The sequence below is a fragment of the Hydrogenophaga palleronii NBRC 102513 genome, assembly GCF_001571225.1.
Taxonomy (GTDB): Bacteria; Pseudomonadota; Gammaproteobacteria; order Burkholderiales; family Burkholderiaceae_C; genus Hydrogenophaga; species Hydrogenophaga palleronii.
On record NZ_BCTJ01000001.1, the window covers coordinates 1 to 112,901 of the forward strand.

Consider the following 112,901-nt stretch of genomic DNA (forward strand, 5'->3'; position numbering starts at 1 on the left):
CTGGCCTGAGCCGGGCCACCACCCGCCAGGGGGCATCGAAGCCCCATGGTGGCCGGGGAGGTTTGTAAGTATGATTCATGCTTATATTGACACGAGCCGTACTTGCCATGGAACAGATGATCGGGTCCGAAGGCCAGGTTGAAAAAGTCCGCGTGTTCGAGCTGGCCGCCGAACTGTTCGGGGTGCTTGCCACGCCGATGCGGCTGCGCATCCTCAGCGCGCTGTGTGACAAGGAAAAGTCGGTCTCGCAGCTGTTGCAGGAAATTGACACCACGCAACCCAACCTCTCCCAGCACCTGAACCTGCTCTACCGCGCCGGCGTGCTTGCCAAACGCAAGGACGGCACGCAGGTCATCTACCGTGTGCAGAGTGAGAAAGCGGTCACGCTGTGCCGCACGGTGTGCACCCAGATCGCGATCGAGATGGACGAGCCCAGCGCGGTGCCCGCGTCTGAAAGGCTCTCGCCGCGCATCGTTTCCTGAGCCAGGGCACCGCCTATAGGCATTCTTTTGCACGGCGGGGTGCCCGAGGTGGCACAATCGCCCGCACGCAGTCAGGTCCTTCCACAGTCACTGTCGCATCCGCCAAACGGTTCAGCCGTGCCGCGGAAGGTTTTTTTAACCAGCTTATGTTTCCCGAAGGGAAACGGAGGTCAGCGGATTTATGAGCGATTCCCAATCGAACGCGGGCAACGTGTATGTTGCCTACAAAGGCAACTCGTACCTTTTTGGCGGCAACGCGCCGTACGTGGAAGAGATGTACGAGAACTACCTGGAGAACCCGGGCAGTGTTCCCGATAACTGGCGCGGTTACTTCGACGCCCTGCAGAACGTCCCGGCCGGTGATGGCTCCGACGCTCGCGACGTGCCCCACCTGCCCGTCATCAATGCTTTTGCCGAGCGCGCCAAACAAGGTGGCACCAAGGTGGTCGTGGCCACTGGCGCCGACTCCGAACTGGCCCGCAAGCGCACCGCCGTTCAACAGCTCATCGCCGCTTACCGCAATGTCGGCGCCCGCTGGGCCGACCTCGACCCGCTGAAGCGCGCCGAACGCGACCACATTCCCGAGCTGGAACTGTCGTTCTACGGCTTCACCGACGCCGACCTCGAAACCATCTTCAACACGAGCAACACCTTCTTCGGCAAGGAGACCATGTCCTTGCGCGAGTTGCTCAATGCCTTGCGCGAAACGTACTGCGGCTCCATCGGCGCCGAGTACATGTACATCACCGACCAGAGCCAGAAGCGCTGGTGGCAGGAACGCCTGGAAGGCAGCCGTGCCAAGCCGGCGTTCAATGCCGAGAAGAAGAAACACATCCTCGACCGCCTGACCGCGGCCGAAGGCCTGGAGCGTTTCCTGCACACCAAGTACGTGGGCCAGAAGCGTTTCTCGCTCGAAGGTGGTGAGAGCTTCATCGCCTCGATGGACGAACTGATCCGCCAGGCCGGCCAGGTCGGCATCCAGGAAATCGTGATCGGCATGGCCCACCGTGGCCGCCTGAACGTGCTGGTGAACACCCTGGGCAAGATGCCCAAGGACCTGTTCGCCGAGTTCGACCACACGGCACCGGAAGACCTGCCTTCGGGCGACGTGAAGTACCACCAGGGCTTCAGCTCCGACGTCACCACCCCCGGCGGCCCGGTGCACCTCTCGCTGGCGTTCAACCCCTCGCACCTGGAAATCGTGAACCCGGTGGTCGAAGGCTCGGTGCGTGCCCGCATGGACCGCCGTGGCGACCCGCTGGGCAAGCAGGTGCTGCCGGTGCTGGTGCACGGTGACGCCGCCTTTGCCGGCCAGGGCGTGGTGATGGAAACCCTGGCACTGGCCGAAACCCGTGGTTACACCACCGGCGGCACGGTGCACCTGGTGATCAACAACCAGATCGGTTTCACCACCTCCGACCCGCGCGACAGCCGCTCCACGCTGTATTGCTCCGACGTCGTCAAGATGATCGAATCGCCGGTGCTCCACGTGAACGGCGACGACCCCGAAGCCGTGGTGTTCGCCACCCAGCTCGCGCTCGAGTTCCGCATGGCCTTCCAGAAGGACGTGGTGGTCGACATCGTGTGCTTCCGCAAGCTGGGCCACAACGAACAGGACACCCCGAGCCTGACGCAGCCGCTGATGTACAAGAAGATCGCGGCCCACCCCGGCACGCGCAAGCTGTACGCGGACAAGCTGGCCGCGCAAGGCCTGGGCGAGACCCTGGGCGACGACATGGTCAAGGCCTACCGTGCCGCGCTGGACGCGGGCCGCCACACCGTGGACCCGGTGCTGACCAACTTCAAGAGCAAGTTCGCGGTCGACTGGAGCCCGTACCTGGGCAAGAAGTGGACCGACACCTCCGACTCAGCCATTCCGATGGCCGAGTGGAAGCGCCTGTCGGACCGCCTGACCACCATCCCGGACAGCGTCACCCCGCACCAGCTGGTGAAGAAGGTGTACGCCGACCGCGCGGCCATGGGCCGTGGCGACATCCCGGTGGACTGGGGCATGGGCGAGCACATGGCTTTCGCCTCGCTGGTGGCCAGCGGCTTCCCGGTGCGCCTCTCGGGTGAAGACTGCGGCCGTGGCACGTTCACGCACCGCCACGCGGTGATCCACGACCAGAACCGCGAGAAGTACGACGAAGGCACCTACGTGCCGCTGCAGAACGTGGCCGACAACCAGGCCCCGTTCGTGGTGATCGACTCCATCCTGTCCGAAGAAGCGGTGCTCGGTTTCGAGTACGGCTACGCCTCGAGCGACCCCAACACCCTGGTGATCTGGGAAGCGCAGTTCGGCGACTTCGTCAACGGTGCGCAGGTCGTGATCGACCAGTTCATCGCCTCGGGTGAAGTCAAGTGGGGTCGTGTCAACGGCATCACCATGATGCTGCCGCACGGCTACGAAGGCCAGGGTCCGGAGCACAGCTCGGGCCGCCTGGAGCGCTTCATGCAGCTGGCTGCCGACACCAACATGCAGATCGTGCAGCCGACCACGGCCAGCCAGATCTTCCACGTGTTGCGCCGCCAGATGATCCGTGGGCTGCGCAAGCCGCTGATCATCTTCACGCCCAAGTCGCTGCTGCGCAACAAGGACGCGACCTCGCCGCTGTCCGAGTTCACCAAGGGTGGTTTCCAGACCGTGATCCCGGAGCAGAATGCCGACGTGGCGAAGAAGGCCGACAAGGTCAAGCGCGTCATCTGCTGCTCGGGCAAGGTCTATTACGACCTGGTCAAGAAGCGCGAGGAGCGTGGCTCGGACGACGTCGCCATCCTGCGCGTCGAACAGCTGTACCCGTTCCCGCACAAGGTGTTTGGTGCCGAGCTGCGCAAGTACCCCAACGCGACCGACATCGTGTGGTGCCAGGACGAGCCGCAGAACCAGGGCGCCTGGTTCTTCGTGCAGCACTACATCCACGAGAACATGCTCGACGGTCAGAAGCTGGGCTACGCAGGACGTGCCGCCTCGGCCTCTCCTGCCGTGGGTTACTCCCACCTGCACCAGGAGCAGCAGAAGAACCTGATCGAAGCCGCCTTCTCCAAACTCAAGGGCTTCATCCTCACCAAGTGATCCGCACGGACACGCCGCTGCTCACCCGGACCTCCGGTCCCGTGAGCGGCCCGTCCGATGCCCACCCCACAAAAACCAGGTAGAACACACATGGCAATCGTAGAAGTCAAAGTCCCCCAGCTGTCCGAATCGGTGGCCGAAGCCACCTTGCTGACGTGGAAGAAAAAAGCCGGCGAAGCCGTCGCCGCCGATGAGATCCTGATCGAAATCGAGACCGACAAGGTGGTGCTCGAAGTGCCCGCACCCGCCGCTGGCGTGCTGGTGGAACTGGTGCAGGCCGATGGCGCCACCGTGGCCGCCGAGCAGCTGATCGCCCGCATCGACACCGAAGCCGTGGCCGGCGCTGCCGCCCCGGCTGCCGCGGCACCGGCCGCTGCTGCTGCACCCGCTGCCGCTCCGGCGGCTGCCGCCGCCGCCAGCTCGCAGTCGAAAGCCGGCGTGGCCATGCCCGCCGCCGCCAAGCTGATGGCCGACAACAACCTGGCCGCCGGCTCGGTGGCTGGCACCGGCAAGGACGGTCGCGTGACCAAGGGTGACGTGCTGTCGGCCGTGGCCGCACCGAAGGCCGCTGCCCCGGCACCGGTCGCCATCTCCACCGGCGCACCCACCAAGGTGCTGCCGCAGGTGCCCGTGGTCGCGCCCGACCTGGGTGACCGCCCGGAAGAGCGCGTGGCCATGACCCGCCTGCGTGCTCGCGTGGCCGAGCGCCTGCTGCAATCGCAATCGACCAACGCCATCCTGACCACGTTCAACGAAGTGAACATGGCGCCGGTGATGGAGATGCGCAAGAAGTTCCAGGAGAAGTTCGAGAAGGAACACGGCGTCAAGCTGGGCTTCATGAGCTTCTTCGTCAAGGCCGCGGTGCACGCGCTCAAGAAGTACCCGATCATCAACGCCTCGGTGGATGGCAACGACATCGTCTACCACGGCTACTTCGACATCGGTATCGCCGTCGGCTCGCCGCGCGGCCTGGTGGTGCCCATCCTGCGCAACGCCGACCAGATGAGCTTTGCCGACATCGAGAAGAAGATTGCCGAGTTCGGCCAGAAGGCCCGTGACGGCAAGCTGGGCCTGGACGACCTCACCGGTGGCACGTTCTCGATCTCCAACGGCGGTACCTTCGGCTCCATGCTGTCGACCCCCATCATCAACCCGCCGCAGTCGGCCATCCTGGGCGTGCACGCGACCAAGGACCGCGCCGTGGTGGAAAACGGCCAGATCGTGGTCCGTCCGATGAACTACCTCGCCATGTCGTACGACCACCGCATCATCGACGGCCGCGAAGCCGTGCTGGGCCTGGTGGCGATGAAGGAAGCGCTGGAAGATCCGGCCCGTCTCCTCTTCGACATCTGATCGACCTCCCTTGTAGCCAACGCCCCGCCAGGGGCGTTGGCCCATCTGAATTCAGGAAACAACATGTCTCAAGCATTTGACGTCGTCGTCATCGGCGCCGGCCCTGGCGGCTACATCGCTGCCATCCGCGCGGCCCAACTCGGTTTCAAGGTCGCCTGCATCGACGAGTGGAAAAACGCCACCGGCGGCCCGGCCCCCGGCGGCACCTGCACCAACGTCGGCTGCATTCCCAGCAAGGCGCTGCTGCAGTCGTCCGAGCACTTCGACCACGCGAACCACCACTTTGCCGAGCACGGCATCAGCGCCAGCAGCGTGAAGATGGACGTCAGCAAGATGCTGGGGCGCAAGGACACGGTCGTGAAGCAGAACAACGACGGCATCCTGTACCTGTTCAAGAAGAACAAGATCAGCTTCTTCCACGGCCGCGGTTCGTTCACCAAGGCGGTGGAGGGCGGCTACGAAATCCAGGTGACGGGCGCGAAAGAAGAGCTCATCACCGGCAAGCAGATCGTGGTCGCCACCGGTTCCAATGCGCGTGCCTTGCCGGGTGCGCCGTTCGACGAAGAAACCGTGTTGTCCAATGACGGCGCGCTGCGCGTCGGCGCCGTGCCCAAGAAGCTGGTGCTGATCGGCTCCGGCGTGATCGGCCTGGAAATGGGCTCGGTCTGGCGCCGCCTGGGTGCCGACGTGACCATCCTCGAAGGTCTGCCGACCTTCCTGGGTGCCGTTGACGAACAGATCGCCAAGGAAGCCAAGAAGGCCTTCGACAAACAGGGCCTGAAGATCGAGCTGGGTGTGAAGGTCGGCGAGGTCAAGACCGGCAAGAAGGGCGTGAGCGTGGCCTACACCAACGCCAAGGGTGAGGCCCTGACGCTGGACGCCGACAAGCTCATCGTGTCCATCGGTCGCGTGCCCAATACCATCGGCCTTAACGCCGAAGCCGTGGGCCTGCAGCTTGACGAGCGTGGCGCCATCGTGGTCGACGCCGAATGCCGCACCAGCCTCAAGGGCGTGTGGGCGGTGGGCGACGTGGTGCGTGGCCCGATGCTGGCGCACAAGGCGGAAGAAGAGGGCGTGGCAGTGGCCGAGCGCATCGCCGGCCAGCACGGCCATGTCAACTTCAACACCATCCCCTGGGTCATCTACACCAGCCCCGAGATCGCCTGGGTCGGCCGCACCGAGCAGCAGCTCAAGGCCGATGGCGTGAAGTACAAGGCCGGCACCTTCCCGTTCCTGGCCAACGGCCGCGCACGCGCGCTGGGCGACACCACCGGCATGGTCAAGTTCCTGGCCGATGCAGCCACGGACGAGATCCTTGGTGTGCACATCGTCGGCCCGCAGGCCAGCGAGCTGATCTCCGAGTCCGTGGTGGCGATGGAGTTCAAGGCCAGCGCCGAAGACATCGCGCGCATCTGCCACGCTCACCCCTCGCTGTCGGAAGCCACCAAGGAAGCCGCGCTCGCGGTGGACAAGCGCACGCTGAACTTCTGAAGCGCCGGTTTTGAGCGTCCGCAGCACCTATGAGGCTGCGCTCAAGGAGCGCGGCTACACATCCGACCCCGCCCAGGAACGGGCCATCGACGCGCTCGAGCGTTGCGCGGCCGACTGGGCGGTCTACAAGCAGAAGCGTTCGAATTCGCTGAAGAAGCTCTTCGTCAACCCGGAGATTCCGCGCGGCGTGTACATGTACGGCGGTGTCGGGCGCGGCAAGAGCTTCCTCATGGAATGCTTCTACAACGCGGTGCCGCTGCGGCGCAAGACGCGGCTGCACTTCCACGAGTTCATGCGTGAGGTGCACCGCGAACTGCGCGAGCTGCAGGGCACCGTGAACCCGCTGGACGAACTGGGTGCGCGCATCGCCAAGCGCTACAAGCTCATTTGCTTTGACGAGTTCCACGTGGCGGACGTGACCGACGCGATGATCCTGCACCGCCTGCTCGACGCCTTGTTCAAGGCCGGCGTGGGCTTCGTGACCACCTCCAACTTCCACCCCGACGCGCTGTACCCCGACGGCCTGCACCGCGACCGCATCCTGCCGGCCATCGAGCTGCTCAAGCAGCGGCTGGAAGTGCTCAGCGTGGACAACGGCACCGACTACCGTCGGCGCACGCTCAACCACATCGAGCTGTACCACTGTCCCCTGGGTCCAGAGGCCGACGCAGCCATGGAAACCACCTTCAGCGAACTGGCCGAAGCCGGGGACCAGGACCCGGTGATGGAGATCGAGGCGCGCCAGATCCAGGCGCTGCGCCGTGCCGGTGGTGTGATCTGGTTCGACTTCCGCACCCTGTGCGGCGGTCCGCGTTCGCAGAACGACTACCTGGAAATCGCCAGCCAGTTCCACACGCTGATGCTGTCCAACGTGCCGCAGATGTCGGTGCGCCAGGCCTCCGAAGCGCGGCGCTTCACCTGGTTGGTGGACGTGCTGTACGACCGCCGCGTCAAGCTGGTGATGTCGGCCGCGGTGCGGCCGGAAGAGCTGTACGTGGAAGGCCCGATGGCGCACGAATTTCCGCGCACCGTCTCGCGCCTGACCGAGATGCAGTCGCAGGAATTCCTGTCGCTCGAACACCGGCTGGTCGACACCGGCCTGACCTGAGCGCCGATGCCGCAGGCCGGCCCGTCAGACCAGCGGGTCGAGCTTGACGATGGTGAGCGACAGGTTGTCGCCCATGCCCTTGGCACGCGAGCGTGCCTTCTGGATCAGGAACTCGCAGGCCTCGCGCGGCGACAGCATGGCGATGGTGCTGGAGAGCTCTTCCGGCGTGAAGTAGTGCCAGACACCGTCGCTGCAGGCCATGATGGCGTCGCCGGCGTGCAGCGCTGGCGCCACGTGGATGTCCACCGGCGGGTCGTTCTCCGTGCCCAGGCAGCCCATCAGGATGTTGGCGTGCGGATGGTCCAGCGCCTCTTCTTCGGTGATCTCACCCTGGTTCACCAGGGTCTGCACGTAAGAGTGGTCCATGGTGCGGAACACCATGCGGCCGTTGCGGAAGTGGTAGATGCGCGAGTCGCCCGCGTGCACCCAGTGGCTGTCGCCCCCGGGGTTGATGAGGAAGGCGGCGATGGTGCTGTGCGGCTCCTGCTCGGCCGAGACCGCGGTGAGCTTGATCACCAGGTGCGACTCTTCGACGATCTGGCGCAGCAGGGCCGAGGCGTCGTCGGTGTCGGGGTCGAAGCGGTCGAACAGCTGGCGTGCCGTGAGCATCACCTGGTCGGACGCCTTGCGGCCCCCGCTGCGCCCGCCCATGCCGTCGGCCAGCACCGCGAGCAGGCAGGCCGGCTGCCGGGGGTGGTGCAGCAGGCAGACCTGGTCTTGTTGGTAGTCGCGGTCGCCCCGGTGGATGCCGGTGGATGCCTGGATGCGGTAGCCTTTGGACATGGGAGGTGTGGGCCTTCTGAGCGGGCAGGGAGATGCCCGCAATGGTAGCCACTTATCTTCCTGCCGCGCTCAAACCTCTGTCGAAACCGTGAACCCCTGCGCACCCACCACCCGGCCCGATGGCCTGCCCGACGCTCCGCCCGATGACGAAGCCCACGCCCTGAGCGAACTGCAGGCCAGCGTGGCCGCGGCCTTCGGCGCCGACGGTGCGCTGGCGCGCGCCTTCGGTGCGTTGCACGCGCGGCCGGGCCAGCAGCGCATGGCCGGCGCGGTGGCCAGCGCCATCGAAGCCGGCGACTGCCTGGCGGTGGAGGCCGGCACCGGCGTCGGCAAGACCTTCGCCTACCTGGTGCCCTTGCTGCTGAGCGGGCGGCGTGCCCTGCTGTCCACCGCCACCCAGGCCCTGCAGGACCAGTTGCATGGCCGCGACATCCCGGCGGTGGCACGCGCGCTGGGCATGCCGGTGCGCGCGGCCTTGCTCAAGGGCCGTTCCAGCTACGTCTGCCTGCACCGCACCGAGCAGGCCCTGCACGGCCCGGCGTCGGTGGGCCTGCGCGACCCGGCCATCACGGCCACCCTGGCGCAAGTGCTGCGCTGGGCCAGTGCCTCGCACAGCGGCGATCTGGCCGAGCTGCAACAGCTGGACGAACGTTCGCCGCTGCGGCCCATGATCAGCTCCACGCGCGAGAACTGCCTGGGCGGCGCCTGCCCGCGCCACAGCGCCTGCCACGTCAACCGCGCGCGCAGCGAAGCCCAGCGGGCCGACTGGGTGGTGATCAACCACCACCTGTTCTTTGCCGACCAGCTGTTGCAGGAGTCCGGCGTGGCGACGCTGCTGCCCCAGGCCGAGGTGCTGGTGTTCGACGAAGCGCACCAGCTGAACGACACCGGCATTCCCTTCCTGGGTCAGACCCTGGGCTCGGGCCAGTTGCGCGAGCTGGCACGTGATCTGGCGGCGCAGGGCCCGGCCTGGGCGCGCGGCCAGCGCCCCTGGGCCCACCTGGCGCTGGGCCTGGAGCAGGCCGCGCGCGCCGTCGCCGGTGTGCCGCGCCAGCCCGGCGCGGCCGGCATGCGCAGCCGCTGGCAGGGCGCGGCGCCCGAGGGCGTGGACACCGTGGCCTGGTCCAGCGCCGTGGCCGACGTGGCACAGGCCCTCTCGGCCTGCCGCGAGGGCCTGCGTGCCACCGCCCAGGCCGCCATCGAACTGGAGCGGCTGCTGCAACGGGTGCACGCGCAACTGGTGCTGTGGGGCGGCATCGTGGGTGCGCCCGGTATTGCCGCCGACGCGGTGCGCTGGATGGAGTGGGGCGAGGGCGGGCGGCACTGGCGCGTGGTGAGTGCACCCGCCGACAGCTCGGCCTTGTTCCGCAGCCTGCTCGGCGATGCGGCATCGGCCGGCCGCAGCTGGGTATTTTCTTCCGCCACGCTGGGCAGCGACGGCACGCTGGACTGGTTCACGCGCGGGCTCGGCCTGGATGCGCTGCCGCAGCTGCGCACCCTGCGCGTGCCCAGCCCGTTCGACCATGCGGCCCAGGCCGCGCTGTACGTGCCGCACGAACTGCCCGAGCCGGGGGACGTGGCGCACTCACCGGCGCTGGCCGATGCGGTGGCGCGCTGGGCCTCGCGCCTGGGCGGGCGCACCCTGGTGCTGACGACCACGCTGCGTGCTGCCGCGCGCATGGCCGAGCACCTGCAGACATTGGTGGCGCAAGGCCGTTGCGCGCCACTGCAGGTGCTGGCGCAGGGGCGGTTGTCCAAGCGGGCCTTGCTGGCGCGCTTTCGGGCCACCGAACAGGCCAGCGTGCTGATCGCCTCCGCCGCGTTCTGGGAAGGGGTGGATCTGGCCGGTGATGTGCTGCAGCTGCTGGTGATCGACAAGCTGCCGTTCCCGCCGCCCGACGACCCGCTGATGCAGGCGCGTGGCCAGCGGCTGCAGGCGCTCGGCCTGAGTGCGTTCAACGATGTGTTTTTGCCCGAGGCCGCGATGGCCCTGAAGCAGGGAGCGGGCCGGTTGATCCGTTCGGAAACCGATCGCGGCGTGCTGGTGATCGGCGACCGCCGCCTCCTGACCCGCTCTTACGGGCAGCGCCTGCTGGCGGCCCTGCCGGACATGCGCCGGCTGGTGGACGAGGCCGACATGGCGTCGGCGCTCGATGCGCTGGTGCTTACCAGAGCTTCCACCAGGGATCGTTGACCGAGCGGAAGCCCTGGCTCAGGTACTCGCTCTTGGGGTAGCTGGCTTCCATCACGCGGCGGGTGTCGTCGCGCAGTTGCGTCATGCCCAGCGCGTCGTAGGAGCGCAGCATGATGTACAGCGCCTCTTCGAGCGCCGGCGCGTTGGTGTAGTCGCTCAGCGCGGTCTGGGCGCGGTTGATGGCGGCCACGTAGGCGCCCCGGCTGTGGTAGTAGCGCGCCACGTGCACTTCGTACTGCGCCAACGAGTTGACGATGTAGGTCATGCGGCTGCGCGCATCGGGCGTGTAGCGCGAATCGGGGAAGCGGGTGGCGAGTTCGCGGAAGGCCTCGAACGATTCCTTGGCCGCTTTCTGGTCGCGTTCGGACAGGTCCTGGCGCGCCAGCGAACCGAAGATGCCGAGGTTGTCGTTGAAGTTCACCAGGCCCTTGAGGTACAGGGCGTAGTCCATGGCCGGGCTGGCCGGGTGCAGCTTCTGGAAGCGGTCGATGCTGGCCAGCGCCTGGGCCTGTTCGCCGGCCTTGTACTGGGTGTAGGCCTTGTCGAGCTGGGCCTGCTGCGCCAGCGGCGTGCCGGCGGCACGGCCTTCGAGTTTTTCGAGCAGCGTGACTGCCTTGTCGTAGTTGCCGGCGGCGCGCTCTTCGGTCGCTTCGCTGTAGATGCGGTTGGGGCTCCAGCCCGCGGTCTGGTCCACCAGTTTGGTGCTGCAGGCACTCAGCACGAGCACCGAGGCCAGCACACACAGTGGCACAGCCGATAATCTGAACGTCAACATCGCAGGCGCACCTTTACAACGGAACAATGGGTTTGGCAGCACAAATTATATCGACGGGGGATGTTTCCAATGGTTCCGCGCCGGGGCAGGATGCCGACAGCACCGCGATGGTGGACGAGCTGGGCCTGGCGGTGGAGACGCGGGACTGCGAGGTGCCCGCCACCATGCACAGCTGGCGCATCGACCGCGCGCTGGCACAGCTCATTCCCGAGTTCTCGCGTTCCTACCTGCAGCAACTGATGGCCGACGGCGCGGTGGTGCGCGCCGGCCTGGCGCTGGCCAAACCCTCGGCCCGCGTGGCCGCCGGCGACCGGTTGTCGGTCGAGCTGCGGCCGACCCAGCAGGCCCAGGCGTTCGTGGCGCAAGCCATGGCATTGGACGTGGTGCACGAAGACGAGCACCTGCTGGTGATCCGGAAACCCGCCGGACTGGTGGTGCACCCGGCCGCCGGCAACTGGACCGGCACCTTGCTCAACGGCCTGCTCGCGCACCACGCGGGCGCCGCCAGCCTGCCGCGCGCCGGCATCGTGCACCGGCTCGACAAGGACACCTCGGGCCTGATGCTGGTGGGCAAATCACGCCAAGCGGTCGAGGCCCTGGTGCGTGCCATCGCGGCGCGTGAGGTCAACCGCCAGTACGTGGCGCTGGCCCACGGCCGCTGGAAAGGCGCCGGACAACAAGGCGTGGACCGGCCGATCGGGCGCGACACCCACAACCGCCTGCGCATGGCGGTGGTATCGCCCGAGTTCGGCATCGGCAAGCCGGCGCAGACCACGGTGCGTCTGCTGGACGGCAATGCGCAGGCCAGCCTGGTGGCGTGCAAGTTGCACACCGGACGCACGCACCAGATCCGCGTGCACATGGCCTGGCTGGAACACCCGCTGGTGGGTGACAGCCTGTACGGCGGGCGCCCGCTCTGGGGCATGGGGCGCCAGGCGCTGCACGCCGCCAGCCTGCAGCTGTTGCACCCGGTGTCGGGCGAGGCACTGGCCTTCAGTTCAACCCCGCCGGACGACATGCTGGCCGCGCTGGATGCCTGTGGGCTCCGCTACAATCCAGCCGATGCGGAGCGTGGTTTCTTCGAATGAAGGCCACCACCCCATCAGCCGCCTGGCGGCTGTGCCGAGGCCATGACCTCCCCACCTCCCGGTTTCTGCCTGCCCTGGCAACGGTTTCTTTTCCGGCGTTCTGAGTCGACGGTCGCCACCGTCCCCGCCGGTTCGCGTGCGACGGGCACATGCCCACCCCTGTACCGTCCCGGTCACGTACCGGTTTTTGACCGACTGACACCATGAACACCACGGATACCAAGCGCGTCCTCGAGACCGCGTTGATCTGCGCGCCCCAGCCGCTTTCTGTGCGCGAACTGGGCACGCTGTTCGACGCCGAGCTCTCGGCGGACACGCTCAAGACCCTGCTGGCCGACCTGCAGCTCGAATGGACCGGTCGCGGCGTCGAGCTGGTCAAGGTGGCCAGCGGCTGGCGCTTCCAGAGCCGCCCCGAGTTGCGTCCCTACCTGGACCGCCTGCACCCGGAAAAGCCGCCGCGGTACACCCGCGCCACCATGGAGACGCTGGCCATCATTGCCTACCGTCAGCCGGTCACGCGCGGTGACATGGAAGACATCCGTGGCGTCACCATCAACTCGCTGATCATCAAGCAGCTGGAAGACCGTGGCTGGGTCGAGGTGATCGGCCACCGCGAAACGGTCGGCAGGCCTGCGCTGTTCGCCACCACACGCCAGTTTCTCGACGACCTGGGCCTGTCTTCGCTGGACCAGTTGCCGCCGCTGGAAGGCAGCGACGTGCAGGAGTCGGCCCTGCAACGGCTGGACTTCGACTCGTTGTCGGCCAACCTGCAACCCGCTGCTGACGATGCCGATGGAGCCGAGGTTGCCATTGGCGCCGACGGCACCGAAGAGGGGGCACCAGCGAAAGAGGCCGTGGCTTCCACCGAGGCCGCGGCCGACACCGAACCCGACGACCTCTTGACCGTTGCCGCGCCCGAACCTGCCGATGCCGACGCACCGGCGCCCGACACTGCCGAACCCGGCACCCCCGACGCGCAAGCGCAACCTTTGCCCACCCAGGACCACCATGAACCCGGCGAACACCCCACCCGCGACGCCTGAGTCGAACCCCGACACCAGCGCGCCCGCCGCCGACAACGCGGCGCCGCCGCCGGCCAACGAGACCCATGCCGCCGCTGCCGACCCCGAGGCCCTGGGCTTTGACGACATCGTCAGTGGCGCCTTCGATGCCGAGCAGGAGCTGGAACTGCCCCTGCCCACCAAGCGCGTGTTGGCGCCGCAGGCCGAATCGCCCAAGCTGCACAAGGTGCTGGCGCAGGCCGGCATGGGCTCGCGGCTGGAGATGGAGCAGCTCATCCTGGAAGGGCGCATCTCGGTCAATGGCGAACCCGCGCACGTCGGTCAGCGCATCCAGTTCGGTGATGTGATCAAGGTCAACGGCAAGCCGGTGCGCGTGCGCATGACGCCGCAGCCGCCGCGCGTGCTGGCGTACCACAAGCCGGCTGGCGAAGTGGTGTCGCACGACGACCCGCAGAACCGCCCGACGGTGTTCCGCCGCCTGCCCAGACTGATGCAGGGCAAGTGGCAATCGGTCGGCCGGCTCGACCTGAACACCGAAGGCCTGCTGCTGCTGACCAACTCCGGCGAGCTGGCCAACCGCCTCATGCACCCGCGTTTCGGCCTGCAGCGCGAGTACGCGGTGCGCGTGCTGGGCGCCTTGTCCAACGAGGAAAAACAACGCCTGCTCGACGGCGTGCGGCTCGACGACGGCATGGCGCAGTTCGCCTCCATCGAAGACGGTGGTGGCGAAGGCGCCAATTGCTGGTACCGCGTGACCATCGGCGAAGGCCGCAACCGCGAGGTGCGCCGCATGTTCGAGGCGGTGGGCCACGCGGTCAGCCGACTGATCCGCATCCGCTACGGCGCGATGATGCTGCCGCGCGGCCTCAAGCGCGGCGTGTGGCTGGAGCTTGACGAACGCGACATCGGCCGCCTGACGGCCGCCGCCGGCCTGGCCGACGGTGCCGAGGACGGCACGCGCGCGCCGCGTCCTGCCGGCCGGCACCCGGCCCAGCGTGGCAAACAGGCGGCCAAAGGCGGCCGCACCCAGGGCAAACCACCGGGCAGCCGCAGCGAAGGCTTTGGCGATCGCCGCAGCAACAGCGGCTACGGCATGGGCGCCGCGCCGGGCGGGGCCAAGCCGCGTGGCGGCAAGGGTGGTGCCGGTGGCAAGGGGCAGGGCGGTGGTGGTGCACAACCCGATCCGATGAAGACCTCGTTTGGCTACATTGGCCAGGACTCGCTGCAACGCCGCCGGCAAGAGGAAGCGGGCCGCGGGAGCGCGCCCGGTGGATCGCGCCGCCGCAGTGGTGGCGGTGGTGGCGGGCGCTCAGGAGGCCGCTGAAGCCCGCGGGCTGCCGCGCTGGGGACACCCGATCAATGTAGAATCATGGGCTTTGTGGGGCCATGCTGGCCTCGCAGATTGACCCGCAAAACTTCAGGATTTTTATGGCCATCGAACGCACCCTCTCGATCATCAAGCCCGACGCCGTCGCCAAGAACGTCATCGGCCAGATTTACGCCCGCTTTGAAGCCGCTGGCCTGAAGGTCGTGGCCGCTCGCATGGCCCACCTCTCGCGCGGCGAAGCCGAAGCGTTCTACGCCGTGCACAAGGCCCGTCCTTTCTTCAAGGACCTGGTTGACTTCATGATCTCCGGCCCGGTGATGATCCAGGCGCTGGAAGGCGAAGGCGCGATCGCCAAGAACCGCGACCTGATGGGCGCCACCGATCCGAAGAAGGCCGACGCCGGTACCATCCGCGCCGACTTCGCCGACAGCATCGACGCCAACGCCGTGCACGGCTCCGACGCGCCTGAAACGGCCGCCGCCGAAGTGGCTTTCTTCTTCGCCGGTCTCAACGTCTATTCGCGTTGATCATGGTATGACGGCCAATCTGCTCGACTTCGATCTCGAGGGTTTGGCCGCCTATTGCGAGCAGCTGGGCGAAAAGCGCTTTCGCGCCGTGCAGCTGTTTCGCTGGATCCATCAGAAGGGGGCGTCGGACTTCACCCAGATGACCGACCTGGCGCGCAGCCTGCGCGACAAGCTCCCCGCCGTCTGCACCATCACCGACCTGCCGGTGCTCTCGCGCCAGGATTCGGCCGACGGCACCATCAAGTGGCTGTTCGATGTGGGCGGCGGCAACGCGGTCGAGACCGTGTTCATTCCCGAAGAAGACCGTGGCACGCTCTGCATTTCCTCGCAGGCCGGTTGTGCCGTGGGCTGCCGTTTCTGCTCCACCGGCCACCAGGGCTTTTCGCGCAACCTCACCACCGGTGAGATCCTGGCGCAGCTCTGGCACGCCGAGCATTTCCTGCGCCGGCACCTGAAGCGCGGGGAACGCGTGATCACCAACGTGGTCATGATGGGCATGGGTGAGCCCTTGCAGAACTACAACGCGCTGGTGCCCGCACTGCGCGTCATGCTGGACGACCACGGCTATGGCCTGTCGCGCCGCCGCGTCACGGTGTCCACCTCCGGCGTGGTGCCCATGATGGACCGCCTGGCGCAAGACTGCCCGGTGGCGCTGGCGGTGTCGCTGCACGCGCCCAACGACCCGCTGCGTGACGACCTGGTGCCGCTGAACCGCAAGTACCCGATTGCCGAGCTGCTCGACGCCTGCCTGCGTTACCTGCCGGCCGCGCCGCGCGACTTCATCACCTTCGAGTACTGCATGCTCGACGGCGTGAACGACCAGCCCGAACACGCGCGGCAGTTGCTGGCGCTGATCCGCCACCACGGTGCGCGGGGTGTCCCCTGCAAGATCAACCTGATCCCGTTCAATCCCTTCCCCGATTCGGGGCTGCTCTGTTCGTCGCGCGCGGTGGTGCAGGCCTTCGCGCAGGTGCTGATCGAAGGCGGTGTGGTGACCACGGTGCGCAAGACGCGCGGTGACGACATCGACGCCGCCTGCGGCCAGCTCGCCGGTGACGTGCTCGACCGCACCAACGCCGCCAGCCGCCTGGCCCAGCGGCGCCAGGCCAGCGCCGAGCGTCCCATCCGTTTTGTTCAAAAGGAAAGGCAGGCATGACACACGCGATCCGCACCGGCTCCATGAGCCCACGAGCAGGGCTGTATCCGCGCGGCCTGGCCGCCTGCCTGGCGCTGGTCGCGCTGCTGCTGGGCGCCTGCGCGCAGATGCCGGCCGGCGCCGGCGGCCCCGGCGTGTCGGCGCGCAGTGGCGAGCCCCTGACAGAGTCCGACGAACCCGAAGCGCGCAAGCGTGCGCGCATCCGCGTCGAGCTGGCCTCGGGTTACTTCGAGAACGGCCAGGCCACGGTGGCGCTCGACGAAATCAAGCTGGCGCTGCAGAACGACCCGAGCTACGCGCCGGCCTACACCTTGCGTGGCCTGGTGTATTCGCGCCTGAACGATGTGCGTCTGGCCGAAGAAAGCTTCGCTCGCGCGCAGCAGCTCGCGCCGAGCGACCCCAACGTGCTGCACCACTACGGCCTGTTCCTCTGCGAGCAGGGCCGTTACCCGCAGTCGATCGACATGTTCCAGCGCGCGCTCAACAGCCCGACGTACGGCGGCCAGGCCAAGACCCTGATGGCCAAGGGCATCTGCCAGGTGCGCGCGGCCCAGTTCGCCGAAGCCGAAACCAGCCTGATGCGCGCCTACGAGCTCGACGCGGGCAACCCGATCACGGCCTACAACCTGGCGGCGCTGCAGTTCCGCCGTGGTGACTACACCAAGGCGCAGTTCACCATCCGCCGTCTCAACAACACCGACCTGGCCAACGCCGAAACGCTGTGGCTGGGCATCAAGGTGGAGCAGCGCGTGGGCAACACCGAAGCCATGGCGCAACTGGCGCAGCAACTGAGCCGGCGCTTCCCCGAATCGCGTGAGTGGGGTTCTTACCAGCGGAGAGCATTTGATGAGTGAGGCGTACGCCAATGAGAACGGATCTGTTTCGACGGAGGGCGTGACGCGCCCTGTGCTGCTGCGCGCGGCGCGCGAAGCGGCAGGTTTGCACATTGCCGCGCTGGCCGCGGCGCTCAAGGTGCCGGTGCGCAAGCTGGAGGCCCTGGAAGCCGGGCGTTACGAAGAACTGCCCGACCTGACCTTTGCACGCGCACTGGCCGCCAGCGCCTGCCGCCAGCTGAAGATCGACCCCGCCCCCGTGCTGGAGCAGATTCCGCACCGCGCGGTGAGTGAACTGGGTGGTTCGCGCCAGGGCATCAATGCAACGTTCCAGCCGGCCAACGATCCGGCACCCGGCAGCCCGCTGGGCTGGCTGTCGCGCCCGGCGCTGCTGGCGGCCATCGTGTTGTTGCTGGCGGCGCTGGTGATCGTGTTCATGCCGCGCCTGGAAGAGGGCGCACCCGTGGTGTCCGACGGCGGCAGCGTGGTCACGCCGGTCGAGACGGCCACCGTCACCGAGCCGGTGCTCGCCGAGGAGCCCAGCGAACCGGTGGTGGCCCCAGCCGCGCCGGCCGACGCGGCCGCTCCGGTGGATGGCGCCGCTGCTGCGACTGGCGCTGGTGTCGCCGTCCCATCGGCAACACCCGCAGCACCTGCAGTAGGCACTGCGGCACCGACCGATGCCGCCGCAGCGCCGGCGCCGGTCGTGACGCCGGGCAGCGGCCTGCTGAGCATTGCGGCCACGGGCGAGTCCTGGGTTGAAGTCACCAACGGCAGCGGTGCGGTGGTGGTCCAGCGCCTGCTCAAGGCGGGTGACGTGATCGACTTCTCCAGCGCGCCGCCGTACAAGGTGGTGCTGGGCCGCGCCGACACGGCGCAGGTCAGCGTGCGCGGCCAGGTTTTCGAGACCACGCGCCACACCCGCAACAACGTTGCCCGCTTCGAGGTGAAATGAACATGGACACGCCGGTGCGCGAAGTGACCCCGCAGGGCGAGCCGATCCCGCTGTCGGCTGTGCGCTTGCGCCGCACGCGCCAGGGCACGGTGTCCTGGGGCGACCATCACGTGACGGTGGGCGGCGACGCACCCGTGCGTGTGCAGTCCATGACCAACACCGACACCGCCGACGCCGTGGGCACGGCGATCCAGGTGAAGGAGCTGGCGCAGGCCGGCTCCGAGCTGGTGCGCATCACCGTCAACAACGACGATGCCGCCAAGGCCGTGCCCTACATCCGCGAGCAGCTCGACCGCATGGGCGTGCACGTGCCACTGATCGGTGACTTCCACTACAACGGCCACCGCCTGCTCACCGACCACCCGGACTGCGCGCAGGCGCTGTCCAAGTACCGCATCAACCCCGGCAACGTGGGCCGCGGCGACAAGGGCGACCGCCAGTTCGGGCAGATGGTGGAAATCGCCGCCCGCCACAACAAGGCGATCCGCATCGGCGTCAACTGGGGCAGCCTGGACCAGGACCTGCTCGCGCGTCTGATGGACGACAACGCCTACCGCGCCCGGCCCTGGGACGCGCGCCAGGTGATGTACGAGGCGCTCATCACCTCGGCACTCGAGTCGGCGAAAAAGGCCGAAGAGATCGGCCTCAACGGCAACAACATCGTGCTGTCGTGCAAGGTCAGTGGCGTGCAGGACCTGATCGCGGTTTACCAGGCGCTGGCACAGCGCTGCGACTACGCACTGCACCTGGGCCTGACCGAAGCCGGCATGGGCACCAAGGGTGCCGTGGCCTCGGCCGCCGCGCTCTCGGTGCTGCTGCAGCAGGGCATTGGCGACACCATTCGCGTCTCGCTCACGCCGCAGCCGGGCGAAGCGCGCACGCAGGAGGTGGTGATCGCCTCCGAGATCCTGCAGTCGCTGGGCATGCGTGCCTTCGTGCCCTCGGTCACCGCCTGCCCGGGCTGTGGCCGCACCACCAGCACCACCTTCCAGGAACTGGCGAAACAGATCGACGACTACCTGCGCAGCTCCATGCCGGTGTGGCGCGAGCGTTACCCCGGGGTGGAAAACCTCAAGGTGGCGGTGATGGGCTGCATCGTCAACGGCCCGGGCGAAAGCAAACATGCCGACATCGGCATCAGCCTGCCCGGCACCGGGGAGGCGCCGGCCGCCCCCATCTTCATCGACGGCGAGAAGGCCATGACCTTGCGTGGCGCCGGAATCGCCCGCGAGTTCCAGACCATCGTCGAAAACTACATTGAAAAACGGTTCGGCGCACACGCCTGAAACCGCAGGACACCATGGCTGAGAAACTGAGCGCCGTCAAAGGCATGAACGACATTGCCCCTCCAGCGTCCGCGCACTGGGAGTGGCTTGAAGACCGGCTGCGCACGCTGATGCGCCGCTACGGCTACCGCAACCTGCGCACGCCCATCGTGGAACCCACGGCGCTGTTCGTGCGGGGCCTGGGCGAGGTGACCGACATCGTCGAGAAGGAGATGTATTCCTTCGAAGACCGTTTGAACGGCGAGCAGCTCACGCTGCGGCCTGAGAACACCGCCGGCGTGGTGCGCGCCGCACTGGAGCACTCGCTGCTGTACGACGGCGGCAAGCGCCTGTACTACATGGGCCCGATGTTCCGCCACGAGCGTCCGCAGCGCGGCCGTTACCGCCAGTTCCACCAGTTCGGTGCCGAAGCCCTGGGCTTCGCCGGCCCGGACGTGGATGCCGAACTCATCGTGCTGGCCTGCGACCTCTGGGCCGATCTCGGCCTGAGCGGCATCGAACTGGAAATCAACAGCCTGGGCCAGCCGCCCGAGCGCCTGGCGCACCGCCAGGCCTTGATCGCCTACCTTGAAGCGCACGCCGACCAGCTGGACGAAGAGGCCAAACGCCGCCTGCACAGCAACCCGCTGCGCATCCTCGACACCAAGAACCCGGCCATGCAGGACCTGGTGAACGCCGCGCCGCGCCTGATGGACCACCTGGGCGCCGAGTCGCTGGAGCACTTCAACCGCCTGCGTGGCCTGCTCGATGCGCACGGCATCGCCTACCGCATCAACCCGCGCCTGGTGCGCGGCATGGACTACTACAACCTGTCGGTGTTCGAGTTCGTGACCACGCAGCTCGGCTCGCAGGGCACGGTCTGCGCCGGTGGCCGTTACGACGGCCTGTTCGAACAGATCGGTGGCAAGGCCGCGCCGGCCGTGGGCTGGGCGCTGGGCATGGAGCGCATCCTGGAGCTGCTGAAAGAGCAGGGCCTGTTGCCCGAACAGCCCGCACCCGACGCCTACGCCGTGGTGCCGGACGCGGCCGATGTGCCACGCGTCATGCCGGTGCTGCGCGCGCTGCGCGGCCAGGGCGTGAACGTGCAGATGCACGCCGGTGGTGCCGACGGCATGGGCAGCATGAAGTCGCAGTTCAAGAAGGCCGATGCCAGCGGCGCGCGCTACGCGCTGATCTTCGGTGCGCAGGAACTTCAGCAGGGCGGGGTGGCACTCAAACCTCTGCGTGGCCCACGCAGCGACGCCCCCGCCGAAGCCGCCCAGAGCCTGCTGCCGCTGGACGCGGTGGCCGACTGGGCCGACCGTTTGCGCGCCGCCTGAGCGCGGCGCGAGCACCGCATCTCCAGCGGTGGGCGGTCCTGGCCATGGTGCCCGGGCCACCCGCCTACAATCCCCCGTTGCGCACCCTGCGCCCGACTCTCCAGCTGAACATTCACATGGCCAAACACCTCGACCTCGAAGAGCAGGAACAGCTCGACCAGATCAAACACTTCTGGGCCCGGTACGGCAACCTCATCAGCTGGGTGCTGATCGTGGTGTTCGGCTCGTTCGCCGCCTGGAACGGCTGGAACTACTGGCAGCGCACGCAGGGCGTGAAGGCCGCGGCGCTGTATGACGAAATCGACCGTGCCGCACTCGCCAAGGACACCCAGCGCATGGAGCGCGCACTGGCCGACATGCAGTCCGGCTTCGGCAGTACCACCTACGCCAGCCAGGCCGCCTTGCTTGCCAGCAAAACAATGTTCGACGCCGGTGAACTCGACAAGGCGCGCGCCGCCCTGGTCTGGGCTTCCGAGAAGTCGAGCGACGCTTCCTACAAAGCCGTGGCGCGTCTGCGCCTGGCCGGTCTCGACGTCGAGGCCAAGGCCTACGACCAGGCCCTCAAGACCCTGGACGGTTCAGTGCCCAAGTCGTTCGAGCCGCTGGTGGCCGACCGCCGCGGCGATGTCTTCCTGGCCCAGGGCAAGACCGACGAGGCCAAAGCCCAGTACCAGAATGCCTGGCGCGCCCTGAGCGAGCGCACCGAATACCGCCGCCTGGTGGAAGTCAAACTCGCCTCGTTGGGCGTGGACGTCGCCAGCCTGTCCAAAACCGCGCCTTGAAATCCATGCCAAACCGCACCACCCGACTTTCTTCGGCGCCCTGGCGCCGTGCCCTCGCCACCGCCGGTCTGGTGCTGGCGGCGGGCCTGCTGGCCGCCTGTTCCTCGTCGGCCAAGAAGCCGCAGCCCACGCCGCTGTCGCCGGTGGCCGCGCTCATGGGCACGCAGCTGGCCTGGTCTGCGCAGGTCGGCGAAAGCCGTGCCTCGCTGGTGCCGGTGGTGGCGGCCGGCAAAGCCTTCGTGGCCGGCAACGCGGGCACCGTGGCGGCCATCGACGTGGCCACGGGCAAGGACGTGTGGCGGCTGAACCTGGGCACGCAGATCGCGGCCGGTGTGGGCTCTGACGGCCAGACCGCTTCCGTCATTACCGGCAACAACCAGCTGGTGGCAATGGCCGACGGCAAGGAAATCTGGCGCGTGCGCCTGCTGGCGCGCTCCTTCACCGCCCCGCTGGTGGCCGGTGGCCGTGTGTTCGTGCTGTCGGCCGACCGCACCGTCACCGCCTTCGACGGCAGCAACGGCGCCCGCCTGTGGAGCCAGACCCGCCCGGCCGAACCGCTGGTGCTGAGCCAGACCGGCGCGCTGCTGGCGCTGGGCGACACCCTGGTGGCCGGCCTGTCGGGCCGCGTGATCGGCCTGAACCCGCTCAACGGCGCGGTGCGCTGGGAGGCGGCCATCGCCACCTCGCGCGGCACCAACGAAGTGGAGCGCTTGGTCGACATCGTCGGCCCGGTCAGCCGCATCGGCAACAGCATCTGCGCGCGCGCCTACTCGGCCGCCGTCGGTTGTGTGGACGGCAGCCGCGGAGGCACCGTCTGGACGCGTGCTGCCCAGGGCGTCACCGGCGTGCACGGCGACGACGGCCTGGTGTTCGGCAGCGAATCCGACGGCCGCTTCCAGGCTTGGCAACGCGCCACCGGCGAACCTGCCTGGAGCATCGACCGCCTGAAGTACCGTGGCCTGAGCGCACCGCTGGCCCTGGGCCGCGTGGTGGCGGTCGGCGACAGCGCCGGTCTGGTTCACCTGATCTCCCGCGAAGACGGCAGCGAAATGACCCGCCTCACCACCGACGGTTCGCCCATCCTGGCGGCCCCGGTGCTGGCCGGCGACGCGCTGCTGGTGCAAACGCGCAATGGCGGCGTCTACGCCTGGCGCCCCCAGTAAAGCCTGCTGCGGCCACGGTGTTCGTGGCCGCCTGAACGAAAGTTAGTCCGTGAAACCCGTCATCGCCCTGGTGGGGCGCCCCAATGTGGGCAAGTCCACCCTGTTCAACCGCCTGACGAGTTCACGCGACGCCATCGTGGCCGACTTTGCCGGCCTCACCCGTGACCGCCACTACGGCAATGGCCGTCAGGGTCGGCGCGAGTACATCGTGATCGACACCGGCGGCTTCGAGCCCGAGGCCAGCGAGGGCATCTACAAGGAGATGGCCAAGCAGACCCGGCAGGCCGTGGCCGAGTCCGACGTGGTGATCTTCGTGGTCGATGCCCGTGCCGGCATCAGTGCCCAGGATTACGACATCGGCAACTACCTGCGCCGCCTGGGCAAGCCCACGCTGCTGGTGGCCAACAAGGCCGAGGGCATGACGCAGGGCCTGCAACTGGTGGAGTTCTTCGAGCTCGGCCTGGGTGAAGTGCTGCCGGTCTCCGGCGCGCACGGGCAGGGCGTGCGCTCCATGCTGGACAGCGCCCTCGAACGCATTCCCGGCCTGCCGCCGGAAGACGAAGAAGAGCCGGAAGCCGAACCCGGCGTCATCCGCCTCACCGTGGCGGGCCGCCCCAACGTTGGCAAGTCCACCCTCATCAACGCCTGGCTAGGCGAAGAACGCCTGGTGGCCTTCGACCTGCCGGGCACCACGCGCGACGCCATCTCGGTGCCGTTCGAACGTGGCGGCCAGAAGTTCGAGTTGATCGACACCGCCGGCATCCGGCGCAAGGGCAAGGTGTTCGAGGCGATCGAGAAGTTCTCGGTGGTCAAGACCTTGCAGGCGATCGAAAATGCCCACGTGGTGCTCCTGCTGCTGGACGCCACCCAGGGCGTGACCGACCAGGATGCCCACATCGCGGGCTACATCCTGGAGAGCGGGCGCGCCGTGGTGCTGGCCATCAACAAATGGGATGCGGTGGATGCCTACCAGCGCGAGCAGATCGAGCGCCAGATCGAAACCCGGCTGGCCTTCCTCAAGTTCGCCTCCCTGCATCTGATCTCGGCGCAGAAACGCCAGGGCCTGGGCCCGGTCTGGAAGTCCATCGGCCAGGCCCATGCCTCGGCCATGCGCAAGATGTCGACCCCGGTGCTCACGCGCCTGCTGATGGAGGCCGTGGCCTTCCAGGCGCCCACGCGCAGCGGCATGTTCCGGCCCAAGATGCGTTACGCCCACCAGGGTGGCATGAACCCGCCGGTGATCGTGATCCACGGCAACTCGCTCGAAGGTGTGCCCGACGCGTACAAGCGTTTCCTCGAAGGGCGCTTCCGCAAGGCGTTTGATCTGGTGGGCACGCCGCTGCGCATCGAGTTCAAGACCTCCGCGAATCCCTTCAAGGAGTAAGAATTTGGACTTGGCGGAAAAGACAGCCGGATGGCTGTGGTATGGTCCGTTTCTCATTAACTAACGTTGAACACGGAGCATATCGTGAGCAATAACAAAGGCCAGCTCTTGCAAGATCCTTTCCTGAACCAGCTTCGCCGGGAGCATGTGCCCGTGTCGATCTATCTGGTCAACGGCATCAAACTGCAAGGCCAGATCGAGTCCTTCGACCAATACGTCGTGTTGCTGCGCAACACGGTGACGCAGATGGTCTACAAACACGCCATCTCCACCATCGTGCCGGGCCGCCCGGTGCAGTTCTCGGCCGTCGGCACGGACGAGCCGGCCGCTTCCTGAACACGCGACCGAACCACACCCGGCCTGTGCAGCCGCGCTGCCAGGCCAGCAACGCTGCGCGCGTTGCCGTGCGACCGATTTGAATTCACCCGCCCCATCCGCCGCTTCCACGCCTTCGGTCATTCTCGTCGGTGTGGATTTTGGTGTGCCGCATTTTGATGCCGGCCTCGAAGAACTGGGGCTGCTGGCCCAGACCGCGGGATACACCGTGGCCGACCGCGTCGCCTGCAAGCGGCGCGCGCCCGATCCGGCCCTGTTCGTGGGCTCGGGCAAGGCCGACGAAATCAAGATGCTGGCCCAGTCCACCGGCGCTTCTGAAGTGCTGTTCGACCAGTCGCTCAGCCCGGCGCAGCAGCGCAACCTCGAGCGCCACCTGGGCATGCCGGTCAACGACCGCACCCTGCTGATCCTGGAAATCTTCGCGCAACGCGCGCGCAGCCACGAGGGCAAGCTGCAGGTGGAACTTGCGCGCCTGCAATACCTGTCGACACGCCTCGTGCGGCGCTGGTCGCACCTGGAGCGGCAAAGCGGTGGCATCGGCATGCGCGGCGGCCCGGGGGAAACCCAGATCGAGCTGGACCGCCGCATGATCGGCGATGCCATCAAGCGCACCAAGGAGCGGCTGGAGAAGGTCAAGAAACAACGCTCGACCCAGCGCCGCCAGCGCGAGCGGCGCGACACCTTCTCCATTTCGCTGGTGGGCTACACCAACGCGGGAAAGTCGTCGCTGTTCAACGGCCTGGTGAAGGCGCGCGCCTACGCCGCCGACCAGCTGTTTGCCACCCTGGACACCACCACCCGCCAGCTCTACCTGGGCGAGGCCGGGCGTTCGGTGTCCCTGTCGGACACGGTCGGCTTCATCCGCGACCTGCCGCACGGCCTGGTGGACGCCTTTGCGGCTACGCTGCAGGAGGCGGCCGACGCCGATCTGCTGTTGCACGTGGTCGACGCGTCCAACCCTTCGTACACCGAGCAGATCGCTTCGGTGCAGGGCGTGCTCAGGGACATCGGTGCGGACGACGTGCCGCAGATCCTGCTGTTCAACAAGCTGGACGCGATGGACCCGGCCAGCGCGCCGCATGTTCTGAGCGATGCCATGGAACTGGAAGGCCAGAGCGTTCCTCGAATCTTCGCGAGTGCGCTCACCGGACAAGGCCTGCCCGAGCTGCGCGCCGTGCTGGCCGAGCGCGTGCTGGCGCAAAAACGTGGCGCTGAGCCCTTGAACCCCGGGCCCTGGCCGGAAATCGACGAGTCGGTGTCCTGATTGGGCACAATGTGATGGTTTTGAATCGACAAAGAGTTGGCAACCCATGGATGTGAATCTGCAAAACCCTTCCCGCGGCGCTCAATCCGCTGCCCGAACTGTGCGCGACCGCATCTGGCGCGGGTTGTGGGGCATGTTCAACCTGAACGATCCCCGCTGGGGCCGTGGGGGCGATGACGCGCCGCGCAACGAAGGCGGCAAGGACGGTCAGGACGAAGACCGCAACAGCAACCACAACCAGCGTCCCCAGCCGCCGCGCGGCCAGGGCCCCAACCAGGGCCCGCCGGATCTGGAGGAAGTCTGGCGCGACCTCAACCGCAAGCTCGGCGGACTGCTCGGCAACAAGGGTCGCGGTGGTGGCCAGGGTGGCGGCAACGGCTCGGGTGGTGGCGGCATGCCCGGCTTCAACCCCAGCCCCAAGTCCACCGGCATCGGCGCCGGCCTGATCGCCGCGGTTGCGCTGCTGATCTGGCTCGGCACCGGCTTCTTCATCGTGCAGGAAGGCCAGCAGGCCGTGATCACCCAGTTCGGCAAGTACCACAGCTCGGTCGGTGCCGGTTTCAACTGGCGCCTGCCGTACCCGGTCCAGCGCCACGAAACCGTGTTCGTGACGCAGATCCGCTCGGTCGATGTCGGCCGCGACAACCTGGTGCCCGCCACCGGCTTGCGCGAGTCGGCGATGCTGACGCAGGACGAAAACATCGTCGAGATCAAGTTCGCGGTGCAGTACCGCCTGAACGACGCCCGTGCCTTCCTGTTCGAGAGCCGCGACCCCGATGCCGCGGTAGTGAAGGTGGCCGAGACGGCGGTGCGCGAAGTGGTCGGCAAGATGAAGATGGACGCCGCGCTGGCCGAAGAGCGTGACCAGATCGCGCCGCGCGTGCGCAACCTGATGCAGGCCATCCTGGACCGCTACAAGGTCGGCATCGAGGTGGTCGGCATCAACCTGCAGCAGGGCGGTGTGCGTCCACCCGAGCAGGTGCAGGCGTCGTTCGACGACGTGCTCAAGGCCGGCCAGGAGCGCGAACGCGCCAAGAACGAAGCCCAGGCCTACGCCAACGACGTGGTGCCGCGTGCCCGTGGTGCCGCATCGCGCCTGACCGAAGAAGCCGAAGGCTACCGCGCCCGCATCGTGGCGCAGGCAGAGGGTGATTCGCAGCGTTTCCGCTCGGTGCTGACCGAGTACCAGAAGGCGCCGCAGGTGACGCGCGAGCGCATGTACACCGACGCCATGCAGGAGATCTACAGCAACGTGACCAAGGTGCTGGTGGACTCCAAGTCGGGCTCGAACCTGTTGTACCTGCCGCTGGACAAAATCATGCAGATGACGGGGCAGACGTCCTCGAACACCGGCACCAGCGCACCCAGCCTGCCGACGCCGGGCACCAGCACCGCCCCCGCGACCACCAGCCGCAGCACGGACAATGCCCGCTCGCGTGAGCGCGAGAGCCGCTGAACGACGCCCGCGATCAGAGAAGCAACATGAACAAACTCGGTTTCATCATCACATCCCTCATCGTGGCCCTGGCAATCGCCAGCTCCATGCTGTTCGTGGTGGACCAGCGCCAGTTCGGCGTGGTCTTCCAGCTGGGCCAGATCAAGCAGGTCGTCACCGAACCTGGCCTGAACTTCAAGCTGCCGCCGCCGTTCCAGAATGTGTCCTACATCGACAAGCGCCTGCTGACGCTGGAGAGCACCGACACCGAGCCCACGCTGACGGCTGAAAAGCAGCGCGTGGTGATCGACTGGTACGTGCGCTGGCGCATCAGCGACCCGCAGGCCTACATCCGCAACGTCGGCGTGAACGAACGCGCCGGTGCCCTGCAGCTCAACCGCGTGGTGCGCAACTCCTTCCAGCAGGAAGTGAACAAGCGCACCGTGAACGAACTGCTGTCGAGCCGGCGCGAAGAGCTGATGGCCGACGTCAAGCGCGAGGTGCTGGCCGCTGTGCGCAGCGCCGACAAGCCCTGGGGCATGGACGTGGTTGACGTGCGCATCACGCGCGTGGACTACGCCGAGAGCATCACCGCCTCGGTCTACCAGCGGATGGAAGCCGAACGCAAGCGCGTTGCCAACGAACTGCGTTCGACCGGTTTTGCCGAAGGCGAAAAGATCCGCGCCGACGCCGACCGCCAGCGCGAAGTGATCGTCTCCGAAGCCTACCGCGACGCCCAGCTCATCAAGGGTGCAGGCGACGCCAAGGCCGCAGCCACCTTTGGTGAAGCCTTCGGCCGCGACCCGGCATTTGCGCAGTTCTACCGCAGCCTGGACGCCTACAAGGCCAGCTTTGCCAACAAGTCCGATGTGTTCGTGGTTGACCCCTCGTCGGACTTCTTCAAGGGCATGCGCAGCAGCAACGTCGCGCCGGCGCGATGAGCGCCGCCGCCACGCGCTGAAGGGCAGGGCGGCCCGATGTCCGACATGCTCTGGGGCGCGCTGGCGCTGGTGCTGGTCTTCGAAGGCCTGCTGCCTTTGCTGGCTCCGCGCCTGTGGCGCCGCGTGTTCACGGACATGCTGCAACTGCGTGACGGCCAGCTGCGTTTCTTCGGCCTGATCAGCATCGCCAGCGGCCTTCTGTTCTGGTGGTGGCTGGCCTGACGGCCTGCTGCCTTTTCCTTCCCTGTCCCTGTCGTGATCCGCCATTGGCGGAGGCCCCATACCGGGGCCGGTAAAATCACGTTTTTAACAGCCTCTGAAAATATCCATGTCTGCCTGGGTCCTGCCGGATCACATTGCCGATGTCCTGCCTTCCGAGGCCCGGCACATCGAAGAACTGCGCAGGGGTTTGCTCGACACCGCGCGTGGCTACGGCTACGAGCTGGTCATGCCGCCCCTGCTGGAGCATCTGGAATCCCTGCTCACCGGTACCGGTGAAGCACTGGGTCTGCAGACCTTCAAACTGGTTGACCAGCTCTCGGGGCGCACGCTCGGCCTGCGCGCCGACAGCACGCCGCAGGTGGCGCGCATCGACGCCCATCTGTTGAACCGCCAGGGCGTGGCGCGGCTGAGCTACTGCGGCCCGGTGGTGCACACCCGCATTGACCGCCCGTTCGCCAGCCGCGAACCGCTGCAGTTCGGCGCCGAAATCTACGGCCATGGCGGGCAGGAAGCCGATCTCGAAATCATCGAACTGGCACAGGCCTGCCTGCGCAATGCGGGCGTGACCGGCCTGCAGCTGGACATGGCCGACGTGCGCGTGATCGACGCGGTGCTGGCGCCGGTCAAGCTCTCGCCGGCAGAAGAAGCACGCATCCACGCCGCGCTCAATGCCAAGGACGTGGCCGAGCTGGAGATCCTGGCGCGTGATCTGCCGGCCGCCGTGCGACGCGACCTGATCGCCTTGCCGCACCTGTTCGGTGACGTGTCCGTGCTCGATGAAGCCCAGCGCGTGCTGCAGCCCTCGCCGGCCCTGCAGGCGGCGCTCGACGGCCTGCGCTGGCTGGCCTCGCATGCGCAGGGCCTGACGGTCTCGATCGACCTCGCCGACCTGCGTGGTTACGCCTACTACACCGGCATGCGCTTCGCGCTCTTCGCCCAGACGCCGCAAGGCGGGGCAGGGCAGTCGCTGGAACTCGCGCGCGGTGGCCGTTACGACGAAGTCGGTGCCGTGTTCGGCCGCAACCGCCCCGCCGTCGGCTTCAGCCTGGACTTGAAGGAACTCGTGGCCGCCGTCGCACCGCGGCCGCTGGTGGCCGCCATCCGTGCCCCCTGGGGCATGGACGCCGGTCTGCGCGAAACCATTGCCACCCTGCGCGAACAGGGCCACACGGTGGTGTGCGCCTTGCCCGGCCACGATCACCAGGTCGATGAATTCTCTTGCGACCGCGAACTGGTGCCCGATGTGGCCCACAGCGGCGCCTGGACCGTACAACCCATTCAATCGGAAAACAGCAAATGACGAACAGCAGCAGCGCCGTGACGCCCGGGCGCAACGTGGTGGTGGTGGGAACCCAGTGGGGTGACGAAGGCAAGGGCAAGCTGGTCGACTGGCTGACCGAAACCGCCACCGGCGTGGTGCGCTTCCAGGGTGGCCACAACGCGGGCCACACGCTGGTCATCAACGGTGTGAAGACCGCGCTGCATCTGATCCCCAGCGGCATCATGCGCGCCGGCGTCAAGTGCTACATCGGCAACGGCGTGGTGCTCTCGGTCGGCAAGCTGTTCGAAGAAATCGTCGGACTGGAAAAGGCCGGGGTCGAGGTGCGCTCGCGCCTGCGCGTGAGCGAAGGCTGCCCGCTGATCCTGCCGTTCCACGCGGCCATCGACATCGCGCGCGAAGCGGCCAAGGTCAAGGCCGGCACCGAGAAGATCGGCACCACCGGCCGCGGCATCGGCCCCGCCTACGAGGACAAGATCGCGCGCCGTGCGCTGCGCGTGCAGGACCTGAAGTACCCGGACCGTTTTGCCGCCAAGCTGCGTGAGCTGCTCGACCTGCACAACCACCTGCTCACCAGCTACCTGCACTCGGCCGACATGGCCTGGGACGAGAAGATCGCAGCCTACATGAAGGACGGCGCGATCCAGTTCGAACCGGTGTACGCCGAGGCCATGCAACAGGCCGAACTGCTCAAGCCCATGATCGCCGACGTGTCGCGCGAACTCAACGAAGCGCACAAGGCCGGCGCCAACCTGCTGTTCGAAGGCGCGCAAGGCACGCTGCTCGACATCGACCACGGCACCTATCCCTTCGTCACTTCGAGCAACTGCGTGGCCGGCAACGCCGCCGCCGGTTCGGGCGTGGGCCCGGGCCTGCTGCACTACGTGCTCGGCATCACCAAGGCCTATTCCACCCGCGTCGGTGGTGGCCCGTTCCCGACCGAGCTGGACTGGGAAACCGAAGGCACGCCGGGCTGGCACATGGCCACCGTGGGCGCCGAGAAGGGCGTCACCACCGGCCGCAGCCGCCGTTGCGGCTGGTTCGATGCGGCCCTGCTCAAGCGCTCGGCGCAGGTCAACGGCCTGAGTGGCCTGTGCATCACCAAGCTCGACGTGCTGGACGGCCTCACCGAACTGCAGCTGTGCACCGGCTACGAACTCGATGGTGAAGTGATCGACATCCTGCCCATGAGCGCCGAAGACATTTCGCGCTGCAAGCCGATCTACGAAACCCTGCCGGGCTGGACCGAAACCTCCGTCGGCGTGACGGAATACGACAAGCTGCCGGTGAACGCTCAGCGTTACCTCACGCGCATCGCCGAGACCACGGGGGTGCCGATCCATGTCGTGTCCACCAGCCCGGATCGCGACCACACCATCCTTTTGCACAACCCATACCATGGGTGATTCCCCCGGGGTGGCGCGCCCACCCCGGATGCCAGAATACCGACCGATACCCCACCCGGAGTCCGCATGCTGACCGAAGACGGCAAACATCTCTACGTCTCTTACGACGAATACCACAACCTGATCGAGAAGCTCGCGCTCAAGGTTTACCAATCCGGCTGGGAGTTCGACACCATCCTGTGCCTGGCACGGGGCGGCATGCGCCCGGGCGACATCCTCTCGCGCATCTTCGACAAGCCGCTGGCCATCATGTCGACCAGCTCCTACCGCGCCGCGGCCGGTACCGAGCAGGGCAACCTGGACATCGCGCGCTACATCACCACGCCCAAGGGTGAGATCGCAGGCAAGGTGCTGCTGGTCGACGACCTGGCCGATTCGGGCCACACGCTCAGATCCGTCATCACCCAGCTCAAGACCAACTACAAGCCCATCACCGAGCTGCGCAGCGCGGTGATCTGGACCAAGCAGCTGTCCACCTTCGAGGCCGACTACTCGGTGGAATTCCTGCCCACGAACCCCTGGATCCACCAGCCCTTCGAGGGTTACGACAGCATGCGCCCGGCGCAACTGCTGGAAAAGTGGAAGCTCTGATCACAGTGACCCTCTCACCCAGCCGCTGCGCGGACCGCCGGGGCAGCGCTGCGGCGGCCCATCCATGAAGCACGACGACCTGTCCACCCGGCTGATCCACCATCCCTACAAGCCTCCCGAAGGCTTCGAGGCCGTCGCACCGGGCGTGTACAAGGCGTCCACCGTGCTGTTCCCCAACGTCGAGGCGCTGCGCACCACCGACTGGAAGGACAAGAGCGGCTACACCTACGGCCTGCACGGCACGCCCACCACCTTCACGCTCGAAGAGCGCCTGGCCACGCTGGAAGGGGGAACCCATTGCCTTCTTGCGCCCAGCGGCCTGGCGGTGATGACCCTGGTGGACATGGCCTTCCTGCGCAGCGGCGACGAGGTGCTGATCCCCGACAACGCCTACGGGCCCGGCAAGACTTTTGCCGAAGCCGAACTCGCTGCCTGGGGCATCACGCACCGCTTCTACGACGCCATGGACCCGGACGACCTGGCACGCCAGATCGGCCCGGCCACGCGCCTGGTCTGGCTGGAGGCCGCGGGCTCGATCACGCTCGAATTCCCCGATCTGCCGGCCCTGGTGGCGCGGGTGCGCGCGGCCAACGCCGCGCGGGCTGGCGACCAGCGGCCTATCGTCACCGCACTCGACAACACCTGGGGCGCGGGCATTGCCTTCCAGCCCTTCGAGCTCGGCGTGGACGTGTCGGTGCAGGCCCTGACCAAATACCCCAGCGGCGGTGCCGACGTGCTGATGGGCTCGGTCATCACGCGTGACCTCGCCCTGCACCGCAAAATTCTGCTGACCCGCATTCGCCTGGGCCTGGGCGTCGGTTCCAACGACGCCGAACTGGTGCTGCGTGGCCTGCCCAGCATCGCGCTGCGTTACCACGCACAAGACGCCAGCACCCGCGAACTCGCGGCCTGGATGCAGCAGCAGCCCGGCGTGGTGCAGGTGCTGCACCCGGCATTGCCCGGTTCACCCGGCCACGCCACCTGGCAGCGCGACGCGAGTGCGGCGGCCTGCCTGTTCAGTGCCGTGTTCGACGCCGGCATACCGCAGGCGCGGGTGGACGCGTTCTGCGATGCGCTGCGCCTGTTCCGCCTGGGCTGGAGCTGGGCCGGGCCGATCAGCCTGTGTGCGCCCTACGAGCTGGCCTCGATTCGCAGCCAGGGCTGGCAAGAAGCCGGCGCTCTGGTACGCTTTGCCATCGGCCTCGAGTCCGTGCAGGACCTGCGTGCCGACCTGGCACAGGCCCTGGGCGCCTTGCACGGCTGACCCTTTTCTTCATCACAGACCGAAAGACTGATTTGGCTACTCCCAACTACGGATACGAAAAACGCCAGCGCGAGCTCGCCAAGAAGAAAAAGAAGGAAGAGAAGCTGAAAGCCAAGGCCTCCGGCCGCCAACACAGCGAGAGCGACGCACCCGAAGGCCAGGAGCCGGGTGCACCCGACGCGTCGGGCGATGCCCCGGCCGCCGGTGGCGACGGCGCGGCGGACTGAAACGTCTGCCGCATCCCTGTCATCCAGGCTGTGCGCCCGGGTGGGTCAGGGAGTCATCTGGTTGGTGAAGCGGGCCCGGGCAGGCCGCACCAACCGGCCGGACCTGCGGTCTGGCACAACCCGGGGCGGGTCTTGCAGGAACCCTGCCCATCCCCCGCGCCTCGCGCATGGGGCGCCCATCTCGACGCGTGCTTGCCATGCCGTCGCCGGGGGGTGAACCCGCCCCAGCCCTGTTCCCCCGATTTGCCGTTTGCGCTCAGCGCGCCGCCAGCAGCTTGCGCAGCTCGGGCCAGACGTTGTCGCGCATGGTCGCCTGTGCCGCTTCGTTCGGGTGGATGCGGTCGGCCTGGAACAGCGCCGTCGGGTCTTTCGTGTCGGCCACGCCCTTGAGGAAAAATGGCACCAGCGCGGTCTTTTCGTTCTTGGCGACGGTGGTGAAGACCTCGCGGAACTCCTGCCCGTACCGGGCGCCGTAGTTGGGCGGCATCTCCATGCCCAGCAGCAGCACCCTGGCGCCGGCTTCGCGCGAGAGGCGCGCCATGGTGGCGAGGTTGTCGCGGGTCATGTTCAGCGGCAGGCCGCGCAGCGCGTCGTTGCCACCGAGTTCAAGCACCACGATGGCCGGCTTGTGCTGCGTGAGCAGGGCCGCGATGCGCGAGCGGCCGCCCGAGGTGGTGTCGCCGCTGATGCTGGCATTCACCACGCGGGCGCGAACTTTTTCCCGTTTCAGACGCTCATCCAGCAGGGCCACCCAGCCGGTGCCGCGCTTGAGGCCGTATTCGGCGCTGAGCGAGTCACCCACCACGAGGACCAGCGGATCGGCCGCAGCTTGTGCATGGGTGAGACCCGAAGACCCGATGGCGGCGAGGGCGCACAGCGCCGTGGCCAGCGCGTTAAAGTGACGGCGTTTCAACTTGAGAAGTCCTTCCATGTCCGATGTGATGATTGCGGTTCAGCATGTGTTCAAGTCGGTCACCGACTCCACCGGTTCTCTGACCATTCTGCGCGATATTGATTTCACGCTGAACAAGGGCGAGACGGCGGCCATCGTCGGGGCTTCCGGCTCGGGCAAGAGCACGCTGCTGTCCATCGTCGCGGGGTTGGACACGCCGAGTCAGGGCACAGTTCACATCGACGGCGTGGATCTGTTCGCCCTGAGCGAAGACCAGCGCGCCGCGCTGCGTTCGCAGAAGGTGGGTTTTGTGTTCCAGAGCTTTCAGCTGCTGGGCAACCTGACGGCGCTGGAAAACGTGATGCTGCCGCTGGAGCTGGCCGGCCAGCGCGACGCGCGCGCCACCGCAACCCAGATGCTGCAGCGCGTGGGCCTGGGCGAACGCCTGTCGAGTTACCCCAAGGTGCTGTCGGGCGGTGAGCAGCAGCGCGTGGCGCTGGCGCGGGCCTTCGTGGTGCGCCCGGCGGTGCTGCTGGCCGACGAGCCCACCGGCAGCCTGGACTTCGCCACCGGCGCGAAGATCATGGAGCTGATGTTCGAGTTGAATCGCGAGCAGGGCACGACGCTGGTGCTGGTGACGCACGACCGCGCCATCGCCCAGCGCTGCGAGCGCCGCATCACCATCGAAGCCGGTCAGGTGGCGGCCGAGCGGGTGGAGGCCTGAAGGCCGGCCAGCAGGCTCAGCCCGCCCGCAGGCGCTGCCAGAGCGCCAGCACCTCGGGCTCCACGGCCGCGGGCCGTTGGCCTGGCTCCTGCAGCGTCTGCAGCAGGCGCTCCAGCAGTTCGGCGCGCGGCAGCACCGGGCCGTAGAACAGCACGTGTTCGCCCCGCGCCACCAGCACGCTGGGCAGGGTCTCCACGTCCAGATCGCCGAGCGCGGCGGCTTCGTCCTCGATGTCCAGCCAGCGCCACTGGTGCTGCGGGTGCGCCTGGGACAGCGCGTGGATCACCGGCCGCCAGTCGCGGCAACTGCCGCACCACTGCGCGCACAGGCAGATCACATGCAGTTCAGCGGCCAAGCGGCCCTCGCAGTTGCTGCACGTCGAGTGCACTCACCGGCGGTGCCTGGTTGCCCCACTGGCTGCGCACGAAGCTCAACACGTCGGCCATTTCGCCGTCGCTGAGTTGCAGCACGAAAGGCGGCATGCCGAAGGGGCGCGGGTGGCCGGCGGTGGCGGGCGAGAAGCCGCCGTTGAGCACGATCTGCACCAGGTTGGCGGGCGAGTCCATGGTCACGGTGCGGTTGCCGGCCAGCGCCGGGTAGGCGATGGCGCCGTTGCTGGTGATGCCTTCGCCCTTGGCACCGTGGCAGGACGCGCAATGCTGTTCGTACTGCTGGGCGCCGGCGGTCAGCGTGCGCGAGTCCGGCTGCGCGGGCGTGGCGCGGCGCGGGCTGTGCTGCGGCGGCAGTTGGTGCAGGTAGCTGGCCATGGCGTGCAGGTCTTCGGGCGTCCAGTGCTGGGTGCTGTGTTGTACCACCTCGGCCATCGGGCCGCTGACGATGGCGTCGCGCGCGCGGCCGTCGCGGAACAGGGCCACGATCTCTTCCACGCTCCAGTGCTGCAGGCCGGCTTCGGCCGGGTCGAGCAGCGACGGCGCGTACCAGCGCTGCATCGGGATCAGGCCGCCGGAGAGGCCGAGCATGTCGCCCTGGCCGCCGAGCGCGTCGCGCGGCACGTGGCAGGCGCTGCAGTGGCCCAGGCCGTTGACCAGGTAGGCGCCGCGCAGCAGCTCGTCCGATGGCGTTGCGCCGTCGGGCGTCGGGATGTGGTCGTTGGCCTTGAAGTACAGGGTGCGCCAGGCCTTGAGCGCGAACTGCGTGTTGTACGGCCAGCGCATGTCGTGCGGCGGCACCGCTGTGTCGTCGGCCGGCAGGCTGCGGAAGTAGGCGAACAGGGCGTCGCTGTCCTCGCGCACGATCTGCGTCGTGTTGTTGTACGGGAAGGCCGGGTTGAGCCAGCGGCCGTCGCGTCCCTGGCCGTGGTGCAGCGCGCGCCAGAAGTCGTCGGCGCTCCATTCGCCCAGGCCGCTGGCGCTGGGCGTGAGGTTGCTGCCGTACACCGTGCCGAAGGGCGTGACCACACCCAGCCCGCCTGCAAACGGCGTGCCGCCGCGCGTGGTGTGGCAGGCCTGGCAGTTGCCGAGCACCGAGAGGTAACGCCCGCGCTCGATGGTGGCCGGGTCATCGGCCCGGCTGGTGTGCGTGGCGGGTTCGATGGCGATGGGTTGCGCCGGCCAGGCCAGCCAGGCGAAGGCAGCAATGCCGGCGAGCAGCAGCAGACCGAAGGCGAGCCCGATCTTGCGGCCGAGGGAGCGGGTGTTGATGGCGTTCATGGACGGCCTCCCGTGGGAGCCTTGGCGCTGCCACATTGTTGCGGCAGCGGGGTGGTCGAGGCGTCGACGGCGTGGGCGTCGGCCGGCACGCGTTGCGAGGCCAGCCAGGCGCTGACGGCGGCGATGTCGGTGGGCTCCATGCGGCGTGCAATGTCGGCCATGCAGTCGGGTGCATGGGCCTTGCGCAGCCCGGCACGCCAGGCACCGAGCTGGGCGTTCAGGTAGTCGCGTGGCAGGCCGAGCAGGCCGGGCGTGGCCGGCAGCACGCCGGTGAGCGCGGCGCCGTGGCAGGCGATGCAGGCCGGCAGCTGGCGCGAGGCGTCGCCGCGTTGCACCAGCTGTTCGCCGCGTGTGAGCTGTTCGGCCGTGGCGTTCACCGGCGCGGGTGCCGGGTAGGGCGCCTGCATGGCGGCGAAGTGCTCGGCGATTTCCATCAGGTAGCTGTCGCTCAGGGGATCGAGCAGGTGCGTCATCAACGGGTAGACGCGCCGCACATCGCGGAAGTGCAGCAGTTGGTTGTACAGGTAACCGGCGGGCTTGCCGGCCAGGCGCGGGTAGTAGCCGTCGGGCGCGGCGCGGCCTTGCGGGCCGTGGCAGGCGGTGCAGGCCAGCATGCGCTGCGCCATGCTGTCTTCAAAGCGCTGTGGTGTCTGGGGCGGTGCCTGCGTCTGCGCCAGCACCGGCCAGGCCAGCATGGACAGGCAGAGCAACAGGATGGCGCGCCATCGTTGGCGCAGGGGCGGGAGGGAGGGGAGGGCTGGGTGCATGTCGTGGACTGTTCTTTTAGGGTGAGAGCGTGGGCGCGGTGTTCGGGTTCCAGTCGGTCGCACAAGCCAGGCCGCGGCCCAGCGCCTGGGCCACCGGCAGCAGGCGCTGCGGCAGGTCGGGGCCGCAGAGCCATTCGTCTTCGCGGAAGAACACCTGGTTCAGTTGCAGCGTGGCCGTGGGTGGATCGCCGTGGCCAGGGGACTCAGTATCCCGCATGATCGACAGGCCATCTTCCTCGCTGCGCAGCAGCACCCAGTGGGCCTGCTGCTCGTGCAGGCGCAGCGGCGCCACCAGCGAGAAACCGGCCCATTGCAGGTTGGGCACGGCAAGCTGCTCGCCGCGCAGCAGCCAGCCGCGGCCGGTGTCGTGCGCCTGCAGGGGTGTGAACGTGGGCGACAGGGTGGCGGCGCGCTCGCCGCTCAGGAAATCGGCCAGCCAGTGCTCGCGCAGCGCCACGTTGGGCGACTGCAGCAAGGCCTCGATCGCCAGGCGCTGCGCCCACAGCAGCCAGGCCGCGCCCGGGTGGTGGCGCGCCAGTTCGGCGGCACCGGCCGCCAGTGCGTCCAGATCGCTGCCGGCACCGCCCAGGTGGGGCGGCACGCCGCAGCGCAGCAGGCCACTGTCCACCACCTCGTGCAGCAGGTCCGGGCCGGGGGCGGAGGGAGATAAAACGGCATTCGTGGGCATGCCGGTATGCTCGCCCGGATGCATCTGGTGTGCAAGATGCAGTTTTATTGAAAAAATACCGTATCAGAGGTCGCAACTGATGCGCACTGATCCCCCCGATATCGGTCCGATCTGATGCGTGGCAGATGGGCCTTCGACGGCGATACTGACCCGATGATGTTCAAACAACCGTACCGAGAATGGGCTCCGCCAGTGCGGCGCTGGCTGGGCTGGGGTGCTGCGGCCGGGTTGCTGGCCGGGCTGCAGTGGCTGGGAGACAGCCTCATTGCCTTCACCGGCTGGCCGCTGCCGGGTTCGCTGGTGGGGCTGTTGCTGTTGCTCGGCCTGCTGGCCCTGCGCGGCGGTGTGCCGCAAGGGCTGGACGAACTCAGCGCGCCGCTGCTGCGGCACCTCATGCTGTTCCTGATTCCCTCGGTGGCAGCGGTGGGCCTGTATGGCCACCTGCTGACGCAGCACGCGGCGGTGTTCGCGCTGAGCGCGACCCTGGTCACCGTGCTCACCATCGCCGTCACCGGCTGGACCCTGCACCGGCTGCTGCGCCGCCATCCGACGTGAGCGCGCTGGCTTCCTGGCCCGCCGTGGCCGGCTGGACCCTGGTGACGCTGGCGGCCTACGCGGCGGCACTGGCGCTGTACCGGCGCAGCGGCCACCACCTGCTGTTGCTGCCGGTGCTCACCGGCACCGCGCTGGTGCTGGTTGTGCTGGCGGTCACCGGTACCGGTTACCCCTTGTACGCCGAGGCCACGCGCGCGCTGCGCTGGCTCACCGGGCCGGCGGTGATCGCCCTGGCGGTGCCGCTGTACCGGCAGGCCGCCTTGCTGCGGCGGCTCGCCGTGCCGTTGCTGCTGGCCTTGCTCGCGGGGTGCCTGGCCTCGGTGCTGGGCACGCTGACGCTGGCCCAGGTGCTCGGTGCACCCTGGCCGCTGGCGGTGTCGCTGGCGCCCAAGGCCGCCACCATGCCGATTGCCATGCAGGCGGCCGAGCGTGCGGGTGGCCTGCCGGCGCTGGCCGCGCTGGCGGTGGTGTCCACTGGCGTGCTGGGCACCTTGTTCGCGGGGCCGGTGCTGCGCCTGCTGCGCATCGACGACGCCACCACGCGCAGCTTCGCGCTCGGCCTGGTGGCGCACGCCATCGGCACCGCACGTGCGCTGCAGACGCACCCGCAGAGCGTGGCCTTCGCGGCGCTGGCCATGGGCCTGAACGGCGTCTGCACCGCGCTGGTCATCGCCTTGCTGGTGCGCTGGCTGTGAGCGCCGAAACGCCGCGCATGGCACCATCAAGATCGGCCGACGATGTCCAACAGGTTGATCCGATGACGGGGGCCCGCCTCAACCGATACCAGCAGCTGGCCGAAGACATTGCCGACGGCATCCGCGCCGGCCTGCTGCGCCCCGGCGAACGCCTGCCTTCGGTGCGCCAGACCTGCGAGCAACGCGGTGTGAGCCCGTCCACCGTGTTCCAGGCCTATGGCCAGCTGGAATCGCTGGGCCTGGTCGAGGCGCGTGCGCGTTCCGGTTTCTTCGTGCGCGCCACGCGCAAGTTGACGCGCTCGGCGCCGCAGGCCGCGCGGCCCAGCGGCGAGGCAACGCCGGTGGCCATCAGCGAACTGGTCTACGAGCTGCTGGGCTCCACGCGCGACGCCGACGTGGTGCCACTGGGCTCGGCCTTTCCGGCATCGCACCTGTTCCCGTTTGATGCACTGGCACGCAGCGGCGCGCGCGCCATGCGCCGCCTGCCCGCCAACCGCATCACCGGCGCGCTGACCGCGGGCGACGAAGGCCTGCGCCAGGCCTTGCGGCGGCGTTATGCCCTGCATGGTGTGCCGCTGGCGGCGGACGAGCTGGTCATCACCAACGGCGCCATGGAGGCGCTCAACCTCTGCCTGCAGGCGGTGACGCAACCCGGTGACGTGGTGGTGGTGGAGTCGCCCACCTTCTACGCCGCGCTGCAGGCGCTGGAACGCCTGCACCTGAAGGCGGTGGAGGTGGCGACCGACCCGCGCGAGGGCGTGGACATCGATGCACTGGCCGCGCTGCTGGAGCGCCAGCCGGTGGCGGCCTGCTGGTTCATGCCGAGTTTCCAGAACCCGCTGGGCGCGCTCATGCCGCCCGCGCGCAAACAGGCGCTGGTGGAGCTGCTGGCGCGCCACCGCGTGCCGCTGATCGAAGACGATGTGTATGGCGAACTGCACGCCGGCGCGCGCCGCCCGCCACCGGCCAAGGCGTTCGACCGCGAGGGCGGCGTGCTGCACTGCTCGTCGTTTTCCAAATGCCTGGCGCCGGGTTACCGCGTCGGCTGGGCCGCGGCGGGGCGCTTCGCGCCGGCGGTGGAGCGGCTCAAGATGTCGAGTTCGCTCGCCACCGCCATCCCGCCGCAGCTGGCGCTGGTGGACTACCTGGCACAAGGTGGTTACGACCGCCACCTGCGCCGCCTGCGCGAAGCCCTGGCCACGCAGCAGCAGCACGCGCTGCGCCTGGTGGAGCGGCACTTTCCCACCGGCACCCGGGTCACGCGACCGCTCGGGGGCTACTTCGTGTGGGTCGAACTGCCGGCCTCGGTGGACGCGCTGGCACTGCACCACCGGGCGCGTGAAGAGCACATCAGCACCGCGCCCGGCGTGCTGTTTTCGGCCGACCGGCGCTTCACCCACCACCTGCGCCTGAACCTCGGCCACCCCGGCGACGTGCGCTTTGACGCCGCGCTGCGCCGGCTCGGCGAACTCGCCCACGGCGCCTGAAGCCAGACCCGGCCCGGGATCCGTGCGGCCAGCGTCGATAATCGGCGCATGTCTTCCCCCAAAGTGCTGTTCGGCTTTCACGCCGTGGGTGTGCGCCTGAAAACCGCGCCGCAATCCATCATCGAGATTTACTACGAGCCGACCCGGCGCGACGCGCGCATGCGCCAGTTCCTGGACAAGGCGCGCGAGGCCAATGCCCGGCTGATCGAGGCCGACGGCCTGCGCATCGCCAAACTCGCCGGCAGTCATGGCCACCAGGGTGTGGCCGCGCGCGTGGAGGCGGTGGCCCAGGTGCGTTCGCTCGACGACCTGCTGGAACAACTCGAACCCACCGGCATCCCGCCGCTGCTGCTGGTGCTCGACGGCATCACCGACCCCCACAACCTGGGTGCCTGCCTGCGTGTGGCCGACGGTGCCGGCGCACACGCCGTGATCGCGCCCAAGGACCACGCCGCCGGCATCAACGCCACCGTGGCCAAGGTGGCCAGCGGTGCGGCCGAGACCATGCCGTACTTCATGGTGACCAACCTGGCGCGCACGCTGGGTGAGCTCAAGGAACGCAACATCTGGATCATTGGCACCAGCGACGACGCGCCCAAGACGCTCTACCAGGTGGACCTCAAAGGCCCGACCGCGCTGGTGCTGGGTGCCGAAGGCGCCGGCATGCGCCAGCTCACGCGCAAGACCTGCGACGAACTGGTGAGCATTCCCATGGCCGGTGCGGTCGAGAGCCTGAACGTCTCGGTGGCCAGCGGCGTCTGCCTGTACGAGGCGCTGCGCCAGCGCAGCTGAAGTCCATGCACGACACGGTGCGCGACTGGATTCGGGATGCGCGCCACATCGCGGTGCTGACCGGCGCGGGCATGAGCGCCGAGTCCGGCGTGCCGACCTTTCGTGATGCGCAGACCGGGCTCTGGGCGCGCTTCGACCCGCAAGACCTGGCCACCGAGGCCGCCTACCGTGCCGACCCGCAGCGCGTGTGGGACTGGTACCTCTACCGGCGCGGCTTGATCGGCCAGGTGCAGGCCAACGCCGGCCATCTGGCGCTGGCGGATTTTTCGCGCCGCCACCCGGGGCGGCTGACGCTCATCACGCAGAACGTGGACGGCCTGCACCAGCGCGCCGGCCAGACCGGCACGCTGGCCTTGCACGGCAACATCGCCGACGACAGCTGGCTCGACGCGCCACGCCAGTGCTGCCAACCCGGTTCCATTGAAGACGGCCACCCGCCGCGTTGCCCGGTCTGCGGCAACCTGCGCCGCCCGGCCGTGGTGTGGTTCGGCGAACACCTGCCGCCTGCGGCGCTCGAAGCGGCCGAGCAGGCCGCCAAGCGCTGTGACCTGATGCTGGTGGTGGGCACCTCGGGTGAGGTGTATCCCGCGGCCGGCCTGGTGTTCACCGCGCACCAGGCGGGCGCGCGCGTGGTGATGATCAACCCCGCGGCGACGCCGCTGGATGGCCTGGCCGAGTTGTGCCTGCGCGAGACCGCGGCCGTGTGCCTGCCCGCACTGCTGGCCTGAGCCTGCGCAGCGTGCGCAGCGTGCGCACGGCAAACCGCGCCGTCAAACCAGCGGCAATGCCCACATCCGCGCCAGAGGCCGGGCACGGGGATGCCTGACGGCCGGCGCGCCGGCGGGTAGATTCCGCACATGACGTACCTCTACCTTGCCATCGCCATCGTGGCGGAAACCATTGCCACCAGTGCGCTGAAGCTGTCGGAGAGCTTCAGCCGGCCGGTGCCCAGCGCGGTCACCGTGGTGGGCTACGCCATCGCCTTCTATTGCCTGTCGCTGGTGCTGCGCAGCATGCCGACCGGCGTGGCCTATGCAATCTGGTCGGGTGTGGGTATCGTGCTGATCTCGATCATCGGCTGGGCCTGGATGGGGCAGACCCTGAACTGGCAGACGATGTTCGGCATGGGCCTGATCATCGTCGGCGTGGTGGTGGTGAACCTGTACTCCAGCGCGCACTGAACGGATCGGTTGCTTCACACCACACCACTCCGGAGACCGCTCGCATGGCCATCGACACCCTGGGCACCTGGCACCAACTCGTCAAGACCCGCAACGTGAAAGGCCTGCGCGAGCTGCTGGCCGACGACGTGGTCTTTCATTCGCCGGTGGTGCACACGCCGCAGACCGGCAAGGCCGTCACCACCCAATACCTGGCGGCGGCGTTCCAGGTGTTCTTCAACGAGAGCTTCCGTTATGCGCGTGAGGTGGTGGGCCCGCGTGACGCGGTGCTGGAGTTCCAGGTCGAGATCGACGGCGTCAGCGTCAACGGCGTCGACATGATCCGCTGGAACGACGAGGGCCGCATCACCGACTTCAAGGTGATGGTGCGCCCGCTCAAGGCGATCAACCTGATTCACCAGAAGATGGGCGCGATGCTGCAGGCCCACCAGCAGCAACAGCAGCAACAGCAATAAGGGGCTGCGTCAGACCAGGCCCAGCGCCCCGAGCACGGCGCCGGCGCCGATCAACCACAGCAGGTGGATCTTCGTGCGCCACACCAGCACGGTGGCGGCGGCGGTGAGCAGCCACAGCGGCCAGTCGCGTGCCGGGTGTTCGTGTGAACCGGTGAGCAGCCAGCCGGTTGCGATCAACAAGGCGATCACGATCGGCGCCATGCCGGTTTTGAAGGCGCGCACCGCGCGCAGCTCGCGGTTGTGGTGGGCCCAGCGCGTGGCGGTGTAGGTGAGCACCGAGGAGGGCAGCAGGATGGCCACCATGGTCACCAGCACCCCCAGGAAAGCGAGCGACCAGGCCGGCCAGCCAGCGGCCGGGCCGCCACCCGCGTTCAGGCCCACGTTCCAGCCGAGCAGGGCGACGAACAGCACGTTGGGGCCGGGCGCGGCCTGCGAGATGGCGATGGACGAGGTGAACTGCGCATCGCTCAACCAGGCCTGCTGCAGCACCAGGTAACGCTGCATGTCGGGCGCGGTGGTGATGGCCCCGCCCACGCCCAGCAGAGAGAGGCTGGCGAAGTGGGTGAACAGGTCGACCCAGTTGGCGGCGGTGGGCTGCATCATGGTGTTCAGGCCTGTTCGTTCTTGCGGCGGCGGTCGGCATCGACATCGCCGAGCACGCGGTAGGCCCGGAGGCAGGCCACGCCGCCAACACCCAGCAGCACCCAGAGCAGCGGCCAGCGCAGCAGGCCGACGGCAATGAAGGTGATGCAAGCCAGGCCGATGCACACCGCCATGCCCATGGCGTTCCTGTCGAGCGCGCTGATGAGCTTGATGCCGGTGGCGGTGATCAGGCCGGCGGCCACCGCACCCATGCCGCGCAGGGCGTTTTGCGCCACCGGGTTGTCGGCCACGTTGCCGTACAGCACGGCGAGCAGCAGCACCACCACCATGGGCGCGGCCAGCATGCCGGCGAGCGCGGCCAGCGCACCCGGCAGGCCGAAGCAGCGCCCGCCGATCATCATGGAGAGGTTGACCACGTTCGGGCCCGGCATGATCTGCGCCACGGCCCAGTCTTCCAGGAACTGCTCGCGCGTCATCCAGCGTTTTTTCTCCACCAGTTCACGCTGCACCACCGCCAGCACGCCGCCAAAACCCTGCAGCGCCAGCCAGGTGAAGGAGAGGAAGAGATCGGTTTTGGACTGGGGCTGGTTGAGTGGCTGCTGGGCAGCGGCTTCGGGTGGTATCGGGGCGGGCGCGGGCATGCCGGAATTATCGGCGCGCGGGCTTTCAACGCGCTTTCAGTTGCGGTGCGAACGCGCCAGCGGCAGGCAGATGTCGGTGAGCAGATCGGCCGGCGCGGTGTTGCGCGGGTTGTTGAGGTACTCCTCGAACACCGGCGCATCCCCCACCTCGTGGCCGCTGTTCACCAGCCAGTGGCCGTACAGCCACTGGTAGGCCGCGCGCATGGTGGCGTAGGGGCCGCGGTGGCGCAGCACGGCGCAGGGCATGCCGCCCACCTCGAACGCGACCAGGGGCGGCACCGCCTCCACGCCTTCGGGCACGGACAGCCCGGCGCGTGCGCAGAGCTGGTGTTCCGGTACCGCGGACGGATCGTCCAGGTACTCGGCGATCCAGCGCGTGTCCGCGCGCACCTGGCCGAGTGCCGCAAGCTGCACGAAGCAAGGCTCGAACGCCTTGCCGATGGCCATGTAAGAGCCCTTGTGGTTCAGGCCGAGCAGGCGCACGCGCGGGATCTCGCGCACCTCCACCTCGTAACCCGCCGGCATGCGGCGGTCGGCCTGGGCGGTGCGAAAGGCCACGTGGCCACCGTGTTGCCGGTACTGCAGCGGGCTCATGCCGTAGGCCGCACGGAAGGCGCGCGAGAAGGACTGGGCATTGGGATAACCGCAGCGCCGCGCGAGCTGCTCCACCGGCAGGCTGGTGTTGGCCAGGTAGCCGGTGGCGCGGTGCAGGCGAAGCCGCCGCACCGTGACCGCGATGGTCTCGCCGTGCAGCGCGTGGTAGACGCGGTGCCAGTGGTAGGGCGACAGGTGCGCCACCTCGGCCAGCCGGTGCAGATCCAGCGGCTCGTCCAGGTGGTCGTGCAGGTAGGCGATGACGCGGCCCAGGCGCTGCTGGTAGTCGGTCCAGCCGTGGCCCGGGTTCATGCGGTGGCGCCGTGCCGCAGGCCGATGAGGATGTGGATCTCGCCGTTGGCGCGGTAACGCTCGCAGTCGGCCACGAAGGCCTTGGGCAGATCGTCGCGTTGCCAGACGTCCTGCCACACGGCACCCACCTGGTCGACGCGGCCCGGTGCCACCGGGAACACCGCACGCGGCGAGGCCGGCAGCACGGCATGGCTCATGCCCGGGGGCACGGCCTGCGTGCTGGAGACCGGCGCGCCGATGATCAACGAGTAGATGCCACGGTTGTCCACGCCGGCGTTCTCGAAGTGCGTGTAGACCGCGTAGACCTCGTCGCAGAGTTTGCCCGGGATGCGCGCCAGCACGCCGTCTGCGGTGAAGCGCTGCCAGTGGGCCGGAATGGTGGTCATGGCCTCGTCGTTGGAGGTTCTGAGCTCGATGCCGACGATGCGCAGGGCCGTGTCTTGCTGTTCGATGTGCATGGAAGACTCCTGTGGTGATGGACAGGCCAATCTAGCCGCAGCAGGCTGACATTTCTTGCGGAGTTGCGTGAACGCTGGTTACAGCGCCAGCTCCCAGGTTTCGCCGACCAGGTCGTGGCCGTAGCTGTGGTGGGGCTCGCTCTTGACCAGCACGAAACCGCGCTGGGCGTAGATGGCGCGCGCGGCGTCCAGGTTGCGGTTGGTCCAGAGCACCATCTTGCGGTAGCCCTTGGCGCGGGCGAAGGCCAGGCATTCGTCGGTGAGGCGGGCGCCGAGGCCCAGGCCGCGTGCCGCCGGGCTCAGGATGAGCAGGCGCAGTTGCGCCACGGTGGCGCTCTTGCGCACCACGAACACCGAGCCCACGCGCTCGCCGTCGAGTTCGGCGATCCAGCCACGCTCCCGCGCCGGGTCGTGCCGGCGGATCATGCGCGCCACGATCTCGGCCACCAGGGCTTCGAACTCGCTGTTCCAGCCGTACTCGCGGGCGTAGATCTCGCCGTGCTGCTGCACTACCCAGCCCATGTCGCCGGCACGCACGTCGCGCAGCACGGTGTGGCGCGAGCGCGGCGCGGGGCCGGGGTCGAGCAGGGCCTGGGCGCGGCCGAGCGAGGCCACCAGGCCGGCGCGCTGCTCCGGCGTCAACGGGCCGAGCAGGCGGGCGGCTTCGTCGCGTGAACGCTGTTGCAGGGGCTCGAACGCGCTGCGGCCTTCGGGCGTGAGGCCCAGCACGTGCTGGCGCGCGTCGGCCGGGGAGGGCGTTCGCGTGATCCAGCCGGCTTCGGTGAAGCGGCGCACGATGCGGCTGAGGTACCCGGCGTCGAGCAGCAGCCGGCGCCCGAGCTCGCTGGCGCTGCAGGGTGCGTGGTGCGCCAGCTCGTAGAGCACCCGCACTTCGGTGAGCGAGAAGGCGCTGCCGAGGTAGGGGTCGAGCAGGCCGGTGCGCTGGGTGTAGAAGCGGTTGAAGGCGCGCAGGGCGCGCACCTGGGCCGGGTCAACGGGGGCCGTGTGTGCGGCGGTGCTGGTGGCGGTGTCGGCTTGGGCTGGCATGCGCCGATTTTGCGCGCTTGCTTGACCAAGTCAAGTAAAAACAGACAGAGTCAATTTTGACGGCGCTGCGCCCGGATCAGCCGGCCTGCTGCAGTTCCCGCACCAGATCCACCGTGAGCGGCTTGGTGAGAAACCCCCGGATCAGGGGCTGCTCGGCGGCGAGCGCCTTGTCCGACGCGGCGTCGGACGAGGTCAGCATCATCACCACCACCTGGGGCCGGTGGCGCAGCAGCGGAGCGGCCAGGCGCGCGAACTCGAAGCCGTTCATCTGCGGCATGTTGATGTCGAGGAACAGGCAGGTGCGCAGGGTGAGCGGGTCGGCCTGCAGAAAGGCCAGGGCGTCGGCGCCGGATTCGAACACGCGCAGCTCGCCGGTGAAGCCGCTGCGCCGGATCATGATCTCGTGGAAGACGTTGTCGGCCTCGCTGTCGTCGACCAGGATGAAGCGCTCGTAACGGTTCATGGTGGTGCTCCTGCGGAACGGCTTGCGCCACGCGCCACGGGCAGGTGCAGGGTAAAGCGGCTGCCTTCGCCCGGCACCGATTGCAGCGTGATGTGGCCACCGTGCAGCGCGGCAATGCGCTGGCAGATCGACAGGCCCAGGCCCGAGCCGTCGTGTTGCCGGCGCAGGTGCATGCGCGTGAAGAGGTTGAACACCTGCGGCTGGTGTTCGGGCGTGATGCCGATGCCGTTGTCCTTCACCTCGATGCGGTCGAACCCGCCGTGGCGCGCGGCGCGCACGCGAACACGGGGCGGCACCCCGGGGCGCGCGAACTTCAGGCCGTTGGCTATCAGGTTCTGCAGCGCGATGCGCAGCAACGACGCGTCGGCCTGCACCATGGGCAGGTTTTCGGCTTCCACCGCGCCGCCGCTGGCGGTGAGCGCGGCGGCGAGGTCGTCGCTCACCTGTTGCACCACACAGGCCAGGTTGACCGGTGCGCTGACCAGGGCGTGCTGTTCCAGGCGCACGTAGTGCAGCAGATCGTCCAGCAGCGCGGCCATGCGCCGGCCACCGGCGTGCACGAAGCCGAGGTAACGCTGCGCTTCGGGCGGCAGGGCCTGCTGGTGGTCGGCCTGCAGCAGGGCGGCGAAGTTGTTGATGGAGTTGATCGGCTCGCGCAGGTCGTGCGACATGATGTGGATGAAGCGCTCCTGCTCCAGCGTCTTCTGTTCGAGCAGGGCCACGGCTTCGTGCAGATGGGCCTCGCGCATGCGCAGGTCTTCCACATCCTGCGCCCGCAACACCACGCCGATCACCGCACCGGCGGCGTCGCGCACCGGCATCAGGTCCACATGCACATGGCGCGCGCCGCGGCCCGGGAACAGGGTGCGGCGCTGGTAGGAGGTGGTCTCGCCGGTGAGGGCGCGGTCCAGATGGGGCTGGATCACGTGGCGGAAGGGCTCGTCGCCCACGTGTTCGGGCAGTCCCCGGCCGATGATCTCTTCGCGCGTGCAACCCCAATAGGCGAGAAAGGTGTCGTTGACGTGGCGGTAGATGTACTGCGCATCCACGTAAGCCTGCAGGTCAAGCCCGGCAATCGCCATTGCCGTGAGCTGCGCGTGTTGCAGGCACACCGCCTCGGCGGTGAGCTCGTTGGCTTGCCGCTGGGTCTTTTCCTGTTCCAGCAGATCGCTCACCAGGCTGGAGAGTTTGCCCAGCGCGCCGATCTGGGTCGGGCTGAGCTGGCGCGCCTGGTGGTCGATCACGCACACCGCGCCGAGCACGAAGCCGTCGTCGGTGACGATGGGCGCGCCGGCGTAGAAGCGGGCCTGGACGGGGCCGGTCACCAGCGGGTTGTCGTGGAAGCGCTCGTCGTGCTGCAGGTCCTCGACGACGGTGACGTTCGATGGGTTCAGAAGGGCGTGCGAGCAGAACGACACCTCGCGCGAGGTCTGCGCGGCTTCGAAGCCGATGCGCGACTTGAACCACTGCCGGTCGCTGTCGATCAGGGAGATGAGCGCAACCGGGGTGTCGCAGATGGCCTGGGCCAGGGCCGAGATGTCGTCAAACGCCTTTTGCGGCAGGGTGTCGAGCACACCCAGCCCGTGCAGGCGCGCAAGGCGCTGCATTTCGTTGGCGGGCGGAGGGGCAATCAGCATGCGCGGAAACGGGGCAACACGGGGATTTCATGATGGCACAGGCCCCTGCGCAGGGGCAGGGGGGCGCCGGCGATTTACCCCGGTACCCTGAAGTACCGCACGCCACTACGTCACGGAAAGCCGCCGCTGGATCAGACCGACATGCCGCCCGAGACTTCTATCACGGTGCCGTTGATGTAGCTGGCCTCGTCGCTGGCCAGGAAGGCATAGACGTTGGCAATCTCTTCGGGCTGGCCGAGGCGGCCGAGCGGCACGCGTTGCTCCATCTCGGTGATCACCTTGTCGGGAATGGTGCTCAGGATCGGCGTGGCAATGAAGCCGGGCGCCACCGCGTTGACGCGGATGCCCTTGGGGCCGAGCTCGCGGCTCCAGGTCTTGGTGAAGCCGATGACGCCAAACTTGCTGGCGGCGTAGTTGGTCTGGCCGAAGTTGCCGTAGATGCCGACCACCGACGAAGCGTTGAGGATCACGCCGCTGCCCTGCGCGGTCATGGTGTTCACCACCGCCTGCGCGCAATGGAACACGCCGCGCAGGTTGACGTCGATCACTCGGTCGAACTGCTCCAGCGTCATCTTCTGCAGGCGCGCGTCCTGCGTGATGCCGGCGTTGTTCACCAGCACGTCAATGCGGCCGAAGCGCGCCGTCACCTGCGCGACCACCGCGTCCACCATCTCCCGCTGCGTCACGTCGATCACGAAACCCGTTGCGGTGGCACCCAGCGCCTCGCACTGCGCCACCGCCGCGTCCACCCCGGCCTGCTGCACATCGCAGACCACCACGCTGGCGCCTTCGCGCGCGAACTTGAGGGCGGTGGCCAGGCCGATGCCTTGCGCAGCACCGGTGATGAGGCAGACTTTTCCGTCGAGACGTTTCATGGGATTGAGTTGAGGGTTTGAAAGGGCTGCCCCGCTGTGGCGACCAACGCCGCGCGTGAGGGGCGGTCAGATCCAGAGACAGCGAGGGTCCGGCTTCGCCGGCCCCAACTGTCGTCCCCCTTCAGGGGGAAGGCGCCGCAGGCGACGCAGGGGGTGCTCCTAATACTTCGGCTGGTGCTGCCGGATCGCAGCCTTCACCGCGTCGTCGAGCACAAAGCCCGCGCCGTGGCGCGTGGCCAGTTCGGCGCAGCGGCGCTCGAAAGCCTCGATGCCGGTACCGTAGATGAACTGCAGCGCACCACCCGTCCAGGCCGGGAAGCCGATGCCGAAGATGGAGCCGATGTTGCCGTCGTGCACCGAGGTGAGCACACCTTCGGCCAGGCAACGCGCCGTCTCCACCGACTGGCGGTACAGCAGGCGGTCCTTGATGTCCTGCAGCTCCCAGGGCTGGTCGGGTTTTTCGAACAGCGGCTTGAGCTCGGCCCAGAGCTGCTTCTTCTGCCCGGCGGGGTAGTCGTAAAAGCCGCCACCGCCCGCACGGCCCGGGCGCCTGAGTTCATTGACCATCCGCTCCACCAGCAGCTCGCCCGGCGCGGCCTCGTAGCGGCGGCCTTCTTTCTCGAAGTCGGCGCGGGTCTGGTCCAGCACGTGCACCGAGAGCGAGAGCGCGGTCTCGTCGAGCACCGCCAGCGGGCCCACCGGCATGCCGATCTGCAGGGCCGCGTTTTCGATCACTGGCGCCGGCACACCTTCGCCCAGCAGGGCCGCGCCCTCCATCACGTAGGTGCCGAAGGTGCGGCTGGTGTAGAAGCCACGCGAATCGTTCACCACGATGGGCAGCTTGCCCAGCGCCTGCACGTAGTCGTAGGCGCGTGCGATGGTCTCGTTGTCGGTCTCCTTGCCGCGGATGATTTCCACCAGCTTCATCTTGTCCACCGGGCTGAAGAAGTGGATGCCGACAAAACGCTGCGGCCGGCTGCTGGCCTGCGCCAGGCCGGAGATCGGCAGGGTGGAGGTGTTGCTGGCGAAGAAGCCGCCGGCGGCGAGCTGGGGCTCGGCCTCCTTGGTCACCGCGGCCTTGAGTTCGCGGTTCTCGAACACCGCCTCGATGATCAGCTCGCAGCCCTTGAGGTCGCCCGGGTGGTCGGTGGGGTGGATGCGGTCGAGCAGCTCGCGCTGGTCTTGCGCGCTCATGCGGCCCTTGTCGACGCGCGCCTGCGTGAGCTTCTGGCTGTAGGACTTGCCGCGCTCGGCGGTCTCCAGGCTCACGTCTTCCAGCACCGTCTGGATGCCGCGGCTGGCCTGCGCGTAGGCGATGCCCGCACCCATCATGCCGGCGCCCAGGATGCCGACCTTCTTCGGCTTGAAGCGCGAGATATCCTTCGGCCGCGACTGCCCGCTCTTGATCGCGTTCAGGTTGAAGAAGAAGGTGTTGATCATGTTCTTGGCCACCGGGCTCACGATCAGCCGCGCCAGGTAACGGCTTTCGATGCGGCAGGCGGTGTCGTAGTCGACCATGGCACCTTCGGCCATGGCCGCCAGCGCGGCCTCGGGCGCGGGGTAGAGCCCACGTGTCTTCTGCTTGAGCATGGCGGGCGCCACGGTCAGCATGCCGGCGATCTTTGGGTTGCTCGGCGTGCCGCCCGGAATCTTGTAGTCCTTCTGGTCCCAGGGCTGGCGCGACTGCGGGTGCGCCGCGATCCAGGCCAGCGCCGCGCTGCGCATCGTCGTGGCCACGTCGTTGCCGGGCGCCACCAGCTCGTGCACCAGGCCAAGCTCGAGCGCCTCGCGCGGGTTGAACAACTGGCTTTCCAGAATGTAGGGCTGCGCGCCGGCCAGGCCGAGCAGGCGAACCATCTTGGTGATGCCGGTGGCGCCGGGGATCAGGCCCAGCGTGATCTCTGGCAGGCCGAGCTGGATCTTGGGGTCGCTCACCGCGATGCGGTGGTGGCCCACCAGCGCCACCTCCCAGCCACCGCCGAGCGCCGCGCCGTTGATGCAGCTCACCACCGGCACACCCAGGGTTTCCAGCGTGCGGAAGTTCTTCTTGGTCTGCTCGATTTCGGCGAACACATGTGCCGCGTCGCTGGCCTGCAGGCGCATCGTGCCTTTGAGGTCGGCGCCGGCGAAGAAGGTGGTCTTGGCCGAGGCCAGGATGATGCCCTTGATGTCGGCGCAGTCGCGCATCACCTGCGCGGTGACCTCGGTAAGGTCGGCCTGCCATTGGGCGCACATGGTGTTGACCGGCGAGCCTTCCTCATCGAAGGTGATGGTGGCGATGCCGTCGGCGAGTTCGTAGCGGATGGTTTTCATCGTTTCGCTTTCAAAGGTCTTGCTGTCCAGAAACACCGCGCAGCTGCAGGTGCAGCTCCCCCACAGGGGTGACGCGCCGATGGTGCGGCGCGGGGGAGGGTCGTCAGACCCTTTCAACAACCGTCGCGATGCCCATGCCACCGCCGACGCACAGCGTGGCCAGGCCGTAGCGCAGCTGGCGGCGGTGCAGCTCGTCGATCAACGTGCCGAGGATCATGGCGCCCGTGGCACCCAGCGGGTGGCCGAGCGCGATGGCACCGCCGTTCACGTTCACCTTCTCGTGCGGCACGCCCAGTTCTTTCATGAACTTCATGGGCACGGCGGCAAAGGCCTCGTTCACTTCGAACAGGTCGATCTGGTCGATGGTGAGGCCGGCCTTGGCCAGCGCCTTGCGCGCCGCCGGCATCGGGCCGGTGAGCATGATGGTGGGGTCGGCACCCGAGAGCGCGGCCGAGACGATGCGCGCGCGCGGCGTGAGGCCATGCGCCTTGCCGGCGGCGTCGCTGCCGATCAGCACCGCGGTGGCGCCATCGACGATGCCCGATGAGTTGCCCGCGTGGTGCACATGGTGGATGCGTTCAACCTGCGGGTAACGCTGCAGCGCCACCGCATCAAAACCCATGCCGCCCAGCTGCTCGAACGCCGGCTTGAGCGAGGCCAGGCCGTCCAGCGTGGTCTGCGGTTTGATGAACTCGTCTTCGTCCAGGATGCTCTGGCCCAGGAAGTCGGTCACCGGCACCACCGAACCCTTGAAGTACCCGGCGGCGCGTGCGGCGGCGGCGCGCTTCTGCGATTCGAGCGCGTAGGCGTCCACGTCTTCACGGCGGAAACCTTCCAGGGTGGCGATCAGGTCGGCGCCAATGCCTTGTGGCACGAAGAGGGTGTCGCTGTTGGTCTGCGGGTCTTGCGCCCAGGCGCCGCCGTCGGAGCCGATGGGCACACGGCTCATGCTCTCCACGCCGCCGGCCACCACCAGGTCTTCCCAGCCGCTGCGCACCTTCATCGCCGCCAGGTTCACTGCCTCCAGGCCGGAGGCGCAGAAGCGGTTGATCTGCACGCCCGAGCAGCGCCAGTCCCAGCCGGCCTTGAGCGCGGCCACCTTGGCGATCACCGAGCCCTGTTCGCCGATGGGCGAGACCACGCCCATCACCACGTCGTCCACCGCGCCGGTGTCGAAACCGTTGCGCCGCTGCAACTGGGTGAGCACACCGGCCAGCAGGTCGATCGGCTTGACCTCGTGCAGGCTGCCGTCCTTTTTGCCCTTGCCGCGCGGCGTGCGCACGGCATCGAATACGAATGCTTCGCTCATGGTGTCTCCTGGGGGGAATCCGGGGGGAACGCGGGTGCCGAATCAGTATAGACTTTTGCCGAGCATCTGCTTTCCTAAATTCCATGCGACCAGTCTGATAGGTGACACCATGATCGAAAGAACCCTGTTCAACGCCGACCACGAAGCCTTCCGCGACAGCTTCCGAAAGTTCATCGACAAGGAAATCGCGCCGCACCACGAGGCCTGGGAGGAGCAGGGTTATGTGGACCGCGCGGTGTGGAGCAAGGCCGGGGAGAACGGCTTTCTCGGCATGAGCCTGCCCGAGGCGTATGGCGGCTCGGATGCCGACAAGTTGTATTCGGTGGTGCAGATGGAAGAGATCGCGCGCAGCGGCTTCACCGGCATCGGCTTCGGCCTGCACAGCGAGATCGTGGCGCCGTACATCCTGCACTACGGCACCGAAGCGCAGAAGGCAAAGTACCTGCCCCAACTCGCCAGCGGCGAGATGGTGGGTGCCATCGCCATGAGCGAGCCCGCTGCCGGCAGCGACCTGCAGGGCGTCAAGAGCACCGCCATCCAACAGGCCGACGGCAGTTACCTGCTCAACGGCAGCAAGACCTTCATCACCAACGGCTGGCATGCCGACCTGGTGATCGTGGTCGCCAAGACCGACCCGAGCGCGGGCGCCAAGGGCACCAGCCTGTTGCTGGTGGAGCGTGGCATGCCGGGCTTTGAAAAAGGCAAACGCCTGAAGAAGCTGGGCATGAAGGCGCAGGACACCTCGGAACTGTTCTTCAACAACGTGAACGTGCCGGCCGAGAACCTGCTGGGCGGCCCGGCCATGGAAGGGCGCGGCTTCATCTGCCTGATGGAACAGCTGCCCTGGGAGCGGCTGCAGATCGCCATCGGCGCGGTGGCGGCGGCGCAGGCCGCCATCGACTGGACGGTGCAGTACACCAGGGACCGCAAGGTGTTCGGCCAGCCCGTAGCGCAGTACCAGAACACGCGCTACACGCTGGCCGAGCTGCAGACCGAGGTGCAGGTGGCGCGCGTGTTCGTCGACAAGTGCTGCGAGCTCATCGTGGACGGCAAGCTCGACACCGCCACCGCCAGCATGGCCAAGTACTGGTGCTCCGACCTGCAGTGCAAGGTGATGGACGAATGCCTGCAGCTGCACGGCGGCTACGGCTACATGTGGGAATATCCCATCACCCGTGCCTACGCCGACGCGCGTGTGCAGCGCATCTACGGCGGCACGAATGAAATCATGAAGGAAGTGATTTCGCGCAGCATGGGCCTGGGCGCACGGTGAATGCGATGGGGCTCGGCATCACCACCCCGATTTTGCGCAGCTTCGACGAAGCCAGGGCGCGCGAGTTCTACCTGGATTTCCTCGGCTTCAAGATCGACTGGGAGCACCGCTTCGAGCCCGGCTTTCCGCTCTACATGCAGGTCTCGCGCGACGGCTGCGTGCTGCACCTGACCGAGCACCACGGCGACTGTTGCCCGGGCGCGGCGGTGCGCATCCAGACCGACCAGCTGGACGCGTTGCACGCGCAACTCACCGAGGCGAACTACAAGTACGCCAAACCCGGCATTGAGAACATGCCCTGGGACAGCCGGGAGTTGACGGTGCACGACCCGTTCGGCAACCGCCTGGTGTTTGTGGAAGTGGCGCCGCTGGACTGACGGCGCTTTGGCGCGTCAGAGCGCGATGGTCTGGCGCAGCGCCACGCCTTCGGGCGCTTCGTAGTCGGCCAGCAACCAGGCCCGAGCAGGGTGTTGCGACGCCTCCTGCAGCAGGCCGCGCAGGAAGCGGATCGAGGGCGCGTCCAGCGCTGCAAACGGCTGGTCGATCAGCGTCAGCGGCGTGCCGGCAGCAAATGCGGCGCTCAGCCAGACTTTGCGCCGGCTGCCGGTGGACAACATATACATCGGCTTGGCCAGGTGCGGTGCCAGGCCAAAGCCCTCAATCAGTGCGGGCAGCGCTGCGCTGTCGAAGTTCGGGTAGTGGTGGCTCAGGCTGTCCAGGTAACACTGGGCCGCCAGCGCGTCGTGGGCCTCGGTCTGCGGGTCGATCCAGAACACCTGGTGGCGGTAGGCGTCGTGGTGCTCGGCGAGTTCGATGCCGTTCAAGGTGAACGTGCCGGCGTCGGCGTTCTGCGCGCCGGCGAGAAGGCGCAACAGCGTGCTCTTGCCGCTGCCGTCATCGCCCTGCACGAGGGTGACACCGGGTGCGATGTCGAGGGACAGGCCGTCGAACAAGCGCTGTTCGGACCAGCCGAACCGCAAGCCCTTGACCTGCAGGATGGGTTCTTCAGGATCGGTGTTCATATCCGTTTTTCAATGCGCCGGAGCGCGACCCATGCCGCAGCAGCCGCGCAGACCAGAGGCAGCAAGGGTCCGGCTGCGCCGGCCCAAGCTGCGGTCCCCCTCGAAGCGCCGAAGGTGCGCCACGGAGGGGGAAGCCGCAAAGCGGCGCAGGGGGTGTCCAAGTCAATATCCGATGCTGTAGCGCAAGCCGTTGTGGTTGAGCACCGCACTGCGCTGGCCAATGGTCTCCAGCTTGAAACCGGGTGCGATCTCCTGGCCTTCCTGCAGCACCTTGCCGTTGACGATCAGCATGCGCATGGCCGGGTTCTTCGAGTAGGTGGAACCGCTCACGCTCACTTGCGGCAACTGTGCGCGCGCCTCGGGTGAGAGTTCGGCAAAGCTGCGCACCGGGGCCGCGTTGGCTTCGGGGGCTGGCGCGGGTGCTGCGGCCGTCGTGGCGACCGGGGCTGCAGGTGCAGGTGCCGGCGCCGTGGCAGCCGCCGGGGCCGGGGTGGCGCTGCGCGGTGCGGCGGCGGTGTTGCCGGGGGCTGCAGCCGGTGCGGGCGTGGGTGCGGCGACCGTGGCCGGTGTCGGCGCCGGCTTCACCGGCTCGGGGCGCGGTGGCGCGAGGATGGGCTGCACGGGGGCGGGCGCTGCCATGGGCGTTGATGGCGCGCTGGAGGCCGCTGGTGCAGCCGCCACATCGTTCGCCGCTTGCGGTGTGGCATGGGCCGTCACGGCACCGCTGGTGCTCGGGGTGCTGGTGGCCGCCACGGGCGTGCCGGGCTTGGTGGCGCGGGATGGTGCGAACCACCACCACAGGGTGGCCGCAAGCAACACGAGGGCCAGCACCCATACCAGGGTGTGGCCCAGGCGCCAGCCGCGGCGGGGCCGTGCCGGCTTGCGTTGTGCGGGCGGCACGATCTGGCTGTTCAGGCCGGGCACATGGCCGCGTTCGCGTTCGGCGTCGGCGCGTTGAAGGGCATCGAGGATGTAGGACATCTGGGGCGATTTCTCAGGAGCCGGTGCTGGACAGACGCGGCTCGTCCACGCCACTGACCAGGTTGAGCTGCATGAAGGTGATGGGGCCGGCCATGCCGGCGGCGTCGATGCCGTGCACGCGCTGGAAAGCCTGGATGCGTGCCGTGAGGTCATTGGCAGACGGCGGCACCTTGCCCGCGCTCTGCAGGCTGGCGATACGCTGGCTCAGCCAGTTGGCGGCGGGGCCGGTGCGGCCGTCGACGAGCCGGCCGGTCTGGCCGGGCGGCAGGCGCCACAGGGTCGAAAAATCACCGCGCCACACATCGGCCAGCGCGGTCAGCGGCATGCGCCAGCGCTGGCTGCCGGCCTGCAGGGTGGCGTGGTCACCGTCGAGCGCCGTCACCAGCGCCCAGCCGGAACCGTCGGCCAGGCGCAGGTTGACCAGGCCGGGGCGGTCCATCTGGCGCAGGCCGTTGAGTGTCATGCGGTCGGTGCGGTAACACTGCAGTTGTTTGAGCTGGGCGGCCGCGCAGGGCTCGGCCCCGGCCAGCGACTCGTCCCACAGCGGACCGAGGGCGCGCCAGGCATCGGCCTCACTGCCGAGCAGCGCCGAAGCGGCCGGCGGTGTGCTGGGCAGTGGCGGCGATGGCGCGGGGTCGGCTGCCAGTGCCGGCGTGTCGACTCGCGCCACTGCGTTGGCCTTGGTGGTAGCAGGGGCAGCACCTGCGGTCGGAATGGCTGCCACCGGGGCGCGCTGGCCCCACAGCCAGAACAGCGCACCCGCCAACAATGCCCCCGCGACCAGACCGATGGCCAGCGTGCCCAGCGGCGATGTCCAGGGCTGGGCGCTGGTGGAGGCGCCACGCGGGCGCTGCTTCGGGTCGCTGTTGTCGATGTCGAACACCTCGCTGGCGGCCTTGTCGACCACCGCGCGCTCGACCCGCGGCTGGTGGGTGGCATAGGCGCCGAGCAGGGCGCGGTCACACAGCAGGTTGACGCGCCGCGGCACGCCACGTGCGATTTCGTGGATGCGCTGGATGGCCTGGTTCGAGAACGGCAATGGCCCGCGCAAGCCGGCCACCTGCATGCGGTGTTCGATGTACTGGCGGGTTTCGGCTTCGTCGAGCGCGCCGAGGTGAAAGCGTGCAATCACGCGCTGCGCCAGTTGCTCCAGCTCGGGTTGGGCCAGCACCTTGCGCAGCTCGGGCTGGCCGATCAGGATGATCTGCAGCAGCTTGCGCTCGCTGGTCTCCAGGTTGGTCAGCAGCCGCAGCTGTTCCAGCACATGCGGCGTGAGGTTCTGCGCCTCGTCGATGACGAGCACGTTGCGCTCGCCGCGCGCGTGGCTTTGCAGCAGGTATTCGTTGAAGGGATCGAGGTAGTCCTTGATCGTCGCCGGGCCGAAGCCATCGTGTTTGACTTCGACGTGGAACTCGCGGCAGATCGTCTTGAGCAGGTCGGCAATCGTCAACTTGGGGTTGAAGATGTAGGCGACCTTGCAGTGGGAGGGAATCTGTTCCAGGAAGCAGCGGCAGATGGTGGTCTTGCCGGCGCCGATTTCACCGCTCAGCAGCACAAAGCCGCCACCGCCGCGAATGCCGTACAACAGGTGCGCCAATGCTTCTCGGTGGCGCTCGCTCATGAAGAGGTAGAGCGGATCGGGCGCAATGGAGAACGGGTCTTGCTTCAACCCGAAGAAATCGGCGTACATACCCCGGAGCATAACGGGGCCGCCAGGGGCGGGCAACAAAGCCTGGCCGGCGCCGACCAGGCTTGTGCGCAGGGATCAGACGCGTATCAGGCGGCCAGGGCCATGGAGCGTTGTTGTCCCTTGGACAGGGTGGATGCCGAGCATTCGATGTCGCCGGAGAGCTGGCCACCTTCTTCGATCACCACCTTGCCGTAGCGGATCTTGCCCGTGACCTTGCCCGTGGCGTAGATCACCAGCTTCTGGCGCACCGTGAGGCTGCCGTCGAACGCGCCGCGGATCTCGGCGATGTCGATTTCGGCCGAGCCCTTGAACTCGCCCTGTTCCGCGATCTGGATCACGCGCGAGTCCATCGTGGCCTCGACCGTGCCTTCCACCACCAGCGTGTCGCAGTCGGTGATTTCAACGCCCTTGAGCTTGATGTTCGGGCCGACCGTGAGCTTGCTGCCGCCTTCGGGCGTCGCGGAACTGCTGCTGGTCGTGGCCGGGGCTGCGACGTCTGCATCGGGCGTTGCTGCCGCAGCGGGGGTGCTCGCTTGTGCCGGGCTGTAGGCCGACGACGCGCTGCCGTTGCTGCTGGCGGGCTGGCCATAACGTTGCGTGGCCATGCCGGTGTTCAGGGGTTTGGTGGGTTCGGTGTCGCGTTTGCCAAAGTGCAGTGCCATGCCAGCTCCTTCTCTAAAAAGTGAAGCGGCCATGCTATGCGCGATGCCCATTACATTCTCGGCCGTCCCGTAAGAGGGGTAACGAGATGAACCGTACATGGAGTTTCATTTTTCCCCGGCCGGTGGCTTGCGTTTTTCCATCTCGCGGATGAGGGCGCGCGCCTCGTCGCCTTCGGGGATCGGCCGGCCGCTGTCGCGCCATTGCACCGCGTCCTTGAAGCCGGCTTCCTGCGCATGGCGGCGGAACCACAAGCCCTCCGGGTTGTGGCGCGTGATGCCGTCGAACACGGTGGCCATCATCTGTGTCTGCTCCAGTCCCATGCTGAGCATGACCTGGTTCACCACCATCTTGTGCATGGCCAGGTGCGAGCGCGGCACACCGGCGATGCGCTCGGCCAGTTGCATGGTCGTGCTCTCCAGCTGGCCGAGCGGCACGGCCTCGTTGGCCAGGCCCCAGCTGGCGGCGGTGCGGCCGTCGATCACGTTGCCGGTGAACATCATCTGCTTGGCCCGTGCCGCACCGAGGCGGTAAGTCCACATGGCGGTGGTGGGGCAACCCCAGACGCGTGTGGGCATGTAGCCGATGCGGGCGTCGTCCGCCATCACCAGCAGGTCGCAGCAGAGCGCGATGTCGCTGCCGCCGGCCACCGCCGCACCATGCACCTTGGCGATGGTGGGCTTGGGGCTGCGCCACAAGGCCATGAAGTCCTCGGTGTTGCGCTTCATGAACGCGTAGTCGTCCATCGGGTCCCAGGGGTGGCGCTCCTGCTGGCAGGGGTGGTCGATCTCGCCTTCGCCGAACATGGAGAGGTCGTACCCGCCGCAAAAGCCCTTGCCGGCGCCTTCGACCACGATCACGTGCACTTCGTCGTCGGCGTTGGCCCATTCCACGGCCGCGCGGATCTCGCGCGGCGTTTCGTCATTGATGGCGTTGAGGCGCTCCGGCCGGTTGAGCAGCAGGCGCGCAACGCGTGGCTGTTCGGCGTGTTTGTCGATGCGCAGGGTGTTGAAGGTCGGCATGTCTGTCTCCTGTTTTTCCCCATGATAGGCAGTGCAGCGGCTGGCTTGGTGCGATCCGCCGTTCAACGCCAGCGCCACCTGGCCCTATGCCGTCCGGCCAGCGCCAGAGAACCACGCAATGCCGATGTTTTTTTGCCTGCCTGTCTGCCGTCGGGCAAAGACAGCTGGAAACATTTTTTGACCGTTTGATGGCTCAAACCGTGGGTTCTGCGGTCGATGAATGAGCGCGTGGCGTTCATCCAGGAAGCATGAAGCCCGCTGCACACGGCCTGCCGGTGTGGGCGAGTACCCCTGAATACCCCTGAAAGAAGGACCGGCCGGTAAAATCGTGGGTTTTCCACCCACCCGCGCTCCGGGTCTGTGCCAGCCCCATGAACGCCCCCATCGACGTCTCCTTCTTCGCGCGAGCCGCCAAGCCCATCACCAGCTACCGCCCCTATTGGGCCAAGCGATTCGGCGTGGCGCCGTTTTTGCCGATGAGCCGCGCCGAGATGGAGCAGCTGGGCTGGGACAGTTGCGACATCATCCTGGTGACCGGCGACGCTTATGTCGACCATCCCAGCTTCGGCATGTCCGTGGTGGGCCGCGTGCTGGAGGCGCAGGGCTTTCGCGTCGGCATCATCGCCCAGCCGGACTGGACCAGCGCCGAAGCCTTCAAGGCCCTGGGCAAGCCGAACCTGTTCTGGGGCGTGACCGCCGGGAACATGGATTCGATGATCAACCGCTACACGGCGGACCGCAAGATCCGCAGCGATGACGCCTACACGCCGGGCGACGAAGGCGGCAAGCGGCCCGACCGCGCGGCCATCGTCTACAGCCAGCGCTGCCGCGAAGCCTTCAAGGACGTGCCCATCGTGCTCGGCGGCATCGAAGGCAGCCTGCGCCGCATCGCCCACTACGACTACTGGAGCGACAAAGTGCGCCGCAGCGTGGTGGTGGACAGCAAATGCGATCTGCTGCTGTACGGCAACGCCGAGCGCGCGCTGGTCGAGGTGGCGCACCGCATTGCCGCGCGCGAGCCCGTCGAACACATCACCGACGTGCGAGGCACGGCCTTCGTTCGGCGCCCGGGAGACCCGACGGCCGCCGGCTGGCTCGAGATCGACTCCACCGAGGTCGACACCCCCGGCCGCGTGGACAGCCACATCAACCCCTACCAGACCACCAGCGAACAGGCTCAGTCACAAGGGCAGAGCTGCGCCAAGGAAGAGGGCGGTGACGCCGCAGCGGCCGCTGCACCGGCGAGCGAGGTCAACCCCGCGATCCAGACCCTGAAGTTCGTGCCCAACCCGGCGCTGCAGGGCAAAGGCAAACACAAGGTGCCGCCGCGCGAGCGTTCGGTGATCCGCCTGCCGAGTTACGAGCAGGTGCGCAGCGACGCGGTGCTCTATGCCCACGCCAACCGCGTGCTGCATCTGGAGACCAACCCCGGCAATGCCCGCGCGCTGGTGCAGACCCACGGCGAAGGCGCGACCGCGCGCGACGTTTGGATGAACCCGCCGCCAATCCCGCTGACCACGGCCGAGATGGACTACGTGTTCGATCTGCCTTACGCCCGCAGCCCGCACCCGGCCTATGCCGACGAACACGGCAAGCACGATGGCGCGACCAAGATTCCGGCCTGGGAAATGATCCGCTTCAGCGTCAACATCATGCGCGGCTGCTTCGGCGGCTGCACCTTCTGCTCGATCACCGAGCACGAGGGCCGCATCATCCAGAGCCGCTCGGAAGATTCGATCATCAAGGAAGTGGAAGACATCCGCGACAAGGTGGAAGGTTTCACCGGCGTGGTGTCCGACCTGGGTGGCCCCACGGCCAACATGTACCGCCTGGGCTGCAAGTCACCCGCCATCGAAGCCGCCTGCCGCAAGCCCAGCTGCGTCTTCCCCGGCATCTGCTCCAACCTGCACACCGACCACGGCCCGCTGATCAAGATCTACCGCCGTGCGCGTGCGCTGCGTGGCATCAAGAAGATCCTGATCGGCTCCGGCCTGCGCTACGACCTCGCGGTCAAGAGCCCCGAGTACGTGAAGGAACTGGTGCAGCACCACGTGGGCGGTTACCTGAAGATCGCGCCCGAGCACACCGAAGGTGGCCCGCTGTCGAAGATGATGAAGCCGGGCATCGGCAGCTACGAGCGGTTCAAGCAGCTGTTCGAGAAGTTCAGCGAAGAGGCCGGCAAGAAGCAGTACCTCATTCCGTACTTCATCGCGGCGCACCCCGGCACCAGCGACGAGGACATGATGAACCTCGCAATCTGGCTGAAGAGGAGCGGCTTCCGCGCCGACCAGGTTCAGACCTTCTACCCCAGCCCCATGGCCACCGCCACGGCCATGTACCACACCAGCCTGAACCCGCTCAAGGGCATCCACCGCGACGACCGTGCCGAGCGCGTGGACATCGTGCGTGGCGACAAGCGCCGCCGGCTGCACAAGGCGTTTCTGCGCTACCACGACCCGAACAACTGGCCGCTGCTGCGCGAAGCGCTCAAGACCATGGGCCGCGCCGACCTCATCGGCAACGGCAAGCACCACCTGATCCCGACCTTCCAGCCCATGACGGACGGCAGCTACCAAAGCGCCCGGCGCAAGAACAGCACGCCAACCGTGGGTGCTGGCAAGACGGTGGCGGGCCAGCCCGGCAAGGGCCGCCTGCTCACGCAGCACACCGGCTTGCCACCGCGTGTGACGGGCTCGGCGCCCGCGGGTGGCGGCGGCAAGCGCAAGCCGCGCTGAGTTGCTGCGGGCAGCGGCAGCGATCAGCTGCCTCGTGGCCGGCCGTACCGGCTGGCCACAAAGCCCCCCAGCGCACCAAACACTGGCAGAAAGCCGAAGAGCAGCAGGGACACCAGCAGGTTGGCGTCGTCGTCGCTGCGCACCCACTGGGCGCCGTAGCCGACGTTGAAGGCCAGGGAAGCCAGGGCCCCGACGACCAGGCCCACGCACACGCCGAGCAAGATCAGAAGTGTGCGTTTCATCGGATGGCCCAGAACCAGATGGCTTGCGCCTTCATGAAGTCGGAGCCTGCGCCCAGGCCGCCCGCCGCCTGCGGCGACGGGCGGCTGTGCACTCAAGGAGCGGCGGCTGGCAAGGCGTAGGCGATCACGTAGTCGCCGCGGTCCGGCGACTGGCGTGCACCACCGGCGGTGATGACGACAAACTGCCGGCCACTCTTGGGTGAACGGTAGGTCATCGGGCCGCCCTGGCTGCCGACGGGCAGCCGGCCTTTCCACGCTTCCTTGCCGGTGGCCGAATCGAACGCGCGCAGGTAATAGTCTTGCGTGCCGGCGATGAACACCAGGCCACCCTGCGTCGCCAGCGTGCCGCCGAGCGTGGGCATGCCTACCGGCATTGGCAGGCGCATCTTGATGCCCATCGGGCCGGTGTCCTGCACCGTGCCCACGGGCACCTGCCAGGCGATGCTTCGGGTCTTCAGGTCGATCGCTGTCAGCGTGCCGTAGGGTGGTTCCTGGCAAGGGATGCCGGCGGCGGACAGGAAACGGTTCTTGTTGACAGCGTACGGTGTGCCCTTCAGCGGCACCGAGCCCATGCCGGCGTTGATGGCCTCGCCACCGCTGGATGCAGAACCCTTGTTGGCCGAGGGAATCATCTGGATCCAGAGGCCCAGCCGCATGTCGTTGACAAAGATGAAGCCGTGCACCGGGTCGGTCGAGATGCCGCCCCAGTTCATGCCGCCGAGTGAACCCGGAAAGCTCAGCGACACGTCGGTGCCCGGTGCGGTGTACAGCCCTTCGTAGCGCATCTTCTTGAAGGCGATGCGGCACAACAGCTGGTCGAACGGGGTCGCGCCCCACATGCTGGCTTCGGTCAGGTGTGGCACGCCGATCTGTGGCATGCCCACCGAGCGCGGTTGTGTCGGTGCGTAGGGTTCGTTCGGGATGTTCGCCGGCTTCACCGGCACCTGCTCAACCGCCGTCAGCGGTTGACCGGTGGCGCGGTCGAGAACGTAGATCTGGCCTGCCTTGGTGCCAATGACCACGGCGGGCACGGAGCGACCATCGGGCATCGGGAAGTCGAGCAGGCTGGGCTGCATCGGCAGGTCGAAGTCCCACAGGTCGTTGTGCACGGTCTGGTACACCCACTTTTCGTGGCCGGTGGTGGCGTCCAGCGCGAGGATGGATGCGCCGTACTTGTGATCGAGCTCGGTGCGTTCGACACCGTACAGGTCGGTCGAGGAGCTGCCCATGGGCAAGAACACGGTGTTCATCGCCGGGTCGTACGACATCGGCGCCCACGAGTTGGGCGTGCTGCGCACGTAGGTCTTGCCGGCTGCCGGCGCCTGTTTGTCCAGCGGGTTGCCGGGGTCGAACGCCCAGCGGAGTTCGCCGGTGATCACGTCGAAACCGCGGATCACGCCACCCGGCATGTCGGCCTGCACGTTGTCGGCCACGCGCCCACCCACCACCACCGTGGTGCCCGCGATCAGCGGTGCCGAAGACAGCTGGTAATAAGAATCGGGCACCGCACCGAGGCCGGCCTTGAGATCCACCTGACCCCCTTGCCCGAAGCCCTGGCACAGGGCGCCGGTATCGGCGTCGACGGCGATCAGCCGGCTGTCGATGGTGTTGGTGAGCAGGCGGCGCTGGCAGTTGGCCCCTGGCGCCAGCGTCACCGCCTTGATGGGCGTGGTGTTGGCGGCCGTCGGCTGCTGCAGCGGCGCGTCGGCGTCGAAGTAGGCCAGGCCTCGGCAGCGTTGCCAGACCGAAGATTTGGCGTTGATCTCGGTCTTCCACAACTCGCGGCCCGTGTCGGCATCGAGTGCGATCACGTTGTTGTGCGGCGTGCAGACGAACAGCCGTTCACCGATCTGCAGCGGCGTGGTCTGGTCTTCGGCGCCATTGCCGTCGCTGAGCGCGATGTCGCCGGTGTGGTACGTCCATGCCACCTCAAGCTGTTAGACGTTGCCGCGGTGGATGTCGTCGAGCGCTGCGAAGCGGCTCCCTCCCTCTGTGTTGCCGTAGTGTGTCCAGTTTTTCTGTGCGCTGGCGGGGTCCACGGCGGTGAGGCCCGGGCCGTTGCCCTGCGCGACGACCGGCGCGTGCGGCACGAACATGCCGGCGAAAGCCACAGCCAGCACGATGGCCAGCACCGCCGCCGTCGCCCAGGCACGCCCGCGGCGCACCGCGCCGGGCAGCATGGGCACCACCAGCGCAACCAGCAGGCCGAGCACGCCGAGTGCAAACAAGCGCGACACCAACGGCCAGAAGCTCCAGCCGGCCTCCCAGACGGCCCATGCCGCACTGCCGATCAGCGCCAGCGCGTACAGCCACGCGCCTGCGCGCTGGCCGCGCCAGAGCAGCACACCCGCCACCAGCAGCAGCACACCCGCGACGGCGAAATAGAGGCTGCCACCGAGACTTGCCAGATAGGCCCCGCCGCCCACAAAGAGCAGCCCGAACAGCGCGCACAGGGCGCCAACAATGCGATACGCCCAACACCGCGCGGAGCCGGTGTGTGTGGGGGTCTTGGAAGGAGAGGTCATGGCCTGAGAGAAGCAAAAAATGGCATCAAATTATGCGGTGCGTCTCTTTTTCCGCGGCATTTCAAGGGAATACAGGGGGTGATAAAGGGAGAACGAAGGCATTTCCATGCACGGATCGCCAGGCAACACCAGCGACCCTGACCGTCCCGTTCACAGACCCGGTCGGCGCTGAAGGTTGCCCACCTTCGCCGCAGTCAGGGCGTTGCTGGTCACCGTGGCGAGATCCACTGGTGGGCGCCGCGAGCCGGTCGGCCACCGCTTGTGAAGAGGGGGGCGCGGCGGTGAAAAAACAAAAGCGCTTTCCCGTGCACCCACCACGAGCGAGGCACGGAAGGGCTGCAGATACACCCATGGTGTGGGGCCGAGATTTCGGCGCACACCTGCGCACCTTCCCCTTGCGGATGATCAAGCCCACCAAAGGCTCGCTGAGCAAGCCCGGACAAGGCGTGGCGCTGTTGACCGGAGGCGCGCCTGCACAGACCCGGCGTTCAGGCCACCGCCGCACCGTACAGGGCCGGCCAGGCAATCCAGCCGAGCAGTGCCAGCATGTTGACCGCCACCGTGCCCCAGTACATCAGCCGGAATGGCCGCTTGCTGGTCTTGTGGCGCAGGATCTGCTGTGCGAACCAGGCGCCCGGCCAGCCACCGATCACGGCCAGGCCGTGCAGCCAGTCTTCGGGGGTGCGCCGCACCTCGTTGATGGCCGCGTGTTTGTCGCGCCAGTACATGTAGAAGGTCACCAGGTTGATCAGCACCACACCGTTGAGGATCACCCAGGGGAAGCGCCCCATGCCGATGCCGACCAGCCAGAGCAGCAGCCAGAATGCGATCAGGCCGAGGCCGATCCACAGCGGGCGCTCCTCGCGCCGCTTCTGCCATTGCGAGCGCGAGCGGGCCGCCGGTTGGGCGGGTGGCAGCAGCGGGTCGGCTTCTGCCGGGGCGGGCGCGGCGGGCTTTTCCGCCACGATGGTGTTGCGCATCGGTTCAACCGAGAGCGCGCGCGGGCCCTTGCCGCCGACGTGGATGTCGTCAAACGTCACCTGCATGCCTTCGGCCGGTTTGCCCGGGCCGCTGAAGTCGCGCAGGTGGAAGAAGACGTCGGCGGGGATCTGTGGGCAGCGGATGAAGCCGAAGGCTTTTTCGCCGTCCCAGCGCACCACGGTGCCCTGTTTTTTCATGATCGCGTGTGAAAGGTGTGGGGTTGAGCCGCTGGGTTGCCATGGTATCCCAAATGGCGCAAAATGCGCCATTCAGGAGATTTTCATGCCGTCTTCGTCCAGCACTGCATTTTCCTCTGTCAAGCTGCCCGCCGGCCTGGTGCGCCAGGCGCGTGAGGCGGCGCAACCACAGCGCCGCTCGGTCGCCGGCCAGATCGAGTATTGGGCCACGCTGGGCCGCATCGCCGAAGAAACCGGCCTCACCGTGCAGGAGGCGCGCGAAGCGATTGCGCGTTACGACGCGGCGGCCCGCCACAACGAAGCGGCGGACCCGGTGGACGCGATCGAGGCGCGTTTTCTGGCCGCCGAGTCCAGCGGTCGCCTGGCCGACGCGGTGCGCCAGACCGTGCTCCAGAACCGCAGCAAGGTACCGGCCACCCGTCGCGTCGCGTGACGCGCCCGGTCTTTTACCTGCTGGCCGGGCCCAACGGGGCCGGCAAGTCCACGCTGTACCGGTCCGCGCTGGCCGAGGGGCTGATTCCGCCCGAGGCGTTGTTCGTCAACGCCGACCTGCACGAGGCCGCGCATCTGCAGCACATTCGCCAGCCGTTGAAGCGTTCGCAGATGGCGCGGCAGTGGGCCGACGGGCAACGTGTGGCCTGCCTGGCGGCGGGTGAGTCCTTCGCCAGCGAAACCGTGTTTTCGCACCCCTCCAAGATCGAGCTGCTGGCGGCGGCCCGCGCCGCCGGTTTTGCGGTGGTGTTGCTGGTGGTCTGCGTGGAAGAGCCGCGCCAGTTGCTGGCGCGGGTGCAGCAGCGTGAGCAGGAGGGCGGCCACAGCGTGCCGGCCGACCGCATCCTGGCGCGTTACCCACGCACCCTGGCCAACCTGGCGCAGGCCATTCCGCTGGCCGATCTGGCCTTGCTGTACGACACATCCGGCCCGCGCAACCGCGTGGTGCAGGCGCCGCGCCTGGTGGCGCGCTGCCGTGCCGGGCGCGTGATGTGGAGGAACCCGGTGCGCTGGCCGGCCTGGGCCGGGCAGCTGCTGCGCGAGCTGCCCGACGGTCCTGCCGCGGCCAGCCACTAAGGCCGTCTTGCGCGCAGCGTTGCGGCGTTTGATTACAGTGCGGCATGTCCGACGAATCGCAGATTGAAATTCCCCCGTCCTTCATCGCGCTGTACATCGCGCCGGGGCGCCAGAAACCCAGCCTGCCACATGCCGAGCTGGCCGCGCGCTACGAGCTGTGCGAGGACATGGCGACGATGCTCACCGAGACCGCGCGCAACATGGAATTTGGCCTCGGCATCACCGAGTCCGACGTGCTGGCGCGCTGCCTGCAGGGCCTGCGAGTGGAGCCGGCGGTGGTGAACGAGGTGGAGTCGGTCTGGGTGGTGCGGCGCCTGGCCGAACTGCTGGACTGGCCACAGCCCGCACTGGAAGACGGCGCGGCCTGAGGCCGGTGGCCGCGCCGGTGGCCGCGCTCAGGCGATGTCGAAGGCGTGGAAGCCGAAGCGGCCCTGGCGCCGGTCGGCGAAGTAGTGTTCCAGCGTTTCCTTGACGGTGCGAAAGGCGATTTCGTCCCAGGGAATCTGGTCTTCGGTGAACAGGCGCGCCTCGATGGTTTCGTGGCCCGGGTTGAACTGTTCGCTGAGCAGGCGGGCGCGGTAGTAGATGTGCACCTGGCCGACCCGCGCAACGTTCATCAGGGTGAAGATCTCGCCCATCTCGATCTCTGCGCCGGCCTCTTCGTCGGTCTCGCGTGCCGCCCCTTCGATGGTGGTTTCGCCCAACTCCATGAAGCCCGCGGGCAACGTCCACTTGCCCCAGCGTGGTTCGATGTTGCGCTTGCACAGCAACACGTACTGACCGCTGTCACCCCAGACCGGCACCGTGCCGACCACGTTGAGCGGGTTCTCGTAATGCACGGTGTGACAAGCCGGGCAGACGGCACGGATTCGGGTGTCGCCGTCGTCGGGCAGGCGGTGTTCGACGGCGGTGCCGCATTGGCGGCAATGTTTGATGGGGGTGCGCTGCATCGTGGCAGTGTAAGAGAGGCCGAAAGGGCCCACGCCTTGCCGGCCGGCAACGCTGCGGCGCAGCTCGCGGGCGCAAAAAAAGCCGGGCAGGGCGCCCGGCTTTTGGGGGAGATGGACGGAAGACTCAGGCCTTCTTGCCGTGTTTGGCGATCAGTGCCTTGGCGCTGTCGAGCAGCTGCTGGCCCTTGAAGCCGCGCTTGTCCATGTCCTGCACCCATTCCACTTCCACCAGGCGCGCCTTGCGCTTGAACTCCTGGGCTTCCGCCGAGGGGATGGTGTAGATGGTGTTGCCTTGTTTGACGGCGGCTTCGCGGCCCGGTGCGTCGCCGGCCTGCTGCACCTTGCCCAGCCAGCCCGAGGTGGCCATGCCGGAGTTCTTGTCGATGATCGCCTTGAGGTCGGGCGGCAGCGACGCGTACTTGTTGCGGTTCATCGCCATCACGAAGGTGGTGGTGTAGAGCGCGCCGCCAGCTGGGTCGAATTCGCTGTGGAACTTGGTGAGTTCGTGCACCTTGACGGAGGGCACCACTTCCCACGGGATCACGCAGCCGTCGATCACGCCCTTGGAGAGTGAGTCGGGGATTTGCGGCAGCGGCATGCCGACCGGGATCGCGCCGAGATAACCCAGCATCTTGGTGATCTGGCGGGTCGGGCCACGCACCTTGGAGCCGCGCAGGTCTTCCGCTGTCTTGATCTGCTTGTTGCGCATGTGGAACATGCCCGGGCCGTGCACCTGCAGGGCCAGCGGTTGCACTTCCTTGTACTCGTCGGGCGCCATCGTGGTGATGTACTCCCAGAACGCCTTGGAGGTGGCTTCGGCGTTGTTCATCATGAACGGCAGCTCGAACACTTCGGTGCGCGGGAAGCGGCCCGGAGTGTTGCCCGGCAGCGTCCACACGATGTCGACCACACCGTCGCGCGCCTGGTCAAACAGCTGCAGCGGCGTGCCGCCCAGGGTCATCGCGGGATAGCCTTCGAACTTGATGCGGCCGCCCGATTCCTTCTCGACCTTGTCCATCCAGGCCTTGTGCATGTTGATGTACACGTTGGACTGGGGGGCCATGAAGGTGTGGAACTTCAGGGTGACGCTTTGCTGTGCGAAGCCGCTCAAGGCGGGCACGCCAAGGGCCACGGCGGCGCCGGATTGAAGCAGGGTTCTGCGTTGGATCATGTGTTAAGTCTCCAGGGGTCGATGAAAAGTGCGGCACAGCATACGGCCGCGCCAAGCCTTGTCGTCAGAGGTCTAACCCTCGGTTTTGCGGTCTTTTTGCCGCCTTGTTTGCACCGCGCGGGCGCCCTTGTTCATGCGCACCGCCACACGCTCAGGCCACGCGCACCGAAATGGGGGTGAGGCCGTCCACGCCACCGTGCAAGGTGTCGCCGCTGACCACCGCCGCTACACCTTCGGGCGTGCCGGTGTAGATCAGGTCGCCGGCTTGCAGTTCCCAGGCGGCGGAGAGGTGTTCGATGGTTTCGGCCACGTTCCAGATCAGCTTGGCCACGGTGCTGCGCTGGCGGTCCGCGCCATTGACCTGCAGCCAGATCGGCGCCTCGTTCACGGCACCGGCCTCGGCCGCCAGGGTGATCGGCCCGATGGGTGCCGACTGGTCGTAGGCCTTGCCGATGCACCAGGGGCGGCCCTGTTTCTTCATGTCGTTCTGCAGGTCGCGGCGTGTCATGTCCAGGCCGACCGCGTAACCGTAGATGTGTTTGGCGGCGTCGGCTGCCTTGATGTGCTTGCCTCCCACGCCGATGGCGACCACAAGTTCGATTTCGTGGTGCAGGTTTTGGGTCAGGCTGGGGTAGTGGATGGTGGCGGTCTGGCCCGCATCGGCCACCACCACGGCGTCGGCCGGCTTGAGGAAGAAGAAGGGTGGCTCGCGGCCGGTGAAGCCCATCTCCTTGGCGTGTTCTTCGTAGTTGCGGCCCACGCAGTAAACGCGGTGCACGGGAAAACGCTCCGGGCGGCCGAGCACGGGCACGCTGACGACGGCGGGAGGGGCGAAGGCGTAAGAGGTATCGGACATGGTGGGCAGCAGCGGGTTGGATCGGTGGATCAGTGTGCCACGGCCGCTGCCCGGCGGCGGGCCGGGGCTTCAGTGTTGTGCGACAGGCAGCCGCACCTCCATGCCGTCGAGTTCGGGTGTCAGTCGCACCTGGCAACACAGCCGGCTCTCGGGCGTGACCGGGCTGGCCGCGTAGTCCAGCATGTCGGTTTCGTCGGGCACGGGCGGCGGCAGCAGCGCGGCCCAGGGCGGGCCGATCATCACGTGGCAGGTGGCGCAGGTCAGGGTGCCGCCGCAGTCGCCTTCGATGGCGCGGATGTCGGCATCGATGGCGGCTTTCAGCAGGCTCTGGCCGGCTTCGGCCTGCACCAGCTGCACCGACTGGTCGGCGTGAACGAAGCGGAGGGTGATCATGGCAATCGACGTTGGCGTGAAGACCCCCGCAGCTTATCGCGCCGCCGCAGCCGGCGGGCTGGTGAGGCGGCTCAGATGCGGCTGAAGTACTCGCGCCGCTCGAAGTCGGCCTTGTCTTCGGCCTGTGCGTGGCGGTCGATCTCGCTCTGCTTGATGCGGCTGAAGTAACGCACGAAGTCGTCGCCCAGGGCAGCGCACAGCGCGGTGTCGGCGCGCAGTGCATCCAGGCCTTCGCCCAGGGACGAAGGCAGCTTCTGGTTGTCGGCCGCGTAGGGCGACTCGCTGGCCGGTGGCGGCAGCGTGGCGCGTGCCAGGCCGTCGAGCCCGGCGTGGATCTGTGCCGCCATGTAGAGGTAGGGGTTGGCGGCGGGTTCGCCCACGCGGTTCTCGATGCGGGTGGCGTTGTCGCCGGCCGCACCCACCACGCGCAGCATGGCGCCGCGGTTGTCCTGACCCCACAGCGCGGCCTGCGGCGCGAGCGCGTTGGGGCGGAAGCGTGCGAAGCCGTTGATGGTGGGCGTGCACAGCACCGTCATGCCACGCGCATGCGACAGCAGGCCGGCGAGCCAGTGCGCGCCCGCGTCGGACAGCGTGTGCGTGGCATCGGCGCGCGTGGTGCCGGTTGCCGGCGCCTCGCGCACGCAGGCGTTGCGGCCGGTCTTCAGATCCACCAGCGACTGGTGCAGGTGCCAGCCGCTGGACATGATGTTCGGGAACGGCGGGCGGCACATGAAGGTGGCGTGGTACCCGGCACGGCGCAGCGCCTGGCGCACGCCATTGCGGAACAGCACCATCTGGTCGGCGGCGGTGAGGGCGTCGGTGGCGTCGAACACGGCTTCCACCTGGCTCGGGCCGAGTTCGATTTCCAGCGACTGCAGCGGCAGGCCCAGGGCCTGCGCGGTGCGCTGCACGATGCGCATGGGCTCGTCGCTCATGTCCACCATCGCCTCGGCCTGCAGGTTGTAGCCGGGGTGGATCATCTCGACCTTTGGCGGCAGGCCGGGCCAGGCCGCGAGTTCGGGGTCGAGCTGGGGCGCGGCGTCGGTGATGCGGTAGATGTGGAACTCCACCTCCAGCCCGGTCTTCAGGCCGTAGCCCTGCTGGCCCAGTTGCGCCAGTGCGGTCTGCAGCATGCGGCGCGGGTCCAGCGGCACCGGTGTGCCGTCGCCGAACCAGGGCTGGCAGCGCAGCCAGCCGGTGCGCTCCAGCCAGGGAAGGACGGTGAAGCTCTCCGGGTCGGGCATCAGCATCAGGTTGGCGGCGCCGGCAAAACCCGGCAGGTCGGACGCGCCACCCGGCTCAAACACCTTCCATGCGGTGCGGTCGGCGGTGTCCTTGAGCATCAGCGTGCCGACCATGCCGACACCGTCGCGCAGGGCGCGCACGGCGGCTTTGGCGGTGAGCGTCTTGCCGCGCAGCATGCCGTGGGCGTCGCACCAGCCGAAGCGCACCAGCTCGATGCCGCTGGCTTCGATGAGCTGGGCCACGCGCCGGCATTCGGCGTCGTGTTCAGGGGATTCGATGCCGCAGCGTTGGGCGAACGACGTCATTTGGCGCCCGCCGTTTCCACGGCGGCAGCCTGCTGGTGCCAAGGTGCGCCTTCGCGCTTCTCGCGCACGGCGTCCTGCCACCAGTTTTCCCAGCCCTGCGCGGGGGCGATGCCGTCCACCGTGTCGGGGCCGGCGATGGCGCCGTGCTGCGCAGGGTCGGCCATGCCCGGTGCGGTGCCACCCTGTTCGACGGCGTCGATGGCCTGCAGCAGCATGCGGCGGTTGGCCATGATCACCTTGTCGGTGGTGCCCAGGTGTTCACGCGTGCGGTCCTGGATCGGGCCCATGCTTTCGCAGGCCCACTGGTCGTGCACGTTGATGTCGTCCTCGCCCATGCCGAGGTAGGTGCGGGACTGCTGCTCTTCGGCGTTGAAGCCCCAGTTGTTGTGGCGGCCGGACTTCGGGATGTAGTCGGGCAGGGTCACGGCCTGCAGGCGCGGCGTGCGCATGGCGTCCTTGTCCACCGGGCCGGTGAAGCTGGTGAAGAAGGCGTACCAGTAGTTGTGCGTGTCGTCCACCGGCACGTGCATCTGCGTGATGGTCATGGTTTCCGACAGCGGGATCACGAAGGTCTGCGGGAACACGCCGTTGGTCACGCGCACGTGGGTGAGCTCGTCGGTCATCGGACGCAGCGCGGTGAGCTGCAGGCCGTAGGGCTTGGGCTCGAAGGTGATGGTGGGCTGGCCGAACTCGCGCATCACGCGCGTCATGGGCCAGCGCTCGCCGCCCACGTCACCGGCGCTGGCGCCGCGGAACTGTTTGCCGTAGCTGTCTTCCAGCGAACCGTCGTTGAAGAAACGGTGCAGGTAGGAGGCGTGCGCCGGGTCTATGCCGACTTCCAGCGACTGCAGCCAGTTGCAGTTCCACAGGCCCTTGAAGGCGAAGGTGTGGGTGTCGGGCGCCTTGAAGCAGTCGAGCTCGGGGAAGGGCGGGGGCGTCTGGTTTTCGGGACCGAACCAGCCGAACAGCACGCCGCTGCGCTGCACCAGCGGGTAGCTGCGTTGCTTGATGTGCGCGCACATGCGGCTGCCCGGAGGCTCGGCCGGGGTTTCGATGCACTGGCCGGTGGTGTCGAACTTCCAGCCGTGGAAGGGGCAGCGGATGCCGTCGCCTTCGTTGCGGCCGAAGGCGAGGTCGGCGCCACGGTGCGGGCAGTCGCGGTCGAGCAGGCCGAACTGGCCCTTTGCATCCCGGAACAGCACGAAGTTCTGGCCCAGCACGCGCACGGCCTTGACGGGGCGCACGGCCATCTGCGGGTCGAGCGCGGGATCGAATTCGTCCAGCAACGCGACGGGTTGCCAGTAACGGCGCAGCAGCTCGCCGCCGGGCGTGCCTGCTCCGACCTGGGTCATGCGTTGATTGAGTTCGGCTTTCATGTGGGGTATCTCCGGCAATAAACGGGGTGGGGTATCGAAATGGTATACCGTTTTTTGAATTCGGTGTACATTTTGCGGCATGAGCCTGCAAGACACCGTTTTGATGCAATTGCGCGACCTGATCCTGAGCGGTCAGTTCGAACCCGGCCAGCGCCTGGCCGAGCAGCAACTGGCCGAGCGGCTGGGCGCTTCGCGCACGCCGGTGCGCGCCGCGCTCGTCACGCTGGAGCAGGAGGGCCTGGTGCAGGCCAACGAGACCGGCAAGTACCTGGTGCGCCAGTTCACGTCGCAAGAGGTGATCGACGCCATCGCGGTGCGCGGCCACCTGGAGGGCATGGCCGCGCGGCTGGTGGCTGAGCACGGCGTCTCACGCCAGTTGCAGGGCCAGTTGCAGACCGTGCTGGACGAGGGCGACCGCCTGCTGGCCGACAACCCGCTCACCATCGAGAGCTACGCGGCCTATTCGGTGATGAACGACCGCTTCCACGCGCTGATCCTCGACGCTTCCGGCAACCGGGCGCTGCAGCGCGCCGTCGAGCTCAACGACAAGCTGCCGTTCGCACCGGCCTCGGCCATGTTGCCGATGCAGGGCACGGTGACCATGGACCGCGACTGGATGCTGTACGCGCACCGCCAGCACCACATGCTGTTCGATGCGCTGCGGCGCGGCGAGGGCGCGCGCGCGCAGGCGCTGGCGGTGGAGCACACCGAAGTGGCGCAGATGAACATGCGGCTGGCGCTGGAGCGGCGCAGCGAGTCCGAGCAGGTGTTGCCCGGCATCCGCCTGGTGGTGGGCTGAGCGCGCGCGCCACAAACACCTCCCAGCCCAACACAAGCCGCGCCATGCTGCGCGGCTCGGCGCAACGTCCCTGGCGCGGTGGGGCTTTTTGCGTCTCGGTGAAACGCGGTCACCCTGGCTGCTCAAAATGCGGCATCGGCCTGTGCCTTGTGGCGCGGCCGCCTCGTTTCGTCCACAGCCCCACACCGACCCACACACCATGCCCCGTCTGTTTGAACCCACCACCGCCGGCCAGATCCAGCTGTCCAACCGCGTCGTCATGGCGCCGCTCACGCGCAACCGCGCGCCGAACGCCGTGCCCACCGCGCTCACCACCACCTACTACCAGCAGCGCGCCAGCGCCGGCCTGTTGATCACCGAAGCCACCGCCATCAGCCACCAGGGCCAGGGCTATTCCGATGTGCCGGGCCTGTACGGCACCGACCAGCTCGACGCCTGGAAACACGTGACCGACGCGGTGCACGCCGAGGGCGGCAAGATCGTGGTCCAGCTCTGGCACGTGGGCCGCGTCTCGCACACCGAACTGCAGCCCGAAGGTGGCAAACCGGTGGCGCCCTCGGCCATCACCGCCAAGACCAAGACCGTGCTGATCAAGGACGGCGTGCCGACCTTCGTCGACACCTCCGAGCCGCGTGCGCTCAAGGCAGAAGAGCTGCCCGGCATCGTGCACAGCTACACCGTGGCGGCGCGCAATGCGGTCGACACCGCCGGCTTTGACGGCGTGGAAATCCACGGCGCCAACGGTTACCTGCTCGACCAGTTCCTGAAGACCGGCAGCAACCAGCGCACCGACGACTACGGCGGCAGCATCGAGAACCGCGCCCGCCTGCTGCTGGAAGTCACGCGCTCCATCGTCGACGCCATCGGTGGTGGCAAGACCGGCATCCGCCTCTCGCCCGTGACGCCGGCCAACGACGTGCACGACGCCGACCCGCAGCCGTTGTTCACCTACGTGGTGAAGCAACTGGCTTCGCTGAACCTGGCCTACATCCACATCATTGAAGGCGCCACCGGCGGCCCGCGCGAGATCGCCGAGCGCCCGTTCGACTACGCCGCCCTGCGCGCGGCCTACCGCGAGGCGGGTGGCAAGGGCGCCTGGATGGTGAACAACGGCTACGACCTGGCGCTGGCCAGGGACGCGCTGCAGGACGGCGCCGACCTGGTGGCCTTCGGCAAGCCCTTCATCTCCAACCCGGACCTGGTGGCGCGCCTGCAGCAAGGTGGCCCGTTCAACACGACCGACAAGAACACCATCTACGGCGGTGGCGCCGAGGGCTACACCGACTACCTGACGCTGGGCGCCCAGTCCTGATGCTGCGCGCGAGGCTTCAGCCGCCGTGAGGCGGTTGCCGGAAGTTCTCCATGATGTGCCGCTCGGCGCGCGCCAGCGCAGCGCCGGCGGCGGAGCCGCAGCGACGCACCCACTCGACCGCACGCCGCCAGGCGCTGCGGTTTTTTTTCGTCGCTGCGGTGCAAGGGGGCGGGGCTGACTGGCTGCCCGTCCGGGTGGGAATGGGGGCGGAGGTGGAGGCGGGGGTGGAGGTGACGCGGTGCTCTGGCATGCAGACGATGCTCTTCGCGGGCATATCATCTGTAAAGTTGAATTGAATGACCGTCAACGTCACAAATCCTGATGCGAAACCTGAACCTCGACCAGTTGCAGACGCTGGTGGCGATTGCCGATCTCGGCACCTTCGCCGCCGCTGCGCAGGCGCTGCATCTCGCGCCGCCCACCATCAGCCTGCACATCAAGGAGCTGGAGTCGCGCATGCAGGCCAGCCTGCTGGTGCGCGGGCGCCGGCGCGCCGAGTTGACGCCGGCGGGTGAAGTCCTGGTGCAGGAGGGTCGCAAGCTGCTGGTGGCCAGCGACGACCTGATCGATCTGGTGCAGCGGCGCGCCACCGGGCGCGAAGGCATGGTCAAGGTCGGTGTGTCGGCCGGGGTCAGCACCCGGCTGTTGCCGCTGATGCTGGAGGCGCTGGCACAACGCAACCCGGGCGTGGAGATCAAGCTGGAAGCCGTGGGTTCGGCCGAGGCCATGCAGCGGCTGAAAGCCGCCACGCTGGACGTGGCCATCGTCGCGAGCCCGCAGCCCGCCATGAGCGACATCGAACTCACGCCCTGGCGCAACGACGACATGGTGGTGCTGCTGCCCGCGTCCTGGAATCCGCCCGAGCATGTGACGCCCGACTGGCTGGCGGGGCGCCGCTGGGCCTCATTCGCGCCGGCCACGCAGATGCACGGCCTCATTGCGGCCTGGTTCGGTCAGGCAGGCCACAACCCGCGGCCGTTCCTGACCATGAGCTATCCGGGGGCGCTGAAAAGCCTGGCCGCCGCCAGCCAGAGCGCGGCCATCCTGCCGCTGGAGGAGGTGCAGGACCAGCTGCACACGCCGGGCGTGCAGGTGCGCCATCTGCAGCCCTCGCTGACGCGCCCGATGGCCGTGGCACACCGGCGCTCGCCACCACCCAACCCGGCGGTGCAGAGCGTGCTGGGCGTGCTGGCCGCGTTCTCCCATGGAATCCAGCGGAGCCCCACCGAATCCAGTTGAAGGTCTGGTTGTGGCACGCCGCTGCGGGTGAGCGCAGCGGTTTATCCTCGAGCCCATGAAGCTCTACAACTACTTCCGCTCTTCGGCCTCGTTTCGCGTGCGCATTGCGCTCGCACTCAAGGGCATGGCCTACGACTACGTGCCGGTGCACATCGCGCGCGGTGAACACAAACAAGCCGCCTTCAGCGACATCGGGGTCGAAGGCCTGGTGCCGCTGCTTGAGCTGGACGACGGCACGCGCCTGACGCAGTCGATGGCCATCATCGAGTACCTGGACGAGCTGCAGCCCGCGCCCGCGCTGCTGCCGGCCGATGCGCCGGGCCGTGCGCGCGTGCGTGCCCTGTCGCAGATCGTGGCCTGCGAGATCCACCCCATCAACAACCTGCGCGTGCTCAAGTACCTCACCAGGGAACTCAAGGTCGAGGAAGAAGCGAAGAACGTCTGGTACCGCTACTGGGTGCGCACCGGGCTGGAGTCTTTCGAGCGCCAGCTCGAACAGCAGCCCGCATCCACCTACTGCTTTGGCGACACGCCGACCCTGGCCGACTGCTGCCTGGTGCCGCAGATCTTCAACGGCCAGCGCTTCAACACCGATTTCAGCGGCCTGCCGCGCACCATGGCGGCGTTTGACGCCTGCATGGCCCTGCCGGCGTTCCAGCAGGCCCAGCCTTCGGCCTGCCCCGACGCGGAGGCCTGATGCTGCTGCAGCCCGACGGCGGCATCGTGCCCGACTGGCCGGCACCACCCGGCGTGCGGGCGCTGTTCACCACCCGCGCCGGTGGCGTGTCGGTGGCACCGTTCGACAGCTTCAACCTGGGTGACCACGTGCGCGACGAGCCACTGGCCGTGGCCGCCAACCGCGAGCGGCTGGCCGCGCTCACCGCGCCCGCACGCCCGGTGTTCCTTCAGCAGGTGCATGGCACCGAGGTGCTGCGCCTGTCACCCAACAGTGCCGATGGTTCGGTGGCCGACGCCTGCGTGGCGCAGGGGCCGGGGCTGGCCGCCACCATCATGGTGGCCGACTGCCTGCCGGTGCTGCTGGCGCATGCCTCGGGCACGGCGGTGGCGGCGGCCCATGCGGGCTGGCGCGGCCTGGCCAACGGGGTCATCGAAGCCACCGTGCGCGCCTTGCGCGAGACGGCCGGCGAGGGCGAAGTGCTGGCCTGGCTCGGCCCTTGCATCGGGCCGCAGGCATTTGAAGTGGGGCCTGAGGTGTGTGAGGCGTTTGTCGGCGCCGATCACGAAGCGGCGCTGCATTTCTGGCCGCACACCGAGGGCAAGTTTCTGGCCGACCTTCCGGCGCTGGCGCGGCGGCGGTTGCAGGCCGCGGGTGTGAGCAACGTGCACGGCAACGACGGCAGCGCCGCCTGGTGCACCGTCACGCAGGCATCACAGTTCTTTTCGCACCGGCGCGATGCCCTGCGCCTGGGCAGCACCGGCCGCATGGCCGCCTGTGTCTGGCTCGCCTGAGTTGTCGATGGTGGCCGTGGTGGCGGCCAGCGCCGCCGCGGCGCGTTCTGCGGCTTCCCGGGCTTCCTGGGCTTTGAGTGCTTTACGCCGCTGCGGCGTTCGCATCAGGTAAACCACCAGTGCCACCGGCAGCAAACCGTATAGAAAAAAGGTCACAATGGCTCCCAGAACAGAGCCAGTGGTGTTGGTCGCTTCGGCCACCGACATCATGAGCACCACATACATCCAACCGATCACCACCAGATACACAGCGTTCCTTGCAGCCCGGGAAACCACGTCGGCTGGCGGAGACCGCTTCGCCGACACCATGGGAGCCCCGGAAATGTTCCCCCAGCGACGGCCATGATAAGTCGCAGGCATCACACCAGGAGATCGGCATGAGCACGGGCAAGAATCCCACCAATGAATGGCTGGAAAACGCGCAGAAGTTCCAGCAGAACCTGGTCCAGCAATGGCTCCAGATGGCCCAGGCCATGCCGGGTGCGGCGGCCGCCCCTGCCGCGGGTGCCGGCAGCGACCCCTTCGCGGTCTTTCGCGCCTTCATGCCGCAGGCCGGCGCGGCCAACCCCTTCGGCATGGCCACACCCGGTGCACCCGGCACCGGCACCGCCTTTTCCGGCCTGCCGGCGATGGGCGAGCTGTTCAGCCAGGCCAACCACGGGCAGCAGGTGCGTTTTGACCCGGCCCAGTTGCTGGAGATCCAGAACAACTACCTGAAGGAGCTGGCCGGTCTCTGGAACCAGGGCCCGAACGTGAAGCCGGGCGCTGACCGCCGCTTTGCCTCCGACGCCTGGGCCAGCAATCCGCTGGCCTCGTTTGCCGCCGCTGCCTACCTGCTCAACGCGCGCACCCTGATGTCGATGGCCGACGCGGTGCAGGGGGACGACAAGACCCGCACGCGTGTGCGCTTCGCCGTGCAGCAGTGGATCGACGCCAGCGCGCCGAGCAACTTCCTCGCCTTCAACGCCGAAGCGCAGAAGAAGGCCATCGAGACGCAGGGCGAGAGCATCGCCAAGGGCGTGGCCAACCTGCTGCACGACATGAAGCAGGGCCATGTGTCGATGACGGACGAGAGCGTGTTCGAGGTCGGCAAGAACGTGGCCACCACCGAAGGCGCGGTGGTGTTCGAGAACGAGCTGTTCCAGCTGATCGAATACAAGCCGCTCACCGCCAAGGTGTACGAGCGGCCCTTCCTGCTGGTGCCGCCCTGCATCAACAAGTTCTACATCCTCGACCTGCAGCCCGACAACTCGCTGATCCGTTACTGCGTGGAGCAGGGCCACCGTACCTTCGTGGTGAGCTGGCGCAACCCGGACGAGTCGCTCGCGCACAAGACCTGGGACAACTACATCGAAGACGCGGTGATCAAGGCCATCACCGTCACGCAGGATGTCGCCCGCGCCGACACCATCAACGCCCTCGGCTTCTGCGTCGGCGGCACCATGCTGGGCACGGCGCTGGCGGTGCTGGCCGCGCGCGGCGAAGAGCCGGTGCACAGCGCCACCTTGCTCACCACGCTGCTCGACTTCCGCGACACCGGCATCCTCGACGTCTTCATCGACGAGAACTTCGTCAAGTACCGTGAGGCGCAGTTCGCCGAGGGCGGCCTGATGCCCGGGCGCGACCTGGCCACCACCTTCAGCTTCCTGCGCCCGAACGACCTGGTGTGGAACTACGTGGTGGGCAACTACCTCAAGGGCGAGACGCCACCGCCGTTCGACCTGCTGTACTGGAACTCCGACAGCACCAACCTGCCGGGCCCGTACTACGCCTGGTACCTGCGCCAGATGTACCTGGAGAACAACCTGGTGAAGCCGGGCAAGACCACGGTGTGCGGCGAGAAGATCGACTTCCGCAAGGTCAAGCTGCCGGTCTACATCTACGGCTCGCGCGAAGACCACATCGTGCCCATCGGCGGTGCCTACGGCAGCACGCAGGTGTTCCCGGGCAAGAAGCGTTTTGTCATGGGCGCTTCGGGCCACATCGCCGGCGTGATCAACCCGGCATCGAAGAACAAGCGCAGCCACTGGATCGGCCCGGCCGGCAAGTTCCCGGAGGACGTGAAGGACTGGGTGGCCAGCGCCACCGAACACCAGGGCAGCTGGTGGTCCGACTGGTCGGCCTGGCTCAAGCCGCTGGCGGGCAAACAGATTGCCGCGCCCAAAACCTACGGCCGCGCCAAGGCCTACACCGCCATCGAACCCGCGCCTGGCCGTTACGTCAAAGCCAGAGCCTGATCCGTTTCATCGCCGCGGCCTGGTGTGCCAACTTCTGTTGCAGAAGGCAACACTCCTGGGTCCGGTTGGAACACCGCCGGGGTGCCGACAAGGTGGCTCGTTTTGTGCGAGGCAGCGGCATCACCGGTTCCTGATCCATCCCCTACGCGTTCACACCCATTCATTTCATCAAGGAGAGACACATGGAAGACATCGTCATCGTTTCAGCCGCCCGCACCGCGGTGGGCAAGTTCGGCGGTTCACTCGCCAAGACGCCGGCCACCGAGCTGGGCAGCATCGTCATCAAGGCGCTGCTGGAGCGCTCCGGCCTGCCGGCCGACGCCATTGGTGAGGTGATCATGGGCCAGGTGCTGGCCGCGGGTGTGGGCCAGAACCCGGCGCGCCAGGCCATGATGAAGGCCGGCGTGGCCAAGGAAACGCCGGCGCTGACCATCAACGCCGTCTGCGGCTCCGGCCTCAAGGCCGTGATGCTGGCGGCACAGGCCGTGGCCTGGGGCGACAGCGAGATCGTGATCGCCGGTGGCCAGGAAAACATGAGCGCGTCGCCGCACGTGCTCAACGGCAGCCGCGACGGCCAGCGCATGGGCGACTGGAAGATGACCGACACCATGATCGTCGACGGCCTGTGGGACGTTTACAACCAGTACCACATGGGCATCACCGCCGAGAACGTGGCCAAGGAACATGGCATCAGCCGCGAAGCGCAAGACGCGCTCGCCCTGGCCAGCCAGCAAAAGGCCAGTGCGGCGCAGGACGCCGGCAAGTTCAAGGACGAGATCGTCGGCGTGAGCATTCCGCAGCGCAAGGGCGACCCCATCGTGTTCGACGCCGACGAGTTCATCAACAAGAAGACCAGCGCCGACGCCCTGGCGGGCCTGCGCCCGGCCTTTGACAAGGCCGGCTCGGTGACCGCGGGCAACGCCTCGGGCATCAACGACGGCGCCGCCGGCGTGGTGGTGATGACGGCGAAGAAGGCCGCTTCGCTGGGCCTGACGCCGCTGGCGCGCATCGCCGCCTTCGGCACCAGCGGCCTCGACCCCGCCACCATGGGCATGGGCCCGGTGCCGGCATCGAAGAAGGCCCTGGCGCGTGCCGGCTGGAAGGCCAGCGACGTCGACCTGTTCGAACTCAACGAAGCGTTTGCCGCACAGGCCTGCGCCGTCAACAAGGCGCTGGACGTCGACCCGGCAAAAGTCAACGTCAACGGCGGTGCGATCGCCATCGGACACCCCATCGGTGCGTCCGGTTGCCGCATCCTCGTGACGCTGCTGCACGAGATGCAGCGCAGCGGTGCAAAGAAAGGGCTGGCGGCGTTGTGTATCGGCGGCGGCATGGGGGTTTCCCTCGCGGTCGAACGCTGAATTCACGGTTAAATCGAAACGGATCACCGGAGGGGAGGGCCTTCCGGTCACGACACCGCCAAGAAGGCAAAAGGAGCACAAGACATGAGCAATCAGAAAGTCGCATACGTCACCGGTGGCATGGGTGGCATCGGTACCGCCATTTGCCAGCGCCTGCACAAGGAAGGTTTCAAGGTCATCGCGGGTTGTGGCCCCACGCGCGACTTCAAGAAATGGCTCGATGAGCAAAAGGCGCTGGGCTATGAGTTCCACGCCTCGGTCGGCAATGTGGGTGAATGGGACTCGACGGTCGAGGCCTTCACCAAGACCAAGGCCGAACACGGCACCATCGACGTGCTGGTGAACAACGCCGGCATCACGCGCGACCGCATGTTCCTGAAGATGTCGCGCGAGGACTGGGACGCGGTGATCGAAACCAACCTGAACTCCATGTTCAACGTGACCAAGCAGGTCGTGGCCGACATGGTGGAAAAGGGCTGGGGCCGCATCATCAACATCTCGTCGGTCAACGGCGAGAAGGGCCAGGCCGGCCAGACCAACTACTCGGCCGCCAAGGCCGGCATGCACGGCTTCTCGATGGCGCTGGCGCAGGAGCTGGCCACCAAGGGCGTGACGGTCAACACCGTGAGCCCGGGCTACATCGGCACCGACATGGTGAAGGCGATCCGCCCGGACGTGCTGGACAAGATCGTCGCCACGGTGCCGGTCAAGCGCCTGGGCGAGCCGAGCGAAATCGCCTCCATCATTGCCTGGCTGGCGAGTGAAGAGGGCGGTTACGCCACCGGCGCGGACTTCTCGGTCAACGGCGGCTTGCACATGGGGTGAGTGGGCTCCCCCCCCGCGCCGGGCTCGCGATGCGAGCCCGTCACCCCCCGGGGGGCGGCACTGCCGGCCGGCGAAGCCGGACCGGCGTTGCCCTGCATGGAATGCTCGCGCCACGTGAGCCACAACCCGCTTCGGCGGGTTTTTCATTTCCGGCCTTGCGTTCGCAAAGCCTGGTGTAAATTCGAACGCAACCCTGCCACCACCCGTGTTCGATCCAGGAGTCCAGCGACCAATGCCCCACAGCATTTCACTGATCAACACCATTGCCGCGGGGCTGGGTCTGGCACTGATCCTCGGCTTCATGGCTGCCAAGCTGCGCCTGCCCGCGCTGGTGGGTTACCTGCTGGCGGGGGTGATCATCGGGCCGTTCACACCGGGGTTCGTCGCCGACGCCGAAATCGCCGCGCAGCTGGCCGAGATCGGCGTGATGCTGCTGATGTTTGGCGTCGGCCTGCACTTCTCGCTCGACGACTTGCTGTCGGTGCGCAACATCGCCCTGCCCGGTGCGGTGGTGCAGATGGCGGTGGCCACGCTGATGGGCATGACCATGGCCATGTGGTGGTGGGACTGGAGCCTGGGCGCGGCCCTGGTGTTTGGCGTCAGTCTGTCGGTGGCCAGCACGGTGGTGCTGCTGCGTGCGCTGGAGAGCCTGGGCATTCTGGATTCGATCACCGGGCGCATCGCGGTCGGCTGGCTGGTGGTGGAAGACCTGGCCATGGTGCTGGTGCTGGTGCTGCTGCCGCCGCTGGCGGGCTTTCTGGGGGGCTCCGGCTCCGGCGGTGATCTGGCTTCGATCTGGCAGACCCTGGGCATCACTTTGCTGCAGGTGGGCGGCTTCGTGGCGCTGATGCTGGTGGTCGGGCGGCGTGTATTTCCCTGGTTGTTGTGGCAGGTCACGCGCACCGGCTCGCGCGAGCTGTTCACGCTCTGCGTGGTCGCGGCTGCGGTGAGCATTGCCTTTGCTTCTGCCGCGCTGTTCGGCGTGTCGTTCGCGCTCGGCGCCTTCTTCGCTGGCATGGTGCTGCGCGAGTCCGAGTTCAGCCACCGCGCGGCCGAAGAATCGCTGCCGCTGCGCGACGCGTTCGCGGTGCTGTTCTTCGTCTCGGTCGGCATGTTGTTCAACCCGGCTGTGCTGATCGAACGGCCGCTGCAGGTGCTGGGCGTGGTGCTGATCATCGTCGTCGGCAAGTCGGTGGCCGCAGCGGCCCTGGTGGTGGCCATGCGTTACCCGCTCAACACCGCGCTCACCGTCTCGGCCAGCCTGGCGCAGATCGGTGAGTTCTCCTTCATCCTGATCGGCCTGGGGGCTTCGCTGGGCCTGCTGCCGCCGGAAGGGCAAAGCCTGGTGCTGGCGGGCGCGCTGATCTCCATCGCCACCAACCCCTTCTGGTTCAAGGCCATCGAGCCGCTGCAGGCGTGGCTGCGCAAGAACTCGCGTTTTGCCCGCGAGATGGAACAACGCGACGACCCGCTGGCCGAGTTGCCGACCACCACGCACGAGAAGTTTCTCTCGCGCCAGGTGGTGCTGGTGGGCTATGGCCGCGTCGGGCGGCGCATTGCCGAAGCGCTGGCCGAGCAGCACCAGCCCTTCGTGATCGCCGAGCAGAACCGCGAACTGGTGGAGCGCCTGCGCGCCCAGGGCATTGCCGCGGTGTTCGGTGATGCGGCCGACCCGGCGGTGCTGATCCAGGCCCACATTGCGCGCGCCGGCATGCTGGTGATCGCCACGCCCGACACGCTCAACGTGCGCCAGATGATCGAGACCGCGCGCACGCTCAACCCCGACATCCTCACCGTCGTGCGCACGCACAGCGAAGAAGAGGCCAGCCTGCTCGAACAGGAAAACGCCGGCAAGGTGTTCCTGGGCGAGGAGGAGCTGGCGCAGTCGATGACGCGCTACGTGCTGGAGCAATCCCGCGCCGCCGCCCACGGCAACGCGGTGCGCGCACACACCTGAGCACAGGCGCTGGCGCTGGCGGCGGGGCACGCCGCTCCTACAGGCGCATGGGGGTTCGTCCGACACGCATTCCCGAGCCCGGCCACCATGATGGCGTCTCATTTCAGCAGGAGACACTTCATGGCCTTGTCCGCATATTCGCCCGGTTCGTCCGTTCCTTCGTCCGCCACCGTTGTGGAGGCGGGGGGCAGCGCAGTCTCGTGGCCGGCCATCTTTGCGGGTGCCGCCGCCGCGGCTGCGCTCTCGCTCATCCTGCTGATCCTCGGCACCGGCCTGGGCCTGGCCTCGGTGTCGCCGTGGTCGCAGGAAGGCATCACCGCCACCACGTTCGGCGTCACCACCATCCTGTGGATCACGTTCACGCAGCTCATGGCTTCGGGCATGGGTGGTTATCTGGCTGGCCGGCTGCGCACGCGCTGGGCCGGTGTGCAGGCCGATGAGGTGTACTTCCGCGACACCGCGCACGGCTTTCTGGCCTGGGCGGTGGCCTCGCTGCTCACCGCGGCGCTGCTGACCTCGGCGGTCAGCACCATCGTCGGTGGCGGCGTGAAGGCCGGCGCCACGGTGGCCGCCGGTGGCGCCGCTGCGGCAGGCACCGTCGCCACCCAGGTGGCCGACGAGGCCACCGGGGGCGACCAGGACCTGAGCTACTTCGTCAACAGCCTGTTCCGTGCGGACGGCACGGCGGTGGCCATGCCGGACAACACCTCGCCCGCGGCGATGGCGGCCGAGACCACCGGCATTCTGTTCAACGCACTGCGCAAGGGTGAACTGCCCGCGGCCGACGCCAGCTACCTCAGCCAGCGGGTGGCGCAGCGCACCGGCATCAGCGTGCCCGAGGCGCAGAAGCGCGTGACCGACACCTTCAGCCGCGTGCAGATGCAGGCCCGCCAGGCCGAAACCGTGGCGCGTGAGGCGGCGGACACCGCCCGCAAGGCCTCGTCCAAGGCTGCGCTGTGGCTGTTCGTCTCGCTGCTGGCCGGTGCCTTCATCGCCAGCCTGGCCGCCACCTTCGGCGGCCGCCAGCGCGACACCGACTGAACACCTGCCCCTGGTTCCAGACACTTCACAAAGGAGACTTTCATGCGATCCCTCTTGCTGTTCTTTCTCGGTGTGCCGATCCCTGTCATCATCCTGATCGCGGTGCTCACCTAGGGCCACAGAGGCACCGCGTTCACCCGTGGTTAAGACCTCTTGAAAAGGTATAGCTGGCCGCCACGCACATCGCTGCCTAGACTCGTCACCCAACGCAATGTCAAGAGGTTGGCGATGAAACTCAAATACGCATGGGCCACGGCCCTGACCGGGATCCTGGTGGCTGCCGCTCCGGCAGCGTTCGCGCAGAGCGCGGCTTACCCGACCCAAAGCATCCGCATGGTGGTGGGCTGGACGGCCGGTGGTGCAACCGACATCCTGGCGCGCCAGCTGGCCACCCAGATGGGCAAACAGCTGGAGCAGCCGGTGGTAGTGGACAACCGCCCTGGCGCTGCCGGCACCATCGCCCAAGGCGAGGTGACCCGTGCCAAGCCGGACGGCTACACGCTGGTGCTGGCCACCAACAGCACCTACGCGATCGCGCCGCACCTGATCAAGCCGCTGCCGTACCGGCTCGACGGGCTGACCCCGATCGCACTGGTCGGCACCAGCCCGCTGATCCTGACCGTGCGCCCCACGCTCAATGTGCAGGGCGTCAAGGGCGTCATCGATCTGGCGAAGCAGCAGCCCGGCCGCTTGAACTATTCGTCGGGCGGCAACGGCTCCACCAGCAACCTGGCGAGCGAGCTGTTCAAGGACCTGACCAACACCGCCATCACGCACATTCCGTACAAGGGCGGTGGCCCGGCCACGCTGGCCGTGGCCGCCGGTGAAGTGGACCTGGGCTTCGTGGACATCGGTGTCGCCATTCCCATGATCCGCTCCGGCCGCATGAAGGCGGTGGCGGTGTCGGGCAGCAGCCGCAGCCCGCTGCTGCCGCAGGTGCCCACGGTGGAAGAAGCCGGCGTGCCGCGCTTCGATGCCTCCACCAAGTTCGCGCTGTTCGCGCCGGCCGGCACGCCGCCCGCCATCGTCGCGCGCCTGTACGAATCGGTGCGCAGCGTGCTGAGCAACGAAGACCTCAAGGCCCGGCTGAGCCAGCAAGGCATCGAGCTGGTGGCCAGCGGCCCGGCCGAACTGGACAAGGACGTCAAGGAAGGCCTCGCCAAGTGGGGCCGCCTGATCACCGAGCGCAAGTTGTCGCTGGACTGATGGACCGCCGCATGACTTCACGCGTCGCCATCGTGGGCGCGGGGCCGGTCGGCTGCGCGGCCGCCGCCTTCCTGGTGCAGGCCGGCCATGCGCCTGCGCTGTGGTCGCCCACCGGCGGCCGGGTGCGGCGCCATGCAGACCGCGCCAGCTTCGTCTGCAACGGCGCGGTGAACGGCGAGATCGACGTCGAGTGGCTGGCCTCGCCAGACCGGCTGGCGGAATTCCCCGTGGTGCTGGTCTGCCTGCCGGCAGACGCCTACGGCAGCGTGCTCGGTCCGCTCAACGCCATCTGGCAACCGGGCCAACACCTGATCGTCAGCGGCGCCCTGTCGCTGGCACCGCTCTGGATTGCCACGGCAGTGCCCGGCGTGCAGGCCAGCGGCTGGGGCACCACGCTCACGACCACGCACTTCCAGGCCGACGGCGGCCTGCACATCAACCCGCTGCGTGGCCGCATCGACATGGCCACGCTGGGGCCGATGGCGCCCTCAGACGCGCGGCAGTCGTGCGTGGACCTGTTCGGTGAACGTTTCGTGCTGGCCGACAACCTGCTCGCACCCACGCTCGCCAACATCAACCCGATTGCGCACGCGGCGGAAGTCATCCCGAACCTGACGCGCATGGACCTCGGTGAAGCCTGGTCGCTGTTCGGCCATTTCACCGCCGTGGTGGGCCGCATGGCCGACTCGCTGGACGTGGAGCGCCGCGCGGTGGCCCAGGCCTTCGGCCTGACGCTGCCGTCGCTGCGGCAGCACTACGCGCGTTCCTACCATGTGCCCGAGGGGCCTCTGCACACCATGGCGGCCGAGATCACGCGGCGCGGCATGAGCCCGAACGGGCCGGCTTCGCTGCAGCACCGCTATGTGCTGGAAGACGCGCCGTTCGGCCTGGCCTTCCTCGAAGCGCTGGGCCGCGCGACGGGCGTGGACACGCCGGTGCTGTCGGCCAGCCTCACCTTGCTGGAGGCAACCTACGCGCGCGACTTCCGGGCGGACAACTTCCTGCTCGACGCGCTGGGCCTCTCCGGCGAAGGCGCGGCGGCTGCACTGCTCGCCCGCTGCGCCGCCTCCACCAGCGTCGCCAGCTGCTGAGCGGCGGGCGCGTTGCCGCTGCGGCGGTAGACCATGGCGATGCGCACCGGCGGCGGCAGGTCTTCCATTGGCAGCTCGACCAGGCTGCCGCGCGCCAGCCGCTCGCTCAGCGTGCACTGCGCCGCCAGCGTGAGGCCGAGGTTCTGCTCGGCCAGCGTCAGGTGCGTGATCGCGTTCATGGTCTCGATGTGCGGGATGACCGCCGGCAGGCCATGTTCGCGCAGCGTGTGCTCCAGCATCATGCGGGAGTTGGTCGGGCGCGGTGGCAGGATCCAGTGCTCCTGCGTCACCTCTGACCAGCGCAGTGGCGCGTCGGTGCGGCTGCGGTGCGCCGCCAGCGCGTGCTGCGGCGCGCAGACCACACGCCACTGCTCCAGCCCGATGTGTTCGATGCTGAAGCCCTGCGCCGACAGGCTGCCGAGTTCCGACGGCGTGTCCATGGTGATCAGCGCGTCCACCTCACCGGCTTCCAGCAGGCGCGCGATGTCGGCCAGCCGCCCTTCGTGGAGCAGCACACCGGGCAACTGGTCTTGCGCCTGCAGCGACGCGAACATGCGGGGCAGCACCGTCCAGGTGAGGAAGGGCGTGGCGCCGATCTTCAGCCGCTCGTGCAAGGGCCGCAGCGGTGCGGCGAGCTCGTCGGACAGCTGTTCCATCTCCGCCAGCAGCGAACGCCCGCGCTGCACCACCAGCGTGCCCGCCGCGGTGGGCACCACGCCACGCGGCAGGCGGTGAAACAGCTGCTGCTCGAACAGCGCTTCCACATCCTTCAGTCCCTTGCTGACCGCGGCAGTGGTCATGTGCAGGCGTTGCGCCGCGGCGCGCATGTTGCCGCAGTCGGCCAGGGTGCTGAGCAGTTCGAGCTGGCGAAAGCGCAAGGACGCCATCAGGCGTTGTGACGGGTTTCTCATGCCGATGGCTCCGTTTCCGCACGCCAGCGCCACAGGCCCAGGCCGGTTGCCAGCAGCAGCACCGCCAGCAGGGCCAGCGCCTCGTACCGCACCTGGCTCAGGCTGGCGCCGAGCTGGTTGAGGGCGATGAAGCCCTGGATGCCGGCGGTGGACGGCACCAGCCAGCGCAGGCCTTGCAGCAGCGTCGGCATGGCCTCGACCGGCCACGACAGGCCGGAGAGGAACATGAAGGGCAGGGCGGTGCAGAGCAGCAGCTGCGCGCTGCGTTCGCGGGTGCGGAACAGGCTGCCCAGCAACATGCCGACGGCGGCCACACAGAGCGCAAACAGGGCCGCAAACAGCAGCAGGCCACCGAAGTTGCCGGCGCGCGGGTAGTCCTGCCACCAGAGCACGAAGCCGAAGAAGTAGAGGCTGTTGAGGAAGGCCACCGAGGCAAACGCCAGCAGCATGCCGACATACGCGCCATGGCTGCGCTGCACCGGGAAGGCCGCGCGTTCGCGCCAGGTGCCGAACAGCAGGGTGACCGCCAGCAGCAGCGTCTGCTGGATGATCAGCACCGCCACGCCCGGCACGATGTAGGAGCCATAACCTTCGCGCACGTTGAACAGCGCCACCGCGTTCACGTTGACCGGCTGGCGCACGGCCATGGCCTGCGCGCTTGAAGGGGTGGTGGCCGCCAGGCGCTTGAGCTCGATGCCGGCCGACACCGTGCCCACCACCTCGGCCAGGCCGTTGAGCGCGACCTTGTTCATCATCATGTAGACGCCGTTGCCGCTGATCTCGACCTCGGCCTTGCGCCCGCTCAGCACCTTGCCCTGCAGGCCTTCGGGGATCAGCAGCACACCGGCCACTTCGTTTTTCCAGAGCAGGTCCTGCGCCACGCGCAGGTCGGGTGTGACCTGCAGCACCTTGACCGCCGGGTGGGCGTCGGCGTAACGCGTGATCTGGCGCGAGATGGCGCTGCGGTCCTGGTCGACCACGGCAATCGGCACCTGCTGCACGTTTTCCTGCGAGTAGGGCAGCGGGTAGAAGAACGAGTAGATGATGCCGCCGACGAACAGCAGCATGATGGCGCCGACGTCACCCAGCATGGCGCGCCAGGTGGCGACAAAACTGCCGAAGACACCGCGTGCCGCGGGTGCGGTGCCGTGTGAATGCGGTTGTGTCATGTGCGCCCCCATGCCGAGGGCTGGCCGGCGCGCTGCTTCAGCAGCCACAAGCCGGCACCGCCGGTGCCGACCGCAAACGCCAGCAGCACCAGCGCGTCGTTGACACCGTAGGTCCAGGGCGCACCGGCCAGCCAGTGTTTGCCCTGCAACTGCAGGTAGTGCGTGAGCGGCAGGGCTTCGGCCCAGCCGCGCGCCAGTGCCGGCATGGCGCTCAGCGGGTAGCCCTGGCCCGAGAAGGCAAACGCCGGCGCGGTCACGAAGGCCGCGGCCGACAAGGCGTTGCGCAGGGTGAGCGTGATGGCGATCATCAGCAGGCCCAGGCCGAGGTAGGCGGCGATCAGCAGCAGCAGGCCGAGGCAGATCATCAGGCCGCTGCCTTCAATGGCCCAGCCGCGCACGGCACCGAAGAAGATCACGAACAGCGCCGCCTGCAGCGCAAAGGCCAGCGCCGGAATGGCCAGCTTGCCGGCCACCGCCCGCGTCCAGCTGCCGCCCGCCGTTTCCAGCCACTGCGGCACGCTGCCGGCGCGCAGCTCGCGGCCGACGGAGGTGATGGCCGCCACGGCGACGAAGATCTGCAGCATCGACGGGATCAGCGCCAGCACCAGGAAGGATTCGTAGTTGGCGTTCTCGTTGTAGAGCGTGCCCAGGCGCAGGCGGATCGGCTCGAACTGTTCGGCCGCCTGGGCGGGCGAGGCGCCACGTTTGCCACGCGCCGTCATCTCGATGCCGGCCGACAGGGTCGAGACCACGGTGCGCACGTCGCGCGTGAGGCCGCCGACGTGCACCGAGAACTGGCCGTTGTAGAACCACGAGACGGTGGCCGAGCGGCCGCCCAGGATGTCGTGCTGGAACGCCGCCGGCACGATCACCACGCCATAGGCGCGCCGTTCGCGCAGCCAGGCGGTGGCCTCCTCATCGCTGCCGAGTTCTGCCGCAACGAGGATGCCGGGCGATTCGTCAAGCATGCGCACCAGCGAACGCGACAGGCTCGATTGGTCTTTGTCGATCACCACCACCGGGATGTCGCGCGCGATGCCTGTGGCGAAGATCCACCAGATCAGCACGCAGACGGCGACCGGAATCCAGCTCAGCATGCCGAAGTCCCAGGGGTCGCGGCGCAGGCGCTGCCACTCGCGCCGCAGCACCGCGGTGAAGCCCGGTGCGAGAGAGGCCTGTCCGTCGGCGGCGTTGCTCACGGGCCGCACTCAGGGCGCCGGAAAGATCACGCTCATGCCGGGCCGCAGATCGGCCACCGGGCTGGCCGGACGCAGGCGGATTTCAAAGGTGCGCAGGTCGGTGCCGCCCGGGCGCGCGGCGCGCCAGGTGGCGAAGTCCGGCAACACACCGACCGAGGACACCACCAGATCGATGTTGCGCTTGAGCGCCGGCACCTCGGCCGTGTGCGCGCTGCCCACTGCGTAAGCCGACATCACGTCTTCGCGCACCTGCAGCACGGCCCAGACGTCCTGCAGGTTGACCAGGGTGATGACCGGAAAACCCTGCGGTGCGAGTTCGCCCGGCTGGATCTGGATCTTGCTCACGTCACCGCCCGCAGGCGCCTTGATGAGGGTTTCGGCCAGCGCCACCTCGGCCTCCGACAACACGCCGCCGACCTGTTCGGCCTGGTACTGCGCCGCCAGCTTGTCTTCCGGCCGTGCGCCCTTGCGCGCCATGTTGTATTGCGCCTGCGCGGCATCGGCCTGCTGTTGGGCGGCGCGCCATTGGGCGTGTGCCTCGTCGCGCTTCTGGCCGGCCAGAATGCCTTCGTTGAACATGGTCTGCACGCGGTCGTAGGTGGTCTTGGCGAGCTGGGCGCCGGTTTTGGCGCGTTCCCAGTTCAGCCGCGCGGCTTCCACTTCTTCGGGGCGCGCGCCGGCCTGGGCCTTGGCCGCCACCGCCGACGCGGCCGCTTCGGCCGCACGCGCCTGCGCGATCTTGGCCGCCACCTCGGGGCTGTCGAGTTCAAACAGCACGTCTCCGGCCTTCACGCTCTGGCCGAGCTGCACGTTGACCTTGCCGACACGGCCCGGCACCTTGGACGAGACGTTGATCTCCTGCGCTTCGATCTGCCCCTGCAGCGGCAGCGCCTGCGGCGTGAAGGCTTTCCACAGGCCCCAGGCGAGGAAGAGCACAACGGCCAGGCCGAGGAAGGCAAAGAAGGGGCGCTGGCCCGGGGTTCGTTTCGACATGGGCTTACTCGGCGGTGGGTTCAATCTGGATGTCGGCGGCCTTGGCGAACTCGGCCAGGCGGTGCGGCTGGCCGGTGGCTTCGAGCAGGCGGGCCAGTGCCATCACGTATTCGTAGGCGGCCTGCACGCGTTCGGTGTCGACCTTGAGCAGGTTCAGGCGCGCGTCGGTCACGTCCAGCGTCGTGCTCTGGCTCTGCTGGAAGGAAATGGTCTGCAGGCGCAGGCTTTCGCGCGCCAGCCGGATGGTGGAGTCCATCGACTGGAACTGCGCGCGCGCGTTCTGCAAGGCGCGCCACTGGCTCTCGATCAGGGTCGGCACGTCGCGCTGCGCCTGCTCTTCGAGCGCGCTCACGCGCAGCTGGTCGAGCACGGCGGCCTCTTTCATCTTCGCCCGGTCGATGCGGTCGAGCAGCGGCACCGACACCAGGATGCCCACCGCCCAGTTGGGCTGCACCAGCTTGTCGTTGCTGCGGTTGAGGTTGTAGTTGCCGATCGCCATCACGGTGGGCAACTGGCCGCCGGTCTGGATCTTCAAGGCCTGGTCGGCTTGCTGGCGTTTGCTGGCGATCTTGTCCCAGGCCGCGTTGTGCTGCAGGCCGGCGTCGATGAAGGACTGCAGCGAACCCACGGAGCCGGAGTTGACGAACAGCGGCGTGCTCAGCGGCGAGGGCGCTGCGGCACCCACCAGCCGGGTGAGTGCGACCTGCGCGATTTCAAAGTCACTCTGCGCCTTGGCGAGGTCCCGCCTGGCGCCGTCGAGTGCCACGTCGGCCTTCAGGCGGTCGGCGGTGGAGATCAGCCCCGTGGCCTCCAGGCGGCTGGCCGCGCGCTGGTGCTCAGCGATGCCCTTGGCTGCCGCACCGCGCAGTTGCACCGCATGGGTGGCGAGCTGCACCGTGAAATAACGTTGCGCCACGGTGGTGGCGGTCTTGTCTTCCACGTCGCGCGCTTCGGCGCGAGCCTCGTTGGCCTTGCCGACTTCGAGGCCGTGCAAGGCTTCGAGCCGGCCGCCGGTGTAGATCGGCCAGTTGGCGTTGAGGCCCAGCGAATGCAGGTTGAAGGTGCGGTTGACCGAGACCGTGTTCGGGATCGCCGGAATCGCCACGTTTGGCAGCACAGCGCCCAGGCCGTTGGCGGCGTTGGCCAGCGGCGAGGTATCGAAGTTGAAGGTGGTGGCGACGCGGCCGGAAAAGCCCGACAGCGAGAGCGCCGGGCCACCCAGGTTGGACAAGGCCTCTGCCTTGAGGTCTTTGGCCTGCACGTCCAGCCGTGCATTGCGCACCTGGCCCGAGGCTTCCTGTGCCTGTTGCAAGGCCTGGCCGAAATCAAGCCCCTGCGCGGCAGCGGCGGAACCGAGCGTGACCAGGGCTGCCGTGCACAGCACGGATCGCAAACGGTCTGGAGGAAGGCCCAACATGTTCAAACGGTGGCAAAGGAGTGAGGTTTGGGTTGAGAAGCGCAGCGGCATCAAAACGCCCGGTGCGTGCCGACCCGAGCAAAACCCAGGCCGTTCTCGGCGGTGAGGGCAGCAGGAGATCCGGGCATTCTGTCGGGCGGAAGAAGAAGGGCGCCGGCTGGGCGAAAATGGGGGCACCGGCGCGCGCCGGGCCACGGGAAAACCGTGTGCCCTGGGGTGATGCCAAGGCGAGACGAACATACCACAGCACATTGCGACCTCGGCCTCTCTGGGACTGTGGCAATTAGGTGGACGCGTCCACCACAAGAACGGCTACCTGATCCATGAACACCCAAGAACCTGCAACGCCGCAAGCGGCTTTTCCCCTCTGGCGCCTGAGCGTGGCGCCGATGATGGACTGGACCGACCGGCACTGCCGTTACCTGCACCGCCTGCTGTCGCGCCACACCTTGCTGTACACCGAGATGGTGACCACCGGAGCGCTCACGCACGGCAGCGTGCAGCGGCACCTGCGCTTCAACGCCGAAGAGCACCCGGTGGCGCTGCAGCTGGGTGGCAGCGACACCGCCGACCTCGCGCACGCGGCGCGCCTGGGTGAGGAGTGGGGTTACGACGAGATCAACCTGAACTGCGGCTGCCCGAGCGACCGCGTGCAGCGTGGTGCCTTCGGCGCCTGCCTGATGGCCGAGCCGAACACCGTGGCCGATGGCGTGAAGGCCATGCGCGACGTGGTGAGCATCCCGGTGACGGTGAAGCACCGCATCGGCATCGACCGCGTGGAGAGCTACGACTTCGTGCGCGATTTCGTCGGCACGGTGAGTGAGGCCGGCTGCGAGGTGTTCCTGGTGCACGCGCGCAATGCCTGGCTGGAAGGCCTGAGCCCGAAAGAGAACCGCGAGATTCCGCCGCTGCGCTACGAGCTGGCGCACCGACTCAAGCAGGACTTTCCGCAACTCACCTTTGCCGTCAACGGCGGCATCACCACCAACGCCCAGATCGCCGAGCACCTGCAGCATGTGGACGGTGTGATGGTGGGACGCGAGGCGTACCACAACCCCTGGCTGCTCACCAGCTGGGACGAGGCGTTCTATGGCGCGGCACCGTCCACCATCACGCGCGAGGCGGTGGAAGAGCAGATGGTGAGCTACATGGAGCGCGCCTTCCTGGAAGACGGTTGCCCCTGGTATGCGATTGCCCGCCACATGCTGGGCCTGCGCCATGGCCTGCGCGGTGCGCGCCGCTGGCGCCAGATATGGAGTGACCACCGCCTCAAGCCCTTGCCACCGCGTGAGGTGTGGGCGATGGCGCAGGAGCATGTGGGGTTGGAAGAGCCCGACGGCCTGGTCGGCGCCTGAGCGATTGGGTGCACGGAGAGCCCTCAGCCCGACCATCTCCCGGCAGGAGAGGACGTCAGCCCGGAAGCGGATTCTTGCCGCGTATTGCTCGGGGAGAAGCGTCAGCCCCGGAGCGCGTGCCTGGCTCCCTCTCCCGCCGGGAGAGGGTGGGGTGAGGGCCCGCGTGGGGCTAGGCCGCGGCTTCGAGGCCGTTGTCGAAATGCTCGCGCATGCGCTGTACCGTCAATGCTGCATCGCGCTGCGTGAGGGCCGCCACGATGGCGCGGTGTTCGGCCAGTGACTCTTCAATGCGCCCGGTCTTGAACAGCGAGTTGTGGCGGTTGAGCTTCATCACCTTGCGCAGGTCGGCCACCATCTGCTCGCGCCAGCGGTTGTTGGCCAGTTCGAGCACACGCATGTGGAACTGTTCGTTGATGGCGAAGAAATGGTCTCGCTCGCCGGCCGCGGCTTCCAGTTCGTTGTGCAGGGCCTGCAGGCTGGCCAGCTCGGCGTCGCTGGCGCGTTCGGCCACCACGCCGGCCGCGTCCGACTCCAGCAGCGCCAGCAGGTGGTAGACATCGGCCAGGTCTTTCTCGGACACTTCGGTCACGTAGGCGCCGCGCCGCACCTTCATCGTGACCAGGCCTTCGGCCGCCAGCACCTTGAGGGCTTCGCGCAGCGGGGTGCGGCTGATCCCGTATTCCTCGGCAATCTTCAGTTCGTCGATCCAGCTGCCGGGCTCAAGCTCGCGCCGAAAGATGCGTTGGCGCAGCAGTTCGGCAACGTCCTGGTAGAGGGCTCGGGGTGCAAGCGACAAAGCGGACATGTAGGGGCGGGGCAATCAGCGTCGTGGAAACAGGGGCGGATTGTACGGCAGCACGGAAATTCTGCATCAATAATTATGAATGATGTAAGATCGCCCGCGTTCAGATCCTGTTCAAACGAGTCTTCTCCATGAGCCAGAAACAGCCCGAGTTCAGCCCTGCCACCCTGGAAGCCTGGGCCCAGGCCGCCCAAAAATCCGCGCCCGGTGGCGACGTGTCCGCGCTGGACTGGATCACACCCGACGGCATCCGCGTCAAGCCGCTGTACACCGCCGAAGACACGGCGGGCCTGCCGCACACCAACACGCTGCCGGGTTTCGAGCCCTTCATTCGCGGCCCGCAGGCCACCATGTACGCGGTGCGGCCCTGGACGATCCGCCAGTACGCGGGCTTCTCCACCGCCGAAGAAAGCAACGCCTTCTACCGCAAGGCCCTGGCCGCCGGCGGGCAGGGCGTGTCGGTTGCGTTCGACCTGGCCACGCACCGTGGCTACGACAGCGACCACCCGCGCGTGACCGGCGACGTGGGCAAGGCCGGCGTGGCCATCGACAGCGTGGAGGACATGAAGATCCTGTTCGACCAGATCCCGCTGGACAAGGTGAGCGTGTCCATGACCATGAACGGCGCGGTGCTGCCGGTGCTGGCGGGTTACGTGGTGGCGGCGGAAGAGCAGGGCGTGGGGCAGGACAAGCTGAGCGGCACCATTCAGAACGACATCCTCAAGGAGTTCATGGTCCGCAACACCTACATCTTCCCGCCCGAGCCGTCGATGAAGATCATCGGCGACATCATCGAGTACACGGCAAAGCACATGCCGAAGTTCAACTCGATCTCGATCAGCGGGTACCACATGCAGGAAGCCGGCGCGAACCAGGCGCTGGAGCTCGCGTTCACGCTGGCGGACGGCCAGGAGTATGTGAAGACCGCGATCAACAAGGGCATGGACGTGGACGCCTTCGCCGGCCGCCTCAGTTTCTTCTGGGCGATCGGCATGAACTTCTACCTGGAGATCGCCAAGATGCGCGCGGCCCGCCTGCTGTGGACGCGCATCATGAAGGGCTTCAACGCGAAGAACCCCAAGAGCCTGATGCTGCGCACGCACTGCCAGACCTCGGGCTGGTCGCTCACCGAGCAGGACCCGTACAACAACGTGGTGCGCACCACCATCGAAGCCATGGCGGCGGTGTTCGGCGGCACGCAGTCGCTGCACACCAACGCGCTCGACGAAGCCATTGCGCTGCCCACCGAGTTCAGCGCGCGCATCGCGCGCAACACGCAGCTGATCATTCAGGAAGAGACGCACATCACCAACGTGGTCGACCCCTGGGCCGGCAGCTACATGATGGAGAGCCTCACGCAGGACATGGCCGACAAGGCCTGGGCCATCATCGAAGAGGTGGAGGCCATGGGCGGCATGACCAAGGCGGTGGACAGCGGCTGGGCCAAGCTGAAGATCGAGGCGGCCGCCGCCGAGAAGCAGGCGCGCATCGACTCCGGCAAGGACGTGATCGTCGGCGTCAACAAGTACAAGCTGAGCGCCGAAGCGGCGATCGACACGCTGGACATCGACAACGTGAAGGTGCGCGACGGCCAGATTGCCCGCCTGCAGCAGATCCGCGCCACGCGCGACGGTGCGAAGGTGCAGGCCGCGCTGGATGCGCTCACCGCCGCGGCCGACAGCGGCGAAGGCAACCTGCTGGGTCTGTCGATCCAGGCCATCCGCCTGCGCGCCACGGTGGGCGAGGTGAGCGATGCGCTGGAAAAGGTTTACGGGCGCCACCGCGCCGACACGCAAAAGGTGACCGGTGTGTACGCAGCTGCCTACGATTCCGCCGAGGGCTGGGAAGCCCTCAAGACCGAGATCAATGCGTTTGCCGACGCGCAGGGCCGCCGCCCGCGCGTGATGATCAGCAAGCTCGGCCAGGACGGCCACGACCGCGGCGCCAAGGTGGTGGCCACCGCGTTCGCCGACCTGGGCTTCGACGTCGACATGGGCCCGCTGTTCCAGACACCCGAGGAGTGCGCGCGCCAGGCGATCGAGAACGACGTGCACGCGGTGGGCGTGTCCACCCTGGCCGCCGGCCACAAGACGCTGGTGCCGGCCATCATTGCCGAGCTGAAGAAGCAGGGCGCGGACGACATCATCGTTTTCGTCGGCGGCGTGATCCCGCGGCAGGACTACGAATTCCTCTACGAGGCCGGAGTGAAGGGCATCTACGGCCCGGGCACGCCGATCCCGGCCAGCGCCAAGGACGTGCTGGAACAGATCAAGAAGGCGCAGGGGTGACGCCTCAAACACTGCTGAGCGGCATCCTGCGCGGCGAGCCGGCCGTGCAGCGCCGTGCCATGGCCAAGGCCATCACGCTGCTCGAATCCACCCGCGCCGATCATCGCGCCCAGGGCGACGAACTGTTGACCGCGCTGCTGCCGCACACCGGCAAGGCGCTGCGCCTGGGCATCAGCGGTGTGCCGGGCGTGGGCAAGAGCACCTTCATCGAAGCGCTGGGCCTGTACCTGATTGACAAGGGGCTTCGCGTGGCGGTGCTCACGATTGATCCCTCGTCCACCGTGTCGGGCGGCTCCATCCTGGGCGACAAGACGCGCATGGAAAAGCTCTCGGTGCACGACCAAGCCTATATTCGCCCCAGCCCGAGCAGCGGCACGCTGGGGGGCGTGGCCGAGAAGACGCGCGAGGCCATGCTGGTCTGCGAGGCGGCCGGGTACGACATCGTGATCGTGGAAACCGTGGGCGTGGGACAGAGCGAAACGGCGGTGAGCGGCATGACCGACATGTTCGTGCTGCTGCAGCTGCCCAACGCCGGCGATGACCTGCAGGCGATCAAGAAGGGCGTGATGGAGCTGGCCGACCTCGTGGTCATCAACAAGGCCGACATCGACCCCGACGCCGCCACGCGCGCACGCGCGCAGATCAACTCGTCCTTGCGATTGCTGGGCATGCACGGCCACCCAGACCATGCGCACCACGACACCGCGATCTGGCACCCTCAGGTGATCCAGCTCAGCGCCTTGCATGGCCGCGGCGTGGACGCCTTCTGGGCCGAGGTCACGCGTTTTCGCGAGCTGCAGACCGACAACGGACAGTTGCCCGCGCGCCGCCAGCAACAGGCACGCGCCTGGATGTGGGAGCGCATCGACGCCGGCCTCAAGCAACGTTTTCGCGCGCACCCCCAGGTGCGCCACCAACTCGAAGAGAGCACGCGCCAGGTGCTGGCGGGCGAGCTGCCGCCGTCCACCGCCGCGCGGCTGCTGCTCGACCTTTTCGACTGATTTGAATCACTGCTCTTATCCGGAGAACATCCATGCAGGACATCCTTGAACAACTCGAACGCAAGCGCGCCGCGGCGCGGCAGGGCGGTGGCGAGAAGCGCATTGCCGCGCAGCATGCCAAGGGCAAGCTCACCGCGCGCGAGCGGCTGGAGGTGCTGCTGGACGAGGGCACCTTCGAAGAGTGGGACATGTTCGTCGAGCACCGATGCACAGACTTCGGCATGCAGGACAACAAGATCCCCGGCGACGGCGTGGTCACCGGCTACGGCATGATCAATGGCCGCCTGGTGTTCGTCTTCAGCCAGGACTTCACCGTCTTCGGCGGTGCACTCTCCGAGGCGCACGCCGAGAAGATCTGCAAGGTGATGGACCAGGCCATGAAGGTCGGCGCGCCGGTGATCGGCCTCAACGATTCGGGCGGTGCGCGCATCCAGGAAGGCGTGGCCTCGCTCGGGGGTTATGCCGACGTGTTCCAGCGCAACGTGATGGCCAGCGGTGTGGTGCCGCAGATCAGCATGATCATGGGCCCCTCGGCCGGCGGCGCGGTGTACTCGCCCGCCATGACCGATTTCATCTTCATGGTGAAGGATTCGAGCTACATGTTCGTGACCGGCCCCGAGGTGGTGAAGACCGTGACGCACGAATCGGTGACCGCCGAGGAACTGGGTGGCGCCACCACCCACACCACGCGCAGTGGCGTGGCCGATCTCGCCTTCGAGAACGATGTGGAAGCGCTGCTCATGCTGCGCCGGCTCTACAACTACCTGCCGCTGAACAACCGCGAGAAAGCGCCGGTGCGGCCCAGCGGTGACCCGATGGACCGCATGGAGCTGAGCCTGGACACGCTGGTGCCGGAGAATCCGAACAAGCCCTACGACATGAAGGAGCTGATCCTCAAGACGGTGGACGACGGCGACTTCTTCGAACTGCAGCCGGAGTACGCCAAGAACATCCTGATCGGCTTCGCGCGCATGGACGGCCAGACGGTGGGCATCGTGGCCAACCAGCCGCTGGTGCTGGCCGGTTGCCTGGACATCAAGAGCTCCATCAAGGCCGCGCGTTTCGTGCGCTTCTGCGATGCCTTCAACATCCCGGTGGTCACCTTCGTGGACGTGCCCGGCTTCATGCCCGGCACCTCGCAGGAGTACGGCGGCATCATCAAACACGGCGCCAAGCTGCTCTACGCGTATGCCGAGTGCACCGTGCCGAAGATCACCGTGATCACGCGCAAGGCCTATGGCGGCGCGTACGACGTGATGAGTTCCAAGCACCTGCGCGGCGACGTGAACTTTGCCTGGCCCAATGCCGAGATTGCGGTGATGGGCGCCAAGGGCGCGGTGGAGATCATCTTCCGCGAGGAAAAGAAAGACCCGGCCAAACTGGCGCAGCGCGAAGCCGAATACAAGGCCCGTTTTGCCAACCCTTTCGTGGCGGGCGCACGAGGCTTCATCGACGACGTGATCCTGCCGCACGAAACGCGCAAGCGCATCTGCCGCAGCCTCGTGATGCTGAAAGACAAGAAGCTGGAAAACCCGTGGCGCAAGCACGGCAACATTCCGCTCTGAACGAGGCATCTGCCGATGAGCACGGACCAACGGTTTGACGACTGGGCCCACCGCCTGGGCTACGCCTTTGACGGTGAGATCAAGATCGGCGGCAACTACACCCCGGTGGTGGTGGACGGACACCTGGCCTACGTCAGCGGGCAGGTGCCCCGTGTGGGCGACACCGTGGTCGTCACCGGGCGCGTGGGCGCCGAGGTGTCGCTGGAGCAGGCGCAACGGGCTGCCCAGGTGTGCGCCATGCGCGCCCTGGCACTGCTGCGCCAGCAGTTCGGCAGCCTGGATCGCGTGGGCCGCATCCTGCGCATCACCGTGTTCGTGCAATGCACCGATGCCTTCACGCAGCACAGCGAAGTGGCGGATGGCGCCTCTGCCGTGTTGTCGGACGTGCTGGGCGAAGCGGGGCGGCACACCCGCACCTCCGTGGGCGTTTTCCAGTTGCCCAAGAACGCCAGCGTCGAGCTGGACCTGATCGCCTCCATGCAGGCCTGACGCACCCTTCATTCTTTTCACACCATGTTCACCAAAATCCTCATTGCCAACCGCGGCGAGATCGCCTGCCGTGTGATCGCCACCGCGAAGAAGATGGGCATCGCCACCGTGGCGGTGTATTCCGAGGCCGACAAGGAAGCGCGCCACGTGCAGCTGGCCGACGAGGCCGTGCTGCTCGGCCCGGCACCCTCGCGCGAGAGTTACCTGGTGGCCGACAAGATCATCGAAGCCGCGAAGAAGACCGGCGCCCAGGCGATCCACCCCGGCTACGGTTTCCTGTCGGAGAACGAAGCCTTCGCCAAACGTGTGGAAGAAGAGGGCATGGCCTTCATCGGGCCGCGCCACTTCAGCATTGCTGCCATGGGCGACAAGATCGCCTCGAAGAAGCTGGCCAGCGAAGCGAAGGTCAACACCATTCCGGGCTGGAACGACGCCATCGAATCCGCCGAGCGCGCGGTGCAGATCGCGAAGGACATCGGCTACCCCGTGATGATCAAGGCCAGCGCGGGTGGCGGCGGCAAGGGTCTGCGCGTGGCCTACAACGACAAGGAAGCGCTGGAAGGTTTCACCGCCTGCCAGAACGAGGCGCGCAACAGCTTCGGCGACGACCGCATCTTCATCGAGAAGTTCGTGCAGGAGCCACGCCACATCGAGATCCAGGTGCTGGGCGATGCGCACGGCAACGTGATCTACCTGAACGAGCGCGAATGCTCCATCCAGCGCCGGCACCAGAAGGTGATTGAGGAGGCGCCGTCGCCCTTCATCAGCGACGCCACGCGCAAGGCCATGGGCGAGCAGGCCGTGGCGCTGGCCAAAGCGGTGAAGTACCAGAGCGCGGGCACGGTGGAGTTCGTGGTCGGCAAGGACCAGGACTTTTACTTCCTGGAGATGAACACGCGCCTGCAGGTGGAGCACCCGGTGACGGAGTGCATCACCGGCCTCGATCTGGTGGAGCTCATGATCCGCGTGGCGGCCGGCGAGAAGCTGCCGCTGACGCAGGCGGAGGTGAAGCGTGATGGCTGGGCCATCGAATGCCGCATCAACGCCGAAGACCCGTTCCGCAACTTCCTGCCCAGCACCGGGCGGCTGGTGCGTTTCGCGCCCCCGGCGCAGACCATGTTCCAGGCCAACACCACCGAGCTGCAAGGCGTGCGCGTGGACACAGGTGTGCAGGACGGTGGCGAGATCCCGATGTTCTACGACTCGATGATCGCCAAGCTGATCGTGCACGGCACCGACCGGCTCGACGCCATCCACAAGATGCGCGAGGCGCTCAATGGCTTCGTCATCCGGGGCATCAGCAGCAGCATTCCGTTCCAGGCCGCGCTGCTGGCACACCCGAAATTCGTCGCCGGTGATTTCAACACCGGCTTCATCGCCGAGCACTACGCGCACGGTTTCCGCGCCGAGGACGTGCCGCACAGCGACCCTGATTTCCTCGTGGCCATGGCGGCCTTCGTGCGGCGCAAGTCGCGCGAGCGCGCCGCCGGCCTCTCGGGCCAGCTGCCGGGTTACGGCGTGAAGGTGGGGCACGGCTATGCGGTCATCGTGCTCGATGCCAAGGGCGCGCACGTGCAGAAGGCGGTGCACGTGGACGAGGTGGTCGGGCAGATCGGTTCGGCCGTGGTCACGGTCGATGGCAAGCGTTACGCCATCACCAGCGGCTCGCGCCTGAACGACATCTGCGTCAGCGGCACCTGCAACGGCCAGCCGTTCACGGTGCAGATCGAACGTGGCACGCCACGCAACCCGCTGGCCCTGGTGGTGCAGCACAACGGCACGCGCATCGAGACCATGGTGGTGTCGCCGCGCATGGCCGAGCTGCATGCCCTGATGCCGTTCAAGGCACCGCCCGACATGAGCCGCTACGTGCTCTCGCCCATGCCCGGCCTGCTGGTGGACATTGCGGTGCAGCCCGGCCAGAAGGTGCAGGCTGGCGAGCGTGTGGCGGTGATCGAGGCCATGAAGATGGAGAACGTGCTGTTTGCCGCCGCCGACGGCGTGGTGGCCAAGGTGCTGGCGAGCAAGGGCGAATCGCTCGTGGTGGACCAGCCCATCGTCGAATTCGGCTGATACGCACACAGGCACCGTCGGATACCCCTGCCGCCCATGAAGTGCGCTAATCTTTCCGCACGTTTGGCTCGGAAAGGTCCGCATGCGACATGGTCTGGCTTTTGCCCTGGGGTGTTTGCGCAATCCGCGTCACATCGGTGCCATTGCACCGGCGTCCAGGGCCCTGGCCCGGGCCATCGCGAGCGAGGTCTCGCGCACCGAGACCGGAGGCGTGCTGATCGAGGTCGGTGCCGGCACCGGTGCCATCACGCGCGAGCTGGCCGCCTCCAGTGCGGCGCTGGACCGCTTCGTGGTGATCGAACGCGACCCCGACTTTGCCCGCATGCTGCGCCGCGCCTTTCCACTGGCCGAGGTGCTCAACCACTGTGCTTCCCTGGTGGACTCGATTCCGATCGACGTGCGCCAGCCGGTCACGCTGGTGTCGTCCCTGCCGCTGCTGTCCATGCCGCGTGAGGAAGCCCGCCGCTGCGAGCACGCCATGCTGGCGCTGATCGGCCGCCAGCCGGGCTCGCGCCTGATCCAGTACACCTATGCCGCACCCCATTTGCGGCCCTTTCACGGCATCCCGCCGGGCTGGCACTGGCGGCGCTCGGCCTCGGTCTGGGCCAACCTGCCGCCGGCCACGGTGTGGGCGCTGGAGCGCGTGCCGTCCCTGACTTTTCTCGGAGTTCATTGAGTCTCATGTCTTCTTTTTCCCCGACTTCCCCTTCTTCCTCACGTCCTTTCAAGGTGCTGGGCATCCAGCAGATCGCCATCGGCGGGCCCGACAAACAACGCCTGCAGAAACTCTGGGTCGAGATGCTCGGCCTGGAAGTCACCGGCACCTTCCGCAGCGAACGCGAGAACGTGGACGAAGACATCTGCGCCATCGGCAGCGGCCCGTTCAAGGTCGAGGTGGACCTGATGCAGCCGCTGGACCCGGAAAAAAAGCCGGCGGTGCACACCACCCCGCTGAACCACGTCGGCCTGTGGATCGACGACCTGCCCAAGGCGGTGGAATGGCTCAGCGCCCAGGGCGTGCGGTTTGCACCGGGTGGCATCCGCCAGGGCGCGGCGGGCTTCGACATCACCTTCCTGCACCCCAAGGCCAACGACGAATTTCCGATTGCCGGCGAAGGCGTTCTCATCGAGCTGGTGCAGGCGCCGCTCGAGGTGGTGAGCGCCTTCGCGCGCCTGGCCAACCAGCCGGGCTGAGCGCGGGCCCGCCGGTCGGCCAGGCGGCGGGCAAGGGGCGGAGCAGGCGGTTTTTTCAGGCTTTCTTCGGCGTTTTGCGGCGCACCGGGCGCCTCTACGCTTGTGGCATACGAGCTGTGCCCGGGTGGTGCGGCCCCGTCCCACCGTCGCAGGAGTTGCCATGAACCTGTTTTCCGACCCGGTACCGAACGACCCGAGCGGCCACGCCGCAGCCGCAGCGGTTTCCGCCGCCCGCCCGCGTGAGGCGGCCATGGCCTGGCCCGAAGAACTGCTGGAGCACTTCTGCCTGCGCATGTCCTTCCGCGGCATGTGCGTGAGCCGGGCGCTGATGCTCTGCGACCGCCGCTACGCGCTGGAGCAACTGGTGCACGCGCACGACATGGCCGACGAGAGGTTGCAGCACATGGCAGGCCAGCTGTTCCGCCACTTCGAGGCGCAGCAGTCCGGCATCCACAGCATGCACTGAGTGAGCGGGTTTTCCCGCCTGCAGCCCCGGCGCGCGGGGCCGATATGTCCCCTTTATCCGCGGAGTTTTCTCGCATGTCTTTCCTGCAACCTTTGGCGCCCGGCATCTGGCTGATGCAGGGCTTGCGCCTGCGTGGCAAGCTGGTTCTTCTCGCCGCCGCGGCGCTGTCGCCCTGGCTCGGCCTGTGGCTGTTCGACGTGGCCGGTGCGCGCGTGTGCGCCGGGCTGGGCATCGGCCTGCTGGCTTATCTGATGCTGAGCTTCTACGCCAGCTTCATGCACGACTTTCGCCAGGTGCTGCGCGTGATGGACCAGACCGCGGCCGGCAACCTGCGTTCGGACCTGCAACTGAACGGCCGCGACGAACTGGCCGAGCTGGCGCGCCTGCTCGACCGCACCATCGGCCAGCTCTCGGCCATGGTGGCCGAGGTGCGCAGCAATTCGGCGCTGGTGGCGCATGCCGGCCGCAGCCTCGCGGTGGGCAACCGCGAACTGGCCGACCGCACCGAGCAGCAGGCCGCCAACCTGGAGCAGACCGCGGCCAGCGTGCACGAGCTCTCGGGCACGGTGCAGCAGAACGCGCGCACCGCGGTGGAGTCCGACCGGCAGGCCGCGCAGGTGCGTGATGTGGCGGAGTCCGGTGCCCAGGCCATGGGGCGGGCGGTGGCCTCGGTCGAAGGCATTCAGAAAAGCGCCCAGCAGATGGGCGAGATCATCGGCGTGATCGACAGCATCGCGTTCCAGACCAACATCCTGGCGCTCAACGCCGCGGTGGAAGCCGCGCGCGCCGGTGAACAGGGGCGTGGTTTTGCGGTGGTGGCGGCCGAGGTGCGCACGCTGGCGCAGCGCTCGGCCGCGTCGGCACAGGAAATCCGCGGCCTGATCGAAGCCTCGCGCAACCAGGTGGAGAGCAGCGTGGCGCAGATCCGCACCGCCGGCGCGAGCATCGGCCAGATCGCCGACGGCGTGCGCGGTGTGGCCTCCAACATGTCGCTCATCTCGGCCTCGAGTGCGGAACAGAGCAACGGCCTGACCGAAATCTCCACCGCCGTGACGCAGCTCGACAGCATCACCCAGCGCAACGCGCAGATGGTCGAGCGCGCGGTCGAGCAGGCCGAAAAGCTCGAACACCGCGCGGTGCACCTGTCGCAGGCGGTGTCGTCCTTCATGCTGCAGCAGGGCACGGCCGAAGAAGCCATGCAGCTGGTGGCGCGGGCCCAGTCCATGCACCGGCAACGCGGCCGCGGCAACTTCGCACGCGAACTGACCGAGCCGGCGCAAGGGTTCCACGACCGCGACATGTACGTGTTCGCGCTCGACAGCGCTGGCGTCTACCGCGCCTTTGGCGGCCGGCCCGACAAGGTGGGCAGCCGGGTGCAGGACATTCCCGGTGCAGACGGCCAAGCCTTGCTCAATGCCATCGTGGCGCAGTGCGAGGCGGGCGAGGGTTGGGTGGAGTACGACATCGCCAACCCGGTGACCGGTGCGATCCAGGCCAAGATGTCCTATGTGGTGCAGCTCGACGATCTGTACGTGGGCTGCGGCGTCTACAAGACCGCCGCGGCGCGCCAGCCCGCCTGAGGCACGGTGCCGTTCAGGTGGCCGGTGGCGGTGAAGCGCGTTTGGCGCGTGCACGCGCCATGGCGGCTTCGATCACCGCGCGTTTTTTCTCCAGCACGGTCTCGTCGGTGATTGTGGAGTGCGCCGCCAGATCGGTCAGCTTCTCGCGCGCCCGGGCGTCCATGCGCACCTCATGCGCCTGTTTCTCGCGCGCCAGCCGCTGCTGGCGCTCGGTGTAACGCACGCGGCCCTTTTGCGCCTGTTCCGGCGTCCAGGCCTGCCAACCGGTGCGCTCACCGCTGACGATCTCCAGCGAGATGCAGTCCACCGGGCACACCGGCAGGCACAGCTCGCAGCCGGTGCAGTGCGGTTCCACCACGGTGTGCATGCGCTTGTGTACGCCTACGATGGCGTCCGTCGGGCAGGCCGCAATGCACAGCGTGCAGCCGATGCACCAGGCCTCGTCGATCACCGCCACCGTCACCGGGCCTTCAATGCCGAAGCGGTGGTCCAGCGGCTGCACGGCTTGGCCGGTGAGGGCGGCCAGGCGTTGAATGCCTTCGGCACCGCCGGGCGGGCATTGGTTGATGCCGGCTTCGCCGTCCGCGATGGCTTGCGCGTAGCGCGCGCAGTCTGGGTAACCGCAGCGCGTGCACTGGGTTTGCGGCAGGGCGGAATCGATGCGCCGGGCGAGATCGTTCATGCCGGGGAATATAACGGCGCTGCCGGCACGCCAGGGGCGTGCGGCAGGCCGGGGGCCTCGTGGCTCAGGCCTTGACCGTGGCGGTCTTGCGCGGGCTGGCCTTGGCCGCGGCCTTGCCGGCCACGGGGGCTTTGCGTGCAGCGGCCTTGGGCGCTGCGGCCTTCACCGCCGTCTTTGCTGCCGCATTCACTGCAGTTCTGGTGGCTGCAGCGGCCGGAGCAGGCGCCTCCTGCGGTGCCGCCGGGGCGGCCTGCGCAGTTTTGGCCGAAGGCTGGTGGGCGCGGATGAAGCTGGTGACCACCGGGTTCACCATCTCGCGCCAGCGGCGGCCGCTGAAGATGCCGTAGTGCCCGGCACCCTGTGCCTCGTAATGCATGCGGTGGGTCGTGGGCACGCCGGTGCACAGTTCGTGCGCGGCGGCGGTCTGGCCCGAGCCGGAGATGTCGTCGAGTTCGCCTTCCACCGTGAGCAGGGCGGTGCGGGTGATGTCCTGCGGGCGCACGCGCTCCAGCACCCCTTTTTCGTTCTTCACGTCCCAGGTGCCGTTGACCAGTTTGAAGTCCTGGAACACGGTGTCGATGGTTTCCAGGTAGTAGTCGGCGTCCATGTCGAGCACGGCGTTGTACTCGTCGTAGAACTTGCGGTGGGCCTCGGCGCTCGAGTTGTCGCCCTTCATCAAGTCCTTGAAGTAGTCGTAATGGCTGGACGCGTGGCGGTCCGGGTTCATGGCGACAAAACCGGTGTGCTGCAGGAAGCCGGGGTAGACGCGGCGGCCGGCGCCGGGGAAGTTGTCCGGCACGCGGTAGATCACGTTGTTCTCGAACCACTCGTGGCTGCGCTGCGTGGCCAGGTTGTTCACCGCGGTGGGCGATTTGCGGGCGTCGATGGGGCCGCCCATCATGGTCATGGACAAGGGTGTGGTCTCACCACGGCTGGCCATCAGCGACACGGCAGCCAGCACCGGCACGGTGGGCTGGCAGACGCTGATCACGTGGCAGTTGCCATAACCTTGTTGCAGGTAACGGATGAACTCCTGCACGTAGTTCACGTAGTCGTCGAGGTGGAACTCGCCGTCGCTCAGCGGCACCAGGCGGGCATTCTTCCAGTCGGTGATGTAGACCTTGTGGTCTTTCAGCATGGTGCGCACGGTGTCGCGCAGCAGGGTAGCGTAGTGGCCCGAGAGCGGGGCCACGATGAGCACCACGGGCTGGCCCTTGAGCTTGGCCAGGGTGTCGGTGTTGTCGGAGAAGCGCTTGAAGCGGCGCAGCTCACAAAAAGGTTTGTCGATTTCGATGCGTTCGTGGATCGCCACGTTCACACCGTCCACGTCCACCGTGGGGATGCCGAAGACGGGTTTCTCGTAGTCCTTGCCCAGGCGGTGCAGCAGGTCGTACCCGGCCGACAGGCGTTGCGCGCCAGGCAGTTGCGCCAGCGGCAGCATGGGGTTGCTGAAGAGTCGCGATGCCACCTCGGCGAGGTCGGCAAAGGGCTCCATGATCGAGCGCTGGGTTTCGTAAATCTGATACAGCATGGGGCGTCGAACGTGGTTATGTTGCAGTGCAATATATCAGGATGCGCCTCGGCGCGTGAGGGAGAAACCACCAAATCCGCACGGCTGCTGTCACCTTCGTGAAAGAATCGACAGGCCTTTTTGTGCTGCCATTCGACGATCTTGCAGCTGGGCCGAATGGCCCCACCTGCGGCATTGCCCCCCATTGCATGCGGGCGCGGCCAGCGCCGCCACCGCCCCTGAACACCGCCAAACCCCACCATGAGCACCTCTGCCAACCCCACCTCGCCGCGCGCGGCCGCACCCGACCTGGCCGCCCTGCACGCCACGCTCGCTCCCAGCGAGCGCCTGCCCGTGCTGTTCGTGGGGCACGGCAGCCCGATGAACGTGATCGAGGACAACCCCTGGCGGCGCAGCTGGGAGGCGCTGGGCACCGAGCTGCGTGCGCGCGGCACCGCGCCGCAACTGATCCTGTGCATTTCCGCGCATTGGTTGACGCCGGGCTGGCAGCTCACGGCCATGAGCGATCCCCGCACCATCCACGACTTTGGCGGTTTCCCGCAAGCCTTGTTTGACCAGCAATACCCCGCACCCGGTTCGCCGGCGATGGCCAGCGCCATCAGCGAGGCCGTGCGGCAACCCGGTTCGGGCCAGGCGCTGTTGCTCGACCAGGACGACTGGGGCCTGGACCACGGCAGCTGGTCGGTGCTCAAGCCGATGTTTCCCGAGGCCGACATCCCGGTGATCCAGCTCAGCATGGACTACCACCGCCCGGCCGCCGAACACTTCGCCATTGGCCGGCAGCTCGCGCAGTTGCGCGAGCGTGGGGTGTTGATCGTGGGCAGCGGCAACATCGTGCACAACCTGCGCGCCATGCGCCGCGAGGCGGCCGACAACCAGGCCTACGACTGGGCAATCGAGTTCGACCGCATCGCCACCGAGCACGTGGCGCAGGGCCGCCTGGAGGCGCTGAACGACTTTCAGCAACTGGGCGCGCTGTCGCAGATGGCCCACCCGAGCTGGGAGCACTACCTGCCGCTGCTGTACACCGCTGGCGCGGTGCACGAGGGCGAAGCGCCGCGGTTCTTCAATGAGGGTTTCCAGGGCGCGTCGATCTCCATGCGCTCCGTGCTCTGGGGTTGAGGCGAGCCCAGGCCGTCCCGGGGGGGGGCGTCCCCACGGCGCACATGAAAAAAGCCGCTCGATGAGCGGCTTTTTTCTGTCGAACCGGTTGGGCTCAGACCACCTTGGCGATGGACTGGCAGACGTGGTCGATGTTCTTGCTGTTGAGCGCGGCCACGCACATGCGGCCGGTGTCGGTGCCGTAAACGCCGAACTCGCTGCGCAGGCGCACCATCTGGTCCTTGTTCAGGCCGGAGTAGCTGAACATGCCGATCTGGTCGGTGATGAAGCCCATGTCCTGCTTCACGCCGGCGGCCTTCAGGCCGTCCACGAGTTTCTGGCGCATGGCCTTGATGCGCACGCGCATCTCGCCCAGCTCTTTTTCCCACACGGCGCGCAGCTCGGGGTTGTTCAGCACCGCGGCCACCACCGCGCCACCGTGGATGGGCGGGTTGGAGTAGTTGGTGCGGATCACGATCTTGAGCTGCGACAGCACGCGCGAGGCTTCCTCTGCGTTTTCGCACAGCACCGACAGCGCACCCACGCGCTCGCCATACAGGCTGAAGCTCTTGGAGAACGAGGTCGAGACGAAGAAGGTGAGGCCGGCAGCGACGAACTTGCCGATCACCGCGCCGTCTTCGGCGATGCCGTGGCCGAAGCCCTGGTATGCCATGTCGAGGAAGGCGGTCAGGCCACGTGCCTTGACGACTTCCACCACCTGGTCCCACTGGGCGGGGGTGATGTCGTAGCCGGTCGGGTTGTGGCAGCAGGCGTGCAGCACGGCGATGGTGCCGGGCGCGGCAGCGTTCAGGCTGGCGAGCATGCCGTCGAAGTTGACGCCGCGCTTGTCGGCGTCGTAGTAGGCGTAGGTGCCGACCTTGAAGCCGGCGTTGGTGAACAGCGCGCGGTGGTTTTCCCAGCTCGGGTCGCTGATGAGCACGGTGGCGTCGGGGTTCAGGCGCTTGAGGAAGTCGGCGCCGATTTTCAGGCCGCCGGTGCCGCCGATGGCTTGCACGGTGGCCACGCGGCCGGACTTCACGGGTTCGGAGTCGGCGCCGAACACCAGGCCCTTCACGGCGGCGTCGTAGGCGGCAATGCCGTCAATCGGCAGGTAACCACGTGCCGAGGGCTTGTCCATCATGGTCTTCTCGGCGGCCTGCACGCACTGCAGCAGGGGCAGCTTGCCGTTGTCGTCAAAGTAGACGCCGACGCCGAGGTTCACTTTGTTGGGGTTGGTGTCGGCAGCGAATTGCTCGTTCAGACCCAGAATCGGGTCGCGAGGGGCCATTTCGACAGCGGAGAAGAGGGACATGCTGGGGTTTCCTGGGTTGAGGGCGGAGCAGCCGGCATTTTACCGGCCCCCGGCCGAATCGCGTCCCGTAGCAGAACTGTCACGAACGCCCGATACATTGATTCGGGTTCGTGAACTGCTTTGGTTCGAGAAGAAATTCCTCATGAAAGTCACGGTGATCGGGTCGGGGTATGTCGGGCTGGTGAGTGGCGCGTGCATGGCCGAGGTGGGCAACGACGTGCTGTGCCTGGATCTGGACCAGGACAAGATCCGCATCCTGGACGAGGGTGGCATTCCCATCCATGAGCCGGGGCTGCAGGAGATGGTGGCGCGCAATGTGGCGGCAGGGCGGCTGCGCTTCACCACCGACATCGACCGCGCGGTGCACCACGGCACGGTGCAGTTCATTGCGGTGGGCACGCCGCCCGATGAAGACGGCTCGGCCGACATGCGTTATGTGCTGGCCGCGGCGCGCAACATCGGCCGGCGCATGACCGACTACAAGATGGTGGTCGACAAGAGCACGGTGCCGGTGGGCACGGCCGACCGGGTGAAGGAAGTGATTGCCGAGGAGCTCGGCCAGCGCGGCGTGCAGACGCCGTATTCGGTGGTGTCGAACCCGGAGTTCCTGAAGGAGGGCGCAGCGGTCGAGGATTTCATGCGGCCCGACCGCATCATCGTCGGCGCTGGCGACGACCAGGCGGTGCACCTGATGCGCGCCTTGTACGCGCCCTTTCAACGCAACCACGAACGCATGATCGTCACCGACGTGCGCAGCGCCGAACTCACCAAGTACGCCGCCAACGCCATGCTGGCCACGCGCATCAGCTTCATGAACGAGCTGGCGAACCTGGCCGAAAAACTGGGGGCTGACATCGAAATGGTGCGCCAGGGCATCGGTTCCGACCCGCGCATCGGTTACCACTTCCTGTACCCGGGCGCGGGCTACGGGGGTTCGTGTTTCCCCAAGGACGTGAAGGCGCTGATCAGGACCGCGGCGGAAGACGTCGGCCTGGAACTCAAGGTGCTGACCGCGGTGGAAGCCGCCAACCATGCGCAGAAACATGTGCTGGCCGACAAGGTGAAACGTTGCCTGGGTGCGGACCTGACGGGGCACCACTTCGCGGTATGGGGCCTGGCGTTCAAACCCAATACCGACGACATGCGCGAAGCGCCGAGCCTGGACCTGCTGGCCGATCTGCTGGCCGCCGGCGCCACCGTCACCGCCTACGACCCGGTGGCGATGCAGGAGGCCGGGCGGGTGCTGGGCGACGAGCCGCGTGTGCGTTACGCCCGCACGCCCAACGACGCGCTGGAGGGTGCGGACGCGCTCATCATCG

Annotated in this window: 105 protein-coding genes and 2 pseudogenes (1 of these 107 running past the window's edge); 66 read left to right on the forward strand and 41 right to left on the reverse strand. The window is 67.6% G+C overall.

Annotated features, from left to right (window positions below; translation table 11 throughout):
• The first annotated feature begins 107 nt into the window (after positions 1-107).
• The 5 genes from HPA01S_RS00005 to zapE all read left to right on the forward strand — a co-directional run bounded on the left by HPA01S_RS00005 (position 108) and on the right by zapE (position 7,507).
• A complete protein-coding gene (locus tag HPA01S_RS00005) occupies positions 108-482 on the forward strand; it encodes an ArsR/SmtB family transcription factor (protein WP_066265045.1) in 375 nt (124 codons plus the stop codon).
• Positions 483-663: 181 nt separating this feature from the next.
• Positions 664-3,555: a 2-oxoglutarate dehydrogenase E1 component gene (locus HPA01S_RS00010; RefSeq protein WP_066265054.1), complete on the forward strand. Its 2,892-nt coding sequence runs from the start codon at positions 664-666 to the stop codon at positions 3,553-3,555.
• Positions 3,556-3,645: 90 nt separating this feature from the next.
• The gene (gene odhB / locus HPA01S_RS00015; protein ID WP_066265057.1) at positions 3,646-4,908 is read left to right on the forward strand and encodes a 2-oxoglutarate dehydrogenase complex dihydrolipoyllysine-residue succinyltransferase; all 1,263 of its coding nucleotides are present in this window, start codon (positions 3,646-3,648) and stop codon (positions 4,906-4,908) included.
• Positions 4,909-4,971: 63 nt separating this feature from the next.
• Complete coding sequence (gene lpdA / locus HPA01S_RS00020; RefSeq protein WP_066265059.1) at positions 4,972-6,399, forward strand: dihydrolipoyl dehydrogenase; 1,428 nt, start codon at positions 4,972-4,974, stop codon at positions 6,397-6,399.
• Positions 6,400-6,409: 10 nt separating this feature from the next.
• The gene (gene zapE, locus HPA01S_RS00025; RefSeq protein ID WP_066265065.1) at positions 6,410-7,507 is read left to right on the forward strand and encodes a cell division protein ZapE; all 1,098 of its coding nucleotides are present in this window, start codon (positions 6,410-6,412) and stop codon (positions 7,505-7,507) included.
• A gap of 24 nt (positions 7,508-7,531) precedes the next feature.
• Here the strand turns inward: zapE and HPA01S_RS00030 are convergent, their stop codons facing one another.
• The gene (locus HPA01S_RS00030; RefSeq protein WP_066265067.1) at positions 7,532-8,290 is read right to left on the reverse strand and encodes a PP2C family protein-serine/threonine phosphatase; all 759 of its coding nucleotides are present in this window, start codon (positions 8,288-8,290) and stop codon (positions 7,532-7,534) included.
• An 88-nt stretch (positions 8,291-8,378) separates the two neighbouring features.
• On the opposite strand from HPA01S_RS00030, the gene HPA01S_RS00035 reads away from it, so the two are divergent.
• Entirely contained in the window at positions 8,379-10,484 is a 2,106-nt protein-coding gene (locus HPA01S_RS00035) for an ATP-dependent DNA helicase (protein ID WP_245638537.1), read from the forward strand.
• On the opposite strand, the gene HPA01S_RS00040 is transcribed toward HPA01S_RS00035, so the two are convergent.
• Positions 10,456-11,259: an outer membrane protein assembly factor BamD gene (locus tag HPA01S_RS00040; protein ID WP_066265069.1), complete on the reverse strand. Its 804-nt coding sequence runs from the start codon at positions 11,257-11,259 to the stop codon at positions 10,456-10,458. The genes HPA01S_RS00035 and HPA01S_RS00040 overlap by 29 nt on opposite strands.
• Before the next feature lie 26 nt (positions 11,260-11,285).
• On the opposite strand from HPA01S_RS00040, the gene HPA01S_RS00045 reads away from it, so the two are divergent.
• The 22 genes from HPA01S_RS00045 to HPA01S_RS00150 all read left to right on the forward strand — a co-directional run bounded on the left by HPA01S_RS00045 (position 11,286) and on the right by HPA01S_RS00150 (position 33,066).
• Positions 11,286-12,347, forward strand: coding sequence for an RluA family pseudouridine synthase (locus HPA01S_RS00045; protein ID WP_066265072.1), 1,062 nt, complete (start codon positions 11,286-11,288; stop codon positions 12,345-12,347).
• 203 nt (positions 12,348-12,550) lie between these two features.
• Positions 12,551-13,390, forward strand: a complete 840-nt coding sequence (gene scpB / locus HPA01S_RS00050) for an SMC-Scp complex subunit ScpB (RefSeq protein ID WP_066265074.1) — start codon at positions 12,551-12,553, stop codon at positions 13,388-13,390.
• Positions 13,356-14,693, forward strand: a complete 1,338-nt coding sequence (locus tag HPA01S_RS00055; RefSeq protein WP_066265077.1) for a pseudouridine synthase — start codon at positions 13,356-13,358, stop codon at positions 14,691-14,693. The genes scpB and HPA01S_RS00055 overlap by 35 nt, the downstream gene beginning before the upstream one ends.
• A 104-nt stretch (positions 14,694-14,797) precedes the next feature.
• A complete protein-coding gene (gene ndk / locus HPA01S_RS00060) occupies positions 14,798-15,223 on the forward strand; it encodes a nucleoside-diphosphate kinase (RefSeq protein WP_066266130.1) in 426 nt (141 codons plus the stop codon).
• 7 nt (positions 15,224-15,230) lie between these two features.
• A complete protein-coding gene (rlmN, locus tag HPA01S_RS00065; protein ID WP_066265079.1) occupies positions 15,231-16,379 on the forward strand; it encodes a dual-specificity RNA methyltransferase RlmN in 1,149 nt (382 codons plus the stop codon).
• Positions 16,376-17,233, forward strand: a complete 858-nt coding sequence (pilW, locus tag HPA01S_RS00070) for a type IV pilus biogenesis/stability protein PilW (protein ID WP_245638538.1) — start codon at positions 16,376-16,378, stop codon at positions 17,231-17,233. The genes rlmN and pilW overlap by 4 nt, the downstream gene beginning before the upstream one ends.
• A complete protein-coding gene (locus HPA01S_RS00075; protein ID WP_084360357.1) occupies positions 17,226-18,167 on the forward strand; it encodes a RodZ domain-containing protein in 942 nt (313 codons plus the stop codon). The genes pilW and HPA01S_RS00075 overlap by 8 nt, the downstream gene beginning before the upstream one ends.
• Before the next feature lie 2 nt (positions 18,168-18,169).
• Positions 18,170-19,453, forward strand: a complete 1,284-nt coding sequence (gene ispG / locus HPA01S_RS00080; RefSeq protein ID WP_157084844.1) for a flavodoxin-dependent (E)-4-hydroxy-3-methylbut-2-enyl-diphosphate synthase — start codon at positions 18,170-18,172, stop codon at positions 19,451-19,453.
• Between the two features lie 14 nt (positions 19,454-19,467).
• A complete protein-coding gene (hisS, locus tag HPA01S_RS00085; RefSeq protein ID WP_066265087.1) occupies positions 19,468-20,772 on the forward strand; it encodes a histidine--tRNA ligase in 1,305 nt (434 codons plus the stop codon).
• 116 nt (positions 20,773-20,888) lie between these two features.
• Entirely contained in the window at positions 20,889-21,554 is a 666-nt protein-coding gene (locus HPA01S_RS00090) for a YfgM family protein (protein WP_066265089.1), read from the forward strand.
• A 5-nt stretch (positions 21,555-21,559) separates the two neighbouring features.
• Positions 21,560-22,717: an outer membrane protein assembly factor BamB gene (bamB, locus tag HPA01S_RS00095; RefSeq protein ID WP_066265092.1), complete on the forward strand. Its 1,158-nt coding sequence runs from the start codon at positions 21,560-21,562 to the stop codon at positions 22,715-22,717.
• A gap of 49 nt (positions 22,718-22,766) precedes the next feature.
• Positions 22,767-24,101, forward strand: coding sequence for a ribosome biogenesis GTPase Der (gene der, locus HPA01S_RS00100; protein ID WP_066265095.1), 1,335 nt, complete (start codon positions 22,767-22,769; stop codon positions 24,099-24,101).
• Between the two features lie 66 nt (positions 24,102-24,167).
• Entirely contained in the window at positions 24,168-24,437 is a 270-nt protein-coding gene (hfq, locus tag HPA01S_RS00105) for an RNA chaperone Hfq (protein ID WP_084360358.1), read from the forward strand.
• Positions 24,438-24,516: 79 nt separating this feature from the next.
• Positions 24,517-25,701 (forward strand): GTPase HflX, encoded by a 1,185-nt coding sequence (hflX, locus tag HPA01S_RS00110; protein WP_066265100.1) that lies wholly within the window; start codon positions 24,517-24,519, stop codon positions 25,699-25,701.
• A 133-nt stretch (positions 25,702-25,834) separates the two neighbouring features.
• Positions 25,835-27,157, forward strand: a complete 1,323-nt coding sequence (gene hflK, locus HPA01S_RS00115; protein ID WP_066265102.1) for an FtsH protease activity modulator HflK — start codon at positions 25,835-25,837, stop codon at positions 27,155-27,157.
• Between the two features lie 26 nt (positions 27,158-27,183).
• Positions 27,184-28,077 (forward strand): protease modulator HflC, encoded by an 894-nt coding sequence (hflC, locus tag HPA01S_RS00120; protein WP_066265105.1) that lies wholly within the window; start codon positions 27,184-27,186, stop codon positions 28,075-28,077.
• A gap of 36 nt (positions 28,078-28,113) precedes the next feature.
• Positions 28,114-28,299, forward strand: coding sequence for a DUF2065 domain-containing protein (locus tag HPA01S_RS00125; protein WP_066265108.1), 186 nt, complete (start codon positions 28,114-28,116; stop codon positions 28,297-28,299).
• A gap of 106 nt (positions 28,300-28,405) precedes the next feature.
• Complete coding sequence (locus tag HPA01S_RS00130; RefSeq protein WP_066265111.1) at positions 28,406-29,599, forward strand: ATP phosphoribosyltransferase regulatory subunit; 1,194 nt, start codon at positions 28,406-28,408, stop codon at positions 29,597-29,599.
• Positions 29,596-30,984 carry an adenylosuccinate synthase gene (locus tag HPA01S_RS00135; protein WP_066265113.1) on the forward strand — a complete coding sequence of 463 codons (1,389 nt, stop codon included), beginning with the start codon at positions 29,596-29,598 and terminating at the stop codon, positions 30,982-30,984. The genes HPA01S_RS00130 and HPA01S_RS00135 overlap by 4 nt, the downstream gene beginning before the upstream one ends.
• 66 nt (positions 30,985-31,050) lie before the next feature.
• On the forward strand, positions 31,051-31,575 hold the full coding sequence (locus tag HPA01S_RS00140) for a phosphoribosyltransferase (RefSeq protein ID WP_066265115.1): 525 nt from the start codon (positions 31,051-31,053) through the stop codon (positions 31,573-31,575).
• 64 nt (positions 31,576-31,639) lie between these two features.
• The gene (locus tag HPA01S_RS00145) at positions 31,640-32,839 is read left to right on the forward strand and encodes a PLP-dependent transferase (RefSeq protein WP_066265116.1); all 1,200 of its coding nucleotides are present in this window, start codon (positions 31,640-31,642) and stop codon (positions 32,837-32,839) included.
• 32 nt (positions 32,840-32,871) lie between these two features.
• The gene (locus HPA01S_RS00150) at positions 32,872-33,066 is read left to right on the forward strand and encodes a hypothetical protein (protein WP_066265119.1); all 195 of its coding nucleotides are present in this window, start codon (positions 32,872-32,874) and stop codon (positions 33,064-33,066) included.
• A 256-nt stretch (positions 33,067-33,322) separates the two neighbouring features.
• Here HPA01S_RS00150 and HPA01S_RS00155 read toward each other — a convergent pair whose 3' ends face one another.
• Entirely contained in the window at positions 33,323-33,997 is a 675-nt protein-coding gene (locus HPA01S_RS00155) for an arylesterase (RefSeq protein ID WP_084360360.1), read from the reverse strand.
• On the opposite strand from HPA01S_RS00155, the gene HPA01S_RS00160 reads away from it, so the two are divergent.
• A complete protein-coding gene (locus HPA01S_RS00160; RefSeq protein ID WP_066265121.1) occupies positions 33,996-34,682 on the forward strand; it encodes an ABC transporter ATP-binding protein in 687 nt (228 codons plus the stop codon). The two genes, HPA01S_RS00155 and HPA01S_RS00160, sit on opposite strands and share 2 nt — an antisense overlap.
• A 16-nt stretch (positions 34,683-34,698) precedes the next feature.
• Here HPA01S_RS00160 and HPA01S_RS00165 read toward each other — a convergent pair whose 3' ends face one another.
• From HPA01S_RS00165 to HPA01S_RS00180, 4 genes are read right to left on the reverse strand one after another with little or no spacing between them, the layout of a single operon-like run.
• Positions 34,699-35,037 carry a thioredoxin family protein gene (locus HPA01S_RS00165; RefSeq protein WP_066265122.1) on the reverse strand — a complete coding sequence of 113 codons (339 nt, stop codon included), beginning with the start codon at positions 35,035-35,037 and terminating at the stop codon, positions 34,699-34,701.
• Positions 35,027-36,352: a c-type cytochrome gene (locus HPA01S_RS00170; protein ID WP_066265124.1), complete on the reverse strand. Its 1,326-nt coding sequence runs from the start codon at positions 36,350-36,352 to the stop codon at positions 35,027-35,029. Before HPA01S_RS00170 ends, HPA01S_RS00165 begins: the two co-directional genes overlap by 11 nt.
• Positions 36,349-37,119, reverse strand: a complete 771-nt coding sequence (locus HPA01S_RS00175; RefSeq protein ID WP_084360362.1) for a c-type cytochrome — start codon at positions 37,117-37,119, stop codon at positions 36,349-36,351. The genes HPA01S_RS00170 and HPA01S_RS00175 overlap by 4 nt, the downstream gene beginning before the upstream one ends.
• A gap of 16 nt (positions 37,120-37,135) precedes the next feature.
• Positions 37,136-37,807 (reverse strand): acyl-CoA dehydrogenase family protein, encoded by a 672-nt coding sequence (locus tag HPA01S_RS00180; RefSeq protein WP_169801482.1) that lies wholly within the window; start codon positions 37,805-37,807, stop codon positions 37,136-37,138.
• A 153-nt stretch (positions 37,808-37,960) separates the two neighbouring features.
• Between HPA01S_RS00180 and HPA01S_RS22495 the strand changes: the two genes are divergently transcribed.
• From HPA01S_RS22495 to HPA01S_RS00210, 7 genes are all read left to right on the forward strand, one after another.
• The gene (locus tag HPA01S_RS22495; RefSeq protein ID WP_169801483.1) at positions 37,961-38,362 is read left to right on the forward strand and encodes a CidA/LrgA family protein; all 402 of its coding nucleotides are present in this window, start codon (positions 37,961-37,963) and stop codon (positions 38,360-38,362) included.
• Positions 38,359-39,057 (forward strand): LrgB family protein, encoded by a 699-nt coding sequence (locus HPA01S_RS00185; protein ID WP_084360364.1) that lies wholly within the window; start codon positions 38,359-38,361, stop codon positions 39,055-39,057. Before HPA01S_RS22495 ends, HPA01S_RS00185 begins: the two co-directional genes overlap by 4 nt.
• 17 nt (positions 39,058-39,074) lie before the next feature.
• A complete protein-coding gene (locus tag HPA01S_RS00190) occupies positions 39,075-40,544 on the forward strand; it encodes an aminotransferase-like domain-containing protein (RefSeq protein WP_245638539.1) in 1,470 nt (489 codons plus the stop codon).
• Between the two features lie 48 nt (positions 40,545-40,592).
• The gene (gene rlmB, locus HPA01S_RS00195; protein ID WP_066265134.1) at positions 40,593-41,336 is read left to right on the forward strand and encodes a 23S rRNA (guanosine(2251)-2'-O)-methyltransferase RlmB; all 744 of its coding nucleotides are present in this window, start codon (positions 40,593-40,595) and stop codon (positions 41,334-41,336) included.
• 5 nt (positions 41,337-41,341) lie between these two features.
• Positions 41,342-42,064 carry an SIR2 family NAD-dependent protein deacylase gene (locus tag HPA01S_RS00200; RefSeq protein ID WP_066265136.1) on the forward strand — a complete coding sequence of 241 codons (723 nt, stop codon included), beginning with the start codon at positions 41,342-41,344 and terminating at the stop codon, positions 42,062-42,064.
• A 129-nt stretch (positions 42,065-42,193) separates the two neighbouring features.
• The gene (locus tag HPA01S_RS00205) at positions 42,194-42,517 is read left to right on the forward strand and encodes a DMT family transporter (protein ID WP_066265138.1); all 324 of its coding nucleotides are present in this window, start codon (positions 42,194-42,196) and stop codon (positions 42,515-42,517) included.
• A gap of 44 nt (positions 42,518-42,561) precedes the next feature.
• Positions 42,562-42,972: a nuclear transport factor 2 family protein gene (locus HPA01S_RS00210; RefSeq protein WP_066265140.1), complete on the forward strand. Its 411-nt coding sequence runs from the start codon at positions 42,562-42,564 to the stop codon at positions 42,970-42,972.
• A gap of 9 nt (positions 42,973-42,981) precedes the next feature.
• On the opposite strand, the gene HPA01S_RS00215 is transcribed toward HPA01S_RS00210, so the two are convergent.
• The 10 genes from HPA01S_RS00215 to HPA01S_RS00260 form a co-directional block, all read right to left on the reverse strand.
• Positions 42,982-43,575 carry a chromate transporter gene (locus HPA01S_RS00215; RefSeq protein WP_066265142.1) on the reverse strand — a complete coding sequence of 198 codons (594 nt, stop codon included), beginning with the start codon at positions 43,573-43,575 and terminating at the stop codon, positions 42,982-42,984.
• Between the two features lie 5 nt (positions 43,576-43,580).
• Positions 43,581-44,216: a chromate transporter gene (locus HPA01S_RS00220; RefSeq protein ID WP_066265146.1), complete on the reverse strand. Its 636-nt coding sequence runs from the start codon at positions 44,214-44,216 to the stop codon at positions 43,581-43,583.
• A 36-nt stretch (positions 44,217-44,252) separates the two neighbouring features.
• Entirely contained in the window at positions 44,253-45,122 is an 870-nt protein-coding gene (locus tag HPA01S_RS00225; RefSeq protein ID WP_066265150.1) for an AraC family transcriptional regulator, read from the reverse strand.
• Entirely contained in the window at positions 45,119-45,580 is a 462-nt protein-coding gene (locus HPA01S_RS00230) for a GyrI-like domain-containing protein (RefSeq protein WP_066265152.1), read from the reverse strand. Before HPA01S_RS00230 ends, HPA01S_RS00225 begins: the two co-directional genes overlap by 4 nt.
• Before the next feature lie 78 nt (positions 45,581-45,658).
• Positions 45,659-46,627: a bifunctional helix-turn-helix transcriptional regulator/GNAT family N-acetyltransferase gene (locus HPA01S_RS00235; protein ID WP_066265155.1), complete on the reverse strand. Its 969-nt coding sequence runs from the start codon at positions 46,625-46,627 to the stop codon at positions 45,659-45,661.
• A 76-nt stretch (positions 46,628-46,703) separates the two neighbouring features.
• Positions 46,704-47,090, reverse strand: coding sequence for a response regulator (locus HPA01S_RS00240; protein WP_066265156.1), 387 nt, complete (start codon positions 47,088-47,090; stop codon positions 46,704-46,706).
• Entirely contained in the window at positions 47,087-48,727 is a 1,641-nt protein-coding gene (locus HPA01S_RS00245; RefSeq protein WP_066265159.1) for a sensor histidine kinase, read from the reverse strand. The genes HPA01S_RS00240 and HPA01S_RS00245 overlap by 4 nt, the downstream gene beginning before the upstream one ends.
• Positions 48,728-48,858: 131 nt before the next feature.
• Positions 48,859-49,602: a 3-oxoacyl-ACP reductase FabG gene (fabG, locus tag HPA01S_RS00250; protein ID WP_066265162.1), complete on the reverse strand. Its 744-nt coding sequence runs from the start codon at positions 49,600-49,602 to the stop codon at positions 48,859-48,861.
• Positions 49,603-49,761: 159 nt separating this feature from the next.
• On the reverse strand, positions 49,762-51,915 hold the full coding sequence (locus tag HPA01S_RS00255) for a 3-hydroxyacyl-CoA dehydrogenase NAD-binding domain-containing protein (RefSeq protein ID WP_066266143.1): 2,154 nt from the start codon (positions 51,913-51,915) through the stop codon (positions 49,762-49,764).
• 103 nt (positions 51,916-52,018) lie between these two features.
• Positions 52,019-53,224 (reverse strand): acetyl-CoA C-acetyltransferase, encoded by a 1,206-nt coding sequence (locus HPA01S_RS00260; RefSeq protein WP_066265165.1) that lies wholly within the window; start codon positions 53,222-53,224, stop codon positions 52,019-52,021.
• A 109-nt stretch (positions 53,225-53,333) separates the two neighbouring features.
• Between HPA01S_RS00260 and HPA01S_RS00265 the strand changes: the two genes are divergently transcribed.
• Both HPA01S_RS00265 and HPA01S_RS00270 read left to right on the forward strand, forming a co-directional pair.
• Positions 53,334-54,497: an acyl-CoA dehydrogenase family protein gene (locus HPA01S_RS00265; protein WP_066265168.1), complete on the forward strand. Its 1,164-nt coding sequence runs from the start codon at positions 53,334-53,336 to the stop codon at positions 54,495-54,497.
• A 5-nt stretch (positions 54,498-54,502) separates the two neighbouring features.
• Positions 54,503-54,874: a glyoxalase superfamily protein gene (locus HPA01S_RS00270; protein ID WP_066266144.1), complete on the forward strand. Its 372-nt coding sequence runs from the start codon at positions 54,503-54,505 to the stop codon at positions 54,872-54,874.
• 15 nt (positions 54,875-54,889) lie between these two features.
• Here the strand turns inward: HPA01S_RS00270 and HPA01S_RS00275 are convergent, their stop codons facing one another.
• The 5 genes from HPA01S_RS00275 to HPA01S_RS00295 form a co-directional block, all read right to left on the reverse strand.
• Positions 54,890-55,519 carry an ABC transporter ATP-binding protein gene (locus HPA01S_RS00275; RefSeq protein ID WP_066265173.1) on the reverse strand — a complete coding sequence of 210 codons (630 nt, stop codon included), beginning with the start codon at positions 55,517-55,519 and terminating at the stop codon, positions 54,890-54,892.
• Positions 55,520-55,681: 162 nt separating this feature from the next.
• Complete coding sequence (locus HPA01S_RS00280) at positions 55,682-56,500, reverse strand: general secretion pathway protein GspB (protein WP_066265175.1); 819 nt, start codon at positions 56,498-56,500, stop codon at positions 55,682-55,684.
• Between the two features lie 13 nt (positions 56,501-56,513).
• Entirely contained in the window at positions 56,514-58,190 is a 1,677-nt protein-coding gene (locus tag HPA01S_RS00285) for an ExeA family protein (protein WP_066265177.1), read from the reverse strand.
• An 86-nt stretch (positions 58,191-58,276) separates the two neighbouring features.
• Positions 58,277-58,852 (reverse strand): bactofilin family protein, encoded by a 576-nt coding sequence (locus HPA01S_RS00290; RefSeq protein ID WP_066265178.1) that lies wholly within the window; start codon positions 58,850-58,852, stop codon positions 58,277-58,279.
• 105 nt (positions 58,853-58,957) lie between these two features.
• Entirely contained in the window at positions 58,958-59,872 is a 915-nt protein-coding gene (locus HPA01S_RS00295; protein ID WP_066265181.1) for a crotonase/enoyl-CoA hydratase family protein, read from the reverse strand.
• 371 nt (positions 59,873-60,243) lie between these two features.
• Here HPA01S_RS00295 and HPA01S_RS00300 point away from each other — a divergent pair, with 371 nt between their 5' ends.
• Positions 60,244-62,607 (forward strand): YgiQ family radical SAM protein, encoded by a 2,364-nt coding sequence (locus tag HPA01S_RS00300; protein WP_066265184.1) that lies wholly within the window; start codon positions 60,244-60,246, stop codon positions 62,605-62,607.
• 23 nt (positions 62,608-62,630) lie between these two features.
• Here the strand turns inward: HPA01S_RS00300 and HPA01S_RS00305 are convergent, their stop codons facing one another.
• The 3 genes and pseudogenes from HPA01S_RS00305 to HPA01S_RS00315 form a co-directional block, all read right to left on the reverse strand.
• On the reverse strand, positions 62,631-62,849 hold the full coding sequence (locus tag HPA01S_RS00305) for a hypothetical protein (protein WP_066265186.1): 219 nt from the start codon (positions 62,847-62,849) through the stop codon (positions 62,631-62,633).
• 92 nt (positions 62,850-62,941) lie between these two features.
• A pseudogene (locus tag HPA01S_RS00310) lies at positions 62,942-65,374 on the reverse strand (membrane-bound PQQ-dependent dehydrogenase, glucose/quinate/shikimate family).
• A 488-nt stretch (positions 65,375-65,862) separates the two neighbouring features.
• Positions 65,863-66,552: a DUF1294 domain-containing protein gene (locus tag HPA01S_RS00315; protein ID WP_066265187.1), complete on the reverse strand. Its 690-nt coding sequence runs from the start codon at positions 66,550-66,552 to the stop codon at positions 65,863-65,865.
• Between the two features lie 85 nt (positions 66,553-66,637).
• On the opposite strand from HPA01S_RS00315, the gene HPA01S_RS00320 reads away from it, so the two are divergent.
• From HPA01S_RS00320 to HPA01S_RS00330, 3 genes are read left to right on the forward strand one after another with little or no spacing between them, the layout of a single operon-like run.
• The gene (locus tag HPA01S_RS00320; RefSeq protein WP_066265190.1) at positions 66,638-66,985 is read left to right on the forward strand and encodes a TA system antitoxin ParD family protein; all 348 of its coding nucleotides are present in this window, start codon (positions 66,638-66,640) and stop codon (positions 66,983-66,985) included.
• Positions 66,982-67,620, forward strand: coding sequence for an ATPase (locus HPA01S_RS00325; protein WP_066265192.1), 639 nt, complete (start codon positions 66,982-66,984; stop codon positions 67,618-67,620). Before HPA01S_RS00320 ends, HPA01S_RS00325 begins: the two co-directional genes overlap by 4 nt.
• 44 nt (positions 67,621-67,664) lie before the next feature.
• Positions 67,665-67,988 carry an ATPase with chaperone activity gene (locus tag HPA01S_RS00330; RefSeq protein WP_066265196.1) on the forward strand — a complete coding sequence of 108 codons (324 nt, stop codon included), beginning with the start codon at positions 67,665-67,667 and terminating at the stop codon, positions 67,986-67,988.
• 27 nt (positions 67,989-68,015) lie between these two features.
• Here HPA01S_RS00330 and HPA01S_RS00335 read toward each other — a convergent pair whose 3' ends face one another.
• The 6 genes from HPA01S_RS00335 to HPA01S_RS00360 form a co-directional block, all read right to left on the reverse strand.
• Positions 68,016-68,570: an NUDIX hydrolase gene (locus tag HPA01S_RS00335; RefSeq protein ID WP_066265198.1), complete on the reverse strand. Its 555-nt coding sequence runs from the start codon at positions 68,568-68,570 to the stop codon at positions 68,016-68,018.
• A gap of 124 nt (positions 68,571-68,694) precedes the next feature.
• Complete coding sequence (locus HPA01S_RS00340) at positions 68,695-69,741, reverse strand: TRAP transporter substrate-binding protein (protein ID WP_066265199.1); 1,047 nt, start codon at positions 69,739-69,741, stop codon at positions 68,695-68,697.
• A 151-nt stretch (positions 69,742-69,892) separates the two neighbouring features.
• On the reverse strand, positions 69,893-70,597 hold the full coding sequence (locus tag HPA01S_RS00345; RefSeq protein WP_066265200.1) for a fumarylacetoacetate hydrolase family protein: 705 nt from the start codon (positions 70,595-70,597) through the stop codon (positions 69,893-69,895).
• 69 nt (positions 70,598-70,666) lie between these two features.
• On the reverse strand, positions 70,667-70,990 hold the full coding sequence (locus HPA01S_RS00350) for a 2Fe-2S iron-sulfur cluster-binding protein (protein ID WP_066265203.1): 324 nt from the start codon (positions 70,988-70,990) through the stop codon (positions 70,667-70,669).
• Between the two features lie 71 nt (positions 70,991-71,061).
• Entirely contained in the window at positions 71,062-72,540 is a 1,479-nt protein-coding gene (locus tag HPA01S_RS00355; RefSeq protein ID WP_066265205.1) for a glutamine synthetase family protein, read from the reverse strand.
• Entirely contained in the window at positions 72,537-73,916 is a 1,380-nt protein-coding gene (locus tag HPA01S_RS00360) for a Rieske 2Fe-2S domain-containing protein (protein ID WP_066265208.1), read from the reverse strand. The genes HPA01S_RS00355 and HPA01S_RS00360 overlap by 4 nt, the downstream gene beginning before the upstream one ends.
• A gap of 79 nt (positions 73,917-73,995) precedes the next feature.
• Here HPA01S_RS00360 and HPA01S_RS00365 point away from each other — a divergent pair, with 79 nt between their 5' ends.
• The 5 genes from HPA01S_RS00365 (at position 73,996) to pgeF (ending at position 78,736) form a co-directional block, all read left to right on the forward strand.
• Positions 73,996-74,715 (forward strand): GntR family transcriptional regulator, encoded by a 720-nt coding sequence (locus HPA01S_RS00365; protein WP_066265210.1) that lies wholly within the window; start codon positions 73,996-73,998, stop codon positions 74,713-74,715.
• A gap of 199 nt (positions 74,716-74,914) precedes the next feature.
• Positions 74,915-76,027 (forward strand): alkene reductase, encoded by a 1,113-nt coding sequence (locus tag HPA01S_RS00370; RefSeq protein ID WP_066265213.1) that lies wholly within the window; start codon positions 74,915-74,917, stop codon positions 76,025-76,027.
• A gap of 321 nt (positions 76,028-76,348) precedes the next feature.
• Positions 76,349-77,266, forward strand: a complete 918-nt coding sequence (locus tag HPA01S_RS00380; protein WP_066265221.1) for a LysR family transcriptional regulator — start codon at positions 76,349-76,351, stop codon at positions 77,264-77,266.
• Positions 77,267-77,321: 55 nt separating this feature from the next.
• Complete coding sequence (maiA, locus tag HPA01S_RS00385) at positions 77,322-77,963, forward strand: maleylacetoacetate isomerase (RefSeq protein ID WP_066265222.1); 642 nt, start codon at positions 77,322-77,324, stop codon at positions 77,961-77,963.
• Positions 77,963-78,736 (forward strand): peptidoglycan editing factor PgeF, encoded by a 774-nt coding sequence (gene pgeF, locus HPA01S_RS00390; protein ID WP_066265228.1) that lies wholly within the window; start codon positions 77,963-77,965, stop codon positions 78,734-78,736. Before maiA ends, pgeF begins: the two co-directional genes overlap by 1 nt.
• Here the strand turns inward: pgeF and HPA01S_RS00395 are convergent.
• Complete coding sequence (locus tag HPA01S_RS00395; protein ID WP_066265230.1) at positions 78,656-79,045, reverse strand: hypothetical protein; 390 nt, start codon at positions 79,043-79,045, stop codon at positions 78,656-78,658. The two genes, pgeF and HPA01S_RS00395, sit on opposite strands and share 81 nt — an antisense overlap.
• A gap of 68 nt (positions 79,046-79,113) precedes the next feature.
• Here HPA01S_RS00395 and HPA01S_RS00400 point away from each other — a divergent pair, with 68 nt between their 5' ends.
• The 7 genes from HPA01S_RS00400 (at position 79,114) to HPA01S_RS23770 (ending at position 88,454) form a co-directional block, all read left to right on the forward strand.
• Positions 79,114-80,973, forward strand: coding sequence for a PHA/PHB synthase family protein (locus HPA01S_RS00400; RefSeq protein ID WP_066265232.1), 1,860 nt, complete (start codon positions 79,114-79,116; stop codon positions 80,971-80,973).
• Positions 80,974-81,155: 182 nt separating this feature from the next.
• Positions 81,156-82,334, forward strand: coding sequence for an acetyl-CoA C-acetyltransferase (locus tag HPA01S_RS00405; RefSeq protein WP_066265236.1), 1,179 nt, complete (start codon positions 81,156-81,158; stop codon positions 82,332-82,334).
• 84 nt (positions 82,335-82,418) lie between these two features.
• Positions 82,419-83,159 (forward strand): acetoacetyl-CoA reductase, encoded by a 741-nt coding sequence (phbB, locus tag HPA01S_RS00410; protein ID WP_066265238.1) that lies wholly within the window; start codon positions 82,419-82,421, stop codon positions 83,157-83,159.
• A 232-nt stretch (positions 83,160-83,391) separates the two neighbouring features.
• A complete protein-coding gene (locus HPA01S_RS00415) occupies positions 83,392-85,116 on the forward strand; it encodes a cation:proton antiporter domain-containing protein (protein WP_066265241.1) in 1,725 nt (574 codons plus the stop codon).
• Between the two features lie 120 nt (positions 85,117-85,236).
• Positions 85,237-86,157, forward strand: coding sequence for a hypothetical protein (locus tag HPA01S_RS00420; protein WP_084360365.1), 921 nt, complete (start codon positions 85,237-85,239; stop codon positions 86,155-86,157).
• A gap of 228 nt (positions 86,158-86,385) precedes the next feature.
• Positions 86,386-87,363, forward strand: coding sequence for a tripartite tricarboxylate transporter substrate binding protein (locus tag HPA01S_RS00425; protein WP_066265243.1), 978 nt, complete (start codon positions 86,386-86,388; stop codon positions 87,361-87,363).
• An 11-nt stretch (positions 87,364-87,374) separates the two neighbouring features.
• The gene (locus HPA01S_RS23770) at positions 87,375-88,454 is read left to right on the forward strand and encodes an NAD/NADP octopine/nopaline dehydrogenase family protein (protein ID WP_306307094.1); all 1,080 of its coding nucleotides are present in this window, start codon (positions 87,375-87,377) and stop codon (positions 88,452-88,454) included.
• A gap of 32 nt (positions 88,455-88,486) precedes the next feature.
• On the opposite strand, the pseudogene HPA01S_RS22500 reads toward HPA01S_RS23770, so the two are convergent.
• From HPA01S_RS22500 to HPA01S_RS00455, 5 genes and pseudogenes are all read right to left on the reverse strand, one after another.
• Positions 88,487-89,365 (reverse strand): annotated as a pseudogene (locus HPA01S_RS22500) (LysR family transcriptional regulator); the annotation flags it as partial.
• Complete coding sequence (locus HPA01S_RS00440) at positions 89,362-90,534, reverse strand: ABC transporter permease (protein ID WP_066266150.1); 1,173 nt, start codon at positions 90,532-90,534, stop codon at positions 89,362-89,364. The gene HPA01S_RS00440 and the pseudogene HPA01S_RS22500, both read right to left, overlap by 4 nt.
• Positions 90,531-91,733: an ABC transporter permease gene (locus tag HPA01S_RS00445; RefSeq protein ID WP_066266153.1), complete on the reverse strand. Its 1,203-nt coding sequence runs from the start codon at positions 91,731-91,733 to the stop codon at positions 90,531-90,533. The genes HPA01S_RS00440 and HPA01S_RS00445 overlap by 4 nt, the downstream gene beginning before the upstream one ends.
• A 9-nt stretch (positions 91,734-91,742) precedes the next feature.
• On the reverse strand, positions 91,743-92,726 hold the full coding sequence (locus tag HPA01S_RS00450) for an HlyD family secretion protein (protein WP_066265251.1): 984 nt from the start codon (positions 92,724-92,726) through the stop codon (positions 91,743-91,745).
• A gap of 4 nt (positions 92,727-92,730) precedes the next feature.
• Complete coding sequence (locus HPA01S_RS00455; RefSeq protein ID WP_084360368.1) at positions 92,731-94,143, reverse strand: TolC family protein; 1,413 nt, start codon at positions 94,141-94,143, stop codon at positions 92,731-92,733.
• A gap of 323 nt (positions 94,144-94,466) precedes the next feature.
• Here HPA01S_RS00455 and dusA point away from each other — a divergent pair, with 323 nt between their 5' ends.
• Positions 94,467-95,498, forward strand: coding sequence for a tRNA dihydrouridine(20/20a) synthase DusA (gene dusA / locus HPA01S_RS00460; RefSeq protein ID WP_066265255.1), 1,032 nt, complete (start codon positions 94,467-94,469; stop codon positions 95,496-95,498).
• A 169-nt stretch (positions 95,499-95,667) separates the two neighbouring features.
• On the opposite strand, the gene HPA01S_RS00465 is transcribed toward dusA, so the two are convergent.
• Entirely contained in the window at positions 95,668-96,303 is a 636-nt protein-coding gene (locus HPA01S_RS00465) for a GntR family transcriptional regulator (protein ID WP_066265259.1), read from the reverse strand.
• A gap of 128 nt (positions 96,304-96,431) precedes the next feature.
• Between HPA01S_RS00465 and scpA the strand changes: the two genes are divergently transcribed.
• The 9 genes from scpA to HPA01S_RS00510 all read left to right on the forward strand — a co-directional run bounded on the left by scpA (position 96,432) and on the right by HPA01S_RS00510 (position 106,956).
• Positions 96,432-98,588, forward strand: coding sequence for a methylmalonyl-CoA mutase (scpA, locus tag HPA01S_RS00470; RefSeq protein WP_066265261.1), 2,157 nt, complete (start codon positions 96,432-96,434; stop codon positions 98,586-98,588).
• On the forward strand, positions 98,585-99,589 hold the full coding sequence (meaB, locus tag HPA01S_RS00475) for a methylmalonyl Co-A mutase-associated GTPase MeaB (RefSeq protein ID WP_066265263.1): 1,005 nt from the start codon (positions 98,585-98,587) through the stop codon (positions 99,587-99,589). Before scpA ends, meaB begins: the two co-directional genes overlap by 4 nt.
• Positions 99,590-99,621: 32 nt before the next feature.
• Positions 99,622-101,154, forward strand: a complete 1,533-nt coding sequence (locus HPA01S_RS00480; RefSeq protein ID WP_066265265.1) for an acyl-CoA carboxylase subunit beta — start codon at positions 99,622-99,624, stop codon at positions 101,152-101,154.
• Positions 101,155-101,169: 15 nt separating this feature from the next.
• Positions 101,170-101,643, forward strand: a complete 474-nt coding sequence (locus tag HPA01S_RS00485; protein ID WP_066265268.1) for a RidA family protein — start codon at positions 101,170-101,172, stop codon at positions 101,641-101,643.
• Positions 101,644-101,667: 24 nt separating this feature from the next.
• Positions 101,668-103,716 carry an acetyl-CoA carboxylase biotin carboxylase subunit gene (locus tag HPA01S_RS00490; RefSeq protein ID WP_066265270.1) on the forward strand — a complete coding sequence of 683 codons (2,049 nt, stop codon included), beginning with the start codon at positions 101,668-101,670 and terminating at the stop codon, positions 103,714-103,716.
• Between the two features lie 82 nt (positions 103,717-103,798).
• Entirely contained in the window at positions 103,799-104,392 is a 594-nt protein-coding gene (locus tag HPA01S_RS00495; protein ID WP_157084846.1) for a class I SAM-dependent methyltransferase, read from the forward strand.
• A 5-nt stretch (positions 104,393-104,397) separates the two neighbouring features.
• On the forward strand, positions 104,398-104,910 hold the full coding sequence (locus HPA01S_RS00500) for a VOC family protein (protein ID WP_066265276.1): 513 nt from the start codon (positions 104,398-104,400) through the stop codon (positions 104,908-104,910).
• Positions 104,911-105,070: 160 nt separating this feature from the next.
• Complete coding sequence (locus HPA01S_RS00505) at positions 105,071-105,376, forward strand: hypothetical protein (RefSeq protein WP_066265278.1); 306 nt, start codon at positions 105,071-105,073, stop codon at positions 105,374-105,376.
• A 74-nt stretch (positions 105,377-105,450) separates the two neighbouring features.
• Positions 105,451-106,956 carry a methyl-accepting chemotaxis protein gene (locus HPA01S_RS00510; protein WP_066265281.1) on the forward strand — a complete coding sequence of 502 codons (1,506 nt, stop codon included), beginning with the start codon at positions 105,451-105,453 and terminating at the stop codon, positions 106,954-106,956.
• Between the two features lie 13 nt (positions 106,957-106,969).
• On the opposite strand, the gene rsxB is transcribed toward HPA01S_RS00510, so the two are convergent.
• A complete protein-coding gene (gene rsxB / locus HPA01S_RS00515; RefSeq protein WP_066265289.1) occupies positions 106,970-107,638 on the reverse strand; it encodes an electron transport complex subunit RsxB in 669 nt (222 codons plus the stop codon).
• A 64-nt stretch (positions 107,639-107,702) separates the two neighbouring features.
• The gene (locus HPA01S_RS00520) at positions 107,703-109,169 is read right to left on the reverse strand and encodes a polyhydroxyalkanoate depolymerase (protein WP_066265291.1); all 1,467 of its coding nucleotides are present in this window, start codon (positions 109,167-109,169) and stop codon (positions 107,703-107,705) included.
• Between the two features lie 240 nt (positions 109,170-109,409).
• Between HPA01S_RS00520 and ygiD the strand changes: the two genes are divergently transcribed.
• Positions 109,410-110,291, forward strand: a complete 882-nt coding sequence (ygiD, locus tag HPA01S_RS00525; protein ID WP_066265293.1) for a 4,5-DOPA-extradiol-dioxygenase — start codon at positions 109,410-109,412, stop codon at positions 110,289-110,291.
• Positions 110,292-110,385: 94 nt separating this feature from the next.
• Here the strand turns inward: ygiD and HPA01S_RS00530 are convergent, their stop codons facing one another.
• Entirely contained in the window at positions 110,386-111,582 is a 1,197-nt protein-coding gene (locus HPA01S_RS00530; protein WP_066265295.1) for an amino acid aminotransferase, read from the reverse strand.
• A 142-nt stretch (positions 111,583-111,724) separates the two neighbouring features.
• On the opposite strand from HPA01S_RS00530, the gene HPA01S_RS00535 reads away from it, so the two are divergent.
• Positions 111,725-112,901 carry the 5' portion of a UDP-glucose dehydrogenase family protein gene (locus HPA01S_RS00535; protein ID WP_066265298.1) on the forward strand. The gene runs 146 nt beyond the window's last position, so only the first 1,177 of its 1,323 coding nucleotides appear in the window; the start codon lies at positions 111,725-111,727; its stop codon lies off the right edge, out of view.

Bases quoted from the DNA above. Each gene is read 5' to 3' on its own strand.
- HPA01S_RS00005 (WP_066265045.1), top strand. From the start codon at position 108: ATGGAACAGATGATCGGGTCCGAAGGCCAGGTTGAAAAAGTCCGCGTG.
- HPA01S_RS00010 (WP_066265054.1), top strand. From the start codon at position 664: ATGAGCGATTCCCAATCGAACGCGGGCAACGTGTATGTTGCCTACAAA.
- odhB (WP_066265057.1), top strand. From the start codon at position 3,646: ATGGCAATCGTAGAAGTCAAAGTCCCCCAGCTGTCCGAATCGGTGGCC.
- lpdA (WP_066265059.1), top strand. From the start codon at position 4,972: ATGTCTCAAGCATTTGACGTCGTCGTCATCGGCGCCGGCCCTGGCGGC.
- HPA01S_RS00030 (WP_066265067.1), bottom strand. From the start codon at position 8,290: ATGTCCAAAGGCTACCGCATCCAGGCATCCACCGGCATCCACCGGGGC.
- HPA01S_RS00040 (WP_066265069.1), bottom strand. From the start codon at position 11,259: ATGTTGACGTTCAGATTATCGGCTGTGCCACTGTGTGTGCTGGCCTCG.
- HPA01S_RS00045 (WP_066265072.1), top strand. From the start codon at position 11,286: ATGGGTTTGGCAGCACAAATTATATCGACGGGGGATGTTTCCAATGGT.
- scpB (WP_066265074.1), top strand. From the start codon at position 12,551: ATGAACACCACGGATACCAAGCGCGTCCTCGAGACCGCGTTGATCTGC.
- HPA01S_RS00055 (WP_066265077.1), top strand. From the start codon at position 13,356: ATGAACCCGGCGAACACCCCACCCGCGACGCCTGAGTCGAACCCCGAC.
- ndk (WP_066266130.1), top strand. From the start codon at position 14,798: ATGGCCATCGAACGCACCCTCTCGATCATCAAGCCCGACGCCGTCGCC.
- rlmN (WP_066265079.1), top strand. From the start codon at position 15,231: ATGACGGCCAATCTGCTCGACTTCGATCTCGAGGGTTTGGCCGCCTAT.
- pilW (WP_245638538.1), top strand. From the start codon at position 16,376: ATGACACACGCGATCCGCACCGGCTCCATGAGCCCACGAGCAGGGCTG.
- HPA01S_RS00075 (WP_084360357.1), top strand. From the start codon at position 17,226: ATGAGTGAGGCGTACGCCAATGAGAACGGATCTGTTTCGACGGAGGGC.
- ispG (WP_157084844.1), top strand. From the start codon at position 18,170: ATGGACACGCCGGTGCGCGAAGTGACCCCGCAGGGCGAGCCGATCCCG.
- hisS (WP_066265087.1), top strand. From the start codon at position 19,468: ATGGCTGAGAAACTGAGCGCCGTCAAAGGCATGAACGACATTGCCCCT.
- HPA01S_RS00090 (WP_066265089.1), top strand. From the start codon at position 20,889: ATGGCCAAACACCTCGACCTCGAAGAGCAGGAACAGCTCGACCAGATC.
- bamB (WP_066265092.1), top strand. From the start codon at position 21,560: ATGCCAAACCGCACCACCCGACTTTCTTCGGCGCCCTGGCGCCGTGCC.
- hflK (WP_066265102.1), top strand. From the start codon at position 25,835: ATGTTCAACCTGAACGATCCCCGCTGGGGCCGTGGGGGCGATGACGCG.
- hflC (WP_066265105.1), top strand. From the start codon at position 27,184: ATGAACAAACTCGGTTTCATCATCACATCCCTCATCGTGGCCCTGGCA.
- HPA01S_RS00125 (WP_066265108.1), top strand. From the start codon at position 28,114: ATGTCCGACATGCTCTGGGGCGCGCTGGCGCTGGTGCTGGTCTTCGAA.
- HPA01S_RS00130 (WP_066265111.1), top strand. From the start codon at position 28,406: ATGTCTGCCTGGGTCCTGCCGGATCACATTGCCGATGTCCTGCCTTCC.
- HPA01S_RS00135 (WP_066265113.1), top strand. From the start codon at position 29,596: ATGACGAACAGCAGCAGCGCCGTGACGCCCGGGCGCAACGTGGTGGTG.
- HPA01S_RS00140 (WP_066265115.1), top strand. From the start codon at position 31,051: ATGCTGACCGAAGACGGCAAACATCTCTACGTCTCTTACGACGAATAC.
- HPA01S_RS00145 (WP_066265116.1), top strand. From the start codon at position 31,640: ATGAAGCACGACGACCTGTCCACCCGGCTGATCCACCATCCCTACAAG.
- HPA01S_RS00160 (WP_066265121.1), top strand. From the start codon at position 33,996: ATGTCCGATGTGATGATTGCGGTTCAGCATGTGTTCAAGTCGGTCACC.
- HPA01S_RS00155 (WP_084360360.1), bottom strand. From the start codon at position 33,997: ATGGAAGGACTTCTCAAGTTGAAACGCCGTCACTTTAACGCGCTGGCC.
- HPA01S_RS00170 (WP_066265124.1), bottom strand. From the start codon at position 36,352: ATGAACGCCATCAACACCCGCTCCCTCGGCCGCAAGATCGGGCTCGCC.
- HPA01S_RS00175 (WP_084360362.1), bottom strand. From the start codon at position 37,119: ATGCACCCAGCCCTCCCCTCCCTCCCGCCCCTGCGCCAACGATGGCGC.
- HPA01S_RS00180 (WP_169801482.1), bottom strand. From the start codon at position 37,807: ATGCCCACGAATGCCGTTTTATCTCCCTCCGCCCCCGGCCCGGACCTG.
- HPA01S_RS22495 (WP_169801483.1), top strand. From the start codon at position 37,961: ATGATGTTCAAACAACCGTACCGAGAATGGGCTCCGCCAGTGCGGCGC.
- HPA01S_RS00190 (WP_245638539.1), top strand. From the start codon at position 39,075: ATGGCACCATCAAGATCGGCCGACGATGTCCAACAGGTTGATCCGATG.
- rlmB (WP_066265134.1), top strand. From the start codon at position 40,593: ATGTCTTCCCCCAAAGTGCTGTTCGGCTTTCACGCCGTGGGTGTGCGC.
- HPA01S_RS00200 (WP_066265136.1), top strand. From the start codon at position 41,342: ATGCACGACACGGTGCGCGACTGGATTCGGGATGCGCGCCACATCGCG.
- HPA01S_RS00205 (WP_066265138.1), top strand. From the start codon at position 42,194: ATGACGTACCTCTACCTTGCCATCGCCATCGTGGCGGAAACCATTGCC.
- HPA01S_RS00210 (WP_066265140.1), top strand. From the start codon at position 42,562: ATGGCCATCGACACCCTGGGCACCTGGCACCAACTCGTCAAGACCCGC.
- HPA01S_RS00215 (WP_066265142.1), bottom strand. From the start codon at position 43,575: ATGATGCAGCCCACCGCCGCCAACTGGGTCGACCTGTTCACCCACTTC.
- HPA01S_RS00220 (WP_066265146.1), bottom strand. From the start codon at position 44,216: ATGCCCGCGCCCGCCCCGATACCACCCGAAGCCGCTGCCCAGCAGCCA.
- HPA01S_RS00225 (WP_066265150.1), bottom strand. From the start codon at position 45,122: ATGAACCCGGGCCACGGCTGGACCGACTACCAGCAGCGCCTGGGCCGC.
- HPA01S_RS00230 (WP_066265152.1), bottom strand. From the start codon at position 45,580: ATGCACATCGAACAGCAAGACACGGCCCTGCGCATCGTCGGCATCGAG.
- HPA01S_RS00235 (WP_066265155.1), bottom strand. From the start codon at position 46,627: ATGCCAGCCCAAGCCGACACCGCCACCAGCACCGCCGCACACACGGCC.
- HPA01S_RS00240 (WP_066265156.1), bottom strand. From the start codon at position 47,090: ATGAACCGTTACGAGCGCTTCATCCTGGTCGACGACAGCGAGGCCGAC.
- HPA01S_RS00245 (WP_066265159.1), bottom strand. From the start codon at position 48,727: ATGCTGATTGCCCCTCCGCCCGCCAACGAAATGCAGCGCCTTGCGCGC.
- fabG (WP_066265162.1), bottom strand. From the start codon at position 49,602: ATGAAACGTCTCGACGGAAAAGTCTGCCTCATCACCGGTGCTGCGCAA.
- HPA01S_RS00255 (WP_066266143.1), bottom strand. From the start codon at position 51,915: ATGAAAACCATCCGCTACGAACTCGCCGACGGCATCGCCACCATCACC.
- HPA01S_RS00260 (WP_066265165.1), bottom strand. From the start codon at position 53,224: ATGAGCGAAGCATTCGTATTCGATGCCGTGCGCACGCCGCGCGGCAAG.
- HPA01S_RS00265 (WP_066265168.1), top strand. From the start codon at position 53,334: ATGATCGAAAGAACCCTGTTCAACGCCGACCACGAAGCCTTCCGCGAC.
- HPA01S_RS00270 (WP_066266144.1), top strand. From the start codon at position 54,503: ATGGGGCTCGGCATCACCACCCCGATTTTGCGCAGCTTCGACGAAGCC.
- HPA01S_RS00275 (WP_066265173.1), bottom strand. From the start codon at position 55,519: ATGAACACCGATCCTGAAGAACCCATCCTGCAGGTCAAGGGCTTGCGG.
- HPA01S_RS00280 (WP_066265175.1), bottom strand. From the start codon at position 56,500: ATGTCCTACATCCTCGATGCCCTTCAACGCGCCGACGCCGAACGCGAA.
- HPA01S_RS00285 (WP_066265177.1), bottom strand. From the start codon at position 58,190: ATGTACGCCGATTTCTTCGGGTTGAAGCAAGACCCGTTCTCCATTGCG.
- HPA01S_RS00290 (WP_066265178.1), bottom strand. From the start codon at position 58,852: ATGGCACTGCACTTTGGCAAACGCGACACCGAACCCACCAAACCCCTG.
- HPA01S_RS00295 (WP_066265181.1), bottom strand. From the start codon at position 59,872: ATGCCGACCTTCAACACCCTGCGCATCGACAAACACGCCGAACAGCCA.
- HPA01S_RS00300 (WP_066265184.1), top strand. From the start codon at position 60,244: ATGAACGCCCCCATCGACGTCTCCTTCTTCGCGCGAGCCGCCAAGCCC.
- HPA01S_RS00305 (WP_066265186.1), bottom strand. From the start codon at position 62,849: ATGAAACGCACACTTCTGATCTTGCTCGGCGTGTGCGTGGGCCTGGTC.
- HPA01S_RS00315 (WP_066265187.1), bottom strand. From the start codon at position 66,552: ATGAAAAAACAGGGCACCGTGGTGCGCTGGGACGGCGAAAAAGCCTTC.
- HPA01S_RS00320 (WP_066265190.1), top strand. From the start codon at position 66,638: ATGCCGTCTTCGTCCAGCACTGCATTTTCCTCTGTCAAGCTGCCCGCC.
- HPA01S_RS00330 (WP_066265196.1), top strand. From the start codon at position 67,665: ATGTCCGACGAATCGCAGATTGAAATTCCCCCGTCCTTCATCGCGCTG.
- HPA01S_RS00335 (WP_066265198.1), bottom strand. From the start codon at position 68,570: ATGCAGCGCACCCCCATCAAACATTGCCGCCAATGCGGCACCGCCGTC.
- HPA01S_RS00340 (WP_066265199.1), bottom strand. From the start codon at position 69,741: ATGATCCAACGCAGAACCCTGCTTCAATCCGGCGCCGCCGTGGCCCTT.
- HPA01S_RS00345 (WP_066265200.1), bottom strand. From the start codon at position 70,597: ATGTCCGATACCTCTTACGCCTTCGCCCCTCCCGCCGTCGTCAGCGTG.
- HPA01S_RS00350 (WP_066265203.1), bottom strand. From the start codon at position 70,990: ATGATCACCCTCCGCTTCGTTCACGCCGACCAGTCGGTGCAGCTGGTG.
- HPA01S_RS00355 (WP_066265205.1), bottom strand. From the start codon at position 72,540: ATGACGTCGTTCGCCCAACGCTGCGGCATCGAATCCCCTGAACACGAC.
- HPA01S_RS00360 (WP_066265208.1), bottom strand. From the start codon at position 73,916: ATGAAAGCCGAACTCAATCAACGCATGACCCAGGTCGGAGCAGGCACG.
- HPA01S_RS00365 (WP_066265210.1), top strand. From the start codon at position 73,996: ATGAGCCTGCAAGACACCGTTTTGATGCAATTGCGCGACCTGATCCTG.
- HPA01S_RS00370 (WP_066265213.1), top strand. From the start codon at position 74,915: ATGCCCCGTCTGTTTGAACCCACCACCGCCGGCCAGATCCAGCTGTCC.
- HPA01S_RS00380 (WP_066265221.1), top strand. From the start codon at position 76,349: ATGCGAAACCTGAACCTCGACCAGTTGCAGACGCTGGTGGCGATTGCC.
- maiA (WP_066265222.1), top strand. From the start codon at position 77,322: ATGAAGCTCTACAACTACTTCCGCTCTTCGGCCTCGTTTCGCGTGCGC.
- pgeF (WP_066265228.1), top strand. From the start codon at position 77,963: ATGCTGCTGCAGCCCGACGGCGGCATCGTGCCCGACTGGCCGGCACCA.
- HPA01S_RS00395 (WP_066265230.1), bottom strand. From the start codon at position 79,045: ATGGTGTCGGCGAAGCGGTCTCCGCCAGCCGACGTGGTTTCCCGGGCT.
- HPA01S_RS00400 (WP_066265232.1), top strand. From the start codon at position 79,114: ATGAGCACGGGCAAGAATCCCACCAATGAATGGCTGGAAAACGCGCAG.
- HPA01S_RS00405 (WP_066265236.1), top strand. From the start codon at position 81,156: ATGGAAGACATCGTCATCGTTTCAGCCGCCCGCACCGCGGTGGGCAAG.
- phbB (WP_066265238.1), top strand. From the start codon at position 82,419: ATGAGCAATCAGAAAGTCGCATACGTCACCGGTGGCATGGGTGGCATC.
- HPA01S_RS00415 (WP_066265241.1), top strand. From the start codon at position 83,392: ATGCCCCACAGCATTTCACTGATCAACACCATTGCCGCGGGGCTGGGT.
- HPA01S_RS00420 (WP_084360365.1), top strand. From the start codon at position 85,237: ATGGCCTTGTCCGCATATTCGCCCGGTTCGTCCGTTCCTTCGTCCGCC.
- HPA01S_RS00425 (WP_066265243.1), top strand. From the start codon at position 86,386: ATGAAACTCAAATACGCATGGGCCACGGCCCTGACCGGGATCCTGGTG.
- HPA01S_RS23770 (WP_306307094.1), top strand. From the start codon at position 87,375: ATGACTTCACGCGTCGCCATCGTGGGCGCGGGGCCGGTCGGCTGCGCG.
- HPA01S_RS00440 (WP_066266150.1), bottom strand. From the start codon at position 90,534: ATGACACAACCGCATTCACACGGCACCGCACCCGCGGCACGCGGTGTC.
- HPA01S_RS00450 (WP_066265251.1), bottom strand. From the start codon at position 92,726: ATGTCGAAACGAACCCCGGGCCAGCGCCCCTTCTTTGCCTTCCTCGGC.
- HPA01S_RS00455 (WP_084360368.1), bottom strand. From the start codon at position 94,143: ATGTTGGGCCTTCCTCCAGACCGTTTGCGATCCGTGCTGTGCACGGCA.
- dusA (WP_066265255.1), top strand. From the start codon at position 94,467: ATGAACACCCAAGAACCTGCAACGCCGCAAGCGGCTTTTCCCCTCTGG.
- HPA01S_RS00465 (WP_066265259.1), bottom strand. From the start codon at position 96,303: ATGTCCGCTTTGTCGCTTGCACCCCGAGCCCTCTACCAGGACGTTGCC.
- scpA (WP_066265261.1), top strand. From the start codon at position 96,432: ATGAGCCAGAAACAGCCCGAGTTCAGCCCTGCCACCCTGGAAGCCTGG.
- HPA01S_RS00480 (WP_066265265.1), top strand. From the start codon at position 99,622: ATGCAGGACATCCTTGAACAACTCGAACGCAAGCGCGCCGCGGCGCGG.
- HPA01S_RS00485 (WP_066265268.1), top strand. From the start codon at position 101,170: ATGAGCACGGACCAACGGTTTGACGACTGGGCCCACCGCCTGGGCTAC.
- HPA01S_RS00490 (WP_066265270.1), top strand. From the start codon at position 101,668: ATGTTCACCAAAATCCTCATTGCCAACCGCGGCGAGATCGCCTGCCGT.
- HPA01S_RS00495 (WP_157084846.1), top strand. From the start codon at position 103,799: ATGCGACATGGTCTGGCTTTTGCCCTGGGGTGTTTGCGCAATCCGCGT.
- HPA01S_RS00500 (WP_066265276.1), top strand. From the start codon at position 104,398: ATGTCTTCTTTTTCCCCGACTTCCCCTTCTTCCTCACGTCCTTTCAAG.
- HPA01S_RS00505 (WP_066265278.1), top strand. From the start codon at position 105,071: ATGAACCTGTTTTCCGACCCGGTACCGAACGACCCGAGCGGCCACGCC.
- HPA01S_RS00510 (WP_066265281.1), top strand. From the start codon at position 105,451: ATGTCTTTCCTGCAACCTTTGGCGCCCGGCATCTGGCTGATGCAGGGC.
- rsxB (WP_066265289.1), bottom strand. From the start codon at position 107,638: ATGAACGATCTCGCCCGGCGCATCGATTCCGCCCTGCCGCAAACCCAG.
- HPA01S_RS00520 (WP_066265291.1), bottom strand. From the start codon at position 109,169: ATGCTGTATCAGATTTACGAAACCCAGCGCTCGATCATGGAGCCCTTT.
- ygiD (WP_066265293.1), top strand. From the start codon at position 109,410: ATGAGCACCTCTGCCAACCCCACCTCGCCGCGCGCGGCCGCACCCGAC.
- HPA01S_RS00530 (WP_066265295.1), bottom strand. From the start codon at position 111,582: ATGTCCCTCTTCTCCGCTGTCGAAATGGCCCCTCGCGACCCGATTCTG.